We start from the raw sequence: 115,343 nt of genomic DNA, 5'->3' as shown, positions 1-115,343 counted from the left end.
ATAAAGAGAACTGACTTCTATTTGGATAATTATTATAAAACTTTTACTTTAACAGTTTTTCTTCCCCAATTCATGGCTTTACTTTTGGAGCCCATTAAAACATCAATACGATTACCTTTAATTGCACTTCCAGTATCACCAGCGATAGCTTCTCCATAACCTTCTACCCATACTTTAGATCCTAATGGGATTACTTTCGGGTCAACTGCGATAATTCTCATATTCGGATTTTTCGTTAAATCATGCCCCATTGCAGTTAAAACGCGTCCACCATATGTACCATTTTCACTTGGATCAGCAGTATACGCTGTCGCTACTACCGTTAATTCACGTTTAGCAGACTGTATGTTGTTTTTTGATACTTCTTTCGCTCTCTCTTCTTCTTTAGCTTTTGCTATTTCTTGCGCTTTTTCTTCTTCTTTAGCTTTTGCTATTTCTTGCGCTTTTTCTTCTTCTTTAGCTTTTGCTATTTCTTGCGCTTTTTCTTCTTCTTTAGCTTTTGTTATTTCTTTTGCTTTCTCTACTTCTTTAGCTTTTACTATTTCTTTTGCTTTCTCTTCTTCTTTAGCTTTTACTATTTCTTTTGCTTTCTCTTCTTCTTTAGCTTTTACTATTTCTTTTGCTTTCTCTTCTTCTTTTGCTTTCTCTTCTTCTTTAGCTTTTACTATTTCTTTTGCTTTCTCTTCTTCTTTTGCTTTTACTACTTCTTTGACTTTTGCCTCTTCTTTAGGCTTTACTATTTCTTGCGCTTTCGGTTCTTCTTTAACTTTTACTTCTTCTTTAGGTTTTGTTATTTCTTGCGCTTTTGGTTCTTCCTTAACTTTTACTTCTTCTTTAGGCTTTGTTATTTCTTGCGCTTTTGGTTCTTCCTTAACTTTCACTTCTTCTTTAGGCTTTGTTACTTCTTGCGTTTTCTGCTCTTCTTTAACTTTTACTTTCTCTGATACTTTCACTACTTCTTTAGACTTTACTATTTCTTGTGCTTTCGTTTCTTTTTGCACTTTTGCTACTTTCTGCGTCTTTACTTCTTTCTTTTCTTTAACTGATTTTTGTACTTTCGCTACTTGCTTCGTTTTCTCTTCAGTTTTCTTTTCAATTGGTACTGTACTTGATAGGAAAGAAACATTTGCATAAGCTGTTTTTCCTTTATACTCAAATTGCAGCCATCCGTCTTTTACTTGATGCGTTGATTCAATTACATCATCTTTTTTTAGTCTACCAAGAATTTCTGATTCTGTATTTGCTTCAGTACGTACATTTAATAAATTCGCCGTTACATGATACACATCTTTTGTAAACTCCGAACTTACAAATACTTCCTTACCATTTAACTCAATTTTTGACCAGCCATCTTCGGTATTTATGACTTTTAACTCTTGCCCATTCTTTACTTTTTCGACAACTTTTGATTCCGTAGTCGGTTTTTCACGTACGTTGAGTACATCTGCTGTTACGATTGTTTCTGCGGTAGCAGTTGTAGTAAAAGCTCCCAATCCAAAAACAGTTGCTGTTGCTGCGCCAATTACTTTTTTCATATTAGCCTCCATTATGTTTTTTTGAATTCTATCAAATACTTCCATAAATTTATGGAAGTATTTGCAGTAGTATATTAGTACCACTTAATATACTGCTATTAAAACTCCTTACTCCAATACTATCAAATTCTTATTTCTAATTCTATATATTATAATTTTCCTTATTTTCTATAAACGTTTTATACCCTTCTTCACACTAAATAGTTGTCGCAATTCCCGCCAAAAACAAACTGACGATTGCTAAAAATTGAGTAGCGACTATAGCCCCTCTTAAATGAAACTTATAATCTTTATATCCCTTCATCCCTTCCGTACAAGGAATAACAACAAATCTCGGGGTGATCCAACAAAAGATTAGCCAATCAATTATGAATAAATCTACTAAATTGAAAAACATTAAAATACCAAAAGTATGTAAATAGGCATCAACATATAATAGTTTTTCATGTTTATGTAGTATATATGTGGAAACAAAAGGAGTACCGAAAAGAATAGCGTTATAGGCAATATTAAAGTAAATCGTTTGCTTTTTTTCATGAATCGATTTCGGAAAAACTACCTTTTGAATATCTTTCGGATAATCAGTTAACGAAAGTCGAGGATTATAATATAAGGACCCTAAAATCATTACGGACAGTACAATAGACATAAGGAAACCAACGTACATCATTTGCTCAAATGAACTCATATTCATCATTCACCCTTTTCAGTAGTTACTATGTAGATAACTCATTTAATTACCTATTGTATGTACGCACATAACCAAAAATTAACAATCCTTTCAACACCGAATCAAAATTATTGCAATGCAAAAACAATTTTTATAAAGTGAAAGCCTAATTAGTTAAGTTAGGGCTGGTGAAAACTATGAAAATTGAACATATTGCAATTTGGGTAAATGATTTAGAATTAATGCGTACTTTCTATACGAAGTACTTTAATGGTAAAGCAAACTCTTTATATCATAATGAAACGAAACAATTCAAATCTTATTTTATTACGTTCGATTCTGGAGCAAGGCTTGAACTTATGCGCAAAAAAGGTATTGAAAATGAGCCCAATCTTAATATAACTGGCTATGCACATATTGCATTCTCTGTCGGTAGTGAAGAACGTGTAAATGAATTAACTACAACATTAAAAGATGATGGTTATCCTTTATTAAATGGACCGCGTTTCACTGGAGATGGCTATTACGAAAGTGTAATAAGCGACCCGGAAGGCAATCAAATAGAAATCACTATTTAACGCTTGTTTATCTTTTCTGAAGAACAAATAAAAGTTAGTTTGGAGGAATCATATGCATAAGCTACATTTCAAAAAATTTGAAGCAGCGGATTTTAATCTATACTTTCAGCTCGTATCGAACGAAAAAGTCATGGCACAAATTACAGAGCGTGCTATTCCGTTAGAAGAAGCGCAAAACGACTATGAAAAATTGTTACTGCGCAATGAAAAACATAAATTATTTGGTTCCAATAAAGTTTATGACTCTAGTACAAATGAATTCATTGGACTTGGACATATAACAGTGAATGAAGATAATGTAAAAGAAGCTGAACTTGGTTATATGTTATTGCCAGAACACTGGGGAAAAAGATATGGTAGTTGTATTGCAAAAGAATTAATTGAAATAGCGAAGCATACTGATGTAAACGTACTAAAAGCAATTATCGATCCAAATAATATCCCCTCTCGAAAAATTTTATTAAACGCTGGTTTTACATCAGATATAGTTTGTGAGATTGATGGATTACCCGGGGAGATTTTAAGTAAATATATTTAACTATACAAAAAGGTGATGCACCCATTCATAAAAGGCGTCTACGTTAATACATCTGACCTCTCCATTAAAGATTGGCCAGATGCTTACTACAGCTGTAACTTTGACCGATTAATGGAAGCAAAGACTAAATATGACCCGAAAAATGTTTTCAACTTCCCCCAAAGTATCCCTCCCTTTTAATAGTCAAAAATGAAAGTAATAGTTTATATTTCTAGCAAAAAATGAACGATTCTTTTGCATGATAGTGATTTGGTTTCGCTCCTCCCCCATCACCTTACATAAAGCAAGTGAACACGAAAGCCGGTGGAATATTCCAGTTTATTTTCTTCACCTCAATATTTACAAAAAATGAATGAAAAAATTGTTGTTTAAAGCGTGTATATTGGAAAGTAATAAATTTCCCTTCTTCTCCTAATACTTCTTTTGTTACCTGTAATATCTTTGTAGAGGTATCAAGGGATAAACTGGTAAATGGCAATCCTGAAATAATATAATCCACCTGGGTAATTTTATATTGTTGAACATACTTTTCCGTATATTCGGCAGAGTCATGAATAATGTACACATTTTCCATGTGTGAATATCGCTCTTGAAGTATACGGTAAAACTGTGCGTTATTCTCAATAATTAACAATACCGTTTCATTATGTTTATGTTTAACGAGCTGTTCCGTAAACACTCCAGTTCCTGGTCCATACTCAATAATGCATTTTGCTTGTTCAAAATTTATAGGGGCTACCATTTGTTTTGCAAGTTGCTTAGAACTTGACAATACCGCTCCTACAGTTCTTGGGTGCTTTATATATTCACTTAAAAAATGTAGTATATGCATAGTCTTCTTCCTCTTTCCTTGTAGGATACAAGGTATACTCTACTAAAAAAATATGAAAATATGATGAGAAATACATAAGATATTCTTAATGTCCACTAAATACAAAAAAACTTAACCGATTAGCCACTAACTTAGGATCTCAAATGAAGAGTGTCCATTTTGCTGTATTTTCTATGTCGCGAACAAAAAAGGGTATACTTATTTAACTGTATTTGTTAAATAAAAAAGTCACTTTAGAAATTTCTTTTTTTCATCCTATTTTAATGATTTTTTCATCGAAATTTCATCTGAATCTCATTCTTATTAGTTACACTCTGTATATAAATTGGCGTTGGCCATAAAAACTAGTAAGGAGGAATCTTACATGAAATCTTATGAGAAGGATCAGGATAAGAATAGAGAAAATCCATCCATTTCTGATGAAGTGACTTCCGTTTCATCACGAAGCTGGCAGATGCTGAGCAAAGTTCCAGAAGTCACCATTTTCTTCTGGATTATCAAAATCATGGCTACTACAGTGGGCGAAACAGGCGCGGACTTCTTAAATACAAACTTGAACTTTGGCTTGACTAAAACGACCTTTGTTATGAGTGCTCTCTTATTCATCACACTGTTCTTCCAGTTTAGGTTAAAGAAGTATGTTCCAGGGATTTACTGGCTCACAGTCTTGCTGATTAGTGTTGTTGGCACGCTGGTCACTGACAATCTTACGGACAACTTCGGGGTCGCTCTAGAGACGACCACTATCGTTTTCACACTTTTCCTACTGGCAACTTTTGCTGCTTGGTATGTGAGTGAGAAAACACTGTCCATTCACTCTATTTACACAACAAAGAGAGAAGTATTCTACTGGTTAGCTATCCTGTTCACCTTCGCCTTAGGTACTGCAGCTGGTGATCTCGTAGCAGAGAGTCTCAACTTAGGTTACTGGATTTCAGCGTTCATATTTGCCGCATTAATTGGGGCTGTAACCGTCGCTTACTACCGCTTCAAATTAAATGCAGTGTTGGCCTTTTGGATCGCTTATATTTTAACTCGGCCTTTCGGTGCCTCTTTTGGCGATTATTTATCACAGCCTCACGATTCTGGTGGTCTTGGTCTCGGTACAGTTGGAACAAGTGTACTCTTCCTCGCAATAATCTTGAGCTTAGTTATTTATTTGACCAAGAAGAAAAAAGACGTGAACCCGAGCCTTAATTAATATATATTTTGTCTAAACCTTAAAATAGGTGACATGATTTCCTAATCGTTATTACAAAATTTCAACCAAAAGAAAATTAAAAGGCAATACTACTTTAAACTAACAGTAGTATTGCCTTTATATAAAATAAATCATTATCCCCTTGTTTCGTCTACTATACTATGAATTAAAGAAATTAGAGCTTGTTTTGTTCCCTCATCTGTAACTTTTGCATCATCACTAAATTTAGTGCGTACAGACGGGATTAATAACGAGCCATTTCGAACGACAACTGTATCTAACATGCCTAGTGTAAGTAACAAAGATTCATGGGCTTTATCCCCTCCCGCAATTGACGGTGAAGCTGTTATGATAGCCACTGGTTTTTTATATAGTTCCGCTGAAGACACAAGCCATTCTAATGCATTTTTCAAAACTCCTGGTATACCTTTTGCATACTCCGGTGTACAAATAATCAGTGCATGTGATTCGCTTAATGCCTTTCGAAACTCTTGAACAACAACCGGTGCTCCCACTCGATCTACATCCGGATTAAAATGAGGAAGTTCCTCTATTCCTTTATATATAGTGTAATCTACTCCATCTGGAATAAATGCGGCTAAAGTTTTTAATATGTTTGTGTTGGATGATCCTTTCCTAATGCTGCCTGAAATCGCTATGATTTTTTTGTGTTTACTCATATGATCGTCCCCCCTACAAACATTATACTTATGCAGCCATTGAAAAAACAAAAATAATTAACTATTTAACAAGTTGTATATTCATTAATTTTGTTTACATAATAATATTATGCAATAAATCTATCCTTTTAACGAGATTGTACCTGTTTTCCTACTAACATACATACCAACTACATTACAAATATAGTGCCCCCTATTAGCATCAACGAGAAGGAATAGACCTTGTAAAAAAACATTTATAATTCCACTGATACGCAGAAAAAATAAAAAGAGAATAATTCAAAAATTCCCAATGAATCATTCTCTTTTTATTTTCATATTTTAACATGCTGGATATGCCTTAGAACCCAAATAACGTTCTTTTATAAGTTGACGATGATGAAGCTCATGACCAGCAATTATGTTTGCTAATGCAAGAACCGTGACTTCAGAATTGTTCGCAATTCCCCTTTGTAACCAAGCTTCTTTATCTAAACTTTTAAGCAAATGCATAGTAGATTGGCGAACAACTGTTAAATTCTCAAGAAGATCTTGCATAGATTGCTTATCAAAAGCTGCTCTAAGAACATACATATCATCGTTATATCCAGGAAGTTCTGCTGTCTCGCCTCTTGCTATGGAAAGCAATCGATACGCCATAATACGTTCAGTATCCGCAATATGACCGATTACTTCTTTTATACTCCATTTATTAGGAGCATATCTAAAATGTCCATCACTATCAGAAATATCCTTCAATAAAAGATTCGTTTCCTTCATTTGTTGCTCTAGAATATGTATGATATCTCCATCTGGTATTAAGTTTATGTACGTTGAATAATACGGGTTATATTCATTTGCTTCTGGTCTCTTTTGCATGCTTATCATCCTTTTTATTTTATCCTTATATACAACTTATCACAATTATTATCATATTAATCAAAAAATTTTAATTTTAAAACAAAAGTTCCCCATCCTATAGGATTACATTAACAAAGCGACTCATCCCCAAGCCCCCAACTAAACCATTTCCCATGCCCTTCCGTCTCCCCAACCGTTTCACAATATTCGTTTCCGTTAATATAATAATCAATATGAAGGTCCCGGTCCCACATGTTGTTATATAGGTGGAATACATCACGTTTTGCACCAATTTCTTTAATTTGTTTTTCTAGCGTATGTTTCACACCTTCTGGTATTTGATTCGCTACATGTGTATGGAAAATACAAATCACTGCATCTTCCCTTATTTGATCTACAATGGATGGTAGAAGCACTACACCATCTCCTTCAATTAATTGTACTGATTGTTCTTTTACAAGTTCTGCTGCTTGATCGAATAGTACCAGTCTTTTTTTATGTTCTGGCCAAATAAGCGCTCGTAACCATAAATAGTCTTCGTCATCATTTAAATCGTTCACGTGTAAATCTAGTCCGATTCTTTCTACGACAGGTGGACTTTGTTTTAGCAAATACGGCATATTATCCCCTCTTATTTCAGAGGTTAAATGAACATTCGATTGTGTATTTCCATACACTTCTTCCATTCCATATGAGTAACGATATTGATCCCAAAATAGTTGTAATCCAGAACTTGTACCAATTTCTATTAACGCTAACGGTTTGTTCACTTTATTAAATATGTAACAGAAACTTGGATACAAATAGGCACATCGTCTTACTTCATTCGTTTGAACGAGTTTCGTTTGTAATAAAGTAATTATTTCTTCACGATATACATGGCAAAAATCTTTAAATTGGTGAAAGGTATTTCCAAAATTTATATCAGCATCTTCAACTAAACTATAATAATACCTTTTTAAACCGTGTTCTTTTCCTTTTAACAATAAATAATGGACTGCACCTAATAATACGTTTGGGATTGGTTGACCAGGTTGTGCGTAGGAAGCTAACGTAAGAACTTCCTCATCTTCAGAAATTTTTATTGATAAATACTCGTATAAATCACTTGATCCTTTACATTCATTCTCAGAAAAATTCCGAAATAAGTTTGCGATTTGTTCTTTTGTAAGCATTGGTATCCCTCCTGTTTTATTTTCAGAATAATCTTATCATTAATTTGTTATTTACTCTATTTTTTCAAATTAAATGTAATTAAAAACAGATTCTTACAAATTCCCAAAGATTAAAACTTAAAAATAAAAGTATTAGTAAGTTTTTTTGAGATAACATCAAACTGGAATTCTTCTCCAAATTCCGCTTTACTACAATGCTTTTTACCCTTATGGCAGAAGAATTCTACAAAATAAAGCGTTAAATAGTTTAAAATTATCAGATAACACTAGATATTTTAGTCTATTAATTATTATAATAGAGTATGAGATGGTTATATAATTGAGACAAAAAAGGTAAATACCTAGGTGGGGCCTAGGTGGTGTTTTCTTTTTACGGCTTAGATATAAAAACACCTACTCTTTTTTGCCAATATAGGGGATGGAGAGATTATCATGAGCAACATGCAGCAAAAAACAGACGTTATCTTAATTGGCGCTGGAATTATGAGCGCAACGTTAGGATCATTACTTAAAGAATTGGCACCTGAATGGGAAATTAAAGTATTTGAAAAACTCACAAATGCCGGAGAAGAAAGTTCTAACGAATGGAATAATGCTGGTACAGGACATTCTGCGCTATGTGAGCTTAACTATACATCCGAAAAATCTGACGGGTCTATAGATATTGGTAAAGCTGTAAAAGTAAATGAGCAATTTCAACTTTCAAGACAATTTTGGGCGTATCTTGTTAAGAAAAACTTAATTCGTAATCCACAAGATTTTATTATGCCACTACCTCATATGAGTTTGGTGCAAGGAGAAAAAAATGTCGAGTTTCTAAAAAATCGTTTTGAAGCGCTTTCAAAAAACCCTCTATTCCAAGGAATGGAATTTTCTGATGCTCCTGATACATTAAAAAAATGGCTTCCACTTATTATGGAAGGTCGTAACTCTAATGAACTGATGGCTGCAACGAAAATTGATTCTGGAACAGATGTTAACTTCGGTGCGTTAACACGCATGTTGTTTGATTACTTAAAAACTAAAAATGTCGAGCTAAACTACAAACATAGTGTCGAAAATATTAAACGTACGAAGAACGGTTTGTGGGAAGTGAAAGTACATGATATGAATAGTGGTAAAATCGAACACCATACTGCAAAATTCGTCTTTATCGGCGGCGGTGGCGGTAGTCTACCTCTACTTCAGAAAACTGGTATTCCTGAATCAAAACATATTGGAGGATTCCCAGTAAGTGGACTATTTATGGTATGTAAAAACCAAAAAGTTGTAGAGCAGCACCATGCAAAAGTATACGGAAAAGCTAAAGTTGGTGCTCCACCAATGTCTGTACCTCACCTTGATACGAGATATATAGACAATAAAAAAGCTTTACTGTTTGGACCGTTCGCTGGATTCTCGCCTAAATTCTTAAAAACTGGTTCAAATCTTGACCTAATCGGTTCTGTAAAACCAAATAACGTCTTAACGATGTTAGCAGCTGGTGTAAAAGAAATGGGATTAACAAAATACTTAATCCAACAAGTTATGCTATCACATGAAAAGCGTATGGAAGAATTACGTGAGTTTATTCCGAACGCGAAAAGTGAAGATTGGGATATTGTAGTTGCTGGTCAACGTGTGCAAGTAATAAAAGATACTGATGCAGGTGGTAAAGGAACACTGCAATTTGGTACAGAAGTTGTTAGTGCCTCTGACGGATCAATCGCTGCGTTACTTGGCGCTTCTCCAGGTGCTTCTACTGCTGTTCACGTTATGCTTGAAGTATTAGAAAAATGCTTCCCAGGCCGCATGGTAGAATGGGAAGAAAAAATAAAAGAAATGATTCCTTCTTATGGCATTTCGCTAACTGAAAATCCAAGGTTGTTCCAAGATCTTCACGCTTCAACAGGACGCACACTTGGGTTAAATGAAAAAGAAGCTGTTCACAATTAACTGATAGATTAAAAAACGACATAATAAAAACGTCCGATATATTCGGACGTTTTTATTTTCTACTAGAAATTATACTTATCAATATTATCCTTTGTAAATACAACTCGTTCAGGTAATACGATAATACCATTTCCTTCTGCCTCGTAGTCATACCCTTGAATAGAGTTTGGTTCTACTTTCACTTTTCCGATTCCTTTTACTTCAAAGCTATCCCCTACTTTTAACTTCTTCCCTTTTACAACAATTTCATTTGCGACATACGTTGCGAGTGCACCTTGCTGTTTAACATCCCATAAACCAAATTGCTCTACTGTTCCTCGTTTTACATAATCACGCATAACGTTCGGCGTTGAAAACCCAGTTACGACTACATTTTTATCCATTTTCAAATTTTCAGCAGCTTGCGCCATCGCTGGAAGTGCCGTTGCATCTGGACATATTACTGCGTTAATATCCGGATACGTTTTTAAAATACTCTCCCCTACTGATAAAGATTTTTGTGCATTATTTTCACCATATTGCGTCGTTACAATTTCCCAGTTCGGGTATTTCTCTTTTATAATCTCTTTCGCCCTCGTTACCCATTGGTTTTGATCTGTTACAGTTGGGCTTGAATAAAAGAACGCGACCTTCCCTTTATCTCCAATTTGCTTAGATGTCATTTCTATTAATAAATTTGCAAGTTGATCTGGTGTACCTTGGCTAATATAAAACGAACGGTCTTTCGGATTCACGTCAGAATCCCACGTTAATACAGTCATCCCCTTTTTCTTTGCACGTTGCAGTGATTGCGAGAGACCATCAACTGACGTAGATGAAACCATAATTGCATCGTAGTTTTGATTAATAAAATTGTTTATATATTTTACTTGCCCTGATACACTCGCCTCAGATGGTCCATCATACTTCACTTGTACACCTAACTTATCCCCCATCTCTTTTGCACCTTCACCGCCTGATGTGAAGAAGCCCACTCCTGTTAATTTCGGAATGAACGCAAATTTCACATCGTCTGCTTTTTTCTTATCTGCCGTTTGGCTAGAGCAAGCGATTAAACCGATTAAACAAATACACATAATAATAACAATCCCTAGTTTTCTCATCATGACATTTCCCCCTTATGCAAATTCCGTCTTTTCCCCGCTAAGAATTGATGTAATTTGAAATGTCTCATAATAACTGAAAGAATAAGGATAATACCAATTACTACATTGGATTGTTCATTCGTTAAGCCAGTCATTTGCAAACCGTACTGCATAAGTCCTATAAAAATACTCGCTAGTACTGTCCCAATAATACTCCCTTTTCCGCCCGTAATAAGTGTTCCCCCTAAAACAACTGCCGTAATAACTGGCAAAATCGTTTCACTCCCAATATCAGCACGAGCAGAACCGAAATACGCTGTTAAGAAAGCTCCTCCTAATCCACCTCCTAACCCAGAAAGTACATATGCAATAATCACTACTTTCTTCGTTCGAATCCCGGAGTATTTCGCCGTACTTTCATTTGCACCAGTTAGTTTTGCGTGACGACCGTATGTTGTATGGTGAAACAATATCGTAAATACTATCGTTAAAATGACAAGGAGCCATAATAAATTAGGTATACCGATAAAACTACCATTTGCCAGTTGCACATACGAATCTGGTAAACCACTAATTCCTTCATAGCCCGCTGCCCCCGAACCACCTGAAATAACAAGGGCGATTCCTGCATATAAAAACATCGTTCCAAGTGTAACTACAAGAGGTTCTACATCTGTCATTTTTATAATAAGTCCATTTAATCCGCCGGCTATACAACTTACTACAAGCGCAATGATAACTGCCAACAGTATTGGCATGCCATTCATCCAAAGTACGCCGATAAGAATCGAAGTAAGCCCCATAATAGATCCTACTGATACATCAATTCCACCAGTTACAATGACAAATGTCATCGGAATAGCCGCAATTGAAATAATGAGGAAATCGTTCATACTAAAAAGGAGGTTACTAATGTTTAAGAAATCACTATTTATGAAACTAAAGAAAATGAATTCTACGAGAAGCAATAAGAGAAGAACCCCTTCCCATCTATACAAACTACGTATTACCCTCATAGATTCACCTTCCTTTCTTCTAATTGCCGGAGTTTCTTCCATTTTTTTAAGACACTATCTAATATAATGATGAGTAAAAGTAAAAATCCTGAAATTGCACTATTCCAAAATGCAGGTATTTTTAAAAAGACGAGTGAACTGCTTATCACTTCTAAAAAGAATGCACCTAATGCCGCTCCAAATATAGAACCTGTTCCTCCTTTTAAATGAATACCACCTAAAACAGCAGCGGCGATCACTTGCAATTCTATCCCTGTACCTGTTTGATTTGGAACGAACCCAATGTTCATTACGAATATGCATCCAGCGAGCCCAGCGCTTATGCCTGATATGATAAACGCGTATATTTTCACTTTATCTACATGTATTCCAATAAGCCTTGCACCATCTTCATTATCACCTACCGCATAAAAATATCTTCCAATTTGTACTTTCATTAAAAAGAAATATAGTAGTGGCAATATGATAAGAACGGTCCATACGGTTACCGGAATACCGAGCATCATAATAGAAGAAATTTGTTTATACTCATTCGGAATATCTTCAATCCACTTTCCGCCCGTAAATATTAACATTGCACCTCTAATAATCCCAAGCATTCCTAATGTCATAATGATAGCTGGCACTCGAAATTTCGTAACGCCAATTCCGTTTACCATACCAATAAGAGCACCAAGTATAATTGCTGCAAATATTGAAATAAAGGCACTGTATCCATCTGTTAACAACATCCCGCAAACCGCAGCGCTTAAGCCCATAATAGATCCTACTGATACATCTATATTTTTCGTAAATAATACGAAAGATTGACCAATTGCCAAAACAACTAAAATAACGCTTGATTTCAGCATTAAAGATAATGAGCTAAACTGAATAAAACTAGGATTCATTATTCCAACGAAGGCTATATAAAGAATTAATAAAATAATAATAGACGTCTCATGCATTTTAAATACACGTTTCACTCCGTTACACCTCCCTTTCCTCCGTACGCAAGGCGTGTAACTTCATTAATACAAATTTCCTTCTTCTCTAAATGAGCGACGAATTCTCCGTTTCTCATCACATATACCCGATTCGCTAATTGAACAATCTCTTCTACATCTGAAGAAATTAATATTATCGCAAGTCCCTCTCTCTTCAAACTTCGTATCGTTTCGTATACTTCTAGTCTTGCTTTCGCATCAATACCGCGGGTCGGTTCATCAAGAATAATCACTTTCGGATTACACGCAAGATATTTCGCTAGCACGACCTTCTGTTGGTTCCCACCTGATAAAGAGGTCATCTCTTCATTCATATGCGGGACAACAATTCGAAACTGTCTTATATACAGTTCTGATAAAGCGCTTTCTTTTTTGTTATTTAAAAAGAAGCTACTCATACCGTTTAAAGATGCAGATGTTATATTTTCCTTAACAGACGCAATTGAAAATATGCCATTCCCTGCCCGGTCCTCCGGCACATACACCATCCCTTCTTTTATTCTCTTATGTACCGAATACTTCGTAATGGATTTCCCCTCTAATAAGACGGAACCTGATTTCAAAGGTATTAATCCAAATATTGATTCAGCTAATTCCGTCCTACCTGATCCGACGATACCTGCAATCCCAATAACTTCTCCAGCATGTACAGTTAGTGATACATTTTGAAACACGTAACTAGACGCATTCGTGACATCTAATATTATTTCCGAAGGCTCTATTTCTTCATGCACGATTTCTTTCTTCTCCTCAAGTCTAGAACCTTTCGGCAATAACCCCTCCATTAGCAAGTCATATGTATAACTCGAAACATTCCCCTGACTAACAATCATACCATCACGCAAAATCGCTACTTTATTTGCAATTTCAAAGATTTCTGGAAAACGATGTGTAATGTATATCATGCCAATTCCTTTTTCTCTTAAGCTTTTTATCAACACAAAAAGACTCTTAATTTCGTGAGTTGTTAATGTCGATGTTGGCTCATCTAAAATAAGAATCTCAGCTTCCCTTATTAATCCTTTCAATATTTCTACCAATTGTTGCTGGGCAATAGATAACGATAACCCTAGATCATGAAGTTGAATGTTCCACCCTAATTCTTCTAGCAACTTATTAATTTTATTTCGCAGTTTTTTCTTGTTCGCTTTCATTCCGATACAAATGTTCTCTTCAATTGTCATATGAGGAAAAATGAGCGGCTCTTGAGGAATTAAATAAATACCACGCTGATGTGCTTCTGCTGTGTTTGAAAACTTTTGTACTTGCCCTTTCACAAACATATTACCAGAATCGTATGAATACAAACCTGTTAATATTTTCATTAACGTTGATTTCCCGGCACCATTCCCTCCAACTAAAGCGTATATATCTCCGCGCTCTAATTGTAAATTGACTTCTTTTAATACGAGTTGATTTGAAAAAGATTTACTCATTTTTGTAACTTGTAATAAGGGCACGTTCTCCACATGATGTCACCTACCTTTATCCCGCATTAACTGGCAGTAAAACTCCCACCTAAAAATTCGGCTTGGGCAAAGAAGTTAGGTATGAGATAAACTGCCAGTAAATGCCCGATTGGTGAAGACTAATAATCAGTGGGGGATGAACAAAACCCCCACTGATTATTAGTCTTCACTTTATCCATAACATTTTTTGAGAAAATGATTTTTTGTTCTACTTGTTTTGTAGCATTGTATATTCCTTTTTTCATATCTAGAACACTTTTTTCACCGGACTATTTATCGCTTCAACTGGAATAATCAAAATATCGAACACATATGTTTAAGCAGTGGTCAATTGTTGAAAGGGATGAAGAGTATGTCACAGCTCAACTTTGAAGACAATTTGTTAACAAAAGTAGCTTGGTACTATTATAAAGATCAATTAACCCAGCAAGAAATTGCTTCACTTCTTCACATTTCAAGAAATAAAGTCGTTCGGTTGTTAGATAAAGCGCGCACGGAAGGCGTAGTTACATTCCACGTTAAAGGTTCTGGCTTACACTGTTTAAGTATTGAACGTGACCTAATAAAAAAATTCTATCTAAAAGATGCTTTCGTTATTCCAACGCCAACAGAAGATTATGCATATTCACTCGGAAAAGCTGCCGCACAATATTTAGAAACTCAATTGCAACAGGGGGATTTACTTGGGATTGGCTGGGGAGAGACGATAAGCAAAATGTTAGAAAATATTCATTTTGATAGCTCTATGAATCTCTCAATCGTTACTCTTACAGGAGGCGTAAATCACTATATTCCAAGAATTCAAAGCTATTTAAACTACATGCAAGGCGACCTTCATATTATTCCTACCCCTTTTCTTACATCTACAAACGAAATGACGCAAATTATTCTATCAGAACCGAGCGTGAAAGATATGCTTCACGTCGCTTCACTCGCTCATACAGCAGTAGTTGGCATTGGAAGCTTATCTCAAGATGCCACTATTGTGAAAGAAGAAAAATTAACGCTACATGAAATGACATATATACGTAGTCAGGACGGGGCCGGAGATATTTTAGGCCAATTTTACAATACTGCCGGAAAACAATTAGAACTTCCTCATCATAATCGTCTTATTGGCACACCACTCTCTGTTCTTAAAAATATGAAGCATGTCGTTGGTGTAGCTGGCGGTATAGAAAAGATAGATGCAATATACGGCGCCTTAAAAGGAAAATTCATTCATACATTAATTACCGATGAAGAAACTGCCCTCTCCTTATTAAGAAAGGAAGGTGAATCTTAATGTCTACTCTATTAGCTTACGATGCTGGTACAGGGAGCATTCGAGCAGTTCTTTTTGATTTAAACGGTAATCAACTTGCTGTTAGTCAAAAAGAATGGATTCATAAGTCAGATAGTCGTTACCCTGGTTCTATGAATTTTGATGTGAAAGAAAACTGGAAACTCGTTCAAGAGTGTACGAAAGATGTTCTGCAAAAAAGTAATACATCCCCCTCTTCTATTAAAGGTATTAGTGCAACGAGTATGCGTGAGGGCTTTGTTTTATACGATAAAAACGGGCAAGAAATATGGGCTTGTGCAAATGTTGATGGACGCGCATCAGCGGAAGTTAGTGAATTAAAACAAATTCGTTCCGAAATTGAAGTGGATTTATATAAAAAATCCGGTCAAACTTTTTCATTAGGTGCTTTACCTCGCTTGCTTTGGATAAAAAAGCATGAGCCAGATGTATACAGAAACATTCACTCCTTTACGATGTTAAACGATTGGATTTTATATAAATTGTGCTGTAATTTACAAATCGATCCTTCAAACGGATGCACATCAGGTATATTCGATTTACAAAATAGAATGTGGGATAACTCGGTTGCTGAGCAATGCGGTCTTGCTCTAGCCTTTGCTCCAAAAGTAAATGAAGCTGGTACAGTTATCGGGAATATCACAAAACGCAGTGCTGAATTAACAGGATTACATGAAGGAATTCCTGTCGTTGCTGGCGGTGGTGATGCTCAAATGGCTTCACTCGGAACTGGAGTCGTTAAGCCAAATCAAACATTAATATGCGGAGGTAGCTTTTGGCAGCAAGAAGTAAATATAACAAAACCAGAAACTGATCCAAATGCGGCACTTCGCGTAAATTGCCATGTCGTTCCTAACCTTTGGCAATATGAAACGATCGCCTTTTTTCCAGGTCTCGTTATGCGCTGGTTTCGAGATGCTTTTTGCCAAGAAGAAAAGAAACTTGCTGAAAAACTCGGTATAGATGCTTATGAATTATTAGAAGAACAAGCTTACGAAGTACCTGTAGGCTCACATGGGATTATCCCCACTTTTTCAAACGTCATGAACTACATTTCTTGGCGGCATGCCGCACCTTCTTTTTTAAATTTAAGCTTAGATGCTGACAAATGCGGTAAGAAAGAAATGTTCCGGGCGATTGAAGAGAATGCCGCCTTCGTTACACTTGGCAATTTAAAACTAATTGAAAATCTCACAGGTACGTTCCCTTCCGAAGTCGTTTTTGCTGGCGGTGCTGCTAAAGGAAAACTATGGCCACAAATTCTTTCAGACGTACTCGGAATTCCTGTGAAAGTACCAGTTGTGAAAGAAGCAGCAGCTTTAGGAACTGCAATTACTGCTGGGATTGGTGCTGGCATATATTCATCTATGGCAGAGACTGCCGAACAGTTTGTACAGTGGGAAAAAACATTTGAGCCAGTCACTGAAAATCATGAACTATATAAGGAATTCTATGAAACATGGAAAACTGTGTATAACAGTCAGCTCGCTTTAGCCGATAAAGGGCTCACCTCACATATGTGGATTGCACCCGGTGCTCTGTAACACATTACATAAAGGAGTGAAATGTATGTTAAAAGCGAATGAAAATGACTTCTCCTATCGCTTCGGTGATAACGGCCCGAAATATTTAATACAAGGTCCGAATATTGATCTTGGGCTTGTCGTTATTCAGCCTGGGCAAGAGTTTCAAAATCATTATCATACAACGTGCGAAGAAGTCTTCTATGCGTTAGAAGGCGAAATAGATTTCTATGTAAATAACGAAAGAGTTCCAATCAAACAAGGTGATGTCTTGCAAGTTCGCCCTCATGAATCTCACTATCTTATTAACCATTCTGACAAACCTTTTAAAGCTGTTTTTATAAAATCACCACATTTACCCAATAAAGATACAGTACAAACTGAAAATCCAACATTAACGAAGGAGTGATTCCTAATGACTTGGGGATTTAAAAATCGATTAAACACAATTTTACCTGATGGCAGAGCAGTTATGTTAGCGATAGATCACGGCTACTTTTTAGGACCAATTCATGGACTAGAACAACCGTTAGAAACAGTTAAAAACTTGCTTCCTTATACAGACTCCCTCTTTTTAACACGAGGTGTACTCAGCTCCTGTATACCTGAAAACTGCAACACACCGATGGTTATGCGTGTATCAGGCGGGGCAACCGTTGTCGGTAAAGATTTAGCTAATGAAACAATTGTTACACCTGTGAAAGAAGCAGTAAAACAAAACGCAATTGGCGTCGGAGTTTCTGTCTTTGTAGGATCAGACTATGAAACACAAACCGTTTCAAATCTCGCAAATGTAGTATCTGAGGCTCATGATTACGGCCTGCCAGTACTCGGTATTACCGCCGTTGCGAAAGAACTACAAAAACGTGAAGCTCGCTTTCTAGCACTCGCCTCCCGCGTATGTGTTGAAATGGGAGCTGACATTATTAAAACGTACTACTGCGAAGGATTCGAAAAAATAACGAGCACATGCCCTGCCCCAGTCGTCATCGCCGGCGGACCGAAACTAGATTCAATCGAAGACGCATTAAACATTACGTATAATGCACTGCAAGAAGGCGCAATTGGCGTAGATATGGGCCGAAACATATGGCAATCTGAACACCCAGCTGCGATGATACAAGCGATACATGGTATTGTGAAAAACGGGTTGAGTGTGAAAGAGGCCTTGGAATTGTATAATGATGTGAAAAATTAAAATAAAAATGACAGACTATGTAATACAGTAGTCTGTCATTTTTTGTTAAACTATTAGAAAAGGAGGAATGATTATGCACCACATGTCTTTTGAACGCCCTACTGATCATTACGATGAACACTTATCTTCTATTGATGAAAAAATTTGTTCTTTATTAAAAGAACGAAAAGAGCTTTCGAATGGAAATCCTGGTTTTCCGCCCGATGAAGCAATTTATAATTGGGCAAAGCAATATGGATTTTATCCAGACTATTTAAATTCATTATTCTCTTCCATGATGGACGAAGAAGAATTTAAACCTCGGGTTGAGCCGGCTAAGTTTAAAAAACATATACCCGTTTTAAAAACTTATGAACGTCATGAAACAGTATATACTGTAACCTTTATTCGTCAATATTCTAATGCTAGTATAATTTATTTATATAAAGAATGGGATTCAAAAAACAAAAAACTTAATGAGAAAAATGCACACAGCCTTATTGAATTATCTATAAAAGATACATACGATTGCTGGGCAGAAGGATGGACTGGAACAGAAGGACATGTAAGCTACCAATTTATTGTATCTCCTGCTCTTCCTGATACTTTGTCTGGAATAAGCTTACGATTTAAAGACCGAAGTATGCCGTTTATGAAAGATCCAGCTGTGCTTGAATTTGAAATTCGGTTAGATTAATAAATAAAGAAGCTGTCCCATAAGTCGAATTTCTGACTAAGTGACGCTTCTATTTTGCTTTCGTGTTCCATTATAAAAGTGTTCTAAATGGAAATAAGCCCCTTCCACACTGGGTAAGGGGCTATATATACACCTTCAAACAATTACTCTTGATGAATGCTATTTAGTTTTGAAACTTTCTTACCTTCTCTATAATCAAGACAAGAAACTTCAATTAATAAGCCATTAAATACTGAAAAATAAAAACCATAACTACTACCTCTCATTGCATACGGTTCCTTGTCTATTTCAATGCCACCAGCTACTAAACGATTATATGCATGATCAACTTCACTTGAAGTATCCACTAAAAAACCAATATGAAAAGCTTCCGGATACATAACTTCCTTATTCCCCTTAAATGCTTTTGGATCGCTTAGCACAAGTATAAATCCACTCTCATCACTCATCACTACTAGTGCCTTTCCCTTTTGCTCCAAAAATTGAAAATCAAAAAATGTTTCAAAGAAATGTCTCGCTTCTGATAAATCATCAACACATAGATTCATATGATTTAACTTCATTTACTCATCTCCTTTTAAGCAGAGGATATATATACTCATATTGATAACACTTACATATGTAAAGAAAGATATACCGTCTAAGACTTTTTTATAGTCTTATGCTTTTTCCTATAGCTTAGAACGTTTTTCGAAAGGAATGCAATCATATGAACAATTCGACATGGAGTATCGATTTACCTATATAAGTTGACAAGTTTTATAGCCTTATTATTTATTCTCCAAATTAAGTAAAATCCACTCAATCAAGAAAATTGCTGAAGAAATCCGCTCTGTCGTATCCCCTAAGAACACTTTATTAAGGAACTCATCAAAATTAGTCGGTCTAATAGGTAATGCTTGAATATACCTTAAAACAGATCCAGCTGGAGGGGCTGGCTTATTATTAATAGCCCATATTCCCTCTAGCAATGTCCACATTGATGTATGAACTATATATGAAGCTTTTAACTCATCATTTACTTTCAAAGCAGACCGAATTTTTATTAGCGAACTATGCAACCAATGAGAAATGCCTTTTACTTTATCACTAGAAACACGGTAGTTTTCGATTTCATTTTTAGCTATTTCCTTTAACTTTTTCAACTCACCGCTTTTATCAATTAAAATTTCCCCTTCTAAAAAAGAGTATAACTCCATTGGATTATTTTTAAAGTTTACTTGTATTTGATTAAAATCTGCATACTTATATTCAATTAAAATACCTTCTCTCATTTCTGAATGAAAATCCTTCTTTTGTCCATTCTCTAAAAGAACATATAAGTCTAAATCGGATTCGGGATATGCGTCACCTCTTGCGATAGATCCGATGATCATTAATCCATTTACCTTATACATATATAAACTTTCATTTAATATTGTTTGTAACAATTTTTTATGTTTTTTATATGTAATGAATGAAAGGTTTTCTTTCATTTACATCCCCCCAGTACTAAAAAAGAGGATACATGTTAGCTTCTACAACATGTATCCTCTGCTTATATTATTACGACTTCTGATAAGCCGATTTCGATGATTTTACATAATAAACTGCGTGATCAACGTTAATAATATGATCTGGTTTTGGTTTACCACGACTCGCTCTATGTCCAGCTAAATGTTCTTCACTCGTTTCCCAGTTTTTCCATGCTTCTTCAGATTCCCAGCGAATCATAACTACAACTTCTTCATCTCCTCGTCTTACTTTTTTCACTAGCACACTTAAGTCGATGAATCCTTCAAATTTTTCAATAATTCCTTCTCCAGTGAAATGCTGCACTACTATATCAGATGTACCTTCTTTTACTGTAAATGTCTTAGTTTCGATAAACATATATCCCACTCCCTCTTTGTAATACGAATACTAGTATTCTTCCATTATAATTGATTATGATAATTATTTTCAATTATAAAGTTTTAAATTTTTAGAATTATGCTGACTTCTCCTCAATCGACTCATCCAAAAATTTAAAATACGGAAGCAATATCCCTATTAAAGAAGTGACACATATAATCGCACCGATGATAAAGTATAATACTCTTACTCCCCACATTTCACTCAGTATTCCGCCTAGAAACACACCTAATGGCATAGCGGATCGTATGAAAAATAGTCGCACTGAAAATACTTTTCCTATCATATTGCTTTGGACTGTTTGTTGGCATATCGTCGTGTTATGAACATTGAAAAATGCAATACAAATACCTGCAATTACTTCAATTAACACCGCAATTACTATACTATGATTGAACCCTAGAGAAATGTATGTGAGCCCTCCTATAAACAATCCTCCAAGCATAAGTATACGCCGGCTTTTATATGTTACTTTTCCGACTAATATTGATCCAACTACATAGCCAAGTGGGAAACCTGCCATGAAGTATCCGTACTCCGCATATCCTGCTGACAACTCATCTTTTATATAAGGCAGATTTGTAACCATCGTTACTCCTACTCCAAATTGAACGAAAGTAAGAAATACACCGAGCCAAACAATTACTGGTTTCGTGAAGAAGTATGTAAAACCGTGAAGAAATTGCTCTAGCCACGTTTTTCGAAGTTTTTGCTTTATTCTCTTTTCTTTTATGAAAAGTAACAATCCTCCACTAATGAATAGACAAACGCACACAAAAAATAGTGTAAGCTTCATTCCAATAAAATTAATGACGATACCACCTAATACTGGCGCAAGAAACATCATGAGACGAGTCATCCCGTCTATATACGCGTTTGCGCCTTGAAGCTGCCCTTTACTTACAATGCTCGGTGTAATGGCTTGACTTGCAGGTGTATAAAGCGGTGTAATGAGCCCGATTATTATTTGAACGACATACACGTGCCAAACTTCTATATTACCAATAACTAACATCATTAAAGGTAGTAAGAAAACAGATGCCCGCGTCCATTGTGAAAAAATCATAATCCACTTTCGGCTCCATTTATCAATAAATGGTCCACTTATTAGTTGCAGTATGAGAGACGGGATAAAATATAATAACCACATACTGCTTAATGCTGTTTTTGATCCTGTTAACTCATATACAAGAATTGAATTACATAACGTCCCGAAAGCCCCGCCCAATTCTGAAATCGCGCTACCAATCCACATAAAAAAGAATGAACGATTTTTCAATACATTTTCCAATATAACGCACCAACTTTTCTATTGAATTCCTCCCTTTATGTACATTCTCGTTGTATATTATCTATTTAAAAATACTTCTAATTCTTTCGCTAACGACTGTACTGCTTTCTTTCTCAACACATATTTTCCGTCATGTATATCAACTAACTTTGCTGAACGTAATAATTTCAAATGATGATGTACTGTTGATTTCCCAAGTTGCAATCTTTCCGTTATTTCCTGCAATGTACGTTCTTTTTCAAACAACATTTTTACAATTCTTAATCTCGCTTCATCCCCGAGCGCCTTATGTTTATGTACTAAAAAGTAGCTCGGCTCATACGGATCTTCAGGATGTATACTTTCGTTTGCGACCGGATAATGAAACACTTTCGTGTCTTCAATATCTGCTTCTATATTCCACGGTCTGTACGTAATTTGCGGGATAAGAAATACATGATGCACACTTGGCTCTGGCATATATATAACGCCACCTGTTGCCCACTCGACAAACTCTTCCGGTTTCATCTTTTTATTCATTTCATTTTTCGCTTCATAATCTCGCTCTAGTATAGAAAGTAGTTGCTCTTCCTCTTTCTTAATAACACTCTCATACCATCCTGTCATAACAGCGATTAAATGCCCTTTTAATAATTGCATATCTGTATTACATATAAACTCAATATACGCAGAGAAAAATTGATGTTCCTGTGTTAATTCCATTAGTCCTTGTGCTGCTGAAACTTCTCCGCTAGCTGCTAAACGTCTCTTCTCTTGATGGATTTCCCCTAAAAACGGTAAGCATACATATTTAAAATCTAATTCTGATAGCGAATTGATATTGTGAGCAAACTGAGATAAGTCCGTAAAATCTCCATCATACAGTAACTGTAGCAACGCTTTCCACGTATTGTGCTTCTCGACAAATTGCAAATGCTCTATCATTTCATGAGGTAAAGATTGTCTTGTTTCCTCCCATTCACTTTGAGTCTTTTCAAGCGTGTCGATTAACCTCTTATGAGTAATTGCCGCGATGCCAAGTGCACATTCGAAAAGTATCGAATACTTCATTTGAACGTTGTATGTTTCCCTCTTTCTACTCGTTACGTGAAAGACTTCCATTTCATCCCCTCCTTATTTGCTATATATTAAATTCTATATTCATCGAATTATACCTTCTATATTTTTAGAATTTTTAATTTTAAGTTGCAGTTGATTTTCTTGTTCAACTATGAGGCAGGTTTCTTGAAGAGAAAGGAGAATTTATTGCAGTAAGAAAAATGATTTAGAAAGCATAAGCTTATTTCTGCAATTGCTACAACGGCGTCATATAGTTCTTCTAGAAACTTCAAAATATCAATCAGATGATAAGTAGGTACGTTTCTACCTAATTTCTCTAACACGTATCGTTGGTCTATCTCATAGTTAAGGAGGCTATACGAATGGGTAAAAAAGAAATATTACAAAATGGAGTCAAACAAGTTTTTTACGATGAAGAATGGTACCCACCGATATCAGAAGCGTTAAAGAATCTTACCGCTGCACAAGCATGTTGGCAACCAGAAGGAAAGTCCAGTAATACGATTTGGGAAAATGCAAACCATTTACTAACCTTTAAAGAGCGCTTACTTTCCCGCTTACATCAAGATGACACATTTGTTGCTCCACAAAATAATGATGACACGTTTGTCCAAGGTGGACCTAATGATGAGGATGCTTGGCAGCAAACAGTGAAGCGAACGCTTCAAGTACATGATGCCTTACAATCTTCATTAACATCCCTTCAAGAAGCAGAACTGGATCAGCCAAGTCCTTCTCTACCAGTTTGGCAACAATATATGAATATCCTTTTGCACGATGCTTATCATACAGGACAAATTATACAACTTCGTAAACTCCAAGGTTCATGGCCAGCTCATCGCTCATATTTATAAGTGATGATTAAAGAGGATAGACACGCATATCATTCTACATTAGCAGAATAATCACAAAAAAAGGCAAATGAGATTCTAGCTCTCATTTACCTTTTTTGCATGTTGGAGAAACGTCCTACAATGAAATAAAATTCACCAAAGAATGTTCAAATGTATAAAGTAAAACTTTGATCAGTGGAATTTTGTCCATCCCTACTAATTATTATCCCAAACCAATCGGTCATTTCCAGGCCATTATCTCCCATCTAACTTCTTCACATTCACACTTATCCATTCATCTGCGCATCGTTCAATATCCCAATGATTTCACTCAACATTTCCTCTGTAAAAGCACCTGCGCTAAAATTCACTAACGCTCGTAACGGCATATAGTTTAGCATAGCCCCCATCATTTCAGATGTATCACTATCCCCTTCAGCCATACTAGCAAACGGGCTATCTTTTAATGCTTTTTCCATAAGCCCTTTTGCGATTGGTGCTAAAATTGGGTCCACAAATATGTCCCCAAGTAAAGTATTACGATGCACTGGTTTTCGAATTATAGTCGTTGATTGAACATGCATGTTATCTTGTAAAACGATCTCTTTTGAAGACTTACCTACTAAAATCTCAAATTCACCTGTTTCAACATGCCAGTCCTTCAATTCAACATTATAATAAGCAAATGATCTTTTATTTAAAGTAAAGTTAACCGTTTTTTCTTCTCCTGGCTGCAATTCTATTTTTTCAAATCCTTTTAACTCTTTTTCAGGACGAATCATTGTGCTTTCAACATCTTTTATATAAAGCTGAACAATTTCTTTCCCCGCTGTACTACCAGTATTTTTCACGTTTACACTGACAGAAACTGTCTCTGTATCCTTTATTTCTTTCTTATCTACTGAAAGATTACTATACTCAAAGTTTGTATAGCTTAACCCAAAACCAAATGGGAACAATGGTTCAATATTTTTCTTATCGTAATAACGGTATCCGACGAAGACACCTTCTTTGTATTCCACTTTGTCACCTTCTCCAGGGAAGTTTAAGTAAGAAGGATTATCGCTTAAAACTTTCGGGAATGTTTCTGCTAATTTCCCGCTTGGATTCGCATCACCAAATAATAAATCAGCAATTGCTCCGCCTAATGCTTGCCCACCTAAATAGCCTTCAAGTATTCCTTTTACTTTACCTATCCATGGCATTTCAATCGGTGCTCCGTTACTTAAAACTACAACGATATTACTTTGAACCTCAGCAATAGCCTCAATTAATTGAACGTGATTTTCTGGTATTTGTAAATGCTTTCGATCAAAACCTTCTGACTCATAACGATCTGGAAGTCCAACAAAAAGAACCACTGTATCTGCGCTTTCTGCAATCTTTTTTGCTTCATTAATCATGTTTTCTTCTATATCATCGCTAGCAAGATCATAACCTTGAGCAAATAGTATATTCGTTTTTTCGCCTGATACAGTTTCAATTTCTTCAAGAATACTCTCAAGTTTTGTTGGATTAATATGAGAGCTTCCACCGCCTTGATAACGTGGTTGCTTTGCAAATTCTCCAATTACCGCTACCGTTCCCTCTTTTTTCAGCGGAAGAATGGAATCTTCATTTTGCAACATAACCATACTTTCACTTGCAACTTCTCTAGCAAGCTGATGATGCGCGTCCTTACTATACACAGCGTTTTCTATTTGGTTATCATAAGCTTTAAAAATAATGTAAAGTAATCGCTCTACTGCTTGATCAAGCTTTTCTACAGATAGCTCACCACCATTAACTGCATCAATAATCTTCTTCTCACCAATTCCAAAGCTTGAAGGCATTTCCAACTCCAAACCGTTAGCTAAACCTTCAACACGCTCATTTACTGCACCCCAATCAGAAACGACAAAACCTTCAAATCCCCATTCATCTTTTAAAATATCATTTAATAAATAGTTATTTTCCGAAGCGTATTCACCATTTACTTTGTTGTAAGCACTCATTACTGTCCAAGGCTGTGCTTCCTTAATGACATCTTCAAAGCTAGCAAGATAGATTTCACGCAATGTTCTTTCATCAACAATTGCATCTACAGACATTCTGCGATGCTCCTGATTATTAGCAGCGAAATGTTTTAATGACGTTCCAATCCCTTGACTTTGTACGCCTTTCACATGATTTGCAGCCATTTGTGATGATAAATATGGGTCCTCTGAAAAGTACTCAAAGTTTCTTCCGCATAGCGGCGAACGTTTTATGTTTGCACCTGGTCCAAGGAGAACACCTACATTTTCAGCCTGACATTCCTCGCCTAATGCAACTCCTACTTGATTTATTAATTCTTTATTCCATGTACTTGCTAACCCTACTGCTGACGGGAAACAAGTCGATGGAATACTGTTATAAATCCCTAAGTGATCTGCTCCCTCTGCTTGTTTTCTAAGTCCATGTGGTCCATCAGTTACCATAATAGAAGGAATTCCTAATCGCTCAATCCCTTTTGTATTCCAAAAGTCTAATCCAGAACATAGACTTGCCTTTTCTTCTAATGTCATTTGTGAAATGATTTTCTTAATATCTCTTTTCATGATAGCCCTCCTAAAAAACAATTAAGTAAACGCTTTCTTAATGTCATTATAGTTATTATTTTTTAGATATTATGGTATATTTTTTAGAATACTTGTAAAAATTTTAGTTGATTATATTTATGATTACTTTGCAAAGTAACATAAGATGTACCCTCTTATTGTGAAACCTTCGCTTAAGAGCGGATTTTATGCTGCTTTTAACTTATACATATATTTAGCTGATTTTTAAAGAATTGAGGTAAAAATAATGAATTGCTCCAAACTAGAAGATTTATATTATATTTGTAAGCTAGTCTTTGACATACATAAAACACCTATCTTTTTCATTGATAACAAAGGGGATTTAGCATTTGAAATCTCGCCCAATTTTCAGCACAACCCTTTGTATTCTTCAAAAGAGGACTTACTTAATCAACTATTTAAGGAAAATCCACCCTATACTTTTCCAGTACTAGAAGAGACTTCTTTTCTTGAAAATTTCTTCTCAATTAGCTTACGTTTGAACGATCAACTGAGTGGGAATATCATCGTTGGACCTGTCCTCTATTCCAGATTATCAGAAACATCAATTAAAGGAATCGTTAATGATCTTCAACTAAAAGTAGACAACGAGAAAATAATACGATATTATCATTCTCTCCCCATCTTAAGCAATTTGAATTTTTTAAATGTAAGTATGGTTCTTTATTACATGCTATATCAACAAAAATTAGATGTTGCTGATATTTTGCAAAAAAATATACTATTAAAAAAGGATGATTTTGAGATTGAACAGCCTGATATACAGATATCGGAGCAACGTCAAAGTACATTAACTCATATCGACCCACTAATTGAAAGGGAAATTTTCGAGTGTATTAAGCTGGGGAAAAAGGATGATTTAATTAAAAATCTAAGGAGATTACCTGAATCAGGGGATCTTGGGGTGTTATCAAAAACAAGTCATTTGCGAAGCCAGAAGAATTCTGCCATCGCAGCAATTACACTTGCGACTAGATCAGCTATAGATGGTGGACTATTCCCTGAAATCGCATATACCCTCAGTGATTTATTTATTCAAAAACTCGAAGAAATAAATAAAAGTGAAGCCATTTCTCCATTTTTGGAGAATGCTTTACTTGAGTTCTCAGAACGAGTAAGAAATGGGACGATACAAAAACATTCAAAACCTATAAACGTATGTCAAAATTATATATTTACTCATCTGTACGAAGAAATCACACTATCCCAACTAGCAGGAATAGTCGCATTAAATCCTAGTTATCTATCTTCCCTTTTCAAAAAAGAAATTGGAATTTCACTAGGCGAATATATACAGCGAGCTAAGATTGATGAGTCAAAAAATTTAATGACCTTTACGAGACATTCTATATCCGAAATTTCTACACTATTAAATTTTCATGATCAGAGTCATTTTACAAAGGTTTTTAAAAAACATACTGGTGTTTCACCTAAACAATTTAAAAATGGATGTTTTTAATGCTTATTCTACTACTAAGAGCAACCTTCTCTCGTTCGACCAATAGATTTATTAAATTGCTTTATATTATTAATAAAAGCCCCCTCAACTCATGTTAAGGGGGTTTTACTAATAATGTAATATACGTTTTTTCTGTTTCCTTTCCATTCTCAATACATGGATTGTGAGCTAAAGGAAAACAAATTGTATAATTATTTCTCTAGCTTCTTCATATATCTCCTAATGTATGAAGAACTTTATTTTTAAAATTCAAATTCAATTTATGAGTTGTTGGTCATTCCAAATACAAGCCCTGAAATATATGGAATTAACCAAATGAACCACACAATTACACTTAATGTGTGAAACTTTGCAATCATTTTTATATCCTTCTTCTTCAAAACTACAGTGGCCCACACAGCATGAAATAGCATAAGCAAAATTGCTGATAAACCCGTAATCCCATGAAAGCTAAATAGCGAACCTTCTGAAGCCATTTTCTCCATTAATGTAGTACCAATCGTATCGCATGCTAATCCAACCCAAAATATAATCACATGCCAAGGTTTTAATGTTTTTTGAATCTTTTCACTCCAAACCCCAATTGAATAAAAAATAAGTGCTGCTGTAATAAATGTAATAGCAGATGCTAGCACATCAATCACCCCTTTACAAAATTTCTCTTCCTATTACAAGTTCTATATTACATAAGGATTATGAACAGAGTATGAATGGAGCATTATCCTTCCAAATATATATAGATGGGCTATGTTTTGGCTAAACCAAATACATAGGGCCACTAAATCTTGTGCGCGATATTTACTTTTTCGTTTAACAAATCCTACATTTCTAGCTAATTGCTCTAAAGCATCAGGTGACGTGTATCGTTGCAACTCTTTAGAAAATAACCCCATTTCATCAGAAGTCGATAAATCCATACGAAAAACGCTATTCTTTTTGTATATTTCTACAAAAAGAATAGCGTTTTTTTCGTTCAATAGATACATTTTGTTAGCTTGATAGCGATGTAATGTGCCCCCTATAAATAATAATAAAAGATAAAAGAACTCAATTAATTACCAATTTATTTTTTATGCACCACAAGTATTAATTAAAGTTGTTTTAGATATATAACCACCTAATGAAGATATATATAACCATTTAGATGAATTATCGTAATGTCCTTGGACATATTCTCCATTAACCCAAGTACCAGTTACATTAGTATCTTTATTAATGAAACCTACAACCTTAGCGCTAGCAGATGCTGTTTTTCGTACATTAGCGCCATATACACCTACTTTTCCTCCATTTGTACAAAGACCTGATACATCATTTTTTTGTAAAGGATGAATTGTTGAAAATGATGAGGTGAATTCAGTATTTTGGGCATTATCAGTAGATGCAAAAGCAGATGAATTAAATCCAAACAAAGAACAAACGAAAACCGCAACTAAAGAAAAAATAGACAAGCGACGAAACATTCTTTCTCCCCCTTTAATAGTATTAACAGTTCTTATCACTACTTTATGTTCCTTTCTAAAATTTTAAATTGAGAAACTTTTATGAAGACCTAGCTAGTTTGGAAGTTTGAAAATGATGAGGTGATACAAGTGCAAACAGGAGTTATTTGTAAACAATGTAATAATGAATACAAACATCTAAAGCAATATGATAAAAGATTGGTGGTCCTCCATGCCCATCAACCTTTTATTATGAAGTAACACCTGAACGTATTATATTATTGTTTTTTATTAACAGACATAAAAATATTTTAATTGTTTTATTGATAATTTCTAAACACAATTATAAAATGTTTGTATATATATAAACTAAATCAAATTATGTTTTGTTTTATTGAAAGAGATAGGAAATATTAATAACAATAAAACAATGGGTATATCACCTACAAAGAGCCGTAAAAAGAATAGAACCAGTACGAAAAAGATACTTTCGTAAAAAAATTTTAAAAATAAGAATTATTTGCTCTTGAAGAAAAGTGACTAGAAAAGTTACAACCATATGGAGAATAAGGTTATACCAAAAAAGTCTTAAAAGGGGGACAAAATTATGGAACAAAGAAAGTTTTCAGTAACACCTCAAGATCGAATGAATTATATATTAGGTCTTTATTCTGCAGATCAACAAATTAATGCAGTTCTTTATTTTCCTGTAGGTATATCAAAGAAAATACTTGAACAATCAGTAAGGATAACGTTACAATTACAGCCGGTTTTGAACAGCCGGTTTGTAGAAAATGATATTCCTTACTGGGAGGAACATTCATCTGCCACTAACTCACCTATTTGCCTTTTTGCAGAAGGAAATGATCAAGAACTTGAAATAATGGCAATAGATTTTATTAAGGAACCTGGTGATCGTATTCAGGGGCCTATGGTTCAAACAAAATTATTACGAGGCACTGCAACAGATATATTAGTTGTGAAATTATCTCATCTATGCTCAGATGGTGCAGGGGTCAAGGAATATATTAATTTGCTTGGAGCAATTTATACTCAACTTTCCTTGGGACTATCCAAGAATCAAATTATAAAGGAATTTGGTGAGGGAAATGAGAGTTTTCGAGATCAATCACATGTATTCAAATATGCTGGAATATCGGACATAAAAAGCGCGTATCGTCCTAACCAAGAACAACAGACATCGTTATGGGCTTTTCCATCTCAACCCAACAAAAATAACTCCCCCCAAATGTCCGTACGGCGGTTGAACCATGAGCAATCTCTACGTCTACTCCAATGGACAAAAGCACAACAGGCTACCTTGAATGATGTAATCATGACTGCATACTTCCGAGCTTTATCACATTTCACTGTGTATGCAGAACCTCGTACCTCAGAAAAAATGATCGGTTTAACAATTGATTTACGTCGATATCTGCCTAATTATACAACTGGGGCTATTTGCAACTTATCCGGCATGGAAATGCCAGTGATTAAAATGGAGGATGATGAATCATTTAATCAGACTCTCGTTCGAATTAAACAATCAATGGATAAAATAAAGTCTCAAAATCCAGGTCTTTCTTCAGCAGCAGGAATGGAGCTACTGGCAGGTATGAAGCTATCTGTGGTGAAGGAAATGTATAATCAGCAATACGAACAGGCTTTACAGATGGGGATGGCGTTGCCGTTACTGACAAATTTCGGGGTGATCGCTGATGAACCTATTCAGTTTGGTGAAGTTCAAGCTGAGGACGGGTATATGACATCGCCCATTATGTATGCGCCATTCTTTTCAATGGGTGCAAGCTTTTATAATGGAAGACTTACATTTACGATTGGTTATCATACACCGGATACATCAAAAGAAAAGGTGGACAAATTTTTAGAAAGTGTTGTTAATCAACTATCATAAATAAAAGAGAATATAGCGCAAAAATTTCTAGCAGCATTGTATTTTAGGGGCTCGTCCCCATGTCTATCAAGTTAACAAAACAAAATACCCCCTGAAATGAAAAAAGACGTTATTCTTTCTGAAAAATCATCGGAAAAGATAACGTCTTTTTATCAAACTTTTTTACAAGTTATCAATCTTTATTATAAAGTGAAGCTTTAATCAGTGGGGTTTTGTTCATCTCCCACTAATTATTAGCTCACACCAATCGGGCTCTCCTTTGTTTATATGCCATTTATTAAACTATTTTGTTCAAATTTAATTAATATACAAATACTTTTGATGAGCTTTCCTCTAACAAACTAGAATTATAATTAGGTGCTAGTACGATGTTTGTATATGTTCCTGTACCCGAAAGGTATTTGTACCTATGTTTTAACCCTGATGGAATAAAAACAGATGCTGGACTTTCAATTATTTGCAATTCTCCTTCAATTTCCACTTCACACATGAGACCAGTACCATCTATTCTATTCCCCCAAAAAATAAAGGCACTATCACAATGATGTGCATGAGTATCTACATGCCCTTCTAAGTTCTCATCCATATGGGCGTCGTAAAATACACGCTGTATTACATAAAATGAAGCACGTTCATCAGTTCTATAATCCATCTGTACCCAACGCTCTCCTGGACCATCACGATGATATAAAAGCTCAGATGCTCCTTTTACAAATGGTTTACTAACTCGAAGAGACTTTGAAAGCCGAGGCCCTTTTCTTTCTATACATTTTTGTTGTATGTTCCTTACTCTTCCTAACATTTCAGGTTGAATACCCTCGTATGCTGAATAATTCTGCTGAACAGCTTTTATATGATAGGATGCAGTATGAGTAAATATATTCTTTCCAATAATCGGTCTCCAATGATCTACTTGACAACCAGTAGCTAATTGGAGAGATTGCGTTAATTCAGGAATCATCTGTAGTTTAAAGCACTGTAGATTACGCTTTTGAGATAAAATTACTGATAAATTTAGCAAATCAACAATCCCAGCACGTTCACCTATTCCGCACAATGTAGCATCAATGACAGATGCCCCCGAATCGATTGCAGCGAGAGCATTTGCCATGGCTAATCCTAAATCATTATGAAGATGAACTTCAATCTCACAAGGGAATGTCTCAACAGATTTCTTCACGATTGTCGCACACTGACCTGGCTCCCAAATTCCTACAGTGTCTGCTAAACTGATTCGATCTGCTCCAGCTATATGTGCAACCTGTCCAATGTAGGCGATATCTTCCCATTCCGTTCGTGAAGCATCTTCAATAGTAAAACGGATTTTCATTCCTAAAGATTTTGCTTCTTCAATAGCTTGTTTCACCTGATTAATAACATAATCTTTTGATCGATTGGTGTATTTTGTTTGTAAAGAAATAGGATTAATAGACGCCCAGATTCCTATCCAATCGGCACCAGCACGATAAGCCGCTTGAACTTCTTCTTCTTTCGCCCGAGCATGCATAAGTATTTCGGCATGCTTTGCAGATGCTGCAACTTCTCGGCAAATCTCTTCTTCTTCTTCAGAGATGCCAGGGTGTCCAACTTCAATAAGACTTACTCCAAAATCCTCTAACTTGTGAAGTAATGTAATTTTGTCTTCCTTGGAGAAACGAATACCACATTGTTGTTCTCCTTCACGTAAGGTAGCATCTAATATTGTTAAACCCTTTTTCATTCCTGTTTGCCTTCTTTCGCCTCTATAAAGTTTAATGTTTGTTCGAATAGGATATTACGATTCTTTTCATACACAGCCCAGTGTGTTGCATCGGGGATTACTACTTCTTTTTTTTGTTTTGCACTTGTTAATTTTGACATCATATTTCGGTCTGCAAATATGTCATCTTCCCCGTAAATGACAAGTAATGGAGTGGTAATCTTAGATGCATCATATAGAGGCTGATTTTTCCAAATATAAAATAAATCTTCAAGTGGACCAACTGGTCGACGAATCGTTTGATTATTATTCTTACTCATAGGATCTGAATCAATAAAAACTTGTTTTACGGCATCCATTGCTTCGTTTGTAACAATTTTTTTATTTCCCATCATCATATGCCAATGATGCATTCCTTTATCAAAGTCTACGATTTGATAAGCTGGTGCTTCAGGATTAAACTGATTAGGTTGTAGTGGGTTTTCGAAAGGTTGTGTCATCATAGGAAGTGTGAACCCATGCATATACCCATATAAAATAAGCTTATTAATATCTTGAGGATGGGATATTGCATAATTTCCAGCCACAACGCCTCCATATGACCATCCAACAATATGAATTTTTTTTACGTTTCTCTTCTTTTTAATCCAATCTACAATCGTTTCTAGATCTTTGGTTGCATCATTCAAATGAATAACCGGACGGTTTTGGGAAGAAGGATCTGACATTTCTTTAGGGCGAGAAGAACGACCAAACCCTCTGAAATCCATAGCCCAAGTATCATACCCTTTTTTGGCATACTCATCCATCCATGAAAATTTTGGTACATCAAATGCCTGAGCTGTAGGTACACTAAATGGTTCTAAAAATAAGATAATTTCATCAGATGTATACTGTTTTTTATTATTTAAGTTTTTATGAAGTAAAAATAATTTTTCTTCTCCTTGCTGAATTTCTAATTCTTGTTTTACTACTTTAGAAGTTTGATCATTTTGAGAAGTTTCTTTGATATTAGAACAACTAGACATAAGTATTATCAAAAAAATCCCTACTAAACTAATGTGTGTCCATTTTATCTTCATTTAGAATATTCCTTTCATTTCATAGAAATAATAGCTATGATTCCCGCCGCGATAATTAATCCGGCTGGTAATCCTTTTGTAAATATTACGGCAATAAGAGTACCTATTAAGACACCTAACAATATCGTAGGATTCATAGGTAGAACTCCTACACCTTTTCCTCCTATGTATGACACAGTAAAACCTGCTAGAATGGATCCTAATCCGATAGGAGAGGTAATTAATTTTATTACGTTTTCACTTGTAATCTTTCCAGATGTGATTGGTACTAAAAGGAATAGCATCAGAAAGAAAATACCAATTGGAAAAGAATATTGTTGAATAAGATGTAATAAAGTTTTTTGTCCAACAGCAAGTAAAACTCCTAATAAACAAGCCGCACCAGCTAGCGCATAATCCTTAACGAGCAGAGCGAGTGTAACAATAATCCCCAGTAACAAAAAAGGAAGCATATTCTCTTACCTCATCTATAATGTTGTATAATCCCAACTATCATTTTCAGGTACAGACACATGTACCATATTTTGATTTGCAAAGTTAATTTGGATTAAATTTGGACTTATTACAGGTTTTAAGTCTTCTCGATTTATTATAAATTTAAATGCTTCAAAGCTTGCTAGAATGCCTACTATATTCGCAACAGGAGAGATTACCGCCCATGGTCGATTTTTTTGCACATAACTATTTGCCCAGTTCTCATCCGCGCCGTACGTGACAGAATGAAGAGCACGCCCATCTTTTAGTTTATGAATTTCATCTTGGATTTCTGTTGTTAACTCTTTTTGATAAGACGGATATCCTAACGCAATTTCATAGGGTGTAGAGTCAGGAGTAAAAGACATGACGCCACCTCTAAATGGAGGCGTCACCGCAATCCAAATTGAAGGGATTCCTAGTTTCTGAGCTGTACGATGGATAATCACTCTCGCTACTAAATTATCAGTTGCATCTATAATGATATCTGTATTCGTTAGAAGCTCTAATGCATTGTCCTCGGTAACAAATTCTTTTGTTATCTCTACTTGTAATAATGGATTAATGTCTTGCAAAATTTCTAAAGCGACCTCTGCTTTTCGCTGTCCTAATTTACTAATGGAACTTAGCATTTGTCGATTGATATTACTTGTTTCAAATACATCTTGATCAATAACATGTAAAGAACCCACACCCATTCGCGCCAATTGGATAAGTGTAATTCCTCCTACGCCCCCTGCTCCAACTACAGTAACTCGAGAATTTTTTAATTTCTCCTGCTCCTCTACAGAGATAACACCAATATTTCGCGTAAAACTTTCTTCATATATATTTTGCATATCATTATTTTTTGTTAACAAATTGTATTCCTCCTTACAGTGTTTTATAATCCCATCCACCTTTTGGGACTTCTTTTACTTGAACCGGGATATGACTATCTAAATCTATTACAATGCCTTTAGGCGCTCTAGCTAGAGGTTCACGACCAGTTAAAACTTGTATTGCTTCATGAAAACTAAATAGTGACAATAGATGAGCACGCATCGGCGTGATAATCCATCCTGCTTTTCCATCACAAAAATCTTGCGCCCACTCTTTTGGTGCGCCTTTCTCCACAGAATACCAAGCTCGACTTTTCTTTATATCAGCAATCTGTTGTCTTAATTCTTGATTTGTTAATTTGCATCCGACACTTGAGATATTTAATGCTTCTTCATAAGGAATTCCGGATGGGAAAAATGTAGAAACAAATCCTCGTGTTGGGGGGCTACCTGACATCCCTACACTTGGTATACCTAATTCTCTAGCTGTTCTATGTATAATGACTCTTGAAGGCATATCATCTACGGCTTCTAGTACGATATCATGCCCTTTTATAAGCTCGATTACATTATCTTCATCGACTCTTGTTTGGATAAAGTTTGTTGATATATAGGGATGTATATCTTTTACAACCTGTTCTGCAACTTTTGCTTTTGGTTCACCTATAACACTAGAAAGCGCTAACATTTGTCTGTTAATATTAGAAACTTCAAATTCATCGGGATCAACACCGGTAATATGCCCTATTCCCATTCGCGAAAACAGAATTGCTTCATATCCACCTACTCCCCCTAGTCCAAAAATAATGACCTTCTTATTTCGAAGACATTCTTGTTCCTGTTCAGAATACACACCAATATTTTTCTTAACCATTTCCCAATAATATGAATCCATATCCATTTTGGAGTCTCCTTTATATGTAGTAACCATTTCAAAAAATAAGTCCTGTATATAAAAATAGTCTACAAGTATGTCGTTTTTGTGTGCTATTTGTAAAAAAATAAAAAAACTTTCAATTCTAATTTTTAAAACAAATGAAGAACTCGAAGATTTAAAGGAGGGAAGAATCAGGTTTTCCACTTTTAAACTACAGGAATTCCAATGGGGTTTCAGGTGAAGATATAGACAATGTAACTCATTTCTTATCTATAAGATTCTTTTTATATGATAAAAGAGGAATTGTAGGTATTGAGGTTGTAACTGACAATAATCTATCAAAGTCTTACTGGATGCGTTCAAACCTGTTTATTCTTACAGAACTTAATCAAATTGATGATTTTGCAAAAAGAATAGGTTACGCATACCCGACTCGATTAATTTAGCAATAGGCTCATCGTCATTTGTTTCTGCTCCTCCAGATACATAGCTTAACATCTTTTCTCTTATAAACTTATGTACAATAGGGACGGGAGCTGGAATAGATGCAAGAATCATCTTTATGCGTATTTACGCAAATACAAAGACTGGATCCAATAAACTAGCCGTAGCAATATGCTCAGGATTATATCTGGCCAATTTCATTGTTGTCCGACCTCCAATGGAAACACCCACGATATGCACTTTTTCTAAGCTTACTCCTTCAATTACTTCATTTAACCATTCTGCTTGTTGTTTTTGGTTTTCAATCGCCTTCGTTTGCACGCTCATTCCAGGTTCACCGAGTAAATCTATCGTGTAAACTGGCCTTTGCTCCCTTAGCCCTTCTAAATTGGGCACCCACATTGGAGTGGATGCACCACGTCCAGGGAGTAAGAGTAGGGGTTCCTTATGTTTGTTTTCCTCTTTAGTAAAGTAATAAGCACGAATTGTGCCATATTTAGTTTTTATATCTTTCGTATCGTTAGGATTTTGAAGAAGTGCCATTGATTCATCGTAAGCAATTTAAAAGTCTTCCTTTCCTTTTTCAGATGTAAAGTGACCAATCTTATTATCATCTCTCTTCATTTGAATTCCTCCTTGCTACAAATATATTGATGAACTTTATCAATATATTCATGGCAATAATCCATTAAAAATTTATCTTCTTTAAGCCTAGTGAATAGGCTAATCATTCCGAATATCCTAAACTGATAATAAGCATTTTCATTTATAATTCACGACCAATTTATGATTTCAATTGGGGCCAACTTATGAGTTAAAAAACATATTACATTATGTTTTTTGTTTTTAGATATGATAATTACCAAATTTATTTTGATAAAAAAACGCTCTTACATCTAATTCTGTAAGAGCGTTTTTTTACTTACTTATTTTCAAATCTCATTTTTACATAATAACTTTCCGTTTTTTGGATTTTAGTTTTACAGCCTCCCTATTTTTTGTAGAAAATCCTGTATAATTACCTTCACAAAAAATAAATTCATGTTTAATATTGTAAACCCATTATCTTTGTTATTTGTTTGAAACGCTCCCCAATATCGATTTAAACAAAAACTCCCCTTAAATCAAAAATGATTACGGGGAGTCAGTTAAATATGATGAAGTTACAGTTCGGATTTCACTTGAACAGAAACATTGTTTTTAATTAAATTTTTGACGTCTTTAAAGGTAACAAAATTGTTACTTTGCTCATCCCAAAGACGGAAACGAATTGAACGCAAGCTTGTGGCAAGAGTAATCGTTGGTACATTTTTTAAAGGAAGCGTATTATTGTGTGCCTCTTCTAGTTTATAGTTAGGTACTCTTGGACTCAAATGGTGAACATGATGATATCCAATATTACCAGTTAGAAATTGCAGAATTTTCGGAAGTTTATAAAATGAACTTCCCTCCACTGCCGCTTTCACATATTCCCACTCTTTATCTTCTTCAAAATAAGAATCTTCGAATGTGTGCTGTACGTAAAACAGCCAAATACCTACTGAACCTGCTATTAAGAATATCGTACCATGTACTAAAAGAAACGATTGCCATCCGATTGCCCAGCAAAGTACCCCTACTAAAGCAACAATTAAAACATTCGTCAAATAAGTGTTCATGCGTTCTTTCTTTCTAGCACCTTTTCTGTTAAATCTATTTTTAAGAAGGAAAACATAAATCGGACCTAATCCAAACATAACCAACGGATTGCGATATAAACGATATGCTAAACGGCGTCTAAATGGTGCTGCTAAATATTCATTCACTGTAAGCGTCCAAATATCTCCTGTACCTCGCTTATCCAAATTACCACTTGTAGCGTGATGAACGGAATGCTCATGCCCCCATTGATCAAACGGGAATAAAGTTAAAACACCCATACATGTTCCTACTATTCTATTTACACGGCGACTTTTAAAAAAAGAATAATGGGTACAATCATGAAAAATAATGAAAATCCGCGTCATAAATCCAGCTGCTAACAGAGATGGAACCAATGCTAACCAATAAGAAACGGACAAACTTTTATAAGCAAGGTACCATAAGATAATAAATGGCACTACCGTATTGATGATTTGCCAAATACTTTTTTTTGCCGTTGATTTTTCAAAAGGAGCAACTTGTTTTTTTAAATTTTTAGTATTTTGTAAGGTCATTTTTTCTAATTCCTTTCCTTTTTGTTGCTAATTCGTATTATAACACATTATTAGTAGTAGGTGTTATATGTAGGTATAATAAATATTTTATAATATAAAAATCTCTTTTTTCTTACTCATTCCTTACAAATTGCTTACGTCGAGAATAGCTTCTATTAATGCTAGCCTCATTATCTTTTTACGAAGATTCGTCATTGGTGTTCCTCCATAAGCTGTTTTCGACATCCTCAATGTAACATTCGTATGTAAGCAAGGATTTTATTTTACATAACATTTACGTAAGCTTATATTTATTCTTTTTTATTATTAATTCTCCATTGTCACGAAACTAACAATAACCAGTTTTCTAAAACGATAAAAAACGAATAACATACACAATGAACGTAATGTTCACTTGTTGCAACTGATTTTACCGGAACTGGATCTATTTCATGAAACAAATCAAATTGCATTTCAAATAAAAAACTAGTCTATTTTGAAAACTCCCCTCACTTTTATTTAACTTTTATTCTATATAAAATGTAAAAATTTAATGTCCGTTTATTTAATTTTAAATCTATGATATATTCAAAATATTAATCACGCAAAGTTAATAACATGAAAAAAAGGTAAAATTATGAAAAAACATTTTATATTCATACTAAAATCACATAGTTTTTAGTATAGAAAGGAGATTCAAAATTTGAATAAGAATTTAACCAAGATTACATTAATAAGCGGTATCGCTCTTATACTTTATCATTTTTTCAAATGGTATTTAGTTGAATTCCTTACCCCATTTGTTATGCCATTTCTTTCAATAATAGTTCATGGATTGTTTTTCTTAATATTAATTTTCACAATCATACATCTCATTAAATACAAAAATTGGAAACCGTTAATTATTCAACTAATCATAGTAATTACTTGGATATGTATACCATTTAATGAGATTTATATAAATTTAGATTTTATTATCTATAAAGAAGACCGTGAAAAAGTTATAGCACTTATAGAACATAAAGAGTTAACTCCTAATGTTCATTATGATAGTAGACAAATTCATTTACCTAAACAGTTTGCATCCACTTCCAAAAACGGTGGGGATGTAATTATTCAACAAAATAAAAATGGTATTTCTGTTTTCTTTTTTACTTATCGTGGTATATTAGATAATTTTTCAGGATTTATTTACACACCAAATGATACTAGACCAAACAAATACGACTTTAATAATGAATATAAAGAGATCACAAAAATAGAAAAAAGCTGGTATTATGTCACATCATATTAAAGAACACAAAAATTTTCTTTTAATTATATTAAAAACATACCGTATTTATAGAAAGGGAGCGCTTGTATACTATATACTGATTTGTACTGTATTCCCTAATTAGGCCCAACACGAATTCTTATCGTATTAGCTCATTCAAGGTGATGCAATTTTTTCACAAGCGATACATCTTTTTTATCATATACGTCGCTTTAACACCACTCAATATAGAGGTTGCTGTTTCAAATGACTCGAACCTTAACATAGGAGTAGCATCACACATCCGTCAACTTAAGAATTGTCTCGTTTTGATTTATTTGTTTTTCTCAACTTGATTGTGACAGGGCACTGCCAACAAAAAGCGATTTTCGTACGCTAAGCGATCTTTTATATAAAAAAGCCGATTTCCTGTAATCTAGAGGATAATCGGCTTTTTACTATTCATTTATTTGTAGTAGTTGAAGAAATTCTAAAGGTATAATCATATTAATTATTATCTATAAAACAATCCGTTTCTCAGTTTCTGAATCGAAATAATGCACTTTATCCATGTTTAAACCAAGCTCTATATTTGATTGGTTTTGCACATCTAAAGAAGTGTCTACACGAGCTACAAAAGATTGTCCATTTAAGTTGGAATATAGATATGTTTCTGCCCCCATTAATTCTGCTACATCAATAGATACCGTTACTTTTGCGTTGTACGGTAAAGCCCCGATTGCTTCTCCATAATAAAAGTCTTCTGGACGTATTCCTATTATGATTTCTTTATTCGTATAGCCCTTATTTCGCAAGCCTTTCATCTTCTCTTCTGGCACTTCAATTTCCCACTTATCAATCATAAGCGCGTTATCTGTTAATACTCCTTTGAAAAAATTCATTCCAGGGGAGCCAATGAATCCTCCGACAAATACATTCTCAGGATTGTCATACACTTCTTTCGGTGTACCGACTTGTTGTACAATCCCATCTTTTAGCACAACTAAGCGCGTTGCCATCGTCATCGCTTCTATTTGATCGTGTGTAACATACACAGTTGTTGTTTGCAACTGCTTGTGCAACTTTGTAATCTCAGCACGCATTTGAACACGCAACTTCGCATCTAAGTTTGATAAAGGCTCGTCCATTAAAAATACTTTTGCATTTCGAACAATTGCTCGGCCCAAGGCAACACGTTGGCGCTGCCCACCTGAAAGTGCCTTTGGCTTTCGGCTTAAATACTGCCCAAGCCCAAGAATTTTTGCTGCATGTTGCACACGCTGGTCAATTTCTTCTTTACTATATTTTCGTAGTTTTAATCCAAATGCCATGTTTTCATAAACACTCATATGCGGATAAAGCGCATAGTTTTGAAATACCATTGCAATATCTCTATCTTTCGGTGTAATATCATTTACACGCTTTCCATCAATATAAAAGTCGCCCTCTGAAATCTCTTCAAGTCCTGCAATCATACGTAATGTTGTAGATTTCCCACACCCTGAAGGGCCAACCAAAACGATAAATTCTTCATCATTTACTTCTAGGTTAAAATCTTTTACGATTGTCACATCATGATCATATTTTTTGTAAATGTTTTTGAATGATAGTTGAGCCATAATATCCTCCTAAAATTTGAGCTATATTTATACATATTGCTAAAAATTATGATGACATGAATTATAAAATCTTCGAAATATCCTTCATACTGTCTAAAATATAATCTGCTTTTCCTTCTAAATCTTCTTTCCTACTCGCACCCGATAAGACGCCCACTATTTTAATGTTACTATTTCTCGCAAATGTAACGTCTGTTAATGTATCACCTACCATAAGCACATTTTCTTCAGTTAGAGAAAATTTTTCTTTAAACATATGATAAAAATCACTTTCCGGTTTTGTTCTATTCACACCATCATCTGCACCTAAAAAATCTACGTAATCATATAACTCAGTCATTTTCAGAGAATGAATCGCTGCATCCACATCGTCTGCCGTAACAACTCCAATAATATATTCATTGTTTTTTAAATATCGTAACGTTTCCTTTGCACCTTCCACTTCTGTAAATACAAGATCATCTGCTGTAGAGTACTTTTTGAATAAAAGACATACATCATGAATGAAACTCTCTTTATCCACATGTTGATTTTCTAACAACGAGTACCATGCAGCCGCAATAAAGTAATTTGTGCGACATGCTAGTAAACTCGTACTCTCAAAATCGTTATCATTCATACCAATAATCGATAAGTAATCATCTCTTTTACTTTTTTCATTTGGATACGTTTGAAATATATCCTCTAACACACGATGCACAATTTTGTACCAAACTGAATCTAACTGTATTAATGTTCCATCTTTATCAAAAATAATTGCTTTATTCACCTTTTATTCCCCCTATAACTTCATTCCATGTTTTCATATTTTTAATCTCAACTTTATTATGAATAGGATTAATAAACGCTACTAACTCGTCCTCTTCCCATCCCTCAACCCTAGCATACGCCCCTTCATTTAATGAAAATTCAAAAGTTACGTTGCTGCCAGATTTTTGTTCAATTATTTGCCCATTTATTATTAGTCTCCACTCACACGGTTTGTCAGTAGAAATGTTGTAAATAATATTTCCTTTAGCCTCATCACCGACATAAATCGTTTCGCCTTCGTTTTGAATATCTATCGCTAGTTTTCTAAATCGAGAGAAATAAATTCGTCCCTTTTTGATTGCAGATTTTAAGTTTTTAATAGATAAACCATTACATAATACATATGTTCCTGGATCACCATAAATCGATGGGTCTTTTGATCCAGGGAATGTTTTAGACGGATGCAAATGAGAATCACTTCCTCCTATTCCCCAGATTTTAAGACCGTTTGACCACATTTGGTCGAAACAACGTAAAGCTTCTAAAGTGGATGATTTACTTTTTTTATAAGTTGGATCACACATAATTTCCATCGTATGAACATTTTCTAAGTTAATATTCACTTGGTTCGCCCAAGGCTTCATAAACGGATGATTCACACTCAATAAATAACCTTTTTCTTTCAAGAAAGAAAATAGTTCATTCATTGTTTCTGCGCTAAACGATTCATCTACATACTTTGTAAAATCAACGTATTCCTTTATCCCAAATATGTTGTAATGACCGTAAGGAGTTGTAAGTTCCATAGATGGTATAATTAATGTGTTTCCTTTTTGATACGATGGCATAACAATATTGTGTTCCGTCGCATATAAAAAATCTAATTTCTGTTTTTCACATACTGTCATTCCAAGTTCATCATCTATCTCGCCATCAGTTAAATCTGTGTGCTCATGAAATTCTCCTTTGTACCAGCGATATTCTTCATTTATTATCTTTTCATAATTGTATTCATCAATAAAAACATTTTCCTTGCAAAAATGCTCCCTATTATACTTTCGTTCCAATTGCTCATTCACTACTATATTTACTGTATAGTCAACTTTTACTCCAGTAAATTTCACTACTTTCTTTGCACAATGAGGGATATATATGACTTCTAATTCCCAATTACCAGACTGTATTTCTCCTCCTATACAACCAGCAGAACAAAATATTGAATCTTTCGAAACGACTAGTTTTTCATTTGCAACTGGCGTTTGATATTGTATACGTACATAACCGTTAGGGTCTCGCAAGATTAATAATAGCGGAATTTTCCGGTTGTCCCCTTGATCAATAGTTAATGTAAAGTTTGTAATATCAGTTTCATCCATTTGGAAACAATGTTTATTTTTTACGAATGGAGAGAGTGTTATCGTACTTGTTATTTCGATCATCGTTCTCACACCTTTTACGTTTTAATAAAGGAATTTTAGAGGCACTTCCTTCGTTCAAAAGCACCTCATGTTGGTGATATTACTTCTTCTTTTTCAGAACTTTATCTAACTCTTCTTGCGCAACTTTAGCTGCTTCATCTAATGCTTTTTTCGCTGGAACTCCTTCAATCTCTACTTTATCTTTCGCTACATTTAAGGCGTCATTAATTTTACCGCCCGTTGGATCTACAAATGGTCCCACTCCATAATTGTTAGCTTGTTCTAATGGAACTAATGCTTGTGGTTGTTTTTTAACGAATTCAGCATATGGACCATACTCTGTTACATTGTTACGAACAGGGATATATCCTGTAGCCTTGGACCATTCAGCCGTTTTCTCCGTACTTGTCGCAAACTTCATAAAGTCATACGCGCCTTTTGCTACTTCTGGATCAATATTTCTCGTTAATGTGAATAAATATGTTTCTAGTTTTGGCGCTGGTTTATTATTACCCCAAGCAGGCTGAGGTAATGCTTCAAATGTGTTAAGGCGTTCTTCTTCCGTCATTCCTTTTCCTAATGTTTTAAAAACAAATCCTTGATCACCAGATGACCCTGTAAATCCTAATGTTCTACCTTCAACTAAATCAATTACAGTTTTATCCCAATATTCCCATCCAGTACCACCTGAATGTATTTTCATAATTTTATCTTCATGTAGCCATGTACGGAATTTCTCCCATACCGAAACCCAAGTGTCATCGTTAATTAATACTTTTTTACCATCTTCGCTTAATACGTTTCCACCGGCACTGCGAACCGCATCAATTAAATTGGAAGTTCCCCACATTGGCATCCAGCCCGCATATGTCACATTTCCATTTTCACCACGTTTTGCGACTGTTTTTGCTACCTTTTCTACACCTTCCCACGTCTTTAAATCATCTTTTGTAAAGCCATTCTCCGCTAATGTTTTTTTATTGTAATAAAGAATTTGCGTTGTACCGTAGAATGGAATTCCATACAACTTCTCGTCAATTGTTGCTTGCTCCATAAACCCTTTTCCATAATCTTCTTTTTTGAAATTAGTATCATTTTTAACATATTCATCTATAGGTACGATTAACTGTTTTTTAGCATATTCTTGAATGACATCAGAACCTAGTAATGCAATTGCTTCTTGGTTATTCGCTGCAAATCCACTTTGTAACTTTTGATATGACTCATCGTAGCTACCCGCTTTTGTCGTTTTCACTACATATTTGTCCTGACTTTTATTGTATTCTTCCACAATCTTATCTACACGATCCGCAAGAGAGCCCCCTACTCCATTAATGAATGGAACAACAACCTTCTCCCCTTCTTTACTCGCTTTAACCGTACTCCCTTTTCCACCTGAACAACCCGCAAGTGCACTAACAAACAATGTTATAACTGTTAGAAGCATGAATAGTTTTTTCATCCCATAAATCTCCTTTACTATTTAATTACCCCTTTATTCCTGAATCAGTAACACCAGATAAGAACCATTTTTGTAGAATCAAAAATACGATTAAGAGCGGCACTGTTGCGATTGTACTTGCAACCATAATGTGTGACCAATCTCGCCCTAAGGAACTATTAATGAAATAATCAGCAATTCCATTCGTAATTAACTTTTGCGTATTATCTTTCAATATAAGAGCTGGCCAGACGTAATTATTATAATTACCAATAAATGTGACCAATCCTAGTGTTACAAATGATGAACGTGTCATTGGAAAAATAATCTTCCAAAGAATACGCCAATCACTTGCTCCATCAATTTTGGCTGCTTCTACTATTTCAAGACCAACTTTGTGGAACGATTGTTTTAAATAGAAAATACCGAATACGCTAACAGCCATAGAAATCATGTATCCAAAATGTGAATCGAGTAGCCCAAATTTCCCTAACATTACATATACAGGAACATACGAAACAGCTCCAGGAATCATATAGGTTGCCATCACGACACTAAATGTAATATTTTTACCTTTAAACTTGTAAAATGCTAACATATAAGCAAACAGTGCAGATGAAACAAGCACATATATAGTAATGATGAAAGATGTATAAAAACTATTAAATAAATATGTGTTAAATGGTAGTATGTCTAATACTTGCCGATAATTTTCCCAGTGAAATTCTTTAGGCCAAAAACCTCCTTGTAATACTTCACTAGATGTTTTAAACGAACCAAGTACCATCCATATGAATGGAAAAACAAATAGTATACTTGATAATGCTAAAAAGAGATGCTTTACGATTAATGGACCTTTTTTCATATTATTCACCTTAATAGTTCACCCACTTATCACCTATTATTTTGTTAATAACAGATAGTAAAATTGTAATGATTAATATGATAAATGCGATTGCTGTTGCAGATCCCATATCAAACTGTTCAAACCCTTGTTGGAAGAATAAATACAGTAACGTACGCGTCGAACCACTAGGCCCACCTTGTGTTAAAATCTTTATTTGATCGTAAGCCTGCACCGAAGAAATTGTATTGACGACAACTAAGAAGAAAGTTGTTGATGAAACCATTGGCAGTGTTACATATCGAAATTTCTGCCATGAATTTGCTCCATCAATACTAGCTGCTTCATATAAACTATCTGGAACTTTTTCTAATGCGCCGATATAGAAGATCATCGTCCAACCAACTAATTTCCAAACTGTCATTATAATGACTGCTAACATCGCTGTTTTACTACTTTGAAGCCAGTCCAAACCTGGTATCCCGAAAAAGTTTAGCACTTTATTAATAACTCCAAATTGAGGTTCATATAAAAGTGACCACACAATGGATACAGCTATTGTTGGCGTTACCCACGGTGAAAAAATCATTAATTGGTACAATGCAGAACCTTTAAATTTTTTTCGGAAGAATAATGCGAAACCTAAGCCCAATGCAATTGTTGGAATGACTGTTCCAATTCCGAAATAAAACGTATTGAGCAATGCTTGCATAAAAGAATCTTGTGTAAATAAATTAAAATAGTTTTCTAAACCAACAAAATTAAAATCATTCGTCATAAAATCCCAATCAGTAAAACTAATACCTAAACTAATGAAATTCGGAATAATCCAAAACAAGATTAGAGGTATTCCAACTGGTAGTAAAAAGAACACAGCTTTTGATAGTTTTATTTGCATTCTTGCCACCTCCTAATTCATATTGTAAGAGTTCATTATTAACACAATGTTGTTTATTTGTTAACTAATTGTAAAAACAACAAATTAACAAAACAAAACAACATATAAACAATAAAAGAAGACTATTTCTCAACTTACTAAGAAATAGTCTTCTTTTAGCTTTTCTATACTGTTATTACTTCAACCCCATTACTTGTTAGCATATTTTGCCACGATTCATCGAGCTTCGCATTCGTATATAACGCATCTATATCATTAAAACTTCCGCTTTTATAAAACTTTGTCAAATTAAACTTTGATTCATCAGCCATCATTACAACTTGTTTTGCATTATTCTTTAGCTGCTTAAATATTTGTGCATCTTCAATATACGAACATGTCAGTTCTTTTTCTAATGAAATACCATCACAAGAAGCAAATAATTTATTAACAGTGAAATGATCCAGATAGTTTAATGTCATTTCTCCAGACAATGCTAAGGAATTCGTATTCAATATTCCCCCTATGACTATTAACCTACAATCAAAGGAATCATACTGGTCTTTCAGCTCAATAATTTTATTTACAGCTGGTATCGAGTTTGTTAAAATTGTCAAATTCTTTTTATCGTGTATGTAATCTAAAATTTGCATTGTGGTTGTCCCAATTTCAATTGCGATAATATCATTATCTTCTACGAGTTTACTCGCTTCCATTGCAATTTTTCGTTTTTCTTCAATATTTTCAGATCGACGTTTATCAAAATGAAATTCTAGTGTTTGATCTTTTTTCTTAATTGCACCACCATGTATTTTCGTAAGCTGCCCTTCCTTGTGCAACATATCTAAATCTCTTCGTATCGTTTCTGTTGTAACATTTAATACCTTTGCTAAATCATTTACCATCACTCGGTTATACTTTTCTAATTCACCTAGTATGTGTTTTCTTCGTTCAAATTGTGTGTACGATTTCATTTCATTAACACCTCGTCAAATTACGTAAAATATTGATTTTCTAAAAACTCTTAATATACAAAAGGCTTAATCTTTACTTTTAACATAACATCATTTACAGAAATAAGGAACGATTATCTTCATGAAATTCCAAAATTAGTTTAACAATAAAAACAAGATTAAAATAAATAAAAATTTATTGTTAAACGATAAATATCATGTTAAATTTAATAGATAATTAATAAATGAGGTGCTTTATATGAAACAAGGATCAACACTCTTTTTAAAGACAGCTATTATCCTTATCGGTATTCCTGTTCTTGCTTTATGTATATTTTTAGTTCCTAACATAGGGAATTATGCAGCGGAATTGTACCCCGATACTGCATATATAAAATATCTTGTTTTACTTAATCTATATGCAACGGTTGTACCTTTTTATTTTGCTCTGTACCAAGCTTTTAAACTTGTAAGCTACATTGACAAGGGTAACGCCTTCTCGAAATTATCTGTTAGAGCTTTAAAGAAGATAAAACAATGTGCAGTAACAATTAGTATACTATATGTAGTAGGCATGCCACTCTTCTACCTTGTGGCGGAGAGAGATGACGCACCTGGTATTATTATACTTGGCATGCTTCTAATCTTTGCTTCAATGGTTATCGCAGTCTTTGCTGCCGTTCTCCAAAGACTTTTAAAAAATGCGATAGATATAAAATCAGAAAATGATTTAACGGTCTGAGGTGAATAATATGGCAATAATAATTAATATTGATGTAATGCTAGCTAAAAGGAAAATGAGTGTAACGGAGCTTTCAGAGAAGGTTGGAATTACAATGGCTAACCTCTCTATATTAAAAAATGGAAAAGCAAAAGCAATTAGAATTTCAACTTTAGATGCTATTTGTAAGGCATTAGAATGCCAACCTGGGGATATTTTAGAATATCAATCTGAAGAAAGCGAATAAAAAGAGTCCTTCTTGTATGAAGGACTCTTTTTATTCAGTATTACGGCGCAAAACTAACTTGACCAGTCAAAATTAAAATAATCGCGATCATCCAAAATATAAAGAATGATGAGGACAGTATTAATGAAATAATAGCAATCCCCTTCTTCTCTGTTTTTTTCGTCATTGTGATTATTGAAAGCATAATACCTACACCTGTCAGAGCAATCGTTATATAATCTCCAACTATATTTCCCGCATTCGCTATCCTCGTCGGAGTTATAAAAACGAATAAAAAACACATAATTCCGATGAGCAAAGATACATAGCTTATTATGCTGTACTTCTTTTTGAGAACTATTTCTGTTTTCATAATTACCCACCCCTTCTATATAGCTATGAGTTCATATTAGCACGAATAACCATAATTTGGTTAATGCATAAAAAACAGATACAGCGGGAACTTCCGCTGTATCTGTTTTTTATTTAATATATAAATCTGCTATTTCTTCTTTATCATTATAAGTAATGATAAAGGTCCGTTGTTCTTTACTATATTTCGCTACAAGAACAACAGTATATAAACCAGCTTTTTCTTCTGATAATCACGTTTTCATTTTACTATCAAATTTATCATGTGCACTTCTTTATACTTTGCTTCATTTGCTGCGCTTGTAAAAGTAGAAGTTTTATTCAAGCCATTTATAAAGAAAACTCCCTATTTCTATCAATAACTACCTTAAAAAACTCAGAGTAATGCGATAAAGAATAGTCCGCTACATCACATTTATCTTGAAACATACATGTTGTAATACCTAATTCCTTCGCAGGCAATAGATCTAACTCCCTATCTCCAATTGCTAGATCAATATTGTGCTTTTTATGTAAATGATCATAAGCTAAAGAGTTCGGTTTTCGAGGGAAACCATCGTCAATTGTAACCATATCGATGAAGTATTTGTCCCATCCGTAATACTTTAAGATTTCCATAACTCCTGCCCTATGTTTATGTGTCATAATCACGTTTTTATGCGCAAATTTCAAAATCTCTTCGACACCTTCAAATGGTTTCATATCTTTTGGAGTAAACTGTTTCTTCAAAACTTTAATCTGTTCTTCCTGTTCATTTGAAATGTTGTAATATTGAATTGCGTGGGAATATGATATTTTTAAGTTTTTGTATATTTCTCGTTTATCTACTGCATCACCTAATATTTCAGAAAGCATCATTGTATATGCAGGATACGTATTAAATAACGTCCCATCAAAATCCCATAATATATCCATTTTATCCACCTTCTATTTTGTACTTACTTACATTGTTACATATTGCGTATTACGAAATCCGCCCTCTCCCTCGGCAATTCCTCTTCCAAATAATACTCCTCAGCTTTCCAATACCTACTTTGAAACTTTGGCAGGTTCTTCTGCGTTTCCTCACTCTCGCGAAGAAACCGTGTCTCACTTGAACAATCCAAATACACCATATAATGAAAGAAATTTCTCCATTCTTTTCGCTGCAGAAAAACTCCTTCAACAATTATTACACCTACTAAAGGAAGCTGTATTTCTTTCATTTCACATGTGTCTGTTTCATCATGATAGTATGGCAACTCTAATTGCATGTCACTTTGTAACTTCTGAAATAAGTTTTGCTGCAACCACTCTATATCCCATTGAAGGTTGTAGTACTCATACCATTCTGCAAATCCAGTATTATATCGCTTGTTACGCTCGGTAATATGATCATCAATATGGAATATATGAAACGGGATTCCACTTTTCTTCATATCTTCTTCCAACTCTTTAACCAAAGTTGTTTTACCTGAACGACTTAGACCATCTACACCTAATATAAATCTCTCATCTTTATGTTCCTTAATAACTTTCATTATTTCACTTGTGCTCATTACTTTTCCCAGCCTTCTTTTAATAATGAATAAACGACTGTGTCATGAGCAACATCATTTTGAATCATATATTTCCGAAGTAATCCTTCTTCCTGAAACCCTGCTTTTTTTAATAAATTACGGGAAGCTTCATTTTCTATATATACAACAGCGGCAATTCTTATAAAGTGCAAATTTTCAAATCCGTAAGCTAGCATTGCTTGCAGTGCTTCGGTTGCGTATCCTTGTCCCCAATATGTATCATCTAGCTCATAACCAATTTCAGCTCGTTTATGATGATTGTTAATTAAATGAAATCCACACGTACCGATTAATTGATCCGTACCTTTCTTCTCTATCCCCCAGCGAAATACACTTCCCTCTTCATTACGCTTTCTAAACGTTTGAATAGTCGTTTTCGCTTGTTCAATATTTTCGAAAGAATCCATCCCAAAATAACGAATAACGGATTCTTTTGAAAAATAATGGAACATTGCATCTGAATCTAACAGTGTAAGTTCTCTTAATAGTAAACGTTCTGTTTCTAATTTCGGAAACCCCATCCTCTTTATCTCCTTCTATTCTAATGAACTACAAATTTCAATATAATTACCGTCTGGATCAGCAATGTAAGCAATTGTTTGTCCCCACGGTTTTACGATTGGCTCAACTAGAACTTTAACCTCTTGTCCTTTTAAATTCTCAATCGTTTCCTTTACATCCTCTACAACAAACCCTAATTCAAAATGAGAAGACTGTAATACCCCTTCAGTAAGTGGTAATCCAGTTAACTCCTTTACATCCTCTCGCGTATTCATTGCTAAAATTGTAGATCCTGTTTCAAATTCGATATATGTACCGTGTTCAGCTCTTATTGGTAATTTTAAAATTTCTTTATAAAACTGAAGACATTGTTCAAACTTTTCTACATATAAAATAATGTATTTCATTTTTAAGTTCATCATTATTCCCCCCTTTACCTTCACCTCTAAAAATTCGACAAATGTTTTTAAAAACCTTGTACCTTATAGAGCCGAGCACAAAAAAATGAGGCCGATTTCTCGGCCCCCAGCTTATTGGCATAAAACAGGAGATTTGGTTTGGACATAACCAGTTCTTACATATTATTATATTTTATTTTTTCTGAATTTTAAATATAATATATACCTATTTATGTTGAGAAAGTTTTGTTACATGACCATAAAACTATGTGCATAAATTCATATCATTTAAGAAATGCTACAAATGGAGGTGTATACATATGGAACCAATGTTATGTCCAAGCTGTAAAACGAACCGCACTCGCTTTAATATTCTTGAGCAACAAGTAAAACCAGTAAAATTAAATCCGCAAACTGGTCAAGTAGAAGAAGAATACACAAATGAAACGATGAACGCTTTTCATATGGCTTATCAAGGACCAACTTACCGCGTCCAATGTGCCGTATGCGGGCTTGTTGAAAATCCAGAACAATTTATTAAACCTGCGCAAAATCAGTCTTTCTCTTAAACATCTTTATTACCCCCTACCAATTTTCTATAGGGGGTTTTTTCTGTTTTACATAAGTAAGATGCACAATTGCTGTTTAATCAAAGGTTCCTAATTTATCTACATGGCTACTATTCGTACACCGTCATATATATTTCTGTTCTACACAAAAATAGCGGCCCAATAAAATCAAAGAACAGCTAAACCTTGCGACCCAAAGTAAGGAAAATTTGATGAAGCAACAACCTGCAACCTTACTAGACTACCATCACTTTGAATATTAAATGCTGACACTGTCCCCTGATTTCCATTAAGTGTGTAAAAATACCTTCCATCCTTACTTACTCCAACATCCATCGGCAGACCTGGTGCTGTACCCGGCGGAGTACTAGTAATATGCCTTACTACTGACAGTGCTCCATTCGGGGCGATTTGGTAGGTAGATATGGTGCCACTTAAAGTGTTCGTAGTGTAGGCAAAACGTTCATCTTTCGTTGTTATAACCCAACAAGCAGTTTTATATCCGTTTTGTACAGAGCCGCTGATTACATGAAGAGTACCGTCATTGCTCAATGAATAAGATGACAACGCATTTGAAACTGCTTCTGTAACTAAGAGAATTCCGGACGATAGAAAGTAAGCACCCAATGGGCCTTTACCGTAAGAATCATTAACAATTGGTCCTGTAACCGTACCATTTTTATTTACATGGAAGACACTGAGATGATTTGATGTAAGCTCAGAAACAACGATTTTACTACCATCCGGGGTGAAGAGAACTTGTGCTGGCTGAGCATTAAAGGTACTGAGAGCATGAGTGGATCCTGGAATAGGTGTAAGGTTTCCCTTATCATCTATGTGAAATCCAGTAATATTTGATGCAAAATTGTTTGCAGCATTACCTACATTGGAGACATAAAGAAGATTATCATACACACCAATGCTATTGGGCTGAGCACCTCCTGATGGCTTTACATCCACGAAAATCGGCACCCCGTTATCTGCTATGATAAAACTACTGATACTATGACTGCCTGCGTTAACTGCAAATAGGAAACGACCATCACGGGACAAAGTCAGAGAACCTTGTGATGCTAGAGGATCTATACCATCGTTTGCCGTTTCTGTAGAAACTTCCTTTATACCAGTACCTCTTCCGTAAGTTCGGTAAGAACCCAGAAAGGTAAGCATTCCATTCGTATCCATATGAAAAGCAACAATGTGATTCATTACTTCATTATTAGTCATCATGTATACCACACTCGCACGAGCACGAAAATAATTGTTCATTCTCTGCATTTTATGACTCTCCTCCCTTCATAATTTTATATGGTTCTTTTTCCATTTACATTCGCAAGAAAATGTAAATTGGTTTAGAAATATCTCTTACTCATCTCGTAGTTTCTTTAAATGAAAACCTGATTCACTTCCCTATTTTATTTTCAACCCCACACTCTTTTGGTAATATTTACATAAGAGAGGTGAAATAAATGATTTTAAATAAAAAGTTAATGATTCCATCTACATTTCTACTACTAACTTGTCACATAGGCATTTTTTACTTTTGGATTTTCGACTGGAAGAAGATAACAACTCCTTACGGTCTAGCTATATGGATTGTTTCTACTGTTTGCGGCTTTTTACTTTATTACCACTTTAAACATCAAAAATCTAATAAAATAGTATTAATCAGTAGTTCATTATTATTAATCGTTTCTTCATCATTTATGATTTTTTTAGGTATTATTACTAGTATTATCTTTGTAACTGTTAGTTCTATGCCTTAAATGTATAGTCTTTTATTATGTAAAAAAGAGTGAACAAAATAGAATTACATAAAAATTAAAGAAGATGATTCCGGTAATCATCTTCTTTTAAAATCCAATCTTTATTATAATATTTCGCTTTTCAATTTCTTAATTTTCCATAAGAGCCTCATAAAGAAATAAGCATACATACAACCTACAAGCCCTGTCATAACTTTCGCCCAAATTGGCACTCTTGATTCTGTTGAATTTAAAAATACGCTATACATTGAGGGTAATATAGTTATTGAAATCAATGCGAAAAATTGTAATAACTCCTTCATTTTTTGCACCTTCGTGTCCTTCTCTGAATATATGTCAGGTAACTCAATTCCCTCCTCTACTTCCTTACAAAAATAATTCCATCTTGTAAAACTTGTGACACGTTTCCAACCAGACATTTCATATATTTCAAAGTACTCTTGTTGTTTTTCTTTTGAATCCCTGTAAACCAATCTAAAATCCGCTTTATATATTACATCTTTTGGTTCTGTTTTCTTAAACGTATACATCAAATTATACCTTTGTAACGCCCAGCCTTTTTGATGCATTTTCCGTAAAAAAGCTTCTTCTTTTTCTAAACTCCATGCCATGAAAAGTTTGAATACCTTCTTTGTCTCCATCTTCCATTCACTCCCCTAATATACTGTTTCCATTCCTTACAGATCTCTGCAATCTGTTATACTCTAGCTCTAACACTTCTCTACCAAATGGTGTTAACTCGTAGCACTTCTTTCTGTCTGTAGAGGCAACTTCAACAATCAATTTCTCTTTTAGTAACTTCGTCGTATTCCCATATAAAGTACCAGGACCGAGTTTTACTTCCCCATTTGTCATCTCTTCTACCATTTGCATAATTCCGTAACCGTGCATTGGCTTCACAAGTGACAATAATATGTAATATGTTGCCTCAGTTAACGGAATATATTTTTGCGCTTTCGCATTCATTATAACTACCTCCGATACATCGCTTCTTGATATATCGACTAACGATACATCGTATACCGATATTGTATAATCATATTCCAAAATATGCAAGAGTAATTTAATAATTAAATATCCATTTCTTCGAATTAAAAAATCATATCAATTTTCTGAATAATTCGTTAAAATATAGTAATATCCGCTTTTATTTTGAAAGGAATGATACATATGATAAATAAATTGAAAGAAAACATAGGATCTGTTTTTATCGGTAAAGAAAATGTTATAGATCTATTACTCGTTTCATTGCTTGCTGACGGACATGTGCTTCTGGAAGATGTGCCTGGCACCGGAAAAACATTACTTGCAAAAACAATTTCTAAAAGCATTGGTGGTAATTTTTCTCGCGTTCAATTTACCCCTGATGTACTTCCGAGTGATGTAACAGGTATTGAATATTTCAATCCGAAAACAAGTGAATTCGAATTACGACTTGGACCAGTTATGACAAATATACTACTTGCAGATGAAATTAACCGCGCGATGCCGAGAACACAATCTAGTTTGTTAGAAGCGATGGAAGAACGACAAGTAACGCTCGAAAAGCAGTCTACTCCTCTTCCGAAACCGTTCTTTGTTATTGCGACGCAAAACCCAATTGAATCACAAGGAACTTTCCCTCTTCCAGATGCACAGCTTGATCGCTTTTTAATGACGATTTCAATTGGTTATCCGTCTCCTGAAGATGAGCTAAAAATGATGCGTCGTTTTCGTAACAATGCACCACTAGAAAACGTCACATCTGTTATTACTTTAGATGCTATTTTAGAAACACAGAAACGAGTAAAAGAAATTTTCGTATCAGAACCGTTAGAACACTACATTATTAAACTTGCTCACGCTACAAGAAATCATGATTACATCGCTAACGGTGTAAGTCCACGTGCCACACTTGCTTTAGTGCGTGCAGTTCAAGCACTAGCCTTTTTACGCGGGAGAGAATATTGTACGCCTGAAGATATACAATTTTTAGTTCCTTCTGTTTGGAATCACCGTATCGTCTTGTCAATGGAAGGAGCTTTACGTACGACAAAAAATGAAATCATGCAAAGGATTTTAAAAGAAGTTGACGTACCTGTGGAGATTGAACAAGCATGAATGGACAGCGCGTTGTAACTGTACCTTTATTTTTCCAACTTCATATTATTCAATTAACTGTTCCAGTCGCGTTGCTTTTCACATTCTTTTTCCCGCAACGAATGCTTATGTTTCTCTTTTTCTTTTATTATTTATTTGCTATTTTCATTTATAAATATGTCACTTTTATAGAGAAAAAGTTTCAAGTAATAAACGAGAAACAAATAACGCGGCTATTTCCTGATGAATCTGGACAGTTTTTTATTCATTTAAAAAATGGGGCAAGCATACCACTCGTAAACGGTGTTTGTTATTTTCATTTAAATTCATCTCTTATACCGCATAAGGATCAAGGGATTGAACGAATATCGAAAACGTTATTTTCTTTCCCATTTTCACAACCTGCTCATTCAGCACAAAAATGGGATTTAACATTAACCGCAACGAAGCGTGGTGTCTTTCAAATTGAACAGTTCGAATGTGTTTTAAAAGATCCTTTTCATCTTTTAACTGTACATTTACCTGTTTTCGATAAGTTAAAAACTGAAATTATTGTATACCCTACTCCTAAAGAAGTAGCCGGTTTACAAGAACTTCAGCAACTATTAACAGGTTCGTATCGAACGAATTTCTCTTTTTACAATGATGAAACATCTATTATCGGTGTAAAGCGCTACGAGCGTGAATCATTCCGCTCTATTCATTGGAAAGCATCCGCCAAAATGCAGGCGTTACAAGCGAAGCAATATGAACCTGTAAAGAATTATAGTTGGACGATTTGTCTTTCTTTAGCTGCTAATCGTGGATTCGGTTGGAAAGAGAATGTAGAAGACCTTATTTCATTTACAACATACATTTGTCAATTCGCAACGAAGCATCAAATACCGTTTGAATTATTTATTAGTGTATTAGCAGAAACTGGTGCATTGCATTTACCATTAAACGAAGGACAAACACATTACGCAAAGACGTTAGAGGAATTAGCACGTATTTCAGATGATAGTACGTTACTTCCGAAACAAGGATTCCTTCATTATGTCACGAGAAAAAGAGAGCGATCATCTACATTGATTTACATTGGTCTGCAGAAGAATGAGCTTCCTCTTCTATCTCAGCCTACGTTTCTCATTAATAATGAAGGGATGGTGGAAAAGCTTGAAAACTTGGCTATATCACATTCATGATTTCATTCTGCTCCTCCTGCTTTCATTATTAACAGAAAGAGATGAACTAATTGGCATTGCAATATTTTTAACAACAGGCTATGTAGGAGTATTTCTTATTCATAAATTAATGAAGAAAAAAATAACAGGATTTGTAATACTTTTAGTTCTTCAAATAGTTCTTTTCTCTTTATTTTTACCTTTCTCTCTTTTTGGCACAATCATATTACCACTATTTTTCTTTATCATACATGCGGTCGGACCTGGATATCCAGTTCAAAAATCTCTAGGTGGTATTGTATGGTTTGTCGTTTCAGCTATATTTTATGCACCCTTTCCACCGTTATGGAAATTATTAATATTAGCCTTACATCTTATGATTACATTTTGGCTAACCGGGGCAAATCGTAAACAACAACTATTACGTTTTGCCTCAATCATTACGATTGGTGTAATGAGTATGTTAATTGTTCAAGTGTTCCCTTTTATTCGACTTATGTTTGGTTTTATGACGGAAGTTATCGCATTAGGAGTCGGCTATGCTTTAATGCCATTAATTAAAGCAGCTGAATTAAAAGACACTGAAGATGTTTGGGCAAATAAAGGACATCTCTTAAAACCACGAATTGAAGACGGGAAAAAACTTCCTGACTTTGACCCAATACTTATTAATAGCATTACAGTATTAGTCTGTACAGCCATCGCTATTTATGTCGTTTGGAAAATAGTAAAAAAACGAAAACATTTAAGTTTACCAAATATGCCTGTCTTTGAATCTACAATCATTACTGATAAAGAAGGAATTAGTCAAAAACGAACGAAGCGAAATAAACCACCACATAACGAAATTCGAAGAGAAATTTTCAAACTGGAGAGTAAGTTAGCCCCTCCTTTAAACCGTGAACGAGGAGAAACAATTGAAGCTTGGCTAGAGAGAATTAATGAAGAAGAAGGTTTAAATATTCAGAGGCATATAATTATAGATGCGTATAATGCAGTACGTTATTCAAATCGTGAAGATACTATACTTCTGCAAGAATTTAAGGAAGAAATTAATAAGCTTTATGCGTATCAGAAAGGTTTGAAAAAGAAGAAAAAATGAATCAATTTAAGATATGACACACACAAAAAGACTCCTATTAAACTAGGAGTCTTTTTGTGTAAAAGTCCACGTTGCTTTTCACAATTTATGCTTTTTTTCCTGCTTCAATTGCTAAAGATTCTTCATGCCACCAAAGTGTTTCTTCAGGGTCTTCTTTAGCGATTAAATGTGCTTCTTTCTTCGATTCTACGGTAGGATAAGATCCTTTTAGTGCACGTCCTGATGTTGTAACAAACAGTACACTAAATACAACTAATCCAATTACACTTACAACAGTTAAATAAAATGCTGGTGCGAGCGGGTTACCAGTAGCGTGAACTAAATATGAACATACGAGCGGTGTTGTCCCGCCAAATATAGATACAGAAATATTAAAGGAGATAGATAGTGCACGATAACGTACATCGGTGAAAAAGAGTGCTGGTAATAACGAAGGCAATGTTCCTTCATAAACACTAAGGAAGAAACCTAAGACGAAAATACCCGCAAACATAGCTACAATATGTCCGTTACCTATTAGTAAAAATGCCGGAATTGCAAATACAGTTAAACCAAGTAAACCAATTTGCACTACGCGTTTATTACCTACTTTATCACTTAATTTACCGAAATAAAGTGCCAGTGGAATCATAAGTGCCATCGTAATTGAAATAATTAATAAGCCAGTTGTTTCTTTGACTTTTAGTACTTGTGTTAAGTAAGAAGGAATATACGAAAGGATCATATAGTTTGTAATGTTAAAGAAGGCAACAATTACTGTGCTTAATACGAAGTCTTTTTTATGATATTTTAATATATCAATAAATGAAAATTGTTCATTGTCTTCAGATTCCTCTTGTGCTTTTTCCATCTCTTCAAAAATTGGAGATTCATCTAAATGACGTCGTAAATATAAACCGACCAAACCAATTGGTGCAGCAATTAAGAAAGGAATACGCCATCCCCAGCTGAGCATTTGCTCATCTGTTAACAATAACGTCAAAATGGTAACAATTACCGAAGCAGCAATGTAACCTGAGAGTGTCCCGATTTCAAGACCACTACCGAGTATACCACGCTTTTTATCTGGAGAAGATTCTGCGATATAAACCATTGCTCCTGAATATTCGCCGCCTGTAGAGAAGCCTTGAATCATTCGCGCAATTAAAAGTAGTATTGGTGCCCATACACCAATTTGTTCATAGGTTGGTAGTAATGCGATGAATAATGTAGAAAGTGCCATTAAAATAATAGTTGTACTTAAAACAATCTTTCGGCCATACTTATCTCCTATTCTACCAAAGAAAATACCTCCGATTGGTCGAACGAGAAAGGCCGCCGCAAATGTACCAAATGTTAGTACAAGTTGCAAACCACTATTATTCACACCTGAGAAGAATAATTGACTTAAAATTACTGCTAAATACGCGTATAATCCGAAGTCAAACCACTCCATTGCATTCCCAATGCCAGTAGCAATAACTGCTTTCCTCGCTTGTTTAGGATTGACAATATTAACGTCTTGAGGTTCAAAATTTAAATCATTATTTTGTTGCATATAGTAAAACAGCCCCTTATTTAATTTAACTTCTTTAAGCACACCTTCTCTTACTAGAATAAATTCAATACGAAGCACTTAAGGAAAAGCAACGTCTCCTTATCTGTTATTATTGTTTCACATAATTAATTATTTGTCCAATGAGATGCTCCCTAGGTTAAGTAATTTAGTATTTTAAAAAGCTGAAGAAGGCGCTATACGAGTACCTTTTTCAGCTTTTTATTTTAATACGTAAATTTATTTTTTCCACCCCTATTTTCTTCCTATTTGAATTAAAAATAAGGTACTTTTTCATAAAGCTTTTTAAACACTTGCTATAGCTGATAAGCTATGAATACAGGAGATAAACTCATAAATAAATGCATCAATCTCTTCTTTTGTAATTATATATGGAGGAAGTAAACGGATGATGTTCCCTTGTGTAACATCAACTAACATCCCTTTCTCCATTAGCTCTACCTGTAATTTCTTTACATTTGTATTCGTATCATTCAAACTAATTCCAAACATCATACCAGCATGACGTACTTCCTGAATATAATAAGAATTTTCATTCTGAATTTCTCGCAATTTATCATTTAAATATAGTGACATTTCATAAGCTTCTTGCATTAAAGCATCGTCAATCAATGTATTTAAAACCGTTAACCCTAAAGCTGTTCCCATTGAAGAATGAGCAAACGTTGTGCCGTGATCTCCTGGTGTAAATACATCACATAATTTTTCACCTACAATAATTCCACCTAGCGGTATCCCGCCTCCTGCTCCTTTGCCAATTTGAATAATATCGGGTGTAATATTGAAATTTTGATAAGCGAATAGTTTTCCTGTTCTCCCCATACCACTTTGTACTTCATCAACAATAAGTAGTACATTATATTTCTCACATAAGTTTTGAACACCATGTAAATATTCACGCGATAAAGGATATATACCGCCGCTTCCTAAAACAGGCTCTAACATAATCGCAATTGGATTTTCATGAATTATTGTTTCTTCTAATTGCTCTATATTCTCACGCTCTACTTCATATACCGGAATCGATGTTTTAGGGAAATTTTGATATACACTTTCTTGTCTCGTAAAATGAAGTGCTCCTAACGTACGTCCGTGGAAACTATTCTTCAGCACTACGATTCCTTCACGTTCCTCATGCGTATTAGCTCTATACTTATCAATTAATTTCAACGTTGTTTCTGTCGCTTCCGTACCTGAGTTCGTAAAAAAGACCTTTCCGTTTTTTAAAGAGCAATCAACTAATTTCTTTGCATACTCAATCGCAACTGGGTTTAAAAAATGAAACGGTAGATGCAATGACTTCGTAACTTGCTCCATTGTCGTTTGCACAATTTTAGGATGATTGTATCCTAATACATTTACTCCTACACCAGAAAATAAATCTAAATACTCTTTACCATCTACATCATAAAGTTTACTTCCTTCTCCTCTTTCTATCGCAACCCCCGTACGACAATACGTAGGCATCATATATTCTTTATCTAATTGAGACCAATCCGACATAATAAATTCCTCCTGGCTATTTTCCCGTTTTTCATGTTCATTATCTATAAATTCATTTACAAATTAATTTTTAAGATTGATATTTTAATAGTGGTTTTCTTCCACCTCTTAAATAAAACGTGTTATTTCTCTTCCCGATATTCATTTTTCCATAATTTCTTCTATTTCAACAGGTCCACTGCATACGCGTTTTTTTCATCTAGCGGTCTGTTCCTATTTTGAACTTTGCATGTCATACATAATCAAGGTTAAAAAATCATATTTAGTAACAATGGACAAAAAAAATTTGGAGGCTATATTGATGGATGAAAACTATGATAAACAGAGGCAATCTTTACTAGGGAAAGACTTTAATGAACATGGAGAACGTAATGAAAAAGCTATAATTCACTCTCAAACAGTTGGTTCACGTGGACCTGTTTTAAAGCAAGATAGTGTGCTTCACGAGGCGTTACAAGAATTTATTCATGAAAAAATTTTAGAAAGACCTGTTCATGTAAAAGGTTACGGTGCATTCGGCTATTTCCAAACGATATATCCGATGTCAGAACATACTAAACTAAGTTTTTTACAAAATTCTAATGCGAAAGTTCCTGTTATGGTACGATTTTCATTTGCAGTTAGTACGAAAGGAACACCTGATACTTCTAGAAATGTACGCGGTTTTGCTACAAAATTTTATACAAATGATGGAGTTTTTGACCTTTTATGTAATCACATTCCTGTCTTTTCTGTTCGTGATCCGATGCGTTTCCCTGAAACAATTAAAGCGCTCTTACCTTCACCTAAAAATAACTTAATAGACCCTGATAGTTTTTGGAGTTTTGTCGCTACAGCACCAGAATCAATTCATTTTGTTGTCCGCTTATACTCTGATACTGGTACTGCAAAAAGCCTTCGCCACATCCCAGGACATAGTGTAAATACATATGTTTGGAGAAACGCTGAAGGTAATCGAAAGTATATAAAGTATCATTGGTATCCATTTGAAGGTGTACAATTCATTACTAGTGAGGAAGCAACTAAACTAGCTGCGGAAAACCCTGATTATAGCGGGAAAGATTTATACGATGCAATTGAGGCTGGTAAACCAGTGGAATATGGTCTATATGTCCAGCTCATGGATCCAAAAGATGAAGCTCATCTTTCTTATGATCCTTTAGATGATACAAAAGTATGGGACGAAAAGGCGTATCCTCTTATACCAGTCGGTAAAATGGTATTAAATAAAAATCCTGAAAATTATATGGAACAAGTCGAAAAAGTGTCCTTCTCTCCTTCTAATTTACTGGATGGAGCAGAACTATCTGATGATAAAATGCTACAGGGCCGTGCTAATATTTATAGCGATTCTCAAAGACGAAGAATTGGACCAGAATTTCGTAAATTACAGGTTAACCAGCAGCAAGATTGGACACCTGCTAATCAAATTACAAGCGGTGATGGAAGATACGTTGAAGGAAAACTTGAAAGAACTTCTATAACTAAGCAAGACGACTTTGGGCAGGCTGGTGATTTTTATGCGAAGTTACAACCGATAGAAAAAGAACATCTTGCTGAAAATTTAGCTAATGATTTGAAAGTCATTTCCAATGATATTAGGAAGATAGTTTTGGGGTATTTCGATCAAGTATCAACTGATTTGAAAACAAGAATTGAGACAAAAATGAAAGAGCATTAAGAAGATTAAAACATGCTTTACGAATGAGAATTCAAATCTATATTAATTATTTTCTTGTCAAAATCCAATTAGGTTATTTAATTTAAAAATATAAAGCCAATACACCCCTGTTCTATAATTAGAACAGGGGTGTATTGAAGTAGTTTAATATTTAACATTAAACTAAAAAATACAACTAGCAGCCTCTCAAACCAACTATAGTAAACTATTTTACTTCCACTGTATAATTCCCTGTTCCCCCGCCATATTTATATACACTTAAATAATATTTCCCTGGCTTCGCATTATAATTGCCAAGCAATTTGTTTCCATCACGTTTTGTTGCATAAGTTACATAATTATTTAAGTCTGATTCAGAATATAGTACCCAGTTCAATCCAATATTTTGTTCGTTCGTAATAGTAATTTGTAAATCTTTTGGGTCCTTTACATCAATAACAAATCGGTCAACCTGATCTTGATCGCTTAAGTTTCCTCTTAGTAACGTATTTAAAGATAGTGGATTCGCTGTTTCAAATGAATTATTCGGTTCTTTTTCTACAGCCGTACCTTCTTCTGTATTCACTCCACTAAGCACAACATCATATTCAAATTGTCCAGCATTATTAACACGGTAATTTACAAAGTAAGCAGTCAATGTTTTATATCCAGTCCACTCTTTTCCTGAAAGACGTTTCAACATATCATTCGTTGCTTGATTCATCACTTTCCAGTCCTCAATTTCTCCTTTTGCCGCACTTCCTGTATATGTCCCCTGTAGTGTAAATGTATTAAAGAATTGTGATTTATTTTTTGTTACCTTCACATCTTTTAACTTTGCTTCATTAGTGATATCTGAAGTAACGTCCGAAAGCGATTTTGGATCATGCTGAGTTAAATACTCATCTGATACTTGTGGAATTGTATACTTATCACGATTATCAATAAGCATTTGCATATAAGATTGATATTCTTCATTTAATTTATTGTCTTTGCTTAATGTAGAACGGTATGCATCGTAACTTGAAACATCATTTGCACGAATTAAATCATGCACTTTATCGAACATTTCAGGACGGTTATTATACATATATGATTGCAATGCAAACGAATAGTTATAAAAATCCCACGTTCCATATCTCGCATTTAATGTTTGTGATGCTGTATAACGTTTTGCAGGATCATAAGATAATCCACCAATTATACTTTTTCGCGGTACTACACTATCTAATCGCGTTGAACCTGCAAAGAACTCTGCATTCCCTTCTTCAAACCATGTTAAACGTTCATTTTGATACATTTCCCCTTGGCCCCATAATCCCTGAACTTCGTATCTTCCCTGTAAGTAGTGCGTAAATTCATGGCGGAACAATTCTTCCAAACTATAAATACTTTGCTCTGGTGTACGTTCATATGTAAAGAACGTTCCTGTCCCTTCAATATAAATTCCACCATTATTCGTTTCATATCCGTACAGTTGGCGATTAAATTGATACTCATCTGGACTATTATAAATAACCATCGTTAGTACATCATCAGCATGTCCACTTTCAAGTGGTTTATCGCTACCAACTGTACGATAAAATTGAGAACGTACTTCTTTTGCCGCCCAGTATAGACGCTTAATTTTCTCTTCACTAACTTTATCCCCAGCTTTAAAGACAATTGCTCCATCATCAAACGTATACGTTTTCGGTAAATATTTCTTTTTACCATCTTCTCGAATTTGATCTAAATTTATTGTTTTTCCGTTCGCATCTACTCCTCCGTAATTTGTAGTAATTTGTTCTGCTGCAACAAAATATTGCTCCCCAAAATGTGGATAAATCCTCATCGCTTCGGTAACAACTTGCTGGCCTTTTGTTGGTGTACTATAAAGCTTGCCTAATCGACCAGCATAATAAATTCCATTATTAATTAACCAGCCGTTTTTATTTGTTACTGTACCAATTAGTGCAAAACGATTTACTTCATTTATAAAGTTATCAATATTTCGATACCACATCGTATCTTTTGGCTCTTTTCCAGTCGTGTACATATCCGTCTGAATATCAAAGTCAATCCCCTTCATCAACTCATAAATAGCGTCTCCTTTCGTTCGGTCTTCAATGAAAGTTGCAAGATTATCGTTGTATTGTTTGAAAATTTCACCTGCATATAAAACCGTTTCAACATCAGCCGATGCATTTCCAATTAATTTTCCATATGATGAAATAACTTTATTTTGTTCTGATGTACCAAGTTTGAAATTCGGATTTTTTGCAATTGTTTTTAAAGCCGGTAAACATTTATCATGGTAGCTACGCTCATTTAGTTTGCTTAATTCATCATGGTAAAAACCTAAATAAAATGCTGTACGTAAAGCTTCTACTAATGTTTCAATCCCTTTTGAATCATCTTTCGTATAAGCTTGTCCTTGTTCTGCTAGTTTATTAATAATCGCTTGCATTCGGCTATCATCTTGATAGAATTTGAGACTATCACTATTAAACTGAAATAATTCCGGAATTTGATACCAATTAATTGTCACAAGAAGATCAGTTAATTGTTTGTTACTTAATTGATTTAACTCAGCCATCGAATACTTTTTTTCTTCAGCTAACGGTTTAACATCCTTGTTTGGCGCTAGCGGACGCTGCGATAAATCCGATAACTTTAACCGTTTTGTAAAAGATGCATTTTCTTGTACTTTTGAAGAGTGTGCCAACTCATCAACGGATTTCTGTATACCTACCGGCTCCATTTGTAATACGTTCTTCACATTTTTTTCTTTTGTCTCTGCTTGAATTTGTAAACCATTGCATGATATTGTCACTAGTCCAACACCAAGAATCAACTTAGAAATTTTTGAATATTTAACCATAACATTGCCCCCTAATAATTTTAAAGAAAATTCTGAATTTTTATATCAGAACATACTTATTTGTATGTATTTACAGTTCCGCTATAAATACAAGTATGATCAATGATGCAATAGTAGCTTGTTTTATACTATTACGAATACAGATTCCTTACATACAATCCCCTTCCTTAAATTTAATACAAGCAAAAACTGTGCCAATGATATTTTTTGCGCATAGTAAACATTTCTTTATTAGTACTGTAGAATAAAATATACATAAGTGGTTCAACAATGTATAAATCTTTTGACACATACTCCTCTCTCTTTTTACGATAAAAAGATCCTTTGAAAATTATAAGCACATTTACTAGCAAGTAATTTGCAATATACACCATCCTAAATGTTAATAACCTCAAAAAAAGAAGGTAAGTATACATAAGGTTAATATGTATACTTACCTTCTTCTATAGCAACCTTTCAGCAGATAAAAACAACATTAATTAGTATTTCATTACATCATTTCATATTATGGTATTCATTCCTCTTTTTCAGATAATCCTTTTCACATTGTAACGGTTTGTATTCCACTATTTTGCCTTGCTTCTTTTTTGTTTCGGTAACAATCCATTCCCCTTTTTCAAGGTTTAGATTTAGGCGTTTCATTACATTAGTATCGTCTATTTCTTTATAAAGTAAAAATGCTTCTTGCGCCCTCACAAATAAGCTAGGTTGCCCTCTAAATCCACCACTATCATAAATTTTAGTTAATGAATTATAATATGAATCATTTTCCTTTCCGCCATACATCAAATGCGCAGCCTCTAGGTCTCTTTTACTAACTTCCCAAAAACTGTTTTCATCAATATTTAAATTAAATGTGGATTTAATGTCCTGTATTATATTTTCCGCATACTTTTCATCTCGAACTTTTCTTTCTTCGAGACAATCCGAAGATAATCTTGGTGCATCTGTTTGAGAATGTACAACGTGTTGAATAGATACACATAAAATAAATACACTTAAAATAAACAATATTTTTTTCATCATTACATATCACCTCAAATGATTTAGATACTATATTATTTGAGGCTTAGGATATTCTTATGCTAAGAATGAGAAAGGTCCTATAAAATAGACTTTTTATAGAATCTTTCCTTTTAATATTGATTTATCAGTTTCATCGGCGAAGCAAGTACCTTACTACTTTTCACATCATATAATCCTATAGGTGTTACCCGTATAAAAGGCAAGTGCGTCGCAGAAAAGAATAAAATCGTAAATGCTGGATCGTTATAGGTGTATCCTCGCTCTTGTAGTAATTCCACCATTTTTTTCTCTTTATGTATTAATTCGCTCATTTTTAAATCGGACATAATCCCAAGCAACGGTAATGCAATTTCGTGTAACACTTCATTTCTTTCCGCTATTACCATACCGCCACCTAGCTCTTTTACTCTATGAAAAGCTGTAAGCATATCTTCTTTCCTTTTTCCAATAAGAATGATGTCACCTGTACCGGAATAAGAGCTAGCAAGACCTCCTAATCTATTCGCAAAACCTTTCACAACTGTATTCACTCGCCAAGTGCCATCACGAGCAATCATCATAAGGAAACATTCATCATGCTCAATAGAAAGTTCCTCAACGTTTAAGTCGATTTCAGTTACATATGGTTTTGAAATCACATCATTTAATAATTTTATACCTGTTGTTTCAGAAAAAATCATATCTTCTTTCTTTAAAGACCAGTCTAGTTGTAGAGGGGTTACTTGAAATTCATCCCATTCTATACGTAATGATTCATTTTTATTTTCTCCATCACGTTTCATCCATTGTCCTTTTGCAATTACACTAATCGGCACCGGGTTTTCTTTACTTTCCAAAATATTAATATTGGCGATTCTCCCTGTGGCAATCGCACCATGTAAATACTCCATATTATAATAACGAGCAATGTTATAACTTGCCATATTATAGGCATCAATAACCGGTATCCCTTGCTTAATCGCTATTTCTATCAATCTATTTGTCATTCCGTTTTCATAAAATGATGGATGCGAACCGTCTGTTGTGAAAATGAATCTATCAAATTGTTTAACACCTAGTTCTAGCAATTCTTTTAGTAAAACTTCTAAATCCGGTCTAATTGAAGAATTTCTAAGAGAAACGGTGTAGCCTTGCATAAGGCGTATTAATGCTTCCTGCCCTGTCATCGCTTCATGATCACAATCCGTACCTAACAATTTTAACTTTGCTAAAGTTGTTTCAGATGCTCCAGGAAAATGCCCTTCTACTTTCTTCTGTAATCGTTTTGTTTCCTGTACCCAATTTAACATTTCCTCATCGCCATGCAATAGTTTTGGCCATGCTGTTAACTCCCCGCCTTGAAGAACATCTTCATGATTAAGCCATTCCATTATTTCTTCACTATTAAACAATGATTGGCCATTTTGCAACTCAGTTTGTCCATCGAAACGACACCACCAATACATGCTTGCCGGAATCTTTTTAAATTCATCTAATAAACGAAATGCTTCTTCACGTTGTAATGTGAAAAATAAAGTTAAATTATCATTAATAAAAGTTGTTGTCCCAAATTGCATTGCATGATTTGCTAACGTCTCTGGATTGTATAATTGATATGGATGTGCATGCGGTTCTATGTAACTAGGAACTACATACTTCCCTTCGCAATCAATAACTTCACAATGAGTAAATTGCTCTGGCAGTTTTTCTCCTACGTATACAATGCGGTCATCATAAACCCAAATATTTGCTTTCATCCACTCACGCATATATGAATTTAAATATGTCGCATTCTTTAATAAAATGTGTGGACTTCTCATGCCATCTAGTACTCCAACATGTTCTCGTAATTGCTTATTACTCCATTTATAATTATTTTGTCCCAATGTACTCAACTCCAAATCTATTAATTGTTATATTGGTTAAAACGAGAAATAGTTAATCAACTAAAGTATTTTCCATTCATAACTCCCCTGTATAAATCCCTATAGCCTTTATTATATGTAATAGTTGTAAGAATAACAATTTTCAGAATAGTAAGCATACCTCTTTGCTCCAAAATAAAAAGGATGTCATGAACAGACATCCTTTTATCTTTTGCTAAGCTAATGGATATACAATTATTTTAGCTTGATATTGATGTGGTAGACCCCTTTTGAACCGCTATGTTTTTTGAAGCTAAGCTTACAATAATAGTTATTACGATATTAATAAATAATGCGATTGCTCCTGTACTAATGTCGTTAATAGTGTGTGGGACTGTTGGGAAAAAGGTTGCAATTTTTATATTAAAAATCGTAGCATACAATACAATAAGTACCCCTGTAATAATACCAGTCATTGCGCCATATTTATTAATATAATTTTTTTGAGAAAAACTAAGGAATAATGCAGGTGCCAATTGTGCGATAAGACTGTACGACATGATATTTAACAGTGCAAGTGCTGTCCCGCCAAATACGGTGAAGATTAAAGCAGTCAAAGAAAGGATAATGATGAATAGTTTTGAGGCTACTAATTGTTGTTTTTCGGTAGCTTTTGGAAAAACAACATTGTAAATCCCTTTTGTTAATCCAACAGATGCAGACATTAACATAACAGAAGCTGGTACTAAAGCTGTTAATAAACCAGCTGCTCCAACTATTCCAACCACCCAAGGATCAAATGTTTGAATAGTTAATCTTAAAAGAGAAAGATCTCCATCAGCTCCTTGTAAACTAGGAATTTTTACGATAGCTGAAAAGCCAATAAAGAAAACAAACAGTAATAATATCGTGTATAAAGGTAGAGTAATTGCATTTTTGCGAAGTGCTTTTTCACCATTTGCTGAGAAGACCACAGTGAAAGAAGTCGGTAATAAATAAAAAGATATTGCATTTAAAAGGATTGTAGAGATAAACCACGGTACACTTAGTCCCTGATCGGCTAACGTTAACAATTCAGGTTTAACAGCCTCAACAGACTTAAACATTTGCTCAATTCCACCAAAATAGTGGCTAGGAATGTATAGGCCTAAAAAAATAACTACTCCCAAAATCATAATATCTTTAATCACAGCTGTCCAAGCTGATCCATGAATACCAGAAAATATTACATATGTTGTAATAACTATTGCACCTATAATACTTGCAACTATTGGTGAAATAGCTCCAAAAGAAGCCTCTGAAACAATAATCCCTAACCCTTTCATTTGTATACAAATGTATGGTATAAGCGCCAAACTTCCCACAATAGCTACTATAACCCCCATTGCACGACTATCATATTTAGATGCAAAATAGTCAGGTTGTGAAATAATACCATGTTCTTTACCGTATCTCCAAATTTTAGGTGCAATCCAATAAGATATTACATATGCTAAAAATATATACGTGGGTACATAATATGCAGCAGCACCTTTAGAATACGCCCAACCACTTCCGCCTAGAAAAGTAAAAGTCGTATAAACCTCTCCAGCTATTAATAGGAATATGAACAGGGTTCCAAAACCTCTGCCGCCAACTGAAAATTGCTGCAAATTCATCTTTTTTCCTCGTCTGGCTGCTATCCCTAAATAAAGAGATAGAATTAAGAAAATAAAAATAATAAATAATGATATATTCATTCTGCCTCACTCCCTTTATTATCAGGATCCAGCTTATAAACAATGGTTAAAATAATTGAGGAAAGTACCATCCAAAATACAATCCAAAATAAAAGAAAAGGCATCCCTAATACGTAAGGCTCAATTTTATTTGCAAATGGTAAGAATCCAACACACCCTATAAAAGGAATTAAGAGTAAGAGTTTAATATATTTCAAAATATTCTCGACCTCCTATTTCATCGTTTGAATTTTTATGGATTAAGAGCCGATATTATAAAAGGATTTGTTAATATATATCCTTTTTAACTTACTAGCATCTAAATCTCTGATATGCAGAATAAAGTGAAACATTAATCAGCGGGGTTTTGTCCATCCCCAACTGATTATTAGCCCGCAAATAGCGGGCTAATGGTAACGAATAATACGAGGTAATATCATTGCAATACTCCATTTTTTTCCTAAATCTAATTTTTCATCATTAAATCATTCTCTTTTTGATAGACAATTTCTCCGTCAATAATCGTTGTTTCCACTTTCAAATCCTTAATAAGGTCTGGTTCAGCTTTTAAAATACTTTCACTTAAAATAACTAAATCAGCTAATTTCCCTACCTCTATGCTTCCTTTTATATCCTCTTCAAAACTTGCATAAGCGCCATTCCATGTGTAAAGTTTAATAGCTTCTAGTACACTAATGGATTGATTAATGCCAATTTCAGCTCCAAATTGGCTTTTTCTATTAACTGCAGTATGAATTCCCAATAATGGATTATAATCGGTAACCGGTGCATCTGAACTACCTGCTGCAATAATACCTTTATCTATATAATCACGAGCAGCGTACATATAATTAACACGTTCACCATAATTGTGAGCATATATCTCGCCATATTCATATGGAAATGGCGGGTTTGGAATAGGGATGACTTCAAGTTGTTTCATTCTTTCTTGTAAATCTGGAGTTGAAACTCCTGCATGCTCGATTCGATGACGATGATTTTTCCTTGGTGCTTCTTTTAACGCTCTTTCTACGCAATTTAAATACATTTCAATGGCTTTATCACCTTGAGCATGTACTGTAATTTGATAGCCTTTTTTATGTGCTTCACCTAGAACTTTATATATTTCTTCCTCACTATAATAAAGAATCCCGAAATTGTTAGGATCGCTGGAGTAGGGTTTTCGAGTTGCAATTGTTGGACCAGAGCTACTTCCATCTAAAAATATTTTAGCCGGCCCAACTCTAAACTTCTCATCCCCTGTACCGGTTACTATCCCTGCATTCATCATTTTATTTACAAATTTATCCGATTCATTTATGGTACCAATTATTGCATATATCCGAACACCGATGTCTTTCGTTTTTATAGCTGTTTGTAACAAACGATAACAATTAGAATCAAAAGTAGCTGCTTCATGAATACTCGTGATACCCCCAGAAATGAAATGATCCGACGCAATTTTTACAGCTTTCATAAGCTCATCATCTGTATAACTTGCTACATCATTCATCTTCATATTTGCAGCTTCAAATAATTTCCCTGTAATTTCCCCCTTCTCATTTTTTTCAATTACTCCACCTTGAGGATTCGGTGTCTTTTCGTCATATCCAGCCTTCTCTAGTGCTGCTGTGTTTACGATACAAATATGTCCGCACGTACGAGAAATGATGATTGGATGCTTCGCTGAAATGGCATCTAGCTCCGCAATCGTTGGATACCTTTTCTCCTTTATGGTAGTTTCATTAAATCCCCAAGCTCTTATCCACTCACCTTCTGGAGTTTCCAACGCTTTTTTCTTAAGCTCATTCAGCACATCTGCAACAGAGTCGATGTGACTTTCTTTACAACTGATATTCAATTGAAAAACCCCATATAAAACCAGGTGTGTGTGTGCATCAATAAATCCAGGAAGAAGAGATTTGCCTGCTAGGTCAATGACTTCAGTCTTCTCCCCAATGAATTTATTCGTTTCTAAATTTGAACCAACCCCAATTATTCGATTATCCTTTATCGCTACAGATTCTACTATTGAGTTTTGTCTGTTTGATGTAATAACTTCACCATTGATAAATACTAGATTTGCATTCATACAAACACCATCCTTTTTATATAAGTACAAATTGAAAAAACGACATAAAACTTTTCTTTTTAAGTGAAAGAGACAACGAGTGCAGATTACCTTTTAGTCTTCATAAACGTGACTTAATTAGAATTACGCGCGATTAAAGCGCTTTCAATAAAAAGGGAAATCCTTGACAAATAGAAAAGATTCCATTAACTACCTCCCTCTATAAATTAATAATTCCGCACTGTACATTTTTATAATGCAAAAATTATGCCATCAATTTGGAACAAAAACATTAAAAATAGACGGAAAATTATAAAAATTTCATTTAAATCTGGCATTTGTGAGATATAATGAATTAAATTCGTTTCAATAGATTCATAAATGGTTCATTCTTTTCACTAATTTCCATCTATGTTGAACCACTTGCGTTTCAACATAGATGCATTCATAGGAGGATTTAAGCCATGTCCGACATTCCTGTCCAAATTGAAAGTAAATATCTCTTGAAGATTCTTGATAGTCTTGAAAGTGGGATGAATATTGTTGACAAAAACGGAACGATTATGTGGGTAAACCAAGCATGTTGTAAGCTTTTTAACAAAAGCAAGGAACATTTGATTGGTAGGAATATTTTCGTTCTGAAAAAAGAGGGTGCGTTCACTCCATCCGTAATCGAAATGGCTTTACAAAATGGAAGTACTGTAACCACTGTGCAAGAAATCACCGGTGGTAATAAGATGACAGTAACAGGGGACATTATTTTGGATGAGCAGGAAAACCCCCTTTATTTTGTAGCACATGGTCATGATATAAACAATTGGATGGATAATGTTTCTAAGCTAGAATGGGAAGAATTAGCCCCCGTATTGAAGCGGTATTTGCTAGAAATAAAAAAAATGAATACCCGGTATATTCTAATGCAAGAGGAACAGTCCTTTATTGGACATAGTAAAATACATAATTTGCTTGCTGAAATCCTGGAAAGAGTGGCAAGTGTTGATTCAACTGTGCTTATTAACGGAGAAACAGGCGTTGGAAAAAACGTAGTTGCAAAACGTATTCATGAATTGAGTGAACGAAACAGTCAACCCTTTGTCCACTTAAATTGTGCAGCAATTCCCGATACACTTCTCGAATCTGAATTGTTCGGCTACCATAAGGGAGCCTTTACAGGTGCGAATTCAAAAGGGAAAACAGGGCTCGTCAAAACAGCCGAAAAAGGAACGCTTTTTTTGGATGAAATTAGTGAACTTCCGCTACATTTGCAGCCCAAGCTCCTTCAATTACTGCAGGACAAGACCTATATGCCTATTGGCGGTTCACAGTTAGTAAAGGCTGATATTCGCATTATTGCAGCAACAAACCGCAAAATCGAGGAAATGGTAAAAGAGGGAAAATTCCGGGCCGATCTATATTATCGCCTTCATGTTTTACCAGTAAACATTCCGCCGCTACGCGAGCGACATGAAGATATTTTTCCACTACTCCATTTCTATTTGCAAAAGTATAACCAAATATTCAACCAGACACGTACCTTCTCGAAGCAAACGATAGGTGTTTTTCAACGTTATCAGTGGCCGGGAAATATACGCGAGTTGGAAAATACTGTTGAGCAGCTCGTTATTATGGCTAAAAAGGAAGAAATCTCAATTCATGATTTACCAGAGCGCTTTCTTTCAGTAAGTATGGAAGAAGAAGCTTTACAATCTCTGAAAAAAGGCAACAATTTAAACGAGATTATCGAAAGTATGGAAAAAATAATTATTGAACAGGCAATTAAGAAAAATAAGACTACACGTAAAACTGCAAAAGTTCTTGGAATTACCCAAACTTCACTGATTCGTCGGTTAAAGAAATACAATATCCGCAATGAAAAAGAATAGCGTTTTTGTTGTAGAGGGATTAATTTTTTTCTTAATTTGATGGCAATATGGCGGTACCCCATCGCTATCAAGCTAAGCTTATGTAAAGTCAATTTTAGGCGAGATTGTTTCTTTTTTCTAAAGGGCACGTGTAGGTAATTTTAAAATTTGCATATGAAATAAACCCTAGTATAAAATCCTTGATTTTTTAAGAAAAGGTATTGGAGTTTATCTTTTGTATATACACCATCATTTCATTAAAAAAAGAAAAATAGATGCCTATGGGCATCTATTTTTTTAAAAACGACTACTTAAAATCATTTTACTTCTACAGTATAATCCCCTGTTCCACCGCCATACTTATATACACTTAAATAATATTTCCCTGGCTTCGCATTATAATTTCCAAGCAATTTGTTTCCATCACGTTTTGTTGCATAAGCTACATAATTATTTAGATCTGATTCAGAATATAATACCCAGTTCAGTCCAAGGTTTTGTTCGTTCGTAACGGTAATTTGTAAATCTTTTGGGTCCTTTACATCGATAACAAATCTGTCAACTTGATCTTGATCACTTAAGTTTCCTCTTAATAACGTGTTCAAAGATAATGGATTCGCTGCATCAAATGAATTATTCGGTTCTTTTTCTACAGCAGTACCTTCTTCTGTATTCACTCCGATAAACACAACATCATATTCAAATTGTCCAGCGGCATTGACACGGTAATTTACAAAATAAGCAGTTAATGTTTTGTATCCGCTCCACTCTTTTTCTGCAAGATGCTTCAGCATATCATTCGTTGCTTGATTCATCACTTTCCAATCCTCATTTTCCCCTTTTGCCGCACTTCCTGTATATGTTCCTTGTAGTGTGGAGGTATTAAAGAATTGTGATTTATTATTTGTTACCTTCACATTTTTTAACTTCGCTTCATTGGTGACATCTGCTGCAACATCCGAAAGTGGTTTCGGATTGTGCTGTGCTACATAATCATCTGATACTTGCGGAATTGTATACTTATCACGATTATCTATCAGCATTTGCATGTAAGTTTGATATTCTTCATTTAATTTATTATCTTTACTTAATGTAGAACGGTACGCATCGTAACCTGGAACAGCATTTGTACGAATTAAATCATGCACTTTATCGAACATATCAGGACGGTTATTATACATATACGATTGCAATGCAAACGAGTAATTATAATAATCCCACGTTCCGTATTTTGCATTTAATGTTTGCGCTGCTGTGTAACGTTTCGCAGGATCATTAGACAATCCACCAATGATACTTTTTCGCGGTACCACACTGTCTAATCGCGTTGAGCCTGCAAAAAACTCCGCATTTCCTTCTTCAAACCATGTTAAGCGTTCATTTTGATACATTTCTCCTTGACCCCATAATCCCGGAACTTCGTATCTGCCCTGTAAATAGTGTGTAAATTCGTGACGAAACAATTCTTCCAAACTATAAATACTCTGCTGTGGTGTACGTTCATATGTAAAGAAGGTTCCTGTTCCTTCAATATAAATTCCACCATTATTTGTTTCATAGCCGTATAGTTGACGGTTAAATTGATATTCATCCGGACTATTATAAATAACCATTGTTAACACATCATCAGCATGTCCACTTTCGAGTGGTTTATCACTACCAACTGTACGATAAAATTGAGATCGTACTTCTTTTGCTGCCCAATATAAACGTTTAATTTTTTCTTCGCTAACTTTATCCCCCGCTTTAAAGACAATAGCCCCATCATCAAATGTATACGCTTTTGGAAAATAATGTTTCTTACCATCTTCTCGAATTTGATCTAAATTTACCGTTTTTCCATTTGCATCTATCCCGCCGTAATTAGTAGCAATTTGTTCTGCTGCAACAAAATATTGTTGCCCTAAATATGGATATATCCCCATTGCTTCTGTAACAACTTGCTGTCCTTTTGTTGGTGTACTATAAAACTTGCCAAAGCGACTAGCATAGTAAATACCATTATTAATTAGCCATCCGTTTTTGTCTGTTACTGTCCCTATTAGTGCAAAACGATTTATCTCATTAAAGAGAACTGACTTCTATTTGGGTAACCATAATTATCATAGAACTTTTACTTTAACAGTTTGTCTTCCCCAATTCATGGCCTTACTTTTTGAACCTACTAAAACATCAATACGATTACCTTTAATGGCACTACCGGTATCACCAGCGATTGCTTCACCATAATTTTCTACCCACACTTTTGATCTTAACAGTTACGTGCTTTTTGGCTACGCCAAACTGAAATTCATCTCCCACCTATCGTTGGGCTACGCCCTGTGCACGCTTGAGGAAGGAGAATTCTTTCTGGTAATCCGTTAAATTCATTTTCTTTTGTTAGAATTTCGTAAATACGTTTTGTAAATCTTTTCATCAGAATCGTTTCCGTACTCTCTATTGATTCACTGCTTTTGCTACAAGGGCAGCATATGCTTCTGCACCTGTTTTCGTTAAATGTACGCCATCTGGTTCAAAGTATGCCTGATTTCCAGCACTTGCTGCATACCAATCAACTAACACTACATTTTTGTAAGCTGATGCTGCTTCTTTTAACTTCTCATTCACCAACGATTCCCACGGACGTGGTACTCTCGTATTAATTAATATAATTTTACGTTCATCCCCAATCACTTTTATTAATGATGCTAATTGCTCCTTAGTAAAGGCTCCATTTGTACCTAATCCAATAATGACATGATTTCCTAAATTCCCCTCATTCTTTAGCTGTTCCACAGCAGGGATTGCTTTGGACATTTGCCGCCCTATTTCCGCATCAATCCTAATATTAGGAAAAGTATTTTTTAAATACGGAGCAATATCAATCATGATTGAATCTCCTACAGCTGTAACTGTTAGAGGGTCTTTAGGCTGTGCGGGAATCGCTTCTTTTTGTTCTTCTTTATTTTGAGGTGGTTCATTAGCTGGTTTATCCCAAACTGCAACGGGATGTTTAGCCTGCTCTTCTTGCACAGCTTCCACCTTATCTTTTGGAGGATTCTCCTTTGCTTTAGTAGCTGTTGTTAATCCAAAAGTAGCTATCGAAGAAATAAATACTGCACATATTAAAGCTAACTTACCACTTACAGTTAAGTTTCTTATTTTCAAGTTTTTAATCCGAATATTCTTCAATGCACCTTTTCGTATTGGATTTTCAATAAACTTCCACGAAATTTGTGCAATAACTATAATTAGGAGAAATTGAAGAATTGCTCTTGTAATCGAAAACTCTCCAGCATTTACCTTCGGAGTCGTCAATGTAATAATCGGATAATGCCAAAGATATATTCCATATGATCGCACGCCCATCCAACGCAGTGGTCTAAATCTCAAAAATAGTGCGATTCTGCTAGCCGGATGCGCAAGGTTAGCGACTAACAAGGCTGTAGCAATTGATAAAAGGACCATTCCCCCACGGTATAGAAACGGCTCATATTGATTCGTCTTCCAAAACATAATGAGAATGATACTAAGAGCAACTCCCCCAATAACATCAAGAATAAGACGTGCTTGCGGAATAATTTTATTCGCAAGTCTACTGCTTGGCCAAATTAAAGCAAGTGCCGCTCCAATTAATAAAGAAAAAGCCCGTGTATCAGTACCGTAATAAATTCTACTTGGGTCAGAGCCTGGTTCATATAGAATTGCCATTGCTAAAGCAGATGCAATTGCTCCTAGACAAATAAATAAGATCATGCGTGATTGTTTTTTTATGTAATAAAATCCTAAACTAATGACGAACGGCCAAACCACATAAAATTGTTCCTCAACAGCTAACGACCAAAAATGATTTAGTGGAGAAGGCTGACCAAAGCTATCAAAATAAGATAATTTATGATAAATATACCACCAGTTACTAACATAAAATAACGCCGCTAATGAGTCTCCACGCATTTTTTCAAGTAAAGAGCTATGAAAAATCGTAATCCATGCCAACGTTATAACGAGCATAACAAACATTGCTGGAAGCAATCTCCTTGCCCTACTAAGCCAGAATTTCTTCAAATCAATTCTCTTATTTCTCTTCCACTCCATCGCTAGAATATCTGTAATTAAATAACCTGAGAGTACAAAAAATACAGTAACCCCTAAAAATCCTCCAGGCATCCAATTAAAGTTAATATGATACAAAATAACACCTAGTATAGCTAGGCCCCTTAGACTGTCTAATCCAGCCATATAACGACTATTTTTTTTAAAAGGTTTAGTCACCTACAATCACCTCTATTTCTTGGAAATTAGGTAAATAATAGTGGTATAAAATGCTATTAATTTCCTAAAATCATATAAACTAAACTATTAAAAACATCATTTGGGAAGGCTCTTTTTTTTATAATTACACGCACAGTAACTAATACTTTATCGCGTTATCTGTTTCTGGTGTGAAAATTTTTAAACTAGTTTTTTTGCTCATCCCCCCGACAAAGGGAAATTTGCTTAGTTAATTAAAAAGTTATATGCTGTGTATCAAAAAGTACACCTTTTGATACGTTTTTTACAGACGTATCAAGGACTGACATTGTGCATATGATCTATAACGCATATATAACGGGTTTCCTATAAAGAAACGTTATAAAAAAGGTCTACTCATTACGAGCAGGCTCTCTATTTTCTTCACTCAGCCTACTTTATTTAAAACTTCGGCTGCTTCTGTAAACATTGGTGCATAAGTAGAAAATAATAAAAATAATGATACTATAAGTCCTATGATTTTCTTCATACTCGCATCTCCTTATCAATCCATTTAAAAACCTTTTAATTATATATTAAGCTTTGATACTATTGAAATAATAAAAAAGGATATGCATAATTACATATTTCTCTTATTGATAGAATGTATCCTATTGAAAAGAAAGCCTTTCCTTGGTATTATTAGTCTCTTTGTTAGCTTAATAGCGATATGGGGTTCTGGTGCAAAAAAATGATAAATAAAAAAGAATCATGGATTCCTAACGAAATTACCTGTTAAGTAGTTAATCCAAACAGCTGGTTGATAAAAATATTCTGATTTTGGACAGACTGGTCCTGCAAATCAATTTGTTCTTTTTTGAGCGTATGCATGGCTTCCACACCACTCAATATAGAAGCTGATGTTTTGTATGATTTAAATCCCAACATAGAGCGTATACGTTTTTTAATAAAACGAGGCTCTTGTTCTACTATGTTATTTAAATATTTTATCCTTCGGATTTCGGTGCCTATTGGTATCCTTTTCCTTCCTTCAACTGTTCGATAGCAATTGGAAAAGCAGGATTCTTATCGACTGTTATAACACGAGGCTTTGAAACATGAAAAGACTGCAAAGCTTTCTTGAAAAAGTGCTTTGCAGCCTTATGATCTCTAGATTTACTCAAATAAAAGTCAATCGTGTTTCCTTCAGAATCAACGGCACGATATAGAATCAAGTTTATCTTATCTATACTATAATAGCTTAGTCTCTCACAACAAGAGCGGATAGCATTTACAGTTCTCTTATTTATTTTACCACTTGAACAGATACTGGTTTCCAACCCTGATTCTCTACCCAATCAATATCAACCTTATATTTTTTATTACTTTGCTTATCTCGTACATTACCGTAGGCTTTATTATTACCATTATTCCCAATAAAATCAAAAATCAATTGACTCTCTGGAACATCAACAGCATATGAAATTGCTTTTTTCATCTCATTCCAATCTGCTGTTCCTTCTTTAAATTTCATTGCAGGTTTTGCTCCTTGCTCTGTACCAATTGGCTTCCAAGAAGGATTAGTTTGAGAACCCTTTTCTTGAGATATCGTTTTTTCTCCCTCTTTATTTTCATTTTCGTTCGTTTTTACAGGTTCTTCTACTTTTTGTTTCTCTTCTAAATGTGCTGTTTCTTTATCTCCGTTTTTCTTTTCTTCTATTTTTGCCGCTTCTTTATCTTCATTTTTCTTTTCTTCTACCTTTGCCGCTTCTTTATCTTCATTTTTCTTTTCTTCTACCTTTGCCGCTTCTTTATCTTCGTTTTTCTTTTCTTCTATCTTTGTTGCTTCTTTATCTTCGTTTTTCTTTTCTTCTATCTTTGTTGCTTTCTTTTCTTGAGCAATTGCTTTCTCTGATGTATCAGAAGTGAAAAACAACTGATATGTCACTATGCCAACTGTTACTAATACCACACTAAATGCGATATTAAATATCCCCTTATTACGACGATTTTGTTGTTTTGCTTGAAACCTGCTTCCTTGTCCCATTTTTCAAACCTCCGTGTTTATTTTCGCCACTAATCTTTACGTATTCTTCCTAAGAATCTTAATATTTTTATTAAATAATAAAAATGAACTACACTTCCCATACAGAATTCCATATAAAAATAATAAAATTTATTCTTTTTCAAGTATCTGACATATGTTATTCAAAAATAGTTTAATAAATTAAAGATTGATAAGTTTCTGTACTTAAGTATACTTTTAACAATTAAGCCTCTTCTTCACCGATTTATAATTTTTAAAATCAAATGCCCTCTTTAGTTTGCGCTTTCCAATGGATATGCCGTAAAATTAAAAGAGATTTTACCTCTTTTACCTTCTTTTCAGAACAGCTTTCGCCACTAGGGAATTCTATTATTCCTAATCTAACCTTTAATTCGCTTTCATGACAAAACGAATCTTTATGAAGTCCCCTTATCTTTTGTATAAAGCGCCTTTATTTTTTTCTATATAGAGCATTATCTCTTTGTTTATAACCTTCTTAAAAGCTTCTTCTCTACTGTAAAAGTCATTTAAACTATACAATCCATACCATTTAATATGTAATGTCTCTATTAATTCCACCTCGTTTCCCAGACAATACTATCATTTCTGAATATTTTATTTATTATGAATACACATTCCCGCTTACTTGAATTAAAAATTGTGCTTTTCTATAATACATTTTATTGTTAATAACTTCAATAATGAATATGTACATATGTAGCATTGAATGGATGCAAAAAAACATAGAAATTTAATCTTTCTACGTTTTTCCTAACATCTTCCTTCCATTTCACTTTGTGATCGAATTCAAAACTACACTTGTGACTATTTGGTTGAGTGATCGGTACGTCAATATTTTAAAAAGGAGCTCTCTTGATAAAGAGAGCTCCTTTTCTTATTTCTTCTTCTTTTCTGTCGGTTGGCTTTGTTTAGCGAAATTAGACGAATCATCGAAATTCGGTTGTTTTTTACCAGCATTATTACTTCTACCTTTTCCCATATGTAATGCACCTCCCCTCATCCTTACTATTCCCAATAAAAAAATCCTCTTGCATCCAAGATAATTTTTTATCATTTTAGCCAAGAAGACTCCTTCCTCAAGGAACGCTTAGTGAGTAGGTGGGAGATGAATTGGCTTCGGACAAGAGATGGCAGGAAGCCATCTTAATTGTTCGACATACATAAACTATTACTTCACTACCTATCGAATATATGTTTGTTGTATAATAGACGCATATAGAAATGGAGGTGAATGGAATGATAATCAATACAGCATATAAATTTCGTATCTATCCAAATAAAGCACAAGCAACCCTAATCAATAAAACGATCGGATGTTCTCGTTTTGTATTCAATTATTTCTTATCTCTATGGGATAACGCATACCAAGAGACAGGGAAAGGTTTGACATATGGTACATGCTCTGCCAAACTCCCTGCTAATGAAATTATTGACGTTTCTTTATCCAGTAATGATAAATTGGTCGATATTGCAGCTAAATTAAAAAACATAAAGGGAAGATATGATGAAAAATTACCAGTGAAAATTATACTGGGACTTTTATGTGAGAAATTTATTATAACTGGAGAAAATGCATTGAAAATAAAACCATTTATATTTAAATTAGTACATAATAATTGCTGTGAGGGATTCGATTATATAGATGAACAGCTGTATAATTTCAATGAAGAAATTAATTTAGCCGCAGATAATATATATGGGAATCTAGAAGATATTAGTCAAGAAATAAAAAGGTTTTTATCTGTTTATAAAGATTTTATTATATATTTTCATTTACCTTATGGTGGGCTGGATGATGAATAAAAACAACAGGTCTCAAAGACTCTTAAAACTTCTTGAAGCAAATAGAAAAAGGCATAAACCTACTCATGGTGCTTTATATGATGAATGCATCTGCGTGTTAGGTGCTGAAACTAAAGAATTATCTCCTGAAAGAGGATCAGAAATATACAAATTATTAAATGACTCTTACCCTTTTGAATGGTGGGGACGAATCAGTTGGAATAAGGTTTCCCTTAAACATGCCATTGACTCCATGAATCAAATATCTCATCTTATCCCATTGGAAAGTAAAGTCTATATCCTCTGGAGTACCGGACCTACTCCTGTTCTCTATGCAAATTTAAACGATATATTACGTAATATTGGCGATGTAACGGCGGTTGGTAGCGACACTTATCTTTTTTGTCCAAATAATTTTGTTATAGAATTTTACCATGAAGGTGAAATCATGATTGGTTTTGGAAAAGACCGTATTTAACAGCCAACATACAAAGAATTTTTTTTGTTTCTAGATATATTCATACTGATATTGATGTGTTATGTAAACTTAATATGAATACCTTATGCAATCAAAATACCTTTCATCATCTATATTCTTGATGTAGTACACTCTGGATAAAAGGTAGAGGGAGATAGACAATGAAAGAAATCATTAAAGAGATTGTTTCTACAAGTAAAAGATACAAAGTTCATGTTATCAAACGAAATGATGGTTTTTACACTACAGAAGTTTTTGCGTGGTTTGAGGATTACGGATATGAGTATTGGGCTCCTATTAAGCAGGGGTTATCGTTAATTGATACAGAAAATCATGCCATATCTATAGCAACGGAACACTTAAAAGTGTATTCAGGTGAAAGTGATTAGTGGGGACCAGCCGAGAGTTATTTACTTTATTAAGGTTTACTTTAGTAAATAAAAGGCTAGTTAGCTCTTATAATGGACTAACTAGCCTTTTTATTATTTTTTCCTTTTTACATATGTTTCTCATGCAATTTACGTTCAGAGAATTCGATAAATCCCACCAGATTTTGTTTTCTAAAACCGATACGAAAATATAAACTAACTAAATATTACGATACACGAAATTACTATATTAATTTTAATAAAAGTCCCTTGAAAGAAGCCACTTATTTTACAAGGTACTGTTCTACTTCTTTTATTAATAGTTCTGCACCTTCTGGGCTTAATGTTATCTTACCGTTTGCTAATGATATGTTACGATTTGATACCTCTCCTGTTAATGCACAAACACCACCGGGCTGATATTTCTGTAAAACAATGTCTTCACCTTCTACAAAGATCTCTAATGGTGATTTTTCTTTAATACCTAGCGTATTTCTAAGTTCCTTTGGAATTACCACACGCCCTAAATCATCTACTTTTCTAGTCACTCCGGTTGCTTTCATCTAGCGTCTTTCCCCATTTCATTATCAATTGTACCCAAGTTATTCTCCACTATTATAACAAGCTTTCCCCATACATGAAAATTTAGTTACATTTACAAAAGAACAAGTGGAACAAATAGAGAATTATTGGCATGAAAATAGGCTGAAGAATCGAAATGAAGCAATTCACCAGTTCGTAGAGAAAGAATTTAAGTCATAAATAATGAGTACCCTTTTCATTTTCCCTAAAAACACATGTAAAGCCTGTATCTATCTTTACATGCGTTTTATAATGAATAAGACCTATTGTATTAACTTCTTCATCAAAACGCAAAATAAACCGATTTGGACAGCCGTTTTCAAATCAAAACTCATTTTTACAAAAAAGGAAAAAGTGCTGGATTTTTATCAACTATAATTACCCAGGTATTAGAGACATGAAAAGACCGCAAAGCTTTCTTAAAGAATCGCCTTGCAGCCTTATGATTCCTATACATTTAATTATTTTTATGTTTGAATTTATTTCTTAAGGAACTTTTTAAGGCAGTGAAAAATATCCTTCTTATTTTTCACTATATAATACTTAAACTTCTCATCTTCAATGTTTTTATAAACAGAAAAAAGGGTAAATGATGAGCGATTATACTGGTTTAGTTAGCCGGGATGTAACCAAATTTTATATATTCTGTTCCCAAAACTCACTTATAACTTTATTATTTTCACCTCAAGAAATCCATTCCCCTTTAAAGAGGTGTTGTATTTTAGACTCAATAATCATTAATCCCTCATGGGAGCACCATATCATACCCATCAAGCTCAGATTTTAAAGTACCCCCTAAATGGAGATTTTGTGTTTTTATGGTACCGAAGTTTATTTTTATCGTTTTGGGGAACAACAGATTTTTAACTTGATAGCAATGTGGCGGTACCCCATGCCCAACAAATTAAGATTTTGAAGACTGTCCAAAATTTCTTCTCCCCCTTCCCCCCTTTCTAACAAGATTACAATTTTATTAAGTACTAATAATTTTTATAATTAGTTAATCTCTGCATATGATTCCATTCAAAGATACAAAATATTTAAGTAACTATTTTTAATTACATTGTTTTTATATCTAAATTCACAAAGGAGCTACATAACATGGATGAAAAAAATCTATTAAGTCAACAACTTGACCACGTGTCATCAGATGCTCTAAATACTCCTAGTAAAGCTCAAGAACAGATGGAAGAAACAACTAATCCAGACAATACCAATGTTAAAAAGAAAAGCATTAATCAAGATTTACATGGCGTGGACTTACCAATTTCAGACGTATATAGAACAACGAACAAAAAGTAAATTTCAAAGGGAAAACTCTTAAGAACGAGTGAACTTAATTCTTTTCCCTTTTCCTATTCAAATAACTATTTTGTTAAAGTTTAATTGGTCCGCTTTGATAGATTACTTCTAAATATTCACAGGTCCTCTTTGTCATTTAAAAAGAGGACCTGCTATTCGTAGCAAATCCTCTTTTGTTAACCTGAAACTTAATAAAAAATGCTTTCTTCAAATTATTTTTGAATGAATTCCAACAAAAAGAATATTTCCGTTTTACTTTCATTCGCTATCAATCATATACAGTTTCATACGAAATCGATTAAAAAGTCGTACCATCCTTTTTAACCTACATTGGATAATAAGACTGTGATGGATAATAGGACTGTGATGGATAATACGATTGTAATGGGTAATAAGGCTGTAATGAATAATACGATTGTGATGGATTATGGATTTCCTGCATTTGCTGTGCTTGAAATGCTTGTTGCTGCGCTTGTATAGCATGATGAACAGCTTGAATAGTACTTTGTGCAGGCCCCTGCCCCCCTAAAGGACGCATTTGCTTCTCATTGTAAAAACAATTACGAAACATTCTTTATTCACCTCACCCCTGCAGATATTTTTGTTTTCCACCTTTCATACTATGAATATTGAATTAAGGTGGATAATACATGAAACATTACACCTTGTAATTCCTAATTCTCTTTCGTTCAATTATTTTAACTTAATCCAATTTCCCATCCCCCTCTATCCACTTCATTGTTTTTTCTACATCTAATTCCGTATAAGTCTTTTCTCCATAGCGAACTGATTCATACAACGGAATAATGTCTCTCGTTCTACATATTCGTTTTAACCATTGTTGCATCGTTTCATAGGACCTTCTCTGTTCATGAAATGGTAAAGTCTTTTCCCATTCAACTAACGCTTTCCTTATCGTATCTGTAGGTAATGGTCGCTTTAACCGATGCTTCACTTTCTCGTTTTTTTCGGTTCTTACCGTATATTCTTTCATTACCGATTGTTTCTCCTGTTCTATTTCTGATTTCATTAACTTTTTCCTAACTGATTTATAAAGAAAATATATAATTACCGCTACAATAACTACATAAAAAAATACAGTAATCCATGAATTTGAAAGAAAAGAAAATATGGCTCCCCATGAATTTTTCTTTTCGAAATCTTTAAATTTTTTACCCGTTGTTGTTCTTTCTCCATTATCTCCTACTTTTTTCTTTTCAATAGGTGTTTCATAATCTTCCGTATTATTAGGATTTATTGTTTCCTTATAAATTTTTTCAGATTTCTTTTCACTAAAAAAACGTTCTTTTACTATGTTCTGTACATGCACCACACCTTGTGATAACGATATTGCACTAATCGCAAAGAAAAGTATGATTAAAGCTCTTACACTCCAAAACTTCACTTTCATATGCCGTTTTTTATTCCACATGACATAAATCCCTTCTTATTCTTTAATTACAATCCATTTATTCGTTCTACTATATTTCTTTGGAGAAGTACCCAAAATTAAAGGAACTGCATCCAATTCCTTACGACGAAAGCCAGCTGTGTAAAAATAAGAAGATGATACAGGCGTATCTTGGTCCGATATTGAGGCAAGTACTTTTAATACATTTTGCAAATGTTTCCGATTATCCCCGTTCTTTATATGTAGCAAACCGTTATCTTTCACACTATTAATCCATAATTCAAATGAACAATCTTGCAAAAGCAGTTGCTTGCATATGCCTGCTGTTAATTCAATTAGTTCTTCTGTATCCTTTCGCAAAGAAACGCCACTTTTGTTTTGCAAGTTGAGATAAATCGCGTATTTATCTGATTGCGTTCGCTCATACTTTTTCGCAGTTATCGTCCCTGTTTTCGCTGTTGCACTCCAGTGGATAGAACGAAAATCTTCATTTTCATAAGACTTCACTCCCATTACTTTCGTTTCATCATATAGCGGTGAAGACATCGCTTTTCGAAATCCCCGTGACCATTCTTGTAATTCAGGCACTTGTATTTTCGGCACAGCTGGTAAGACTAAATAGGAGGGCGTATCAACTTGTTTATATGTTATATGGTTCGTTATGAATCCAAAGAGATCAGTAATGACAATTTCAACTTCTTCCCATTTCGCAATTCCTCTTTTTAACGCTACAGCTTGCAAATCAAATGAAACTGACTCTCTTCCTTTTAAATTAAAATTCATATAATAATTTGAACCTGTACTATGATTTTTGTTTATTTCATCATGATTCCAAGTTAGCTTATTTTCACATTTAAATCGAAATACGATATTAAGAATAGGAAATATCGACTTGTTTGAAACTTTAATTTTGCACATATTCGTTTCACCTATAAAAACATTTGAATTCCCCTGACTGTATTCCCATTCAACACGAGATACTTTACGTATGTATACATACATAGCACCTATTAAAATTACATACAAAAATACGAGAGATAAAAACAATAGATTACTTGAAAATACACATAAAATAACGGCTACAACTGACATAACTCCCATTACGAAAGGCTCCGCTAAAGGTGTATACACAAGCTGTTGATTCATCGTACATTCTCCACTGGCACACTAATCGCACCAAGAATTTCTTTCATGATTTGTTCTTTCGTCGTTTTCATCTCTCCCTCAATCGTTAACGTTAAACGATGAGCGCAAACGGATGCAGCCAGCGTCTTTATATCATCTGGCGTACAATAATCTCTTTCATTTAATATTGCCCGTGCTTGAATCACTCTCATAAATGCCAACGTCCCCCGCGGGCTTACACCAATTTCAATTAACTCATGTTTACGCGTTGCCTCAATAATTTCAAGTAAATAATCTTGCACATCATTCCCTACTAACACTTCTCTTGCTCGTTTTTGCACTGTAATAATTTCTTCAGTTGAAATAATTGAATGTAACGTTTCTAACGGATCATTCGTTTGAAAACGATTCATCATCTCCTTTTCTGCTTCTCTCGTAGGATAACCTTGCCGAATCGTAAGTAAAAATCGGTCTAATTGAGCATCAGGTAAAGGAAATGTACCAGCCGATTCAAGAGGATTTTGCGTTGCAATTACTAAAAAAGGTTCTGGTAGTGAATGTGTCTGTTTCGCAATTGTAACAGTACGTTCTTCCATAACTTCAAGTAACGAAGATTGTGTTCTCGGTACAGCCCGATTAATTTCATCCACTAATACTATATTTGCAAAAATAGGTCCTAACCTCGTTTTAAAATCCGATTCCTTCACATCGAAATATTCAAGACCAATAACATCTCCAGGCAAAGTATCCGCTGTAAATTGTATTCTTTGAAACTTAGCGTCCACACTTTTAGCCAAACTTTTCGCTAATGTTGTTTTTCCCGTCCCAGGTACATCTTCTAATAAAATATGTCCTCTTGCTATAAGAGCTATTGCAGCCAGCTCAATTGATTCATCTTTCCCTATAATAACCTTCGAAATATTGTTAGTAATTTTCTTTAATATGCTCATATATTTATCTCCTGCCTTTATTTATTCTGAAAATTAAGAATTATCATTTTCCAAATTATAACACATTGCAGTAGAAGTAAATATGTTCCTATCAAAATAAAAAAGATACCCTTAGCAATACGCTAAGGATATCTTTTTATCATATTATTTTACTAACTCTCCATTATAAGCTTTTATATCAAGTGGAGCAGTTAAAAATTGTGGTGCTTTACTAACGAAGGCAGTATAATGTTCACTCGTATTATGACTCGCAACTGCTTCTTTATCTTTCCATACTTCTACCATCGTATAGACATTTTCATTTTCTGTATCTTTATAAAGGTCATAGGATACATTTCCACTTTCTTCTCTTGAACCATGAATGAGTGGCTGAATTTCTTCTAAAAATGATTGTTGTTTCGCTGGATCTACTTGAAATATTGCGTGAATAATAATCATGGTGTTTCCCCTTTCATACCTCACTTATTTCTGTACTATGTTAAATTACTTCCACTCAGCAACTTTTTCAACTGGAAGACGTACTGATTGATAACCACTGTCAGCTGCTTTTCCGATTGAAATTAACATTACTGGTACGTGACGCTCTTTGTCTAATCCGAATGCTTCTGCGATTTGGTCTTTTTCAAATCCACCAATTGGGCAAGTGTCATAACCGTGAGCACGAGCTGCTAGCATAAATTGCATCGCTACAAGACCACCATCAATTAAAACAGTATCTTTCATTACTTCTGGTGTAACCATTGAGAAGTAACCTGAAAGTTTTTGCATTTGATCTTCTTTTACTTCAGCTGGCATTAAACCGCGCTCAACTGCTGTACCGTAAATTTCTTCTGCGTTATCAAAGTTGTTTAAGTCACCAAATACAGCAATCATTGCTGAAGATGTTTCTACTTGAGATTGGTTAAATTTAGCAAGTGGCGCAAGTGTTGCTTTTGCTTCGTCACTTTCAATAACAAGGAATCTCCATGGTTGCATATTTACTGAAGACGGTGCAAGCGTTGCTTCTGTAAGAATTTCAGTCATTTCCTCTTTGCTAATTTTTACAGCTGGATCGTATTTACGAATTGAACGGCGTCCTGTTAAAATTTCATTAAAGTCATTTGTTTTTAGTAAGTTTGTCATAGTTGTATTCTCCCTTTTTTATAATTCTTTTATATTTTCTTGAATGCGGTCTAACATCGTTAAAAGATTGTCGCGTTCTTCTTCACTTAATCCTTTAAATGCTGAAGTAGCGAAACGCTCTTTTTCCTCTTGATACACTTGAATTTTATTTCGCCCCTCTTCTGTAAGAGTAACTAACGTAATTCTGTTATCATCTGGATTTTTACGTCTTGTAATCATTCCGTTTGCTTCCAGCTGTTTTAAATGCCTCGTAATCGCAGCATTATCAATATTCACTTCTTGCTGAAGTGCTTTTTGACTAATTTCACCTACTTCATATAACTGAAGTATAAGCTCTAGTCTAGATTGACTCATACCCGTACACCCTTCAAACTTCGAACTTACTTCTTTATTGAGGAAGTGTAATTTATATAAAATTATTGCTTCTTTTGAGCATGAACTTGTCAAATTACCCCTCCTTTACATCCAAACTAAAAATGTTTGATACATCAATAGTTGATATGTCAATTAATATAATCTATATCGATTTAGAATGCAAGCATTTTGTTTTCATTTTATTTTTTCCAAATTAAGGCGCATTGTAGCGTTACAAAAAATGTAAATTACATTATAATAGTAATAATTTAAATGACTGGAGAGTGATTGTAATGCGGCAATACACAAATAGAAATGAGGAAATGAAAATGGAAAATGAAATGAGGATATTTATATATGACAACAATAAATATAGGGATTGTAGCGCACGTAGACGCTGGCAAGACGAGTTTGACTGAGCGTATTCTTTATGAAACGAATGTGATTAAAGAACTTGGCCGAGTTGATAGCGGCAGTACGCAAACTGATTCAATGGAATTAGAAAGACAGCGCGGAATTACAATTAAAGCATCTGTCGTTTCTTTCTTTATTGATGATGTAAAAGTAAATGTCATTGATACACCTGGACACGCTGATTTTATCGCTGAAGTGGAGCGATCATTCCGTGTTTTAGACGGTGCAATTTTAGTTATTTCTGCCGTTGAAGGTGTGCAAGCACAAACAAAGATTTTAATGCGGACATTACAGAAACTAAACATACCGACTTTATTATTTGTAAATAAAATAGACCGTAGTGGTGCAAATACTGAAAAAGTTGTGAAACAAATAAAAGAAATCCTTTCAAATGACGCATTCCCCTTTTACTCTACTGAGAACGAAGGAACAAAGGAAGCTCGTATTATTGAATATAAATCATATGACGATTGTATGGAACGATTGGCATTGTATAATGAATCATTGCTTGAATCCTATGTAAATAACGACATAGTACCGGACACACTATTAAGAAAAGAACTAGAAATACAAATACAGCAAGCAAATGTGTATCCGATCTGTTTCGGTTCAGCAATGACAGGTATGGGAATAGCTGAACTACTTGGAAATATTTCAGCACTAATTCCAGCTAATAAATCGGCACAAAATGAAATATTATCTGGTGTTGTATTTAAAATAGAACGTGAACCTTCTGGTGAAAAGGTTGCTTATGTAAGAGTTTTTTCAGGTAGTTTACACGTTAGAAAATATGTTGAGATACAGCGCGCTGAGTCTCAATCACATAAAGAAAAGATTAAAAAAATGTGCATATTTCATAATGGAGATGCCGTTCAAACTTCTACCGTTCCTAGCGGTGAATTTTGTAAAGTGTGGGGACTGAATGATATTAAAATTGGTGATATTATCGGTGAACAGACGGATTATATAAAGGATATTCACTTTGCCGAACCGCAAATGGAAGCTGTCATCGATGCAGTACCTAAAGAACGAATTCATGATTTATACACTGCTCTTATGGAACTATGCGAAGAAGATCCGCTCATTAAAGTGTGGAAAGACGGTGTTCATAATGAACTATACATTCGCCTTTTCGGTGAAGTACAAAAAGAAGTGATCGAAACAACGCTTTATGAGAAATACAATATACAAGTTGCTTTTTCAAATACGCGAGTTGTATGTGTTGAAAAGCCAGTTGGTATAGGTTATGCCGCCGAAGTAATGGGTGAAAAAGCGAATCCATTCTACGCAACAATTGGTTTCAAAGTTGAACGAGGTACACTTAACTCTGGCATAACGTATAACTTAGGTGTTGAACTTGGATCACTGCCTTTAGCATTTCATAAAGCGATTGAGAATACAGTATTTCAAACGTTAAAACAAGGTTTATACGGTTGGGAAGTTACCGATATTATTGTCACGTTAACACATACCGGATACGCAAGCCCGGTTACAACAGCGAGTGACTTTAGAAATTTAACACCGCTCGTATTAATGGATGCTTTAAAGCAAGCTGAAACATATGTATATGAACCAGTAAACGAGTTTGAATTAACCGTACCGGAGCATGCAATTAGTACCGCAATGTATAAGCTTGCAGCCATTCCAGCAACTTTCGCAGAGCCTATATTGCATAATGATTCTTATCACTTAACTGGATCATTACCTGTTGGGAAACAGAGAATTTTAAACGAATACTACATTCATTTACAGAAGGAGAAGGTATATTTACAACGAAGCCAGCTGGTTTCACAAAGCTTACGGCTCCCTTCCCTACTCGAAAACGTGTTGATTATAACCCGCTGAATCGGAAAGATTATTTGCTTCATGTTTTGAAGGCTTATTAAATTAAAAAAGAGGTGCAAATTGCACCTCTTTTTGCATGTATTGAAACTTAAATTAGTTTGTCCTCACAACTTCTTTAAGTCTTTCTATTACTTTTGCTATAGCTTCAATCGAATTTTCTGTTTCATATTCCCCAACATTTACAGAATGATTTGCGTTTTTGACGACATCAATCGTTAAATTCGTTTTATGTAACTGATCAATTTGATCTACATTGTATTGGTGATCTTTGTCCCCAATTACTAAAAGCCCTTCGTGATGACTATGCAAGATAGAATCAAAAATCGTATCAAACGTCAGTAACGGTGTCATTAATATCATTTTTGACTGTAAAAACTCTTCTCTCTTCATTAAATTATTTGCAATCGGAATCGTTCCGAGTGATTTCCCTAAAAATATAGAATTGCTATAGCGTCCATTTTTCAACACTTCATTCATTACAGGATTAATATCATCCATCATTACTTTCGTTACTTCTTCCATTGGCTTATTCATTAATTGTCCATCATAGGAATAATGAATATGTACTACATCTATTTTATTTTCAAGCATAAGCATCGTTGCATAATAAAATAACGGCTTATCATAATTGTAGCCTGAACCTGAGAACATAAAGCAGATTGTATTAGAACCTTTTTCAATATGTGTGTAATGAATTACTTTACCCTCTATATGTATCTCTTTTTTAGTCCCCTTCACCGTTTTCCCCTCCGGATACGTTTACTTTTGTAAAACAATATGTTTTACGATTTCTATTATAATATATAGTGGTTCATTATAAGTACTAAATTATTACTGTTTTATCAAATGACATATCAGCGATATTTTATGTCTATTTCGTATAGGTGTTAGCAAGTTCGTTTGCAAACTTGTTAGCACTTTTTTTATTTCTTCTATTGCCCTTGTCCTAAAAATAGATACACCCCTTTTATTTGTTTTTCTCCTCTTTTAAACATCTTGTTATATCTGGGTTTTCATCGTTTGGTTTTTTCATACGTTTTCTAGTCTTTTCTAAAAAGCGGGGCAAAGGTGGGGCGTTATTAAGAAAAAAGGGGGCAAAAGAGCTGGATTTTCATTCAGCTCTTTTTTATTGAAATTCTGGAACAACATACACCTTCACGTAAACGCCATTCTTCATTGCAAATTGTTCTAAAGTTTTTTGTCTGTATTCCGTTAGGGTAAAAAAATGAACGATTGGTATTTTTCCTTTATATTTATTTTTGTAGTAAGTTGCAAACTCACCATACCTTTTCATCTTCTCGCTATTTACATTCATCATCTGAGTCCGATCTATTTCTACAGCATTTAAAATACCTTCTTCATCTCGGAATTTCACATCTGGAATAATGGTCTTCTTTTTATCATCTATTTTATAACGTATAGCTGTTTCTATCTGCCAGTCATCCGGACAAAACAGATAGAGCCAAGCTTCATTTCTCATAAGGCTGTGTGCTAATCGAATTGTTGGTACTATTTTTTCTGTATCATCGAATAGCATACGCCCTTTTTTATTTAAGTAATATACATATTCTTTTTTATACACTGTGCTATTAACGTACGAGCTTAAATCCTTTAATATACGGTTTGCATTTCTTATACCACCTAAATCATGTATAGCCATTAAATGCCTGCGTGTAGCAAACTTCAGCTTTCTAATCGAGGTCAGAATCATCATCTGACGATTCATTTTGATGTGTGTTTGTATGTTCATGTTTCTCCACCTCATATTGTTTTAGTACATTCCACATCGTTTCATTAGAAATATAAGGTACTTGAATTTCTGTTAACCTATCCGTTTTAAACAAAGCGCGTCCAGGTATACTTTTAATCGTTTCCAATCCACATTCGTCTATAACTACTTGAGAAGCTGTTTGTGTCGGTAATCTAAATCCTAGCTTCGCATCTGAATTTTGCTTAACTTGTCGCGGTAATGTATCACCTGTTGGGTACTGTGTACAAAAAATCAATCTAAAACCAAGCGCCCCACCAATCCTTGCTATATAAGAAAGCATCCTTTGACATGCGATTAATAACCTTTGCTGTTCTTTACCCATACTTTTATCAGGACAAAGTTCTGCCCCTTCATCAACTATAATGAAATGTCGTTCTTTTATATTCGTTTCTACAACATTTGTATAATGCCTTTCCTTCATATAACACATTTTTTCTTCCATCTTTTCAAGAATTGTATTTAAAATTTGAAACGCTTGAATCGGTTTTTCTGCTATAGATTCCACTTGCTTTAAATTTTGATATGGCCCGAATTCTAATCCACCTTTTAAATCAACAATGTATAAATGAGTATGGTCTGATTGTGCTGTAATAAGAGATGTCATTACATTCTTTAAAAATACGGTTTTCCCCATACGTGTTAAACCACCTAAAGTCATGTGTGGTGTTTTATCAAAATCATGATAAATTAATTCTTCTAAGCTTTGCCCTATAGGTACAAGCCATTTTCCTTGTTCAACTAATGTTTCGGACCATCTCCACTTATTAGGTATGTCTTTATGAAATACTCGAATGCTTAATTTATAATTATCATAATCAATCCGAGCTGGTTTGTTTAACCCCTCACTCACAACATCCTCAACCTTTTGTATAATTTTGCTGGGCATACCTACAGGTAAAGTGTAAATATATGTTGTGCTGCGATCATCATCAATTTGTTTTTGAAATTTAGGATAATGTAATTTATCATCTCTTTTAATAGCAATCCCACTCACTTCGAAAAAGACTTGAATCTTCTTTTTATCATCATCTTTTAGTTTGAACTTATCACTTACTAGTGCGTAAGTTAATGCTGCTGTGGGAACTAGTAGTAACTCCAACATAAACATTTCCCCCTTACATATCCTATAAGGATATCATTGCACTCTTTTGGAATATAACGAGACAAGCATTTTCTTATACCTTTCTTATTGTCCTGACCTTCTATATTCTATTCCTTCATAGAAACATAACTAGAACATAACGTAGAAGGTATAAGAACGAGCCTGTGAGCGTTGTGTACAAAGTGATACGTGGAAGCCAATATGGAACACTCTTCCCCATTTTTTCTGCTACCTTCATCGTAATTACTGACAAACCTGTTGCCGTCCAAATAATTACTACTTCTCCTGCAAGAGTCATGATTATTCCTCCTCTTCCTTTTCACGAAATGCAATGCCTTTTCTCGTAAGGACGACATCATAACACTCCATTAAAGTTTCCCAATTTAGAATGTCTTCTTCCTCACCGTATAAATCCTCTTCAATAACCTGGGATAAACTGAAATATCTTTTATATTCCTTGTTATTAAACACTTCATGATTTTTCATGTGATTCATAATTGATTCCGTTTCTGATCTTGATTTGGACTCGTTATACATTTGACGTAATTCTTTGGAAGGATGTAAATATGGAGTTGTATTCAAGTGGTTATACTGCCAACGCATGTAATCCTCTCCCCTCTTGATGTCCTTGTTTCCACTTGGTATTCCTCGTGGTCTTGATATAGGTATATGAACTAGAAAATAAAAACTTGTTTGTCCACCTTAAAAAAAGTAAATAGGAATTTTCACTTTGTTATCGAATATACGAAGATGAGGTGAATAAACATGAAATGTAGACTCAAAGAAATTTTAGATGATCGGATGATAAAACAAGGAGCGCTAGCAAAGAGAGTGCAAATCACACCACAACAACTAAGTCAAATCATACATGGTAAAAGTGAACCTTCTTTACGAAATGCCATTAAAATTGCGAAAGTACTAAATTTACATGTAGAAGATATATGGATAGAAGAGATAGAAACGGGTTAATATTCCTACCGAAGAAAAAATCTTACATTTTATTCATTAAAAAATGTAAGATTTTTGTTATACTAAATATTGTAATTTTAAAACATATATTAGGGGGATACACTGTGAAAAAATTGTTTTTATCTTTAATTTGCGGATCTATTATTTTAGGTTCTGCTTGCTCAAAAGAAACAACATCAAAAGAAGAATCATCTAAAGGGAAAAATACAGAAACGCAACAAACCAAATCTGAAAAAGTTTTAACTAAAGGAGAATTCGAAAAAATGTATTCAAACCCAAAGGAATACAAAGGTAAAAAAGTTGATTTTTATGCTAGGGTTTTTGTTCAGCCTGAAAAAGATAAAGATGGAACATACATACAAGGCTGGGCTGGGCTCAACAATAGCATGAATACTGTAATTGCTATCAAAGATACTAAACTTGATGTAAAAGTCGAAGATATTATTCATGTAAAAGGGGAAGTTAAAGATACCTTTGAGGGAAAAAACGGATTCGGTGCATCATTAAAAACACCTTTAATATTAGCCTCTAGTATTGAAAAATCAGATTATGCAACCGCTTTTGCTCCTGCAAAAAAAACAATTGAAGTTAATCAAGAACAAGCTCAAAACGGTTACAAAATTTCAATCAAAAAAATTGAACTTGCCGATAACGAAACTAGAGTGTTATTTTCTATAAAAAATGAGGCCGCTGCTAAGTTCAGTTTCTATGAGTTTAAGTCAAGTTTAGTAGTAAATGGTCAACAATTTGAACGAACAGATAACTACGAAGCTAAATACCCTAAAATACCAAACGATTTACTGCCTGGCGTTACAGCTGATGCTACATTAGCATTTCCAAAATTACCTGTAGATAAAGGAGAAATCCAAATATCTCTTGAAGGTTCAAGTGAAAATTATGAATTAGAAATGAAGCCATTTAATTTTAAAATTCAATATCAATAAAAAAACACGAGCTGTCAAAAAGATAGCTCGTGTTTTTTTCACCAAACTATTCTTTTGTAAAAAAAGAACTTCACATTTACATCCATATAATTTTTTTACCTTTCAAATTTTACATACTCACCTGAAATCCATTGATCTCCACCAACGTTATACCAACCATTTTTATATCCCCATGATTGATATTTCTCGCCTTGGCACACATTTTTTACAATACCATAATTAGTTCCAGGACCAGTTCGAACACGCAATACATCTGCTGTAATAGTAACTACCCCTACACCATCATTGGATGCCTGTGGAGTTGCAGGTGCATTTCCTCCAGTATAACGAATGTATGACGGATCATTATACACCCACTGATCGCCACCAAGATTTAACCAGCCGTTTGATTCACCCCATACTTGGTAGGATTCTCCTTTACCTAATTGACGAACAACTCCGTATCCAGTACCAGGTCCTTTACGAAGGTTAACGCCATTCCCCTCAATATAAGCAATTCCTGTTTCATTAGTTGAAGGTAGAATAGGTGTTGGTGTTACTGGGTTACTTCCATCTCCGGATTGAATAGCTCTCCCAACAATAGCTTCAGCTACCGCTTTAGCCGCTTTATCAAAGTTAGCGCGATATTTTTGCATATCTGTTTCGTTATCAATAAAGCAAATTTCAGGAAGTAATCCTGTCTTTGTTTTATTAATCCAACCTAAATCTGTTGTTAATTTAATACCTCGGTCTCTCAAACCAAATGCATCAGCCATTGCCTTTGAGATCTTTGCTGCTAATTCTCTATTCCCGTATGAAGGATGCAACCAAACTTCACAGCCTGTACCACCTGGAGTAGCGTTTAAATGGAATTGTACATCTACATTACTATCTTTAATACGCAAATGATTATTCGCTGCGTTATTCCATACGTTGTATTGAGTTGTTCCTACTTCATCAGAACAATTTACATAGCTCCATCCTGCCGCTTGTACATATTTTGCAACTGCATCAAGAAAACGTCTATCTTCAACGTGTTCTTTTCCGTAAATACTGTTTGCACCTTGAACGATATAATTATGACCACCTGAACCAGCTAACTTACCCATTATTCAACATCTCCTTTTTGATTATCGTCATGATCTGACCAAATTCCTAAAGCGATACCCACAGATAATAAATAAGGTGCCAGTTCATCTAAGAAACTCTTAGCTTCTGGCACACCAAATTTAGTAAATAAAAATCCAAGCAAAGAAAAAACCGCAATCCATGTTTTCCAATTGCGGAATCGTTTTTTGATATTCTCTTTTGATTGATTCATAGTTAATTTATCTCCTTTTCTACATTATCAATGCGCTTATGTGCTTGTTTGGCACTTTCTTCAACCCTTGTAATACGTTCACCAAATGAAACCATCTGTCTTTCACTTGCCTTTTGATCTATGCGAATATCGTCAACACCTTTGCTGATATATTCTAACTTTGCCTTCATTTCTGCCCCCTGCTGCCCATCTGATTTAATTTCTTTTGATCGATTCAGCGAGTACGAAAAATACCCTATAAATGCTGATGCGATTGCAATAAGTACTCCAATTTCAATTGTCATAACTTCACTCCTTTTATGCTGCAAAATAACTTGGATCCATCCCAAATATCTCTGCAATATCTTCTTCACTTCTATCTTTTAAATAAGATTCAGTCGTTGATATATCCGAATGATTCGCAAGTGATTTTAGCTTTTCTAGTGGCACACCTTGTACTTTTAAATTATCTAATCTGCTATGACGGAAACAGTGAGGATTGATTTTAAATTCTTTGCCTTCCTTTTCGTTCAACATCTTAGCAAATATCTTGCACCAGTAATTAAATACACTTTTGTTTAAAAGTTTTCGCCCACCATTCTTATAAACTCGTACAAACAAATCTGGAATAGTATCTTTACCGCGTTGCTGTATATATAAACGAATACATTTTCGTACTCGGGGATTGTAATATAATCTAAATTTTTTACCGCGCTTCCCACGGACAATATTTGTATAATATTGTTCTGTCAATCCTTCTTTTTGAACTTGATAAACTTCATTTTTTCTAGCTGCACTATAATACGAAATTGCTAAATACGTAGCTAACATATATCTTTCTTGTGCTAATAGCTCATCGATTAACCACTCAATTTGTTCTTCAGTTATAAAGGTAATTTCTCTAATTGGATTTTTAGGTAATCCTCGGACCCGTGAACCTACATTAAATTCATAATTGTAATCATCATCATCCGCACAAAATTCTAATGCGGACCTTAATGCACTCATTAATCCATTTACACGTGCATTTGACATTCCCATCTCTTGAAAAATAATAGATAAATTTCGAATGTCTTTACGTGTTAATTCAATAAGATTTTTATTTTCGAAGTGTTGATGTATTAGAAACAAAATAATTCGTAAGTCCCAATGATATTGCTGTAAAGTGCTTGCCGCTTTCCCTTGTGCTTTCTTTTCAATTAGAAAATCTTTGACAAGGTTTTTATTTTCTTGGCTAACATGCTTTTCATAAATTGCTTGGTCTACTATTCGTTTCACACTGATCATCTCCTCAAAATAAAAAGAGAAGCGAAATCGCTCCTCTTGATCTATGAATTGAATTTTTACTCACAGCCGTATTTTATTAAATCATTATTGTCCACTTCTACATAAATATATGTTAATATTTTCATAATAAAGGGGTGTGCTGATAATGAAAAAAGTTGGATTGTTTGTAGGTAATGGTTTTACTAGAGATTTTACTGATCAATTGGATCTGAGTTCATCAAAACCGTTACATCAATTCGGAAACTCTAAAATAAATTATGATAATTTTATTGATTACTTCCCAACTATAAGGGATGAACTTTTAATAAGTCCTCCTGAGAATGATGACTTTAAAGAAATTGAGAAGTACATTTCCAAATACAAATACGGGTCAAAGGAAGAATGTGAGCTTAGAAAATTTTTAGTAGCAGCATATTCTTCATTTCAACTCGCCATCGATGAATATAGTTTATTTGAATGGAAATGGGTAAAATGGCTACAGCGAAATAGAACTCGTTTAAGTTGTGCAATTTCTTTTAATTATGATGTTCTTTTAGAAAGGGCATTAAAATTCGCCAATATCCCATACTCACGAATTGGTACAAGCGAGTGCGTTAGTAAAGTACCTATTTTAAAGCCTCATGGTTCTATAGATTTTGATATAAAAGGCCTAATTTCCGGTTTACCAGTTGATGAACTATGGAGAGTTACTACATCACTTAATGATATAGGATTACCATTTATTGTCCCTAAACAAGACTGGCTTCTACCAAGAATGGAAGCAGATATTATCCCTCCCTCTATGCATAATATCCAACTGAAACTTAGTTGGATTCATTCAATGCTCAACGAGTACATAAAGTTTGCTAGAAATTTAGATGCATTTGTTATAGTTGGTATTTCATATTGGGACGTTGATAGACCAGAAATTGACTTCTTTTTAAATCAACTACCTAAAAAAGCTAAAGTTTATATTATGAACCCGAATCCAAACCCGGACCTAATTCAGAAAATAACATCATTAGAACTAGATTATGATATTTTAGGATTTGATGATCTGCCATGGTAAATATAAAACGCATCTACGAATAAATTCTTGGGTGCGTTTCTTTATAATATAACATTTCAAATCCGTATTTTATTAATTTTTATTAAGCCCAAAATTAAAGTTCCCAAAAACTAATTAGCCAATCTTTGTAATGGTGCAAATGCGGTATTACAATCTTCATCCATCCAAAAAAAGAAATCCATAAAGCAACAGATAATAAACTTCCCCAAAATAAACCGACAATGAAATTAACGTCTTTTTTCATAATATTTATCCTCGTTTTTCTATATGTGTATCAACGTATAATATCTTTTTGTTGTGTATTAGCGGTGTATTAACTGTGAAGTTTTAAAAAATATTCATTGGAAATAAATATTGCATTCACTTTACTTCATGGGCTTCTATATAATATTCATACTCTGATTCCGGATACTTTTTTAATTTTTTACTATTATTAAGATTTACAATATAACTGCTTGCGGCTTCTTCCTCTTTAAATATCGCTACAATCTCACTTTCCCTGTAAATTGTTTGAATAACAATATACACCATCATATACATCCCTCATTTCATTCACTGTACCTAGAACCTATTAAATTCTTATGCTTGTCCTTCCTCAAACACATCAATTGCCACCTTAAATTCATCGAGCGTTTTGAGATATAAGTATGCTTGCTTAATAAAATTTTGCGATCCGATAAGAACACTTGGGACAAAATGATACGTTCTTTGTTCTAGGTATGGTTTTCCTCCTAGAAACGCTTCTCTAGACACGTAATAATTAATTGTGAAATTTAAACCTAACTTCGAACCATAAATACTATCAATTCGTCCATAAGCGCCTTCAACATCTAATCCAATATCTAATGTCTTGTTTAATTTTACACCCATAAAAACACTCCTCATTTTTTAAATTGATATTTGGCCATATGATTTCCATACACCCGGTGTTCCGTCCACGATACACTTCCAACCTTCTTCTTTTCCGGCTACAGGAGGGAATTTTTCTATTTTATCCCCTACCTCCCATGTTCCCAAAGTAGGTGGTCTATCTCGCTTTAAAAATTGTAAATTACGTAACTTATTTTTAATCGTGGTTGCATAGTGAATATGTTCACGACGAACTTCGATATATATCGTAATACGTTTGAATCGATCGCTATCTAACACTGTTCCTGGTTTTAAAATCAGTCTAAATGTTGATGCGTTCGCTGAAGTAACTGCAAATTCCGTACTCCCTATATTATTCAAGAATTTTTGTTTCTTATCTTCGCTATCCCAAATAGATCCAGAAGCATATATGGAATCTGATTCATTCAAAAGATTTCCCGACTTGTCATATGCTGCGACTTCCGGTCTAAAATAACTCCCATCTGTGATATAGCCAATCCTACGAACATATTGAGTTTCAAATGTCTGATTGAAGAATTCACGCCATGAAAGCATTTGGTATCCGTTCTTTTGTTTTATTAGCGATTCATAGTCTGGTATTTTTTGTTCACATTGTCCATGCCGGAAAAATGTATCTTCATCTAAAGTAAAAATAGGAATACGATAGTAGCTTTGTTCGATTCTACTCATTACAAAATTTTCGAATCCTTCGTTCTTTTCTACTACACCAAAACCTTTTGCAAATTGCGGATTCGGAACATAATTGTCATAGATTACATTCCCACGCGTTTTTTTGTGAAAGTAAAATTTTGTTATGCCTTCTGTTCTCACATCATTAAAAATATTTCGATTCCCTGAGTAAATACGAATAACCCCGTTTTCCACACAAGGTTCATAAAATATGTTATTGTTGTGTACGTATCCTAACTCTGATGAATTACCAATTTTGATTTCTTTATACCGACCTCCGTAAAAATTACAATCGGTAATCCAAGAATCTTGGTCTTCACCATACAAATCAAGCACATCTACCTTCCCGAACGAAAAATCACTATAGGAAATAGAAGTGATCCCTTCTATTTTTGCATTCGCATAAAGTTGCGTGTAGAAATCGTGCATGATGGTTATTTTTGCATTTTTAACTCCGATAATTTTAACACCAATATCATCAGAATTAAGCGTGTTTCCTTTTATTACCCTCGCAATATACGCCTGAATCGCTTCTGTTTTCGAACTATGTCCACCAATAATGATTGCAGGTTTATGATCAACAAAAGATTTAATCGTTCCTTCTAAAGAGATATCAAGAATATCGCTAAAATCCACTGTATCGTAAACTGCAATTAACAAGTTTTTAGGAATAAAAATTCCTAGTTTATTTGTTTTTGCAAATTCCGCTGCTTTTTGAAGGTGTTTAGTTTCATCGGTACCATCACCCTTTACACCAAACCATGAGACATTTACACATCTTTCTTTTAAATCTTTTTCGATAAATTCCAAACGTGTATTTAGTACTGGGAAAGAGGAAGAAAGCAAAGAACTATATCTAGAATCAATAACTTCAGGATTACTATCTCCAGACCCCTCAATAACTAGATGATCGATCCGACCGTGTTGTTTTTCAATTTCTTCTTTAATGTAACCTGTTTGCTCATTAATAGCTGCCATTGTTCTATTTTTATTTTCATTTTCTTTAATTCTATAATCCCTTCCAAAAACAGCATTTGTTGGGGTAATATGAAGGTCAAGTTTTTGAATTTGCAACCCTAACACCACCTTTTCATAAAATTCGTTTTTTAAACTAGTTTATTTCCTTCTAATACTTTCACACGATCATCTAAACTCTGTATCTGCTGCTTGAAAGTACTGTTTTCTTTCTCTAATGTACTAATTTTTTGTATTAAAATAGGCAAGTCATAAACTTGTCCTGTTTCAACCTTTATTTGATTTATTTTCTTCTTATCAGCTGCACTCATTAATCCATCTTTTGTTTCAGTTACAACTCCTGGTATGACAGGAATTTCTATACCACCGACACTAGATTCTAGCGATTGTACTTCTTGTTTAAGTGTACGTATTTCTCCACCTTGTTCATTAACCGTTTCGTTAGTTTGTTTAATAGTAGACTTCATTTCAGTAACATCTATTGTCGTTGTATCGAATTTTTCGACTGCTTTTGTAACAGCTTGCTGCGTTTGTATGACGGTTACCTTTGTATCACCAATATCTTTTTTTACGGCTTGTTGTGATGCTTTTAGGTCAACCATTATATCTGAAGCTTTACGCCTAATTTGTCCAAGCGTATAAATTGACGATTTATTTTTATTAGAAAAATCCTCAACTTCAACAACACGTATACGTACATCTAAATCAAATGGGTCAATAATACACCATACATAATCGCCTTTGTTAATATATTGCCAACCTAATTCTTCTGCTTCTATTGCTGTCAACTGAACCGAGATATCAATACTGTCATGTAACTCACGAATAATTCGATCTTTTAAACTGTTGTAATCCGTATACCGTTCATCACGTACAGGCTTAGCGTGTTTTATACCATAAACTTTCGCAAGCGGACTAGTATATTCAGCTGTAACAACGTAAGATCCATCTTCTTCGTTTGGCTTACCATATCCCCTTATATATGTTGCAAATGAAGTCGTATCAATATCTTGAGAGGGATCTTTAATATTAAAGTAATATCGAAATTGTTCATCTGTATAAGTACCAATTTCTTTCATTACCGTTATTTCATTGCCAACAACTTCAAATTCTGCTCCAAATTTAGCTAAGATACTTTTGAATAATGCCAATGAGTTTTCATCACCAAAATTTTCAACTTCCACACTTAATGATAACTGATTGTTGTATATAACGATCCTATACCCTGTACCTTTTAAAGCGAACTCCAGCATTTTATCTAGTCGGAAAGTTCCACTTATTTGATCGTAAATATGGTTATCCGTTAAATCTTCAAACATACGATGAATCGCCTTACAAGTTCGTACTACTTTATTACCTATTGTTCTCTCATTAAAGTTTTTAATAATGTATTCGTCATCCTCGTAAATAAAGATGTTTTGATTATAAATTAACGAATAGGCGTGTTCATTTGTTTCTGTTTTAATGACTTTCACATCTATTGTTTTATCTCCATTTACACCGTCTTTTCTTGAAACTTCAAAATCCGTCAACATTTCTTCAGTTCCGCTAATACTTCTGATATATATATCGGTCATAACATCACCAACTATAAATAATAAAATCTAAAATCAAACTCAATTTGAAAAGCCCCTGATATACCCGACACAATAAAGTCGTTCCATCCAGGAGCTAATCTAATAACTTTTCTATTTGTACTTGTAAATACAGTATTACCATTCTTAAATACTCTTACTCTATTCAATTCAATCGTATCACCAGCTGTAGTTGGAATGTTGAGTTTAAATACATCGGCTGTCGTTCGATTGGTGATCGTCAAACCGTTTGTTGCTCCACGAATTCGAATTACAAGTGGAAGCTTTCTTGGATCTATTTCAATATCACTAGCATTATAAATACGGAATGAACTTGTACTATGTTTATAAATTAAATCTTCTGCCGGTAAGTTTTGTCCTATTTGCCACAATCCAGAATCAAAGGTAAATGGATCCATTGTCGTCCCCACTGATTCACAAAAAGATGATGCTGATTTAAAAATAATATTAAATTCCCCATATTGCCCAAATGCTTGAGGCTCAATTTCATAAGTGTTTGCAACCCTGACCTTCCAACGTTTTCCGGGTTGTCTATTTGTAATAATATAAAATGGTTCTTGGGAAGCGAACAATTTAAAAATTTCATCACGAAACAGATAAAAATCCCAAATATCTTTTGCATAAAATAGAATTTTAGTGCGAATGTTATCTCTTGCATCGAAACTTCCACCTAAATCGATTTCTCCATGATTTCCATCGATTTTTTCATATTGAGCATTGTATAAAGGGGATGGTGGAAGGAAGTTTAATACTTCCATTGCATTATTAGTTTCAATAATAAACTCTTCTCCATTACTCGTTATAACAGTTAAAGTTTGAGGAATCACTTACTTCCCTCCTTGCATAAACAATTGAGTACTGTACTGATTGTTTTGTAACAAATCTAATGGAGACAATAATATTTCTGCCAATGTCATCCCATCAATGTTAATTTGTATTGGATTTTTCTGCGCTAACTCTCTCTGAGTATACGGCATATTTTGTCCTCTATTCGAATTATCACTGTTAGATTTATATTGAACAACATTAGAATTATCTGATATCACTTTTCTCCATCTAGAAAGATTGCTCGCATCATACATTGCAATACCTTCAGAACTAAATATTTCTTTCGGATTTACCGAATGAATTCCCTCCATAGCGCCTGATACTGTATCTTGTAACGCATCTCGTACCAGAGAATATTGGCTTTTGATACCCGAAGCAATTCCTTGCGCCATTTGAACACCAGCAAATGCCAAATTGTTAGGATGTAGCGTATTTATAAGGGACTTATGAGCATTTTCACCAAGAGTACGGCTTTCATCTTCAGCCATGTAGGACATTTTTCTTATACCAAGTGCAAAACCTTCGCTAAAAGGCTTACCACCTTGATCACGTGTTAATTTCGATGGAGAGTTTACATCTAACGTGGCTTTTAACGCTTCAAATGCGCCTCGTGCCAAACTTGCTGCTACGTTTTGCACATTCCATTTACCATTAGAAATACCGCTAGCAAATCCACTAGAAAACGCTTCACCAGGGCTTATAGAACTAACACTTTTCAGACCAGAATTACCGCTTTCCGCTACATTAGAACCACTCGATCTCGCTTGTCCCCTTGTATTTTCCATTCCTTCAGCAAACTGGCTCCCGCCTTTTTGCCCTTGCGGAGTACCGTTGATTGTATTAAAGCCTCCATGAGCCGCGTTTACAGCTTCTAAAGCACTTCCTCTTATATAACCGCTTTGATTAACAATTCCACTACCAACACCTTGTCCACCTTGATTACCAGCTGGATTTCCATTAATAGTATTAAAAGCACCATGAGCACTAGCAACTACTTGCAAAGCACTTCCCCTAATATAGCCATCTTGGCTAACTATGCCTTGTCCTAGTTCACTACCACTCTTATTACCACCGCCACCATCAGTTGTACTACCCATAATTCCTTCCACAGCTTGCTTCTTCCCTGTTGCTGCTGTTTCAGGAGCTGTATTAGTAGATATCCCATTAGCTTGAGTTTGACTTATATCAAATCCAACTTGTGTTAAATCTAACTTTGCTCCATTTTCAACTAACAATGAAATTGCCTTCGCTGCTAGTTCAGCATTGATAGAACCATTTTGCATACCTTGAACAAGCGTCTGAACATTAAATTGTCCTGCTTCCCCAAGATCAACTTGAACATTGCTTTTAATATCTAATCCCATAGTCTGTGCGACTTGTGGTAATGATAACGCTCCAATTTGCATTCCGTTAATTAAGGTTTGTATGTTATTCTGACCTTCTTGAGTAGCATCAACTTTCATACCATTCTTAACATTTTGTTGAAAGAATTGGAATACAGTATCAAACGACAACGTTCCGGTTTGAAGACCTGTAATCCACGAATCCATCGTCATCTTTCCGTAGATTCCTAGATCGATAGTGGTATCACCTTGCATATTTTTATTTAAAAACTCTCTCACTTGACTGGTATCCTTTGTTTTAATACCATCAATCCATTTTTGCATGGATTCAATACCACTTTGTGAAAGATCTACTTTATAAACATCTTTCAATTTATTTGCATTCGCGGTTGCTACAGCTGAAGAATCTAATTCGCCTTTTTGAAGTTTCTGTAAGAAGGTATCGATCGTAAATTGCCCAGCTGGTCCTAAATCAATTTTCATTTTACCGTCAATTTCTGTTGCCATTGATTCCGCTAACAATCTAGACGACTCTGTACCTTTTTGAAGCTCAGAAAGATACATCCCTATGCTTTCAATCTTTGATTTTCCATATTGCAATTCATATCGAAGTAATTTATCTTGGTAATCTTTTTCTGCTTTTTCTTGATCACTTCTAAATCGTTGTTCTAAGTCAGCAGATTTTTCCCGGTATCCATACGCGGCTTTGAATCGTTCGCCCCATCCTTTGTCCTCCGCTTCAATTCTTTTAGCTTGTGATGCTAAGGTCTCTGCATCCTCCGATTTTAAATGTTGCTGTAACACTTTAAATCCATCGTTCCTGATTCCTTGTAGATCATTAACATGTTTTGATTCGTAAAGTGCAATAGCATCTAATGTAGCTTTTCTTTCCTCTGGTTTAATTTCACCAAGTTTAAAAGCCTTCTCTACATTTTCACGCCAACCTTTAGTTTGTTTTTCTAAAGATTTAACACCATCATCATATACTTTTATGATGCTTTCGAAACGCTTTTTACCAGCATCTAAAGATAACATTCCACCTGATTCAATTTCTTTTGAAATAGATGCTATTTCTTTAGATTTTGTATAAAACTGTTGGACATTCTTATCAGCAACCTGTAGAGCTTGATCAAACTTCTGAGCAAAATCTTTCGGCATTTTCATGGTATCTCCCTGATACCTTTTAATCCCCTCTTCTAAAATCTTCTCTGCTTGTGTAGCGACTTCGATTTCTTTATTTATAGATTCAATTACATTATTCTTAACCTGCTCTAAAGTTTCTTTCGCACTTTCAGGTACTGTTCCCATCAACTGACTAAACATCTTATTAAACTCACTTTTCTTTCCTTCTAACTCTTTGATGACTTCATTCGTCATTCTTTGAAAAGCTTTAATGGTTTCGTCAGCTGCTTTATTTGCTTCTTCACCTGTTTTAAGTTTCAAATCCATCATATTATTAATAGCTTTATCTTTTAAATCGACATAAGCACCAGCTGCTTTGCTTGTAGCATCACTTACATTCTGACCAAACTTAGCCATATTTGTTTGAGCTTGATTTGATTTTTCATTTAGATCAACTATTGCTATGCCAAGCGCTCCTACAGCAAGGACTGCTCCTGTAATCGCTAGAGCAATTGGATTTGCCAACAAAGCTCCGACACCCATAGCAAGGAATCCTACAGCTGCTGTTACTCCTGCTATCCCAAAAGCTAATAAAGAACTTTTAGCAATCATTTGTTGTGTAGATTCATCTAGATTATTAAACCAATCTACGACACCTTGAACACCGGATACTACATCAACTAAAATAGGTAACAACGCATCACCAAATGACTTTTTAAGAGTATCTACAGCACCACTTAATTCTTCAATCTTTCCTTTTGTTGTATTCATCTTTGTCTCAGCAACTTCTAATGCTGTTACCTTTGACATTTCTGTATACATATTTTTCACACCATTTGAGCCCTCTTTATAAAGAATATTAGCGGCACGAATAGCATCTGATCCAAACAATGTATACATGTATGATTGTCTTTGTTCTGCGGTTAATCCTTGCATTGCCATTTGAAGAATTTCAGCTATATCAGACATTTCTTTTAGGTTTCCATTTGAATCAAAAAAGGCGTTTGTCATAATACCAGTTGAAAAAGTTAACTTCTGGAATGCTTTTTCTGCCTTTTCAGATCCAACTTTTACACCAGCTTGTTTAGCCGCATATTCTGATAACGCTCCTGTTACATCTTTAAAGGAAGTTGAAGTTGGTTTAATCCCTTTTTCTCCGAGAAACTGCATTGCTTTTCCAGTATCAATTGTGATTAATCCTAATTCACTAAACATATCGTAAGCTTCATTAGATTTTGGTATTAAGTTTGCTAACATGGTTTTCAAAGAAGTACCTGCATCTGATCCTTTTAAACCATTCTGTGCAAATAAAGCTAATGCTGTTGTTGTATCTTTAAAACTAAGTCCCACACCAGCTGCAACCGCCGAAACCATTGATAACCCAAACTTCATTTCTCCAACACTAGTTGCTGAAGCATTTGCTGCACCAGCTAATAGATCAGCTGCTTGGGCTACTGATAAGTTATCATCCTTAAATGCATTTAGAGCTGTAGAAGCAATTTCTGCTGCATCCCCCAATTCTAATTCCCCAGCTGTCGCTAAGTTCAAGGCACCTTCTAAACCACCATTAATAATGTCCGTTAGGCTTACCCCTGCTTTAATTAGCTCTTCAATACCTTGCCCTGCTTCCACAGATGAGTATTTTGTTTTTTCGCCCATCTGTACAGCAAGTTCGCTAATTTTCTTCATTTCATCGCCAGTTGCACCAGAAACTGCTTGAATATCAGCCATCTTCTGTTCAAAGTTCATTGATTCTTTCACAGCCATCGCAAGTCCAGCACCAATAATCCCAGTCATGGCTGCAAAAGTAGTCCCCACTTGTCCGCCAACATCCTGCATTTTATTGCCTGTATCACGCATTCTTTCTCCAGTACGGTGAAGACGATTCTGTTGCTCGGCTAATTCACGGTTCGTTTCTCTTATTTCATTTTGAATCCGCTCTTGAGCTGTTTCAGCACGATTCATAGCAATCGTATTGTTATCGATTTGCGTATTTAATCGTTGAAGCGCTTGACCGTTTGACGTATATTCAGCTTGAAGTTGTTTTAATTCTTGCTTTAATTGTTTGGCTTCCTGGGAGTTACGACCGAAATTTTGTACAGCCTGATTATACTGCGTTTCAAGACGTTCCATCGATGCCGCTAATGTTAAATTTGAAGCTTGTAATTGCTCTTGTTTTTGTTTTGCTTGTTCAATTTTTTGACGATAATGCTCTACTTTTTGTCCCTGCAAAGTGAATTTTTCATTTAAATGCGTTAATTTATTTTGTAACTGCTCTACGGAACTTCCAAGTAACCTAGCCCGTTCGCTTGTTAAATTAAACTCGGAATCTAGTAATCGCAAACCACGATTAATCCCCGCAACACCATTTTCAAAACGTTGTGTATCAAGCGTGACCCGAGCTCCAATCTCCATATCTCCAGCCATTTATCTCACCTACCTTTATAACCAATCCGGGGCCTGATTTGCTGTTCGAACTACTTGTCTATCATCTTGATTTTTCTTATAAGCTAAAGTTTTAAAGAAAAGCACTAAATCCATTTGATTTATATCTGCTTGAGATATACCAGCATCTTGAAGCATGCTATAAATACCAAGCATCATTTCTGTTGGTTTGAATGGTTCCTTTTGTTTCTCACTCTCTTTTTTTTTGGTGAATTCGTCTTCGAATCAATAGCACTAATAATAGCGACCGCTTCCGCAATACGCCCTACAATTGCTAGACAAATAGAATAAATAGTTGATGTTAAAAACCAAGCGTGTATACCATCAAGGAAATCCTCTACGGTAAAACGGTTACCAAATACTTTGACGATAAATTGAGTAGCTTCTTTTAATAAATCGAATGGAACAGTTTCAGCACTTAATTTTTCTGTCCACTCTGCCGCTGCAAATGCATCAGTGGCTGAAAGAAAATTAGGTAGAAAGAACGTTTTTTTACCCGCGGATAAATTTAAAATTAATTTAAACGTTTCTGTTTTTTGTGTTTCTTGCATATTTTAATCTCCTTTCATAAATAAAAGGCACAGCATTTAGCTGTACCTTCTCTATGTTTTTATTTAGATGGTGCTGCTTCCGTTGGTGGTGCTGGAACTGTTTTAAACCAACTTGATGCAACCGCTGTATCGTAACCAATTTCTTCTTCATCTAGACGATGTCTCCAATTACCATCAGATCGTTGGATTGCTTTACACTTAATTTTTGCTGATTGGAAAGTTGGCTTATCCTCCGCTGTCTTATGCTCATCTTCTGGAATTTCGAATTTTGTTTTATAGTAGCAATAAAAACGATTTTTTCCATTATCTTTCGGTAAACGATATAATAATGCCACATATGGAGCGACATCATTTACGTTATCAATTACCTGCCCTTTAATTAGTTTCTTCCCTAACAACTCTGCGTAAGTAGTTAATGAAATATCTGCTGTTTCCAATTCAATTTCTACCCCACCAAACGCACTTGCTGTTGCTAGCGGTCCACCTTCCGCGTAGAACGTAACAGATTCATTTTTAGGAGAAGCTTTACCACTTACCGCATCTCCAATTTTTTTAGGTGTAGCATACGTAAACTTACCATCTGCTGCCTCTGTTAAAATTGCATAATGTAAATCCCTAAAATCGACTGCAATTGCCATACTTATTTTCCCCCTATACTTTTAATTCCGTACGAAACCTCATACCATAATGATATATTTTCGTATCAGATTCATATAAATTTGCTGTTGTAATACGCTTAAAGCCTATATTTTTCATAGAAGTGTTTACTGCTTCTTTTAGATCAGCCTTAACAGGCATAAAAGACCAAATATCAACTTGAAATAAAATAGTGCTGGTAGATTCCGCTCCTTCAGCGTATCTTCCAGCACTATTATCTAATTCAGAATAAGTGATCCATGTTTTGCCGTTGTCATCGCCACGAATCATGTTATAAATGTATTCTCCACCCAGCTTTTCCACAATAAAAGGAGTCGTAAGAGCACGTAACACATCTTTTTCTAGAAATCTCATACGATATGCAACGCCGCTACAAAGACATTTCTCATTTCATGAATTGCCTTTACTTCTGTATGGGTTACTGTTTTTTCTATAAATCCTTTATGCGGTGGATGTGGCATTTTACTGGTTCCCCAGTTTTGAAATTTCATATAAAAGTGTGGGGAATTATCATCTTTTTCCCATCCTACACTAATTGATTTGACTCCATTTCGAGTCTTCACTTTACCAACAAGAACTTCATTTTTTGCATGTTTCCCTGTTCGCCAAGATTCTTTGGGTGAAGGCGGTTTAGGAGATGCACTGACTGGACTTTCTACCTCTAATGCATCTTTCACTACTCCAGCGCCCTTTTTTAACGCTGCGTTTTCAATGGTTTTTACGTTTCTTCCTAACGCTTCGAAACGCTGAATAGCTTCCTGGATTCCAAAGGTCGTTACTTCTGCCATATGGACCGCTCCTCACACACTAAACAGATTTCTTTATGTTCTTCATCAACATCTACAACAGCTTTGATTTCAAAGAGCCTTCCAGCATATAGGACTTGCATTTTCGAATCGATTCCCCTGCGAAATCGCATAAAAAAATTCACTGTTCGTACCGCATTTTCGGTATTTCCAGCGAATATTTCATAGTTAAATCCCTTTCCAAATGGTGTTTTTGCTCTTGCCCAAACAGTGACAAGATCTTTCCATTCTGACGGAACTGGATTCCCATCTTCATCTTTTTTATTTGTTGTTTCTTGTTGAATTGTTATTCGTTTATTTAATTTACTTGGGTTCATGATTATCACCGGTATTATAGTCCCTTAATTGGAGTATAGTAGTTTCTAATGACTGTTTTAATGCAGGGACATTTAATGATTTATCTTGATTCTCATAGTTTAATAAAACATGTGTTATTACCGCAATCTTATATAGTGCCTTTTCACTTTCAGGAACACCAGCTCCTAATAAGGATTCTTTTGCTCCATCTATTAGAAGTTGAATATCTGTATCCTCTTCATCTCCATCGATTTTTAATTTCCCTTTTAATAGCTCTAAGCATATAATCACCTATGATCCTGAAGTATTGGTTTTCGCTGATAATTCAACGCTTAAAGGAGAATTTAATCCGTTATTTCCAACTACTTTCACTTGATAAGAATATGTTGTATCACCAGTTAATCCTGTATCTTTATAGGTTGCTGTTACTGATGTCCCTACTTGTTTTCCATTGCGAATATATGATACTCTTTAATGCCCCCATCATACACAACAGGAGGCCAACTAATGTTGGCCGTTGTTACTGTTGTAGAATCAACTTTTAATCCTGTTGGTTCCTGGGGAGGATTAGGGTGTACTCTGTACTTCTGCAATGCGGAATGCTGATTTCAGTTTAATTTTATGGTCAAACCAAGCTGTTAAAACAAATAGTTCAATGCCTGTTTTCACATCTTTATCGCGATCATAAATCATATTTGGATCATAGTTGAAGTGAGAATATCTGAAATCACCAACAACAGGACTTACTGCTGAATCACAAAATTTAACTGGCTTCCTAAAACTTGCTCTGGTTGCGCATTATATAACGTAGCGCTACCATTAGCCAGCGTTTTAATGATTGCCATGTAATCCGCATAACGCATTTCAATTGTTGCATTTTCACGGAAATCCTCATGCAAGTCTGCAACTGCTGCTGTAATAGCTTCATATAAATTCTGACCATTAACAGATTTAATGCCAGCTTTATAGAATGACATAGACTCTTCCCCAGCTTTAGGTGTTGTAGCAAATGCTACTTTCTTCTCTTTTGCTGCTAAACCACTTTCTAACGCTTGATCTACAGTTTGTACTAAGTTTGTATCAGTTGCTGCTAAAACAGTCTCAGAAATAGGTACAAACACCTTAAATTTATTACGTCCGAAAGTTACAACATCACCTTCTGCTTTTAATTCCTTTGCTGTTGCTGTATCAGCAATGAAATCATCATCATCTAATGTAAAAGTAACCTTAGGAATTTCAAGGTTTGTTACACTGGTAAATGTAGATACATCTCTTAACGGGTTTTTGACAAATGGTTCATGCAATAATTCATTTGTCATTGTAGTTGGAAGAATCTTTTCACCACCTGTTGAATTTTTATCACCAAGAGCTGCTCGTGCTTCTTGTGACAAGGTACCTCCACGAATTGTAGCTCGAACCAATTCTGCTTTCGCTGCAACTACCTTTTGTTTTGGATCTTCAATAGATTGCAAACCAGTTCGATTTTGAAATTGTGCTTTTTGTTCAGCTTCCATCGTGTCATGTTGTTCTTTAATTACATTAAAACGCATTTGAAGATCTTTCTTTGATTGTTAAGGCTTTAAGACTTTCCATAGTTGCAGATGGATCAATCGCTTTCTGAGCAAGTTCGCTCTCTACTTTTTGAAGCTGTTGACCAATAGTAGATAAATTTTGTTTTAATTCAAATAATGTATTTTTTGAAAAGTATTGAAAGTTACCAAGAGATAATCGAAATTTAT

Annotated in this window: 109 protein-coding genes and 13 pseudogenes; 31 read left to right on the top strand and 91 right to left on the bottom strand. The window is 34.5% G+C overall.

The window, feature by feature from the left end; all coding sequences use genetic code 11:
- Positions 1–32 precede the first annotated feature (32 nt).
- Positions 33–1,535: a cell wall-binding protein EntB gene (entB, locus tag ACP6L7_RS07550; protein ID WP_430529015.1), complete on the bottom strand. Its 1,503-nt coding sequence runs from the start codon at positions 1,533–1,535 to the stop codon at positions 33–35.
- A 196-nt stretch (positions 1,536–1,731) separates the two neighbouring features.
- Entirely contained in the window at positions 1,732–2,223 is a 492-nt protein-coding gene (locus ACP6L7_RS07545; RefSeq protein ID WP_141533507.1) for a nitroreductase, read from the bottom strand.
- A gap of 179 nt (positions 2,224–2,402) precedes the next feature.
- On the opposite strand from ACP6L7_RS07545, the gene ACP6L7_RS07540 reads away from it, so the two are divergent.
- From ACP6L7_RS07540 to ACP6L7_RS07530, 3 genes and pseudogenes are all read left to right on the top strand, one after another.
- Positions 2,403–2,783, top strand: a complete 381-nt coding sequence (locus ACP6L7_RS07540) for a VOC family protein (RefSeq protein ID WP_097830421.1) — start codon at positions 2,403–2,405, stop codon at positions 2,781–2,783.
- 52 nt (positions 2,784–2,835) lie between these two features.
- A complete protein-coding gene (locus tag ACP6L7_RS07535; RefSeq protein ID WP_097830420.1) occupies positions 2,836–3,321 on the top strand; it encodes a GNAT family N-acetyltransferase in 486 nt (161 codons plus the stop codon).
- Positions 3,322–3,336: 15 nt separating this feature from the next.
- Positions 3,337–3,501, top strand: a pseudogene (locus tag ACP6L7_RS07530) (BBE domain-containing protein); the annotation flags it as partial.
- A 94-nt stretch (positions 3,502–3,595) separates the two neighbouring features.
- Here the strand turns inward: ACP6L7_RS07530 and ACP6L7_RS07525 are convergent.
- Positions 3,596–4,153: a class I SAM-dependent methyltransferase gene (locus ACP6L7_RS07525; protein ID WP_097830419.1), complete on the bottom strand. Its 558-nt coding sequence runs from the start codon at positions 4,151–4,153 to the stop codon at positions 3,596–3,598.
- Positions 4,154–4,517: 364 nt separating this feature from the next.
- On the opposite strand from ACP6L7_RS07525, the gene ACP6L7_RS07520 reads away from it, so the two are divergent.
- On the top strand, positions 4,518–5,354 hold the full coding sequence (locus ACP6L7_RS07520; RefSeq protein WP_097830418.1) for a COG4705 family protein: 837 nt from the start codon (positions 4,518–4,520) through the stop codon (positions 5,352–5,354).
- Positions 5,355–5,488: 134 nt separating this feature from the next.
- On the opposite strand, the gene ACP6L7_RS07515 is transcribed toward ACP6L7_RS07520, so the two are convergent.
- The 3 genes from ACP6L7_RS07515 to ACP6L7_RS07505 form a co-directional block, all read right to left on the bottom strand.
- Positions 5,489–6,034: an NADPH-dependent FMN reductase gene (locus ACP6L7_RS07515; RefSeq protein ID WP_097830417.1), complete on the bottom strand. Its 546-nt coding sequence runs from the start codon at positions 6,032–6,034 to the stop codon at positions 5,489–5,491.
- Positions 6,035–6,355: 321 nt separating this feature from the next.
- Positions 6,356–6,892: a DinB family protein gene (locus ACP6L7_RS07510; RefSeq protein ID WP_097830416.1), complete on the bottom strand. Its 537-nt coding sequence runs from the start codon at positions 6,890–6,892 to the stop codon at positions 6,356–6,358.
- 110 nt (positions 6,893–7,002) lie between these two features.
- The gene (locus ACP6L7_RS07505) at positions 7,003–8,049 is read right to left on the bottom strand and encodes a DUF2332 domain-containing protein (protein WP_097830415.1); all 1,047 of its coding nucleotides are present in this window, start codon (positions 8,047–8,049) and stop codon (positions 7,003–7,005) included.
- 432 nt (positions 8,050–8,481) lie between these two features.
- Here ACP6L7_RS07505 and ACP6L7_RS07500 point away from each other — a divergent pair, with 432 nt between their 5' ends.
- Complete coding sequence (locus tag ACP6L7_RS07500; RefSeq protein ID WP_097830414.1) at positions 8,482–9,984, top strand: malate:quinone oxidoreductase; 1,503 nt, start codon at positions 8,482–8,484, stop codon at positions 9,982–9,984.
- A 62-nt stretch (positions 9,985–10,046) separates the two neighbouring features.
- Here ACP6L7_RS07500 and lsrB read toward each other — a convergent pair whose 3' ends face one another.
- The 4 genes from lsrB to ACP6L7_RS07480 are packed head-to-tail and all read right to left on the bottom strand — an operon-like array spanning position 10,047 to position 14,540.
- On the bottom strand, positions 10,047–11,090 hold the full coding sequence (gene lsrB / locus ACP6L7_RS07495; RefSeq protein WP_097830413.1) for an autoinducer 2 ABC transporter substrate-binding protein LsrB: 1,044 nt from the start codon (positions 11,088–11,090) through the stop codon (positions 10,047–10,049).
- Entirely contained in the window at positions 11,087–12,085 is a 999-nt protein-coding gene (locus tag ACP6L7_RS07490) for an ABC transporter permease (RefSeq protein WP_141533506.1), read from the bottom strand. Before ACP6L7_RS07490 ends, lsrB begins: the two co-directional genes overlap by 4 nt.
- The gene (locus ACP6L7_RS07485; protein ID WP_097830411.1) at positions 12,082–13,050 is read right to left on the bottom strand and encodes an ABC transporter permease subunit; all 969 of its coding nucleotides are present in this window, start codon (positions 13,048–13,050) and stop codon (positions 12,082–12,084) included. Before ACP6L7_RS07485 ends, ACP6L7_RS07490 begins: the two co-directional genes overlap by 4 nt.
- Positions 13,047–14,540, bottom strand: coding sequence for a sugar ABC transporter ATP-binding protein (locus tag ACP6L7_RS07480; RefSeq protein ID WP_141533505.1), 1,494 nt, complete (start codon positions 14,538–14,540; stop codon positions 13,047–13,049). Before ACP6L7_RS07480 ends, ACP6L7_RS07485 begins: the two co-directional genes overlap by 4 nt.
- A gap of 352 nt (positions 14,541–14,892) precedes the next feature.
- Here ACP6L7_RS07480 and ACP6L7_RS07475 point away from each other — a divergent pair, with 352 nt between their 5' ends.
- The 5 genes from ACP6L7_RS07475 (at position 14,893) to ACP6L7_RS07455 (ending at position 19,240) form a co-directional block, all read left to right on the top strand.
- A complete protein-coding gene (locus ACP6L7_RS07475; protein WP_097830410.1) occupies positions 14,893–15,825 on the top strand; it encodes a sugar-binding transcriptional regulator in 933 nt (310 codons plus the stop codon).
- On the top strand, positions 15,825–17,387 hold the full coding sequence (lsrK, locus tag ACP6L7_RS07470; RefSeq protein WP_430529014.1) for an autoinducer-2 kinase: 1,563 nt from the start codon (positions 15,825–15,827) through the stop codon (positions 17,385–17,387). Before ACP6L7_RS07475 ends, lsrK begins: the two co-directional genes overlap by 1 nt.
- Positions 17,388–17,412: 25 nt before the next feature.
- Complete coding sequence (locus tag ACP6L7_RS07465) at positions 17,413–17,775, top strand: cupin domain-containing protein (protein WP_000909986.1); 363 nt, start codon at positions 17,413–17,415, stop codon at positions 17,773–17,775.
- Between the two features lie 6 nt (positions 17,776–17,781).
- Entirely contained in the window at positions 17,782–18,564 is a 783-nt protein-coding gene (gene lsrF, locus ACP6L7_RS07460; RefSeq protein ID WP_097830408.1) for a 3-hydroxy-5-phosphonooxypentane-2,4-dione thiolase, read from the top strand.
- A 73-nt stretch (positions 18,565–18,637) separates the two neighbouring features.
- On the top strand, positions 18,638–19,240 hold the full coding sequence (locus ACP6L7_RS07455) for a chorismate mutase (RefSeq protein ID WP_170961040.1): 603 nt from the start codon (positions 18,638–18,640) through the stop codon (positions 19,238–19,240).
- Between the two features lie 143 nt (positions 19,241–19,383).
- Here ACP6L7_RS07455 and ACP6L7_RS07450 read toward each other — a convergent pair whose 3' ends face one another.
- From ACP6L7_RS07450 to ACP6L7_RS07430, 5 genes are all read right to left on the bottom strand, one after another.
- Positions 19,384–19,803, bottom strand: coding sequence for a VOC family protein (locus ACP6L7_RS07450; RefSeq protein ID WP_097830406.1), 420 nt, complete (start codon positions 19,801–19,803; stop codon positions 19,384–19,386).
- Positions 19,804–20,010: 207 nt separating this feature from the next.
- Complete coding sequence (locus ACP6L7_RS07445) at positions 20,011–20,715, bottom strand: nucleotidyltransferase domain-containing protein (RefSeq protein WP_097830405.1); 705 nt, start codon at positions 20,713–20,715, stop codon at positions 20,011–20,013.
- 70 nt (positions 20,716–20,785) lie between these two features.
- Entirely contained in the window at positions 20,786–21,112 is a 327-nt protein-coding gene (gene hmoA, locus ACP6L7_RS07440; protein WP_097830404.1) for a heme-degrading monooxygenase HmoA, read from the bottom strand.
- A 97-nt stretch (positions 21,113–21,209) separates the two neighbouring features.
- Positions 21,210–22,424: an MFS transporter gene (locus ACP6L7_RS07435; RefSeq protein WP_097830403.1), complete on the bottom strand. Its 1,215-nt coding sequence runs from the start codon at positions 22,422–22,424 to the stop codon at positions 21,210–21,212.
- Between the two features lie 57 nt (positions 22,425–22,481).
- Complete coding sequence (locus ACP6L7_RS07430; protein WP_097830402.1) at positions 22,482–23,525, bottom strand: ArsR/SmtB family transcription factor; 1,044 nt, start codon at positions 23,523–23,525, stop codon at positions 22,482–22,484.
- A 320-nt stretch (positions 23,526–23,845) separates the two neighbouring features.
- On the opposite strand from ACP6L7_RS07430, the gene ACP6L7_RS07425 reads away from it, so the two are divergent.
- Positions 23,846–24,337, top strand: coding sequence for a DinB family protein (locus ACP6L7_RS07425; RefSeq protein ID WP_097830401.1), 492 nt, complete (start codon positions 23,846–23,848; stop codon positions 24,335–24,337).
- A 266-nt stretch (positions 24,338–24,603) separates the two neighbouring features.
- Here ACP6L7_RS07425 and ACP6L7_RS07420 read toward each other — a convergent pair whose 3' ends face one another.
- A complete protein-coding gene (locus ACP6L7_RS07420; protein WP_097830400.1) occupies positions 24,604–26,895 on the bottom strand; it encodes a glycoside hydrolase family 3 C-terminal domain-containing protein in 2,292 nt (763 codons plus the stop codon).
- A gap of 247 nt (positions 26,896–27,142) precedes the next feature.
- Here ACP6L7_RS07420 and ACP6L7_RS07415 point away from each other — a divergent pair, with 247 nt between their 5' ends.
- Positions 27,143–28,375, top strand: coding sequence for a helix-turn-helix domain-containing protein (locus ACP6L7_RS07415; RefSeq protein WP_097830399.1), 1,233 nt, complete (start codon positions 27,143–27,145; stop codon positions 28,373–28,375).
- 260 nt (positions 28,376–28,635) lie between these two features.
- Here the strand turns inward: ACP6L7_RS07415 and ACP6L7_RS07410 are convergent, their stop codons facing one another.
- The 3 genes and pseudogenes from ACP6L7_RS07410 to ACP6L7_RS07400 form a co-directional block, all read right to left on the bottom strand.
- A complete protein-coding gene (locus tag ACP6L7_RS07410) occupies positions 28,636–29,010 on the bottom strand; it encodes an HsmA family protein (protein ID WP_097830398.1) in 375 nt (124 codons plus the stop codon).
- A gap of 105 nt (positions 29,011–29,115) precedes the next feature.
- Positions 29,116–29,292, bottom strand: a pseudogene (locus tag ACP6L7_RS07405) (IS4 family transposase); the annotation flags it as partial.
- A 153-nt stretch (positions 29,293–29,445) separates the two neighbouring features.
- Complete coding sequence (locus ACP6L7_RS07400) at positions 29,446–29,838, bottom strand: hypothetical protein (RefSeq protein ID WP_097830397.1); 393 nt, start codon at positions 29,836–29,838, stop codon at positions 29,446–29,448.
- 586 nt (positions 29,839–30,424) lie between these two features.
- Between ACP6L7_RS07400 and ACP6L7_RS07395 the strand changes: the two genes are divergently transcribed.
- The gene (locus ACP6L7_RS07395) at positions 30,425–31,732 is read left to right on the top strand and encodes a condensation domain-containing protein (protein ID WP_097830396.1); all 1,308 of its coding nucleotides are present in this window, start codon (positions 30,425–30,427) and stop codon (positions 31,730–31,732) included.
- Between the two features lie 301 nt (positions 31,733–32,033).
- Here ACP6L7_RS07395 and ACP6L7_RS07390 read toward each other — a convergent pair whose 3' ends face one another.
- The 7 genes and pseudogenes from ACP6L7_RS07390 to desA form a co-directional block, all read right to left on the bottom strand.
- The gene (locus ACP6L7_RS07390) at positions 32,034–33,452 is read right to left on the bottom strand and encodes a homocitrate synthase/isopropylmalate synthase family protein (protein ID WP_097830395.1); all 1,419 of its coding nucleotides are present in this window, start codon (positions 33,450–33,452) and stop codon (positions 32,034–32,036) included.
- A complete protein-coding gene (locus ACP6L7_RS07385) occupies positions 33,449–34,513 on the bottom strand; it encodes an alpha/beta hydrolase (RefSeq protein WP_097830394.1) in 1,065 nt (354 codons plus the stop codon). Before ACP6L7_RS07385 ends, ACP6L7_RS07390 begins: the two co-directional genes overlap by 4 nt.
- Before the next feature lie 14 nt (positions 34,514–34,527).
- Positions 34,528–34,965, bottom strand: coding sequence for a DUF441 family protein (locus tag ACP6L7_RS07380; protein WP_097830393.1), 438 nt, complete (start codon positions 34,963–34,965; stop codon positions 34,528–34,530).
- A gap of 15 nt (positions 34,966–34,980) precedes the next feature.
- Entirely contained in the window at positions 34,981–35,847 is an 867-nt protein-coding gene (locus tag ACP6L7_RS07375) for a HesA/MoeB/ThiF family protein (RefSeq protein WP_097830392.1), read from the bottom strand.
- 13 nt (positions 35,848–35,860) lie between these two features.
- Positions 35,861–36,709 (bottom strand): HesA/MoeB/ThiF family protein, encoded by an 849-nt coding sequence (locus ACP6L7_RS07370; RefSeq protein WP_097830391.1) that lies wholly within the window; start codon positions 36,707–36,709, stop codon positions 35,861–35,863.
- 393 nt (positions 36,710–37,102) lie between these two features.
- Positions 37,103–37,690, bottom strand: a pseudogene (locus ACP6L7_RS07365) (alpha/beta fold hydrolase); the annotation flags it as partial.
- A gap of 602 nt (positions 37,691–38,292) precedes the next feature.
- Entirely contained in the window at positions 38,293–39,324 is a 1,032-nt protein-coding gene (desA, locus tag ACP6L7_RS07360; protein ID WP_071746362.1) for a Delta(5) desaturase DesA, read from the bottom strand.
- A gap of 682 nt (positions 39,325–40,006) precedes the next feature.
- On the opposite strand from desA, the gene ACP6L7_RS07355 reads away from it, so the two are divergent.
- Positions 40,007–40,597, top strand: a complete 591-nt coding sequence (locus ACP6L7_RS07355; RefSeq protein ID WP_071772901.1) for a hypothetical protein — start codon at positions 40,007–40,009, stop codon at positions 40,595–40,597.
- Positions 40,598–41,073: 476 nt separating this feature from the next.
- On the opposite strand, the gene ACP6L7_RS07350 is transcribed toward ACP6L7_RS07355, so the two are convergent.
- The 7 genes from ACP6L7_RS07350 to ACP6L7_RS07320 all read right to left on the bottom strand — a co-directional run bounded on the left by ACP6L7_RS07350 (position 41,074) and on the right by ACP6L7_RS07320 (position 48,478).
- Positions 41,074–42,174: an ABC transporter ATP-binding protein gene (locus ACP6L7_RS07350; RefSeq protein ID WP_430529013.1), complete on the bottom strand. Its 1,101-nt coding sequence runs from the start codon at positions 42,172–42,174 to the stop codon at positions 41,074–41,076.
- 61 nt (positions 42,175–42,235) lie between these two features.
- Positions 42,236–42,943: an HAD family hydrolase gene (locus ACP6L7_RS07345; RefSeq protein ID WP_097830389.1), complete on the bottom strand. Its 708-nt coding sequence runs from the start codon at positions 42,941–42,943 to the stop codon at positions 42,236–42,238.
- Complete coding sequence (locus tag ACP6L7_RS07340; protein ID WP_097830388.1) at positions 42,936–44,363, bottom strand: CehA/McbA family metallohydrolase; 1,428 nt, start codon at positions 44,361–44,363, stop codon at positions 42,936–42,938. Before ACP6L7_RS07340 ends, ACP6L7_RS07345 begins: the two co-directional genes overlap by 8 nt.
- Before the next feature lie 79 nt (positions 44,364–44,442).
- Entirely contained in the window at positions 44,443–45,804 is a 1,362-nt protein-coding gene (locus ACP6L7_RS07335; RefSeq protein WP_097830387.1) for an extracellular solute-binding protein, read from the bottom strand.
- Between the two features lie 25 nt (positions 45,805–45,829).
- Positions 45,830–46,648 (bottom strand): carbohydrate ABC transporter permease, encoded by an 819-nt coding sequence (locus ACP6L7_RS07330; protein WP_097830386.1) that lies wholly within the window; start codon positions 46,646–46,648, stop codon positions 45,830–45,832.
- A 10-nt stretch (positions 46,649–46,658) separates the two neighbouring features.
- Complete coding sequence (locus ACP6L7_RS07325; RefSeq protein ID WP_001165981.1) at positions 46,659–47,525, bottom strand: carbohydrate ABC transporter permease; 867 nt, start codon at positions 47,523–47,525, stop codon at positions 46,659–46,661.
- A gap of 164 nt (positions 47,526–47,689) precedes the next feature.
- Complete coding sequence (locus ACP6L7_RS07320) at positions 47,690–48,478, bottom strand: DeoR/GlpR family DNA-binding transcription regulator (RefSeq protein ID WP_097830385.1); 789 nt, start codon at positions 48,476–48,478, stop codon at positions 47,690–47,692.
- A 238-nt stretch (positions 48,479–48,716) separates the two neighbouring features.
- Here ACP6L7_RS07320 and ACP6L7_RS07315 point away from each other — a divergent pair, with 238 nt between their 5' ends.
- Both ACP6L7_RS07315 and ACP6L7_RS07310 read left to right on the top strand, forming a co-directional pair.
- Positions 48,717–49,199, top strand: a complete 483-nt coding sequence (locus ACP6L7_RS07315; RefSeq protein ID WP_097830384.1) for a DUF2975 domain-containing protein — start codon at positions 48,717–48,719, stop codon at positions 49,197–49,199.
- A gap of 10 nt (positions 49,200–49,209) precedes the next feature.
- Positions 49,210–49,425 (top strand): helix-turn-helix domain-containing protein, encoded by a 216-nt coding sequence (locus ACP6L7_RS07310; RefSeq protein ID WP_071772908.1) that lies wholly within the window; start codon positions 49,210–49,212, stop codon positions 49,423–49,425.
- Between the two features lie 40 nt (positions 49,426–49,465).
- On the opposite strand, the gene ACP6L7_RS07305 is transcribed toward ACP6L7_RS07310, so the two are convergent.
- The 6 genes and pseudogenes from ACP6L7_RS07305 to ACP6L7_RS07280 form a co-directional block, all read right to left on the bottom strand.
- Positions 49,466–49,777: a hypothetical protein gene (locus ACP6L7_RS07305; RefSeq protein ID WP_097830383.1), complete on the bottom strand. Its 312-nt coding sequence runs from the start codon at positions 49,775–49,777 to the stop codon at positions 49,466–49,468.
- A 109-nt stretch (positions 49,778–49,886) separates the two neighbouring features.
- Positions 49,887–50,101 (bottom strand): annotated as a pseudogene (locus tag ACP6L7_RS07300) (DUF3887 domain-containing protein); the annotation flags it as partial.
- A gap of 5 nt (positions 50,102–50,106) precedes the next feature.
- Positions 50,107–50,691 carry an HAD-IA family hydrolase gene (locus ACP6L7_RS07295; protein WP_097830382.1) on the bottom strand — a complete coding sequence of 195 codons (585 nt, stop codon included), beginning with the start codon at positions 50,689–50,691 and terminating at the stop codon, positions 50,107–50,109.
- Positions 50,692–50,726: 35 nt separating this feature from the next.
- Positions 50,727–51,314, bottom strand: coding sequence for a kinase (locus ACP6L7_RS07290; RefSeq protein ID WP_097830381.1), 588 nt, complete (start codon positions 51,312–51,314; stop codon positions 50,727–50,729).
- Complete coding sequence (locus ACP6L7_RS07285) at positions 51,314–51,856, bottom strand: GNAT family N-acetyltransferase (RefSeq protein ID WP_097830380.1); 543 nt, start codon at positions 51,854–51,856, stop codon at positions 51,314–51,316. Before ACP6L7_RS07285 ends, ACP6L7_RS07290 begins: the two co-directional genes overlap by 1 nt.
- A gap of 15 nt (positions 51,857–51,871) precedes the next feature.
- Positions 51,872–52,255, bottom strand: coding sequence for a VOC family protein (locus ACP6L7_RS07280; protein ID WP_097830379.1), 384 nt, complete (start codon positions 52,253–52,255; stop codon positions 51,872–51,874).
- A 299-nt stretch (positions 52,256–52,554) separates the two neighbouring features.
- On the opposite strand from ACP6L7_RS07280, the gene ACP6L7_RS07275 reads away from it, so the two are divergent.
- Positions 52,555–52,803, top strand: a complete 249-nt coding sequence (locus ACP6L7_RS07275; RefSeq protein ID WP_000433610.1) for a hypothetical protein — start codon at positions 52,555–52,557, stop codon at positions 52,801–52,803.
- A 168-nt stretch (positions 52,804–52,971) separates the two neighbouring features.
- Here the strand turns inward: ACP6L7_RS07275 and ACP6L7_RS07270 are convergent, their stop codons facing one another.
- Positions 52,972–54,081 (bottom strand): lactonase family protein, encoded by a 1,110-nt coding sequence (locus ACP6L7_RS07270; RefSeq protein ID WP_097830378.1) that lies wholly within the window; start codon positions 54,079–54,081, stop codon positions 52,972–52,974.
- 191 nt (positions 54,082–54,272) lie between these two features.
- Here ACP6L7_RS07270 and ACP6L7_RS07265 point away from each other — a divergent pair, with 191 nt between their 5' ends.
- Entirely contained in the window at positions 54,273–54,569 is a 297-nt protein-coding gene (locus ACP6L7_RS07265) for a hypothetical protein (protein ID WP_002185543.1), read from the top strand.
- Positions 54,570–54,673: 104 nt separating this feature from the next.
- Here ACP6L7_RS07265 and ACP6L7_RS07260 read toward each other — a convergent pair whose 3' ends face one another.
- Together ACP6L7_RS07260 and ACP6L7_RS07255 are read right to left on the bottom strand one after the other, a co-directional pair.
- Positions 54,674–55,210, bottom strand: a complete 537-nt coding sequence (locus ACP6L7_RS07260; protein WP_097830377.1) for a DUF2812 domain-containing protein — start codon at positions 55,208–55,210, stop codon at positions 54,674–54,676.
- A gap of 7 nt (positions 55,211–55,217) precedes the next feature.
- Positions 55,218–55,535, bottom strand: coding sequence for a PadR family transcriptional regulator (locus tag ACP6L7_RS07255; protein WP_000991891.1), 318 nt, complete (start codon positions 55,533–55,535; stop codon positions 55,218–55,220).
- Between the two features lie 204 nt (positions 55,536–55,739).
- Here ACP6L7_RS07255 and ACP6L7_RS07250 point away from each other — a divergent pair, with 204 nt between their 5' ends.
- Genes ACP6L7_RS07250 through ACP6L7_RS07240 form a run of 3 tightly spaced genes read left to right on the top strand, consistent with a single transcriptional unit; the run spans position 55,740 to position 58,913 of the window.
- Positions 55,740–56,669: an AAA family ATPase gene (locus ACP6L7_RS07250; protein WP_097830376.1), complete on the top strand. Its 930-nt coding sequence runs from the start codon at positions 55,740–55,742 to the stop codon at positions 56,667–56,669.
- Positions 56,666–57,832: a DUF58 domain-containing protein gene (locus tag ACP6L7_RS07245; protein WP_097830375.1), complete on the top strand. Its 1,167-nt coding sequence runs from the start codon at positions 56,666–56,668 to the stop codon at positions 57,830–57,832. Before ACP6L7_RS07250 ends, ACP6L7_RS07245 begins: the two co-directional genes overlap by 4 nt.
- Positions 57,804–58,913 carry a DUF4018 domain-containing protein gene (locus tag ACP6L7_RS07240; RefSeq protein ID WP_097830374.1) on the top strand — a complete coding sequence of 370 codons (1,110 nt, stop codon included), beginning with the start codon at positions 57,804–57,806 and terminating at the stop codon, positions 58,911–58,913. Before ACP6L7_RS07245 ends, ACP6L7_RS07240 begins: the two co-directional genes overlap by 29 nt.
- Before the next feature lie 85 nt (positions 58,914–58,998).
- Here ACP6L7_RS07240 and ACP6L7_RS07235 read toward each other — a convergent pair whose 3' ends face one another.
- On the bottom strand, positions 58,999–60,450 hold the full coding sequence (locus tag ACP6L7_RS07235) for an MFS transporter (RefSeq protein WP_097830469.1): 1,452 nt from the start codon (positions 60,448–60,450) through the stop codon (positions 58,999–59,001).
- Between the two features lie 303 nt (positions 60,451–60,753).
- Complete coding sequence (locus ACP6L7_RS07230; RefSeq protein ID WP_430529012.1) at positions 60,754–61,971, bottom strand: aspartate aminotransferase family protein; 1,218 nt, start codon at positions 61,969–61,971, stop codon at positions 60,754–60,756.
- A 301-nt stretch (positions 61,972–62,272) separates the two neighbouring features.
- Between ACP6L7_RS07230 and ACP6L7_RS07225 the strand changes: the two genes are divergently transcribed.
- Positions 62,273–63,652 (top strand): catalase, encoded by a 1,380-nt coding sequence (locus ACP6L7_RS07225; protein ID WP_097830372.1) that lies wholly within the window; start codon positions 62,273–62,275, stop codon positions 63,650–63,652.
- 205 nt (positions 63,653–63,857) lie between these two features.
- On the opposite strand, the gene colA is transcribed toward ACP6L7_RS07225, so the two are convergent.
- The 6 genes from colA to ACP6L7_RS07195 form a co-directional block, all read right to left on the bottom strand.
- Positions 63,858–66,494: a collagenase ColA gene (gene colA / locus ACP6L7_RS07220; RefSeq protein WP_430529011.1), complete on the bottom strand. Its 2,637-nt coding sequence runs from the start codon at positions 66,492–66,494 to the stop codon at positions 63,858–63,860.
- 495 nt (positions 66,495–66,989) lie between these two features.
- Positions 66,990–67,517, bottom strand: coding sequence for a hypothetical protein (locus ACP6L7_RS07215; protein ID WP_097830370.1), 528 nt, complete (start codon positions 67,515–67,517; stop codon positions 66,990–66,992).
- Positions 67,518–67,630: 113 nt separating this feature from the next.
- Complete coding sequence (locus ACP6L7_RS07210) at positions 67,631–69,385, bottom strand: adenine deaminase C-terminal domain-containing protein (protein WP_430529010.1); 1,755 nt, start codon at positions 69,383–69,385, stop codon at positions 67,631–67,633.
- A gap of 239 nt (positions 69,386–69,624) precedes the next feature.
- Positions 69,625–71,103, bottom strand: a complete 1,479-nt coding sequence (locus ACP6L7_RS07205; RefSeq protein ID WP_097830368.1) for a sodium:solute symporter family protein — start codon at positions 71,101–71,103, stop codon at positions 69,625–69,627.
- Entirely contained in the window at positions 71,100–71,300 is a 201-nt protein-coding gene (locus tag ACP6L7_RS07200) for a DUF3311 domain-containing protein (protein ID WP_048374755.1), read from the bottom strand. The genes ACP6L7_RS07205 and ACP6L7_RS07200 overlap by 4 nt, the downstream gene beginning before the upstream one ends.
- Positions 71,301–71,548: 248 nt before the next feature.
- Entirely contained in the window at positions 71,549–73,174 is a 1,626-nt protein-coding gene (locus ACP6L7_RS07195) for an amidohydrolase (RefSeq protein WP_097830367.1), read from the bottom strand.
- 443 nt (positions 73,175–73,617) lie between these two features.
- On the opposite strand from ACP6L7_RS07195, the gene ACP6L7_RS07190 reads away from it, so the two are divergent.
- A complete protein-coding gene (locus tag ACP6L7_RS07190; protein WP_097830366.1) occupies positions 73,618–75,036 on the top strand; it encodes a sigma-54 interaction domain-containing protein in 1,419 nt (472 codons plus the stop codon).
- Positions 75,037–75,332: 296 nt separating this feature from the next.
- On the opposite strand, the pseudogene ACP6L7_RS07185 reads toward ACP6L7_RS07190, so the two are convergent.
- The 6 genes and pseudogenes from ACP6L7_RS07185 to ACP6L7_RS07160 form a co-directional block, all read right to left on the bottom strand.
- A pseudogene (locus tag ACP6L7_RS07185) lies at positions 75,333–77,081 on the bottom strand (collagenase); the annotation flags it as partial.
- A 36-nt stretch (positions 77,082–77,117) separates the two neighbouring features.
- Positions 77,118–77,270, bottom strand: a pseudogene (locus ACP6L7_RS07180) (3D domain-containing protein); the annotation flags it as partial.
- Between the two features lie 181 nt (positions 77,271–77,451).
- Positions 77,452–79,266, bottom strand: coding sequence for an acyltransferase family protein (locus tag ACP6L7_RS07175; RefSeq protein WP_097830188.1), 1,815 nt, complete (start codon positions 79,264–79,266; stop codon positions 77,452–77,454).
- Positions 79,267–80,019: 753 nt separating this feature from the next.
- Positions 80,020–80,459, bottom strand: a pseudogene (locus ACP6L7_RS07170) (IS6 family transposase); the annotation flags it as partial.
- A 71-nt stretch (positions 80,460–80,530) separates the two neighbouring features.
- Positions 80,531–81,271, bottom strand: coding sequence for a YrrS family protein (locus ACP6L7_RS07165; RefSeq protein WP_264446919.1), 741 nt, complete (start codon positions 81,269–81,271; stop codon positions 80,531–80,533).
- A 236-nt stretch (positions 81,272–81,507) separates the two neighbouring features.
- Positions 81,508–81,850, bottom strand: a pseudogene (locus ACP6L7_RS07160) (sodium:proton symporter).
- 678 nt (positions 81,851–82,528) lie between these two features.
- Between ACP6L7_RS07160 and ACP6L7_RS07155 the strand changes: the two are divergent.
- The 3 genes from ACP6L7_RS07155 to ACP6L7_RS07145 all read left to right on the top strand — a co-directional run bounded on the left by ACP6L7_RS07155 (position 82,529) and on the right by ACP6L7_RS07145 (position 83,941).
- Positions 82,529–83,095, top strand: coding sequence for a helix-turn-helix domain-containing protein (locus tag ACP6L7_RS07155; protein ID WP_097830190.1), 567 nt, complete (start codon positions 82,529–82,531; stop codon positions 83,093–83,095).
- Positions 83,085–83,552 (top strand): CDI toxin immunity protein, encoded by a 468-nt coding sequence (locus ACP6L7_RS07150; RefSeq protein WP_097830191.1) that lies wholly within the window; start codon positions 83,085–83,087, stop codon positions 83,550–83,552. Before ACP6L7_RS07155 ends, ACP6L7_RS07150 begins: the two co-directional genes overlap by 11 nt.
- Positions 83,553–83,713: 161 nt before the next feature.
- Positions 83,714–83,941, top strand: coding sequence for a hypothetical protein (locus ACP6L7_RS07145; RefSeq protein WP_097830192.1), 228 nt, complete (start codon positions 83,714–83,716; stop codon positions 83,939–83,941).
- Positions 83,942–84,204: 263 nt separating this feature from the next.
- Here the strand turns inward: ACP6L7_RS07145 and ACP6L7_RS07140 are convergent, their stop codons facing one another.
- From ACP6L7_RS07140 to ACP6L7_RS07130, 3 genes and pseudogenes are all read right to left on the bottom strand, one after another.
- A complete protein-coding gene (locus tag ACP6L7_RS07140; RefSeq protein ID WP_000648339.1) occupies positions 84,205–84,483 on the bottom strand; it encodes an AbrB/MazE/SpoVT family DNA-binding domain-containing protein in 279 nt (92 codons plus the stop codon).
- Positions 84,484–84,857: 374 nt separating this feature from the next.
- A pseudogene (locus ACP6L7_RS07135) lies at positions 84,858–84,953 on the bottom strand (IS6 family transposase); the annotation flags it as partial.
- A gap of 28 nt (positions 84,954–84,981) precedes the next feature.
- Positions 84,982–85,116 (bottom strand): annotated as a pseudogene (locus tag ACP6L7_RS07130) (sporulation protein YhbH); the annotation flags it as partial.
- A 487-nt stretch (positions 85,117–85,603) separates the two neighbouring features.
- Here ACP6L7_RS07130 and ACP6L7_RS07125 point away from each other — a divergent pair.
- Positions 85,604–85,804 carry a hypothetical protein gene (locus ACP6L7_RS07125; RefSeq protein ID WP_097830193.1) on the top strand — a complete coding sequence of 67 codons (201 nt, stop codon included), beginning with the start codon at positions 85,604–85,606 and terminating at the stop codon, positions 85,802–85,804.
- A 325-nt stretch (positions 85,805–86,129) separates the two neighbouring features.
- Here the strand turns inward: ACP6L7_RS07125 and ACP6L7_RS07120 are convergent, their stop codons facing one another.
- From ACP6L7_RS07120 to ACP6L7_RS07090, 7 genes are all read right to left on the bottom strand, one after another.
- The gene (locus tag ACP6L7_RS07120) at positions 86,130–86,375 is read right to left on the bottom strand and encodes a DUF3947 family protein (protein WP_097830194.1); all 246 of its coding nucleotides are present in this window, start codon (positions 86,373–86,375) and stop codon (positions 86,130–86,132) included.
- 132 nt (positions 86,376–86,507) lie between these two features.
- Positions 86,508–87,236 (bottom strand): hypothetical protein, encoded by a 729-nt coding sequence (locus ACP6L7_RS07115; protein ID WP_097830195.1) that lies wholly within the window; start codon positions 87,234–87,236, stop codon positions 86,508–86,510.
- A 15-nt stretch (positions 87,237–87,251) separates the two neighbouring features.
- Complete coding sequence (locus tag ACP6L7_RS07110) at positions 87,252–88,361, bottom strand: DUF58 domain-containing protein (RefSeq protein WP_097830196.1); 1,110 nt, start codon at positions 88,359–88,361, stop codon at positions 87,252–87,254.
- Positions 88,358–89,290 carry an AAA family ATPase gene (locus ACP6L7_RS07105; protein ID WP_097830197.1) on the bottom strand — a complete coding sequence of 311 codons (933 nt, stop codon included), beginning with the start codon at positions 89,288–89,290 and terminating at the stop codon, positions 88,358–88,360. The genes ACP6L7_RS07110 and ACP6L7_RS07105 overlap by 4 nt, the downstream gene beginning before the upstream one ends.
- Positions 89,291–89,434: 144 nt before the next feature.
- The gene (locus tag ACP6L7_RS07100; protein WP_097830198.1) at positions 89,435–89,728 is read right to left on the bottom strand and encodes a putative quinol monooxygenase; all 294 of its coding nucleotides are present in this window, start codon (positions 89,726–89,728) and stop codon (positions 89,435–89,437) included.
- Between the two features lie 45 nt (positions 89,729–89,773).
- Complete coding sequence (locus ACP6L7_RS07095; protein WP_097830199.1) at positions 89,774–90,412, bottom strand: nitroreductase family protein; 639 nt, start codon at positions 90,410–90,412, stop codon at positions 89,774–89,776.
- Positions 90,413–90,430: 18 nt separating this feature from the next.
- Positions 90,431–90,859, bottom strand: coding sequence for a MarR family winged helix-turn-helix transcriptional regulator (locus ACP6L7_RS07090; protein WP_097830200.1), 429 nt, complete (start codon positions 90,857–90,859; stop codon positions 90,431–90,433).
- A 264-nt stretch (positions 90,860–91,123) separates the two neighbouring features.
- On the opposite strand from ACP6L7_RS07090, the pseudogene ACP6L7_RS07085 reads away from it, so the two are divergent.
- Positions 91,124–93,066, top strand: a pseudogene (locus tag ACP6L7_RS07085) (GTP-binding protein).
- Positions 93,067–93,118: 52 nt separating this feature from the next.
- Here ACP6L7_RS07085 and ACP6L7_RS07080 read toward each other — a convergent pair.
- The 5 genes from ACP6L7_RS07080 to ACP6L7_RS07060 form a co-directional block, all read right to left on the bottom strand.
- Positions 93,119–93,763: an alpha/beta hydrolase gene (locus ACP6L7_RS07080; protein WP_097830203.1), complete on the bottom strand. Its 645-nt coding sequence runs from the start codon at positions 93,761–93,763 to the stop codon at positions 93,119–93,121.
- A gap of 388 nt (positions 93,764–94,151) precedes the next feature.
- Complete coding sequence (locus ACP6L7_RS07075; RefSeq protein WP_430529009.1) at positions 94,152–94,775, bottom strand: replication-relaxation family protein; 624 nt, start codon at positions 94,773–94,775, stop codon at positions 94,152–94,154.
- Positions 94,717–95,898 carry an FtsK/SpoIIIE domain-containing protein gene (locus ACP6L7_RS07070; RefSeq protein WP_430529008.1) on the bottom strand — a complete coding sequence of 394 codons (1,182 nt, stop codon included), beginning with the start codon at positions 95,896–95,898 and terminating at the stop codon, positions 94,717–94,719. Before ACP6L7_RS07070 ends, ACP6L7_RS07075 begins: the two co-directional genes overlap by 59 nt.
- Before the next feature lie 115 nt (positions 95,899–96,013).
- On the bottom strand, positions 96,014–96,196 hold the full coding sequence (locus tag ACP6L7_RS07065) for a hypothetical protein (RefSeq protein WP_430529007.1): 183 nt from the start codon (positions 96,194–96,196) through the stop codon (positions 96,014–96,016).
- A gap of 2 nt (positions 96,197–96,198) precedes the next feature.
- A complete protein-coding gene (locus tag ACP6L7_RS07060) occupies positions 96,199–96,501 on the bottom strand; it encodes a hypothetical protein (protein WP_430529006.1) in 303 nt (100 codons plus the stop codon).
- A gap of 162 nt (positions 96,502–96,663) precedes the next feature.
- Between ACP6L7_RS07060 and ACP6L7_RS07055 the strand changes: the two genes are divergently transcribed.
- A complete protein-coding gene (locus tag ACP6L7_RS07055) occupies positions 96,664–96,867 on the top strand; it encodes a helix-turn-helix transcriptional regulator (RefSeq protein ID WP_430529005.1) in 204 nt (67 codons plus the stop codon).
- A 104-nt stretch (positions 96,868–96,971) separates the two neighbouring features.
- Positions 96,972–97,811, top strand: a complete 840-nt coding sequence (locus tag ACP6L7_RS07050; protein ID WP_430529004.1) for a DUF4352 domain-containing protein — start codon at positions 96,972–96,974, stop codon at positions 97,809–97,811.
- Between the two features lie 95 nt (positions 97,812–97,906).
- Here ACP6L7_RS07050 and ACP6L7_RS07045 read toward each other — a convergent pair whose 3' ends face one another.
- The 4 genes from ACP6L7_RS07045 to ACP6L7_RS07030 are packed head-to-tail and all read right to left on the bottom strand — an operon-like array spanning position 97,907 to position 100,368.
- On the bottom strand, positions 97,907–98,899 hold the full coding sequence (locus ACP6L7_RS07045) for an N-acetylmuramoyl-L-alanine amidase (RefSeq protein ID WP_430529003.1): 993 nt from the start codon (positions 98,897–98,899) through the stop codon (positions 97,907–97,909).
- Positions 98,899–99,111, bottom strand: coding sequence for a hypothetical protein (locus tag ACP6L7_RS07040; RefSeq protein WP_430529002.1), 213 nt, complete (start codon positions 99,109–99,111; stop codon positions 98,899–98,901). The genes ACP6L7_RS07045 and ACP6L7_RS07040 overlap by 1 nt, the downstream gene beginning before the upstream one ends.
- Positions 99,112–99,113: 2 nt before the next feature.
- A complete protein-coding gene (locus ACP6L7_RS07035) occupies positions 99,114–99,395 on the bottom strand; it encodes a hypothetical protein (RefSeq protein WP_430529001.1) in 282 nt (93 codons plus the stop codon).
- 13 nt (positions 99,396–99,408) lie between these two features.
- Entirely contained in the window at positions 99,409–100,368 is a 960-nt protein-coding gene (locus ACP6L7_RS07030) for a tyrosine-type recombinase/integrase (protein ID WP_430529000.1), read from the bottom strand.
- Positions 100,369–100,522: 154 nt separating this feature from the next.
- Here ACP6L7_RS07030 and ACP6L7_RS07025 point away from each other — a divergent pair, with 154 nt between their 5' ends.
- Positions 100,523–101,425 carry an SIR2 family protein gene (locus ACP6L7_RS07025; protein WP_430528999.1) on the top strand — a complete coding sequence of 301 codons (903 nt, stop codon included), beginning with the start codon at positions 100,523–100,525 and terminating at the stop codon, positions 101,423–101,425.
- Positions 101,426–101,519: 94 nt separating this feature from the next.
- Here ACP6L7_RS07025 and ACP6L7_RS07020 read toward each other — a convergent pair whose 3' ends face one another.
- The 16 genes and pseudogenes from ACP6L7_RS07020 to ACP6L7_RS06945 all read right to left on the bottom strand — a co-directional run.
- Positions 101,520–101,669, bottom strand: coding sequence for a hypothetical protein (locus tag ACP6L7_RS07020; protein ID WP_430528998.1), 150 nt, complete (start codon positions 101,667–101,669; stop codon positions 101,520–101,522).
- 116 nt (positions 101,670–101,785) lie between these two features.
- Positions 101,786–101,959, bottom strand: a complete 174-nt coding sequence (locus ACP6L7_RS07015) for a hypothetical protein (protein WP_430528997.1) — start codon at positions 101,957–101,959, stop codon at positions 101,786–101,788.
- Positions 101,960–102,004: 45 nt separating this feature from the next.
- Entirely contained in the window at positions 102,005–102,295 is a 291-nt protein-coding gene (locus ACP6L7_RS07010; protein WP_430528996.1) for a hypothetical protein, read from the bottom strand.
- An 18-nt stretch (positions 102,296–102,313) separates the two neighbouring features.
- Positions 102,314–104,059: a hypothetical protein gene (locus ACP6L7_RS07005; RefSeq protein WP_430528995.1), complete on the bottom strand. Its 1,746-nt coding sequence runs from the start codon at positions 104,057–104,059 to the stop codon at positions 102,314–102,316.
- Positions 104,060–104,091: 32 nt separating this feature from the next.
- On the bottom strand, positions 104,092–105,537 hold the full coding sequence (locus ACP6L7_RS07000; RefSeq protein WP_430528994.1) for a phage tail protein: 1,446 nt from the start codon (positions 105,535–105,537) through the stop codon (positions 104,092–104,094).
- An 11-nt stretch (positions 105,538–105,548) separates the two neighbouring features.
- A complete protein-coding gene (locus ACP6L7_RS06995) occupies positions 105,549–106,382 on the bottom strand; it encodes a phage tail family protein (RefSeq protein ID WP_430528993.1) in 834 nt (277 codons plus the stop codon).
- On the bottom strand, positions 106,383–111,275 hold the full coding sequence (locus tag ACP6L7_RS06990) for a phage tail tape measure protein (protein ID WP_430528992.1): 4,893 nt from the start codon (positions 111,273–111,275) through the stop codon (positions 106,383–106,385).
- 15 nt (positions 111,276–111,290) lie between these two features.
- Positions 111,291–111,431, bottom strand: a complete 141-nt coding sequence (locus ACP6L7_RS06985) for a LysR family transcriptional regulator (RefSeq protein ID WP_430528991.1) — start codon at positions 111,429–111,431, stop codon at positions 111,291–111,293.
- A gap of 17 nt (positions 111,432–111,448) precedes the next feature.
- Positions 111,449–111,844, bottom strand: a complete 396-nt coding sequence (gene gpG, locus ACP6L7_RS06980) for a phage tail assembly chaperone G (protein ID WP_430528990.1) — start codon at positions 111,842–111,844, stop codon at positions 111,449–111,451.
- Positions 111,845–111,903: 59 nt separating this feature from the next.
- Positions 111,904–112,482: a major tail protein gene (locus ACP6L7_RS06975; protein WP_430528989.1), complete on the bottom strand. Its 579-nt coding sequence runs from the start codon at positions 112,480–112,482 to the stop codon at positions 111,904–111,906.
- 13 nt (positions 112,483–112,495) lie between these two features.
- On the bottom strand, positions 112,496–112,855 hold the full coding sequence (locus ACP6L7_RS06970) for a structural protein (RefSeq protein ID WP_430528988.1): 360 nt from the start codon (positions 112,853–112,855) through the stop codon (positions 112,496–112,498).
- On the bottom strand, positions 112,852–113,289 hold the full coding sequence (locus tag ACP6L7_RS06965) for an HK97-gp10 family putative phage morphogenesis protein (RefSeq protein ID WP_430528987.1): 438 nt from the start codon (positions 113,287–113,289) through the stop codon (positions 112,852–112,854). Before ACP6L7_RS06965 ends, ACP6L7_RS06970 begins: the two co-directional genes overlap by 4 nt.
- A complete protein-coding gene (locus ACP6L7_RS06960) occupies positions 113,277–113,624 on the bottom strand; it encodes a phage head closure protein (protein WP_430528986.1) in 348 nt (115 codons plus the stop codon). Before ACP6L7_RS06960 ends, ACP6L7_RS06965 begins: the two co-directional genes overlap by 13 nt.
- Positions 113,611–113,889, bottom strand: a complete 279-nt coding sequence (locus tag ACP6L7_RS06955) for a head-tail connector protein (protein ID WP_430529025.1) — start codon at positions 113,887–113,889, stop codon at positions 113,611–113,613. The genes ACP6L7_RS06960 and ACP6L7_RS06955 overlap by 14 nt, the downstream gene beginning before the upstream one ends.
- Before the next feature lie 6 nt (positions 113,890–113,895).
- Positions 113,896–114,095, bottom strand: a pseudogene (locus tag ACP6L7_RS06950) (fibronectin type III domain-containing protein).
- 76 nt (positions 114,096–114,171) lie between these two features.
- Positions 114,172–115,343: pseudogene (locus ACP6L7_RS06945) on the bottom strand (phage major capsid protein); the annotation flags it as partial.

Origin of the sequence: Bacillus silvicola (assembly GCF_050524305.1) — a bacterium.
Lineage (GTDB): Bacteria > Bacillota > Bacilli > Bacillales > Bacillaceae_G > Bacillus_A > Bacillus_A cereus_AT.
The sequence above is the reverse complement of the archived record's forward strand: the minus strand, read 5'-3'. Positions and strand labels throughout refer to the sequence as shown.

What these genes read in the sequence shown, in the direction of transcription:
- entB (WP_430529015.1), bottom strand. Translation starts at nt 1,535, where the DNA reads ATGAAAAAAGTAATTGGCGCAGCAACAGCAACTGTTTTTGGATTGGGA.
- ACP6L7_RS07545 (WP_141533507.1), bottom strand. Translation starts at nt 2,223, where the DNA reads ATGAGTTCATTTGAGCAAATGATGTACGTTGGTTTCCTTATGTCTATT.
- ACP6L7_RS07540 (WP_097830421.1), top strand. Translation starts at nt 2,403, where the DNA reads ATGAAAATTGAACATATTGCAATTTGGGTAAATGATTTAGAATTAATG.
- ACP6L7_RS07535 (WP_097830420.1), top strand. Translation starts at nt 2,836, where the DNA reads ATGCATAAGCTACATTTCAAAAAATTTGAAGCAGCGGATTTTAATCTA.
- ACP6L7_RS07525 (WP_097830419.1), bottom strand. Translation starts at nt 4,153, where the DNA reads ATGCATATACTACATTTTTTAAGTGAATATATAAAGCACCCAAGAACT.
- ACP6L7_RS07520 (WP_097830418.1), top strand. Translation starts at nt 4,518, where the DNA reads ATGAAATCTTATGAGAAGGATCAGGATAAGAATAGAGAAAATCCATCC.
- ACP6L7_RS07515 (WP_097830417.1), bottom strand. Translation starts at nt 6,034, where the DNA reads ATGAGTAAACACAAAAAAATCATAGCGATTTCAGGCAGCATTAGGAAA.
- ACP6L7_RS07510 (WP_097830416.1), bottom strand. Translation starts at nt 6,892, where the DNA reads ATGCAAAAGAGACCAGAAGCAAATGAATATAACCCGTATTATTCAACG.
- ACP6L7_RS07505 (WP_097830415.1), bottom strand. Translation starts at nt 8,049, where the DNA reads ATGCTTACAAAAGAACAAATCGCAAACTTATTTCGGAATTTTTCTGAG.
- ACP6L7_RS07500 (WP_097830414.1), top strand. Translation starts at nt 8,482, where the DNA reads ATGAGCAACATGCAGCAAAAAACAGACGTTATCTTAATTGGCGCTGGA.
- lsrB (WP_097830413.1), bottom strand. Translation starts at nt 11,090, where the DNA reads ATGATGAGAAAACTAGGGATTGTTATTATTATGTGTATTTGTTTAATC.
- ACP6L7_RS07490 (WP_141533506.1), bottom strand. Translation starts at nt 12,085, where the DNA reads ATGAGGGTAATACGTAGTTTGTATAGATGGGAAGGGGTTCTTCTCTTA.
- ACP6L7_RS07475 (WP_097830410.1), top strand. Translation starts at nt 14,893, where the DNA reads ATGTCACAGCTCAACTTTGAAGACAATTTGTTAACAAAAGTAGCTTGG.
- lsrK (WP_430529014.1), top strand. Translation starts at nt 15,825, where the DNA reads ATGTCTACTCTATTAGCTTACGATGCTGGTACAGGGAGCATTCGAGCA.
- ACP6L7_RS07465 (WP_000909986.1), top strand. Translation starts at nt 17,413, where the DNA reads ATGTTAAAAGCGAATGAAAATGACTTCTCCTATCGCTTCGGTGATAAC.
- lsrF (WP_097830408.1), top strand. Translation starts at nt 17,782, where the DNA reads ATGACTTGGGGATTTAAAAATCGATTAAACACAATTTTACCTGATGGC.
- ACP6L7_RS07455 (WP_170961040.1), top strand. Translation starts at nt 18,638, where the DNA reads ATGCACCACATGTCTTTTGAACGCCCTACTGATCATTACGATGAACAC.
- ACP6L7_RS07450 (WP_097830406.1), bottom strand. Translation starts at nt 19,803, where the DNA reads ATGAAGTTAAATCATATGAATCTATGTGTTGATGATTTATCAGAAGCG.
- ACP6L7_RS07445 (WP_097830405.1), bottom strand. Translation starts at nt 20,715, where the DNA reads ATGAAAGAAAACCTTTCATTCATTACATATAAAAAACATAAAAAATTG.
- hmoA (WP_097830404.1), bottom strand. Translation starts at nt 21,112, where the DNA reads ATGTTTATCGAAACTAAGACATTTACAGTAAAAGAAGGTACATCTGAT.
- ACP6L7_RS07430 (WP_097830402.1), bottom strand. Translation starts at nt 23,525, where the DNA reads ATGGAAGTCTTTCACGTAACGAGTAGAAAGAGGGAAACATACAACGTT.
- ACP6L7_RS07425 (WP_097830401.1), top strand. Translation starts at nt 23,846, where the DNA reads ATGGGTAAAAAAGAAATATTACAAAATGGAGTCAAACAAGTTTTTTAC.
- ACP6L7_RS07420 (WP_097830400.1), bottom strand. Translation starts at nt 26,895, where the DNA reads ATGAAAAGAGATATTAAGAAAATCATTTCACAAATGACATTAGAAGAA.
- ACP6L7_RS07415 (WP_097830399.1), top strand. Translation starts at nt 27,143, where the DNA reads ATGAATTGCTCCAAACTAGAAGATTTATATTATATTTGTAAGCTAGTC.
- ACP6L7_RS07400 (WP_097830397.1), bottom strand. Translation starts at nt 29,838, where the DNA reads ATGTTTCGTCGCTTGTCTATTTTTTCTTTAGTTGCGGTTTTCGTTTGT.
- ACP6L7_RS07395 (WP_097830396.1), top strand. Translation starts at nt 30,425, where the DNA reads ATGGAACAAAGAAAGTTTTCAGTAACACCTCAAGATCGAATGAATTAT.
- ACP6L7_RS07390 (WP_097830395.1), bottom strand. Translation starts at nt 33,452, where the DNA reads ATGAAAAAGGGTTTAACAATATTAGATGCTACCTTACGTGAAGGAGAA.
- ACP6L7_RS07385 (WP_097830394.1), bottom strand. Translation starts at nt 34,513, where the DNA reads ATGAAGATAAAATGGACACACATTAGTTTAGTAGGGATTTTTTTGATA.
- ACP6L7_RS07380 (WP_097830393.1), bottom strand. Translation starts at nt 34,965, where the DNA reads ATGCTTCCTTTTTTGTTACTGGGGATTATTGTTACACTCGCTCTGCTC.
- ACP6L7_RS07370 (WP_097830391.1), bottom strand. Translation starts at nt 36,709, where the DNA reads ATGGATATGGATTCATATTATTGGGAAATGGTTAAGAAAAATATTGGT.
- desA (WP_071746362.1), bottom strand. Translation starts at nt 39,324, where the DNA reads ATGACCTTACAAAATACTAAAAATTTAAAAAAACAAGTTGCTCCTTTT.
- ACP6L7_RS07350 (WP_430529013.1), bottom strand. Translation starts at nt 42,174, where the DNA reads ATGGCTCAACTATCATTCAAAAACATTTACAAAAAATATGATCATGAT.
- ACP6L7_RS07340 (WP_097830388.1), bottom strand. Translation starts at nt 44,363, where the DNA reads ATGATCGAAATAACAAGTACGATAACACTCTCTCCATTCGTAAAAAAT.
- ACP6L7_RS07335 (WP_097830387.1), bottom strand. Translation starts at nt 45,804, where the DNA reads ATGAAAAAACTATTCATGCTTCTAACAGTTATAACATTGTTTGTTAGT.
- ACP6L7_RS07330 (WP_097830386.1), bottom strand. Translation starts at nt 46,648, where the DNA reads ATGAAAAAAGGTCCATTAATCGTAAAGCATCTCTTTTTAGCATTATCA.
- ACP6L7_RS07325 (WP_001165981.1), bottom strand. Translation starts at nt 47,525, where the DNA reads ATGCAAATAAAACTATCAAAAGCTGTGTTCTTTTTACTACCAGTTGGA.
- ACP6L7_RS07320 (WP_097830385.1), bottom strand. Translation starts at nt 48,478, where the DNA reads ATGAAATCGTACACACAATTTGAACGAAGAAAACACATACTAGGTGAA.
- ACP6L7_RS07315 (WP_097830384.1), top strand. Translation starts at nt 48,717, where the DNA reads ATGAAACAAGGATCAACACTCTTTTTAAAGACAGCTATTATCCTTATC.
- ACP6L7_RS07310 (WP_071772908.1), top strand. Translation starts at nt 49,210, where the DNA reads ATGGCAATAATAATTAATATTGATGTAATGCTAGCTAAAAGGAAAATG.
- ACP6L7_RS07305 (WP_097830383.1), bottom strand. Translation starts at nt 49,777, where the DNA reads ATGAAAACAGAAATAGTTCTCAAAAAGAAGTACAGCATAATAAGCTAT.
- ACP6L7_RS07295 (WP_097830382.1), bottom strand. Translation starts at nt 50,691, where the DNA reads ATGGATATATTATGGGATTTTGATGGGACGTTATTTAATACGTATCCT.
- ACP6L7_RS07290 (WP_097830381.1), bottom strand. Translation starts at nt 51,314, where the DNA reads ATGAGCACAAGTGAAATAATGAAAGTTATTAAGGAACATAAAGATGAG.
- ACP6L7_RS07285 (WP_097830380.1), bottom strand. Translation starts at nt 51,856, where the DNA reads ATGGGGTTTCCGAAATTAGAAACAGAACGTTTACTATTAAGAGAACTT.
- ACP6L7_RS07280 (WP_097830379.1), bottom strand. Translation starts at nt 52,255, where the DNA reads ATGAACTTAAAAATGAAATACATTATTTTATATGTAGAAAAGTTTGAA.
- ACP6L7_RS07275 (WP_000433610.1), top strand. Translation starts at nt 52,555, where the DNA reads ATGGAACCAATGTTATGTCCAAGCTGTAAAACGAACCGCACTCGCTTT.
- ACP6L7_RS07270 (WP_097830378.1), bottom strand. Translation starts at nt 54,081, where the DNA reads ATGCAGAGAATGAACAATTATTTTCGTGCTCGTGCGAGTGTGGTATAC.
- ACP6L7_RS07265 (WP_002185543.1), top strand. Translation starts at nt 54,273, where the DNA reads ATGATTTTAAATAAAAAGTTAATGATTCCATCTACATTTCTACTACTA.
- ACP6L7_RS07260 (WP_097830377.1), bottom strand. Translation starts at nt 55,210, where the DNA reads ATGGAGACAAAGAAGGTATTCAAACTTTTCATGGCATGGAGTTTAGAA.
- ACP6L7_RS07255 (WP_000991891.1), bottom strand. Translation starts at nt 55,535, where the DNA reads ATGAATGCGAAAGCGCAAAAATATATTCCGTTAACTGAGGCAACATAT.
- ACP6L7_RS07250 (WP_097830376.1), top strand. Translation starts at nt 55,740, where the DNA reads ATGATAAATAAATTGAAAGAAAACATAGGATCTGTTTTTATCGGTAAA.
- ACP6L7_RS07245 (WP_097830375.1), top strand. Translation starts at nt 56,666, where the DNA reads ATGAATGGACAGCGCGTTGTAACTGTACCTTTATTTTTCCAACTTCAT.
- ACP6L7_RS07235 (WP_097830469.1), bottom strand. Translation starts at nt 60,450, where the DNA reads ATGCAACAAAATAATGATTTAAATTTTGAACCTCAAGACGTTAATATT.
- ACP6L7_RS07230 (WP_430529012.1), bottom strand. Translation starts at nt 61,971, where the DNA reads ATGTCGGATTGGTCTCAATTAGATAAAGAATATATGATGCCTACGTAT.
- ACP6L7_RS07225 (WP_097830372.1), top strand. Translation starts at nt 62,273, where the DNA reads ATGGATGAAAACTATGATAAACAGAGGCAATCTTTACTAGGGAAAGAC.
- colA (WP_430529011.1), bottom strand. Translation starts at nt 66,494, where the DNA reads ATGGTTAAATATTCAAAAATTTCTAAGTTGATTCTTGGTGTTGGACTA.
- ACP6L7_RS07215 (WP_097830370.1), bottom strand. Translation starts at nt 67,517, where the DNA reads ATGAAAAAAATATTGTTTATTTTAAGTGTATTTATTTTATGTGTATCT.
- ACP6L7_RS07205 (WP_097830368.1), bottom strand. Translation starts at nt 71,103, where the DNA reads ATGAATATATCATTATTTATTATTTTTATTTTCTTAATTCTATCTCTT.
- ACP6L7_RS07195 (WP_097830367.1), bottom strand. Translation starts at nt 73,174, where the DNA reads ATGAATGCAAATCTAGTATTTATCAATGGTGAAGTTATTACATCAAAC.
- ACP6L7_RS07190 (WP_097830366.1), top strand. Translation starts at nt 73,618, where the DNA reads ATGTCCGACATTCCTGTCCAAATTGAAAGTAAATATCTCTTGAAGATT.
- ACP6L7_RS07165 (WP_264446919.1), bottom strand. Translation starts at nt 81,271, where the DNA reads ATGGGACAAGGAAGCAGGTTTCAAGCAAAACAACAAAATCGTCGTAAT.
- ACP6L7_RS07155 (WP_097830190.1), top strand. Translation starts at nt 82,529, where the DNA reads ATGATAATCAATACAGCATATAAATTTCGTATCTATCCAAATAAAGCA.
- ACP6L7_RS07150 (WP_097830191.1), top strand. Translation starts at nt 83,085, where the DNA reads ATGATGAATAAAAACAACAGGTCTCAAAGACTCTTAAAACTTCTTGAA.
- ACP6L7_RS07145 (WP_097830192.1), top strand. Translation starts at nt 83,714, where the DNA reads ATGAAAGAAATCATTAAAGAGATTGTTTCTACAAGTAAAAGATACAAA.
- ACP6L7_RS07140 (WP_000648339.1), bottom strand. Translation starts at nt 84,483, where the DNA reads ATGAAAGCAACCGGAGTGACTAGAAAAGTAGATGATTTAGGGCGTGTG.
- ACP6L7_RS07125 (WP_097830193.1), top strand. Translation starts at nt 85,604, where the DNA reads ATGGATGAAAAAAATCTATTAAGTCAACAACTTGACCACGTGTCATCA.
- ACP6L7_RS07120 (WP_097830194.1), bottom strand. Translation starts at nt 86,375, where the DNA reads ATGTTTCGTAATTGTTTTTACAATGAGAAGCAAATGCGTCCTTTAGGG.
- ACP6L7_RS07115 (WP_097830195.1), bottom strand. Translation starts at nt 87,236, where the DNA reads ATGTGGAATAAAAAACGGCATATGAAAGTGAAGTTTTGGAGTGTAAGA.
- ACP6L7_RS07110 (WP_097830196.1), bottom strand. Translation starts at nt 88,361, where the DNA reads ATGAATCAACAGCTTGTGTATACACCTTTAGCGGAGCCTTTCGTAATG.
- ACP6L7_RS07105 (WP_097830197.1), bottom strand. Translation starts at nt 89,290, where the DNA reads ATGAGCATATTAAAGAAAATTACTAACAATATTTCGAAGGTTATTATA.
- ACP6L7_RS07100 (WP_097830198.1), bottom strand. Translation starts at nt 89,728, where the DNA reads ATGATTATTATTCACGCAATATTTCAAGTAGATCCAGCGAAACAACAA.
- ACP6L7_RS07095 (WP_097830199.1), bottom strand. Translation starts at nt 90,412, where the DNA reads ATGACAAACTTACTAAAAACAAATGACTTTAATGAAATTTTAACAGGA.
- ACP6L7_RS07075 (WP_430529009.1), bottom strand. Translation starts at nt 94,775, where the DNA reads ATGAACATACAAACACACATCAAAATGAATCGTCAGATGATGATTCTG.
- ACP6L7_RS07070 (WP_430529008.1), bottom strand. Translation starts at nt 95,898, where the DNA reads ATGTTGGAGTTACTACTAGTTCCCACAGCAGCATTAACTTACGCACTA.
- ACP6L7_RS07065 (WP_430529007.1), bottom strand. Translation starts at nt 96,196, where the DNA reads ATGACTCTTGCAGGAGAAGTAGTAATTATTTGGACGGCAACAGGTTTG.
- ACP6L7_RS07060 (WP_430529006.1), bottom strand. Translation starts at nt 96,501, where the DNA reads ATGCGTTGGCAGTATAACCACTTGAATACAACTCCATATTTACATCCT.
- ACP6L7_RS07055 (WP_430529005.1), top strand. Translation starts at nt 96,664, where the DNA reads ATGAAATGTAGACTCAAAGAAATTTTAGATGATCGGATGATAAAACAA.
- ACP6L7_RS07045 (WP_430529003.1), bottom strand. Translation starts at nt 98,899, where the DNA reads ATGGGTAAGTTAGCTGGTTCAGGTGGTCATAATTATATCGTTCAAGGT.
- ACP6L7_RS07040 (WP_430529002.1), bottom strand. Translation starts at nt 99,111, where the DNA reads ATGAATCAATCAAAAGAGAATATCAAAAAACGATTCCGCAATTGGAAA.
- ACP6L7_RS07035 (WP_430529001.1), bottom strand. Translation starts at nt 99,395, where the DNA reads ATGACAATTGAAATTGGAGTACTTATTGCAATCGCATCAGCATTTATA.
- ACP6L7_RS07025 (WP_430528999.1), top strand. Translation starts at nt 100,523, where the DNA reads ATGAAAAAAGTTGGATTGTTTGTAGGTAATGGTTTTACTAGAGATTTT.
- ACP6L7_RS07020 (WP_430528998.1), bottom strand. Translation starts at nt 101,669, where the DNA reads ATGAAAAAAGACGTTAATTTCATTGTCGGTTTATTTTGGGGAAGTTTA.
- ACP6L7_RS07015 (WP_430528997.1), bottom strand. Translation starts at nt 101,959, where the DNA reads ATGATGGTGTATATTGTTATTCAAACAATTTACAGGGAAAGTGAGATT.
- ACP6L7_RS07010 (WP_430528996.1), bottom strand. Translation starts at nt 102,295, where the DNA reads ATGGGTGTAAAATTAAACAAGACATTAGATATTGGATTAGATGTTGAA.
- ACP6L7_RS07000 (WP_430528994.1), bottom strand. Translation starts at nt 105,537, where the DNA reads ATGACCGATATATATATCAGAAGTATTAGCGGAACTGAAGAAATGTTG.
- ACP6L7_RS06990 (WP_430528992.1), bottom strand. Translation starts at nt 111,275, where the DNA reads ATGGCTGGAGATATGGAGATTGGAGCTCGGGTCACGCTTGATACACAA.
- ACP6L7_RS06985 (WP_430528991.1), bottom strand. Translation starts at nt 111,431, where the DNA reads ATGCTTCAAGATGCTGGTATATCTCAAGCAGATATAAATCAAATGGAT.
- gpG (WP_430528990.1), bottom strand. Translation starts at nt 111,844, where the DNA reads ATGCAAGAAACACAAAAAACAGAAACGTTTAAATTAATTTTAAATTTA.
- ACP6L7_RS06975 (WP_430528989.1), bottom strand. Translation starts at nt 112,482, where the DNA reads ATGGCAATTGCAGTCGATTTTAGGGATTTACATTATGCAATTTTAACA.
- ACP6L7_RS06970 (WP_430528988.1), bottom strand. Translation starts at nt 112,855, where the DNA reads ATGAGATTTCTAGAAAAAGATGTGTTACGTGCTCTTACGACTCCTTTT.
- ACP6L7_RS06965 (WP_430528987.1), bottom strand. Translation starts at nt 113,289, where the DNA reads ATGGCAGAAGTAACGACCTTTGGAATCCAGGAAGCTATTCAGCGTTTC.
- ACP6L7_RS06960 (WP_430528986.1), bottom strand. Translation starts at nt 113,624, where the DNA reads ATGAACCCAAGTAAATTAAATAAACGAATAACAATTCAACAAGAAACA.